Origin of the sequence: Pseudomonas sp. B14(2022) (assembly GCF_012030485.1) — a bacterium.
Classification (GTDB): Bacteria; Pseudomonadota; Gammaproteobacteria; order Pseudomonadales; family Pseudomonadaceae; genus Aquipseudomonas.
In genome coordinates this window covers 113,896-228,511 of record NZ_JAAUVM010000005.1, presented here as the reverse complement: position 1 = coordinate 228,511, position 114,616 = coordinate 113,896, and the positions used below count along the sequence as shown (strand labels likewise).

At 61.1% G+C, this 114,616-nt stretch carries 105 protein-coding genes, 2 pseudogenes and 2 riboswitches (2 of these 109 running past the window's edge); of the genes and pseudogenes, 40 read left to right on the top strand and 67 right to left on the bottom strand.

All coding sequences use genetic code 11. The annotated features are described in order from the left end of the window. A protein-coding gene (gene gnd / locus HCF10_RS10665; protein WP_167655473.1) for a phosphogluconate dehydrogenase (NAD(+)-dependent, decarboxylating) crosses the window boundary here: on the bottom strand, positions 1–54 show its start. Its footprint begins 930 nt before the window's first position; only the first 54 of its 984 coding nucleotides appear in the window; it begins with the start codon at positions 52–54; its stop codon lies beyond the left edge, outside the window. A 270-nt stretch (positions 55–324) separates the two neighbouring features. Between gnd and HCF10_RS10660 the strand changes: the two genes are divergently transcribed. From HCF10_RS10660 to HCF10_RS10645, 4 genes are all read left to right on the top strand, one after another. Continuing rightward, entirely contained in the window at positions 325–504 is a 180-nt protein-coding gene (locus HCF10_RS10660) for a DUF6026 family protein (RefSeq protein WP_272954107.1), read from the top strand. 160 nt (positions 505–664) lie between these two features. Continuing rightward, positions 665–2,407, top strand: a complete 1,743-nt coding sequence (locus HCF10_RS10655) for a phosphoethanolamine transferase CptA (protein ID WP_167655471.1) — start codon at positions 665–667, stop codon at positions 2,405–2,407. Between the two features lie 129 nt (positions 2,408–2,536). Then, positions 2,537–4,762, top strand: a complete 2,226-nt coding sequence (locus HCF10_RS10650; protein ID WP_167655470.1) for a TonB-dependent siderophore receptor — start codon at positions 2,537–2,539, stop codon at positions 4,760–4,762. A 142-nt stretch (positions 4,763–4,904) separates the two neighbouring features. Further along, positions 4,905–5,114, top strand: coding sequence for a hypothetical protein (locus HCF10_RS10645; RefSeq protein WP_131696615.1), 210 nt, complete (start codon positions 4,905–4,907; stop codon positions 5,112–5,114). A gap of 104 nt (positions 5,115–5,218) precedes the next feature. On the opposite strand, the gene HCF10_RS10640 is transcribed toward HCF10_RS10645, so the two are convergent. From HCF10_RS10640 to HCF10_RS10595, 10 genes are all read right to left on the bottom strand, one after another. Beyond that, positions 5,219–5,710 (bottom strand): GNAT family N-acetyltransferase, encoded by a 492-nt coding sequence (locus HCF10_RS10640; RefSeq protein ID WP_131696616.1) that lies wholly within the window; start codon positions 5,708–5,710, stop codon positions 5,219–5,221. Between the two features lie 174 nt (positions 5,711–5,884). Beyond that, the gene (gene zapE, locus HCF10_RS10635; RefSeq protein WP_167655469.1) at positions 5,885–6,988 is read right to left on the bottom strand and encodes a cell division protein ZapE; all 1,104 of its coding nucleotides are present in this window, start codon (positions 6,986–6,988) and stop codon (positions 5,885–5,887) included. A 15-nt stretch (positions 6,989–7,003) separates the two neighbouring features. Beyond that, the gene (locus tag HCF10_RS10630; RefSeq protein WP_131696618.1) at positions 7,004–7,339 is read right to left on the bottom strand and encodes a nuclear transport factor 2 family protein; all 336 of its coding nucleotides are present in this window, start codon (positions 7,337–7,339) and stop codon (positions 7,004–7,006) included. A 51-nt stretch (positions 7,340–7,390) separates the two neighbouring features. Continuing rightward, entirely contained in the window at positions 7,391–8,107 is a 717-nt protein-coding gene (locus HCF10_RS10625; RefSeq protein ID WP_145337283.1) for a helix-turn-helix transcriptional regulator, read from the bottom strand. Between the two features lie 148 nt (positions 8,108–8,255). Continuing rightward, the gene (pepN, locus tag HCF10_RS10620) at positions 8,256–10,913 is read right to left on the bottom strand and encodes an aminopeptidase N (RefSeq protein ID WP_131696620.1); all 2,658 of its coding nucleotides are present in this window, start codon (positions 10,911–10,913) and stop codon (positions 8,256–8,258) included. A 13-nt stretch (positions 10,914–10,926) separates the two neighbouring features. Further along, complete coding sequence (locus tag HCF10_RS10615) at positions 10,927–11,757, bottom strand: DUF2797 domain-containing protein (protein WP_065941225.1); 831 nt, start codon at positions 11,755–11,757, stop codon at positions 10,927–10,929. After that, positions 11,754–12,014, bottom strand: coding sequence for a YeaC family protein (locus tag HCF10_RS10610; RefSeq protein ID WP_017738604.1), 261 nt, complete (start codon positions 12,012–12,014; stop codon positions 11,754–11,756). The genes HCF10_RS10615 and HCF10_RS10610 overlap by 4 nt, the downstream gene beginning before the upstream one ends. 14 nt (positions 12,015–12,028) lie before the next feature. After that, positions 12,029–12,898 (bottom strand): rhomboid family intramembrane serine protease, encoded by an 870-nt coding sequence (locus HCF10_RS10605; RefSeq protein ID WP_131696621.1) that lies wholly within the window; start codon positions 12,896–12,898, stop codon positions 12,029–12,031. Further along, a complete protein-coding gene (locus tag HCF10_RS10600) occupies positions 12,895–13,869 on the bottom strand; it encodes a metallophosphoesterase (RefSeq protein WP_167655527.1) in 975 nt (324 codons plus the stop codon). Before HCF10_RS10600 ends, HCF10_RS10605 begins: the two co-directional genes overlap by 4 nt. Next, complete coding sequence (locus HCF10_RS10595; RefSeq protein WP_003190745.1) at positions 13,866–14,756, bottom strand: NAD(+) kinase; 891 nt, start codon at positions 14,754–14,756, stop codon at positions 13,866–13,868. Before HCF10_RS10595 ends, HCF10_RS10600 begins: the two co-directional genes overlap by 4 nt. A 146-nt stretch (positions 14,757–14,902) precedes the next feature. Between HCF10_RS10595 and HCF10_RS10590 the strand changes: the two genes are divergently transcribed. Beyond that, positions 14,903–15,850 carry a DUF1853 family protein gene (locus HCF10_RS10590; protein ID WP_131696623.1) on the top strand — a complete coding sequence of 316 codons (948 nt, stop codon included), beginning with the start codon at positions 14,903–14,905 and terminating at the stop codon, positions 15,848–15,850. Between the two features lie 125 nt (positions 15,851–15,975). Here the strand turns inward: HCF10_RS10590 and HCF10_RS10585 are convergent, their stop codons facing one another. From HCF10_RS10585 to HCF10_RS10565, 5 genes are all read right to left on the bottom strand, one after another. After that, entirely contained in the window at positions 15,976–16,578 is a 603-nt protein-coding gene (locus tag HCF10_RS10585) for a vWA domain-containing protein (RefSeq protein ID WP_167655526.1), read from the bottom strand. 53 nt (positions 16,579–16,631) lie between these two features. Beyond that, positions 16,632–17,630, bottom strand: coding sequence for an ATP-binding protein (locus tag HCF10_RS10580; RefSeq protein ID WP_131696624.1), 999 nt, complete (start codon positions 17,628–17,630; stop codon positions 16,632–16,634). After that, positions 17,630–21,391, bottom strand: coding sequence for a cobaltochelatase subunit CobN (cobN, locus tag HCF10_RS10575; RefSeq protein ID WP_167655467.1), 3,762 nt, complete (start codon positions 21,389–21,391; stop codon positions 17,630–17,632). Before cobN ends, HCF10_RS10580 begins: the two co-directional genes overlap by 1 nt. Before the next feature lie 3 nt (positions 21,392–21,394). Next, the gene (cobW, locus tag HCF10_RS10570) at positions 21,395–22,456 is read right to left on the bottom strand and encodes a cobalamin biosynthesis protein CobW (RefSeq protein WP_131696626.1); all 1,062 of its coding nucleotides are present in this window, start codon (positions 22,454–22,456) and stop codon (positions 21,395–21,397) included. A 93-nt stretch (positions 22,457–22,549) separates the two neighbouring features. Beyond that, positions 22,550–22,749: riboswitch (cobalamin riboswitch) on the bottom strand. A 94-nt stretch (positions 22,750–22,843) separates the two neighbouring features. Beyond that, positions 22,844–28,699: a DUF3320 domain-containing protein gene (locus tag HCF10_RS10565; protein ID WP_167655466.1), complete on the bottom strand. Its 5,856-nt coding sequence runs from the start codon at positions 28,697–28,699 to the stop codon at positions 22,844–22,846. A gap of 205 nt (positions 28,700–28,904) precedes the next feature. Then, positions 28,905–29,109: riboswitch (cobalamin riboswitch) on the top strand. A 97-nt stretch (positions 29,110–29,206) separates the two neighbouring features. Between HCF10_RS10565 and HCF10_RS10560 the strand changes: the two genes are divergently transcribed. The 4 genes from HCF10_RS10560 to cobM all read left to right on the top strand — a co-directional run bounded on the left by HCF10_RS10560 (position 29,207) and on the right by cobM (position 31,317). Beyond that, entirely contained in the window at positions 29,207–29,395 is a 189-nt protein-coding gene (locus HCF10_RS10560; protein ID WP_167655465.1) for a CbtB domain-containing protein, read from the top strand. An 11-nt stretch (positions 29,396–29,406) separates the two neighbouring features. Beyond that, positions 29,407–30,111, top strand: coding sequence for a CbtA family protein (locus HCF10_RS10555; RefSeq protein WP_167655464.1), 705 nt, complete (start codon positions 29,407–29,409; stop codon positions 30,109–30,111). Further along, a complete protein-coding gene (locus tag HCF10_RS10550) occupies positions 30,108–30,500 on the top strand; it encodes a cobalamin biosynthesis protein (protein ID WP_131696629.1) in 393 nt (130 codons plus the stop codon). Before HCF10_RS10555 ends, HCF10_RS10550 begins: the two co-directional genes overlap by 4 nt. 70 nt (positions 30,501–30,570) lie before the next feature. Continuing rightward, positions 30,571–31,317 carry a precorrin-4 C(11)-methyltransferase gene (gene cobM, locus HCF10_RS10545; protein ID WP_131696630.1) on the top strand — a complete coding sequence of 249 codons (747 nt, stop codon included), beginning with the start codon at positions 30,571–30,573 and terminating at the stop codon, positions 31,315–31,317. Between the two features lie 443 nt (positions 31,318–31,760). Here cobM and nfuA read toward each other — a convergent pair whose 3' ends face one another. Both nfuA and HCF10_RS10535 read right to left on the bottom strand, forming a co-directional pair. Next, on the bottom strand, positions 31,761–32,345 hold the full coding sequence (nfuA, locus tag HCF10_RS10540; RefSeq protein WP_027606479.1) for a Fe-S biogenesis protein NfuA: 585 nt from the start codon (positions 32,343–32,345) through the stop codon (positions 31,761–31,763). A gap of 93 nt (positions 32,346–32,438) precedes the next feature. Next, the gene (locus HCF10_RS10535; RefSeq protein ID WP_167655463.1) at positions 32,439–34,733 is read right to left on the bottom strand and encodes a fatty acid cis/trans isomerase; all 2,295 of its coding nucleotides are present in this window, start codon (positions 34,731–34,733) and stop codon (positions 32,439–32,441) included. Positions 34,734–34,898: 165 nt separating this feature from the next. On the opposite strand from HCF10_RS10535, the gene metH reads away from it, so the two are divergent. After that, positions 34,899–38,609, top strand: a complete 3,711-nt coding sequence (metH, locus tag HCF10_RS10530) for a methionine synthase (protein WP_167655462.1) — start codon at positions 34,899–34,901, stop codon at positions 38,607–38,609. A gap of 52 nt (positions 38,610–38,661) precedes the next feature. After that, positions 38,662–38,880, top strand: coding sequence for a DUF2970 domain-containing protein (locus HCF10_RS10525; protein ID WP_027606482.1), 219 nt, complete (start codon positions 38,662–38,664; stop codon positions 38,878–38,880). On the opposite strand, the gene HCF10_RS10520 is transcribed toward HCF10_RS10525, so the two are convergent. Beyond that, a complete protein-coding gene (locus tag HCF10_RS10520; RefSeq protein WP_167655461.1) occupies positions 38,877–39,944 on the bottom strand; it encodes an ABC transporter substrate-binding protein in 1,068 nt (355 codons plus the stop codon). The two genes, HCF10_RS10525 and HCF10_RS10520, sit on opposite strands and share 4 nt — an antisense overlap. Positions 39,945–40,366: 422 nt before the next feature. Between HCF10_RS10520 and HCF10_RS10515 the strand changes: the two genes are divergently transcribed. Both HCF10_RS10515 and HCF10_RS10510 read left to right on the top strand, forming a co-directional pair. Beyond that, positions 40,367–42,025, top strand: a complete 1,659-nt coding sequence (locus HCF10_RS10515; RefSeq protein ID WP_167655460.1) for a nitrite/sulfite reductase — start codon at positions 40,367–40,369, stop codon at positions 42,023–42,025. Then, positions 42,009–42,503 (top strand): DUF934 domain-containing protein, encoded by a 495-nt coding sequence (locus tag HCF10_RS10510; RefSeq protein WP_003235539.1) that lies wholly within the window; start codon positions 42,009–42,011, stop codon positions 42,501–42,503. Before HCF10_RS10515 ends, HCF10_RS10510 begins: the two co-directional genes overlap by 17 nt. Before the next feature lie 372 nt (positions 42,504–42,875). Here the strand turns inward: HCF10_RS10510 and HCF10_RS10505 are convergent, their stop codons facing one another. Further along, positions 42,876–43,280, bottom strand: a complete 405-nt coding sequence (locus HCF10_RS10505) for a MerR family transcriptional regulator (protein ID WP_131700657.1) — start codon at positions 43,278–43,280, stop codon at positions 42,876–42,878. Positions 43,281–43,351: 71 nt separating this feature from the next. Here HCF10_RS10505 and HCF10_RS10500 point away from each other — a divergent pair, with 71 nt between their 5' ends. After that, positions 43,352–44,584, top strand: coding sequence for an NADH:flavin oxidoreductase/NADH oxidase family protein (locus HCF10_RS10500; protein WP_131700656.1), 1,233 nt, complete (start codon positions 43,352–43,354; stop codon positions 44,582–44,584). A gap of 77 nt (positions 44,585–44,661) precedes the next feature. Then, positions 44,662–46,386, top strand: coding sequence for a ubiquinone-dependent pyruvate dehydrogenase (gene poxB, locus HCF10_RS10495; protein ID WP_167655459.1), 1,725 nt, complete (start codon positions 44,662–44,664; stop codon positions 46,384–46,386). A gap of 117 nt (positions 46,387–46,503) precedes the next feature. Here poxB and HCF10_RS10490 read toward each other — a convergent pair whose 3' ends face one another. Further along, positions 46,504–47,061: an NADPH-dependent FMN reductase gene (locus HCF10_RS10490; protein ID WP_131700654.1), complete on the bottom strand. Its 558-nt coding sequence runs from the start codon at positions 47,059–47,061 to the stop codon at positions 46,504–46,506. A gap of 227 nt (positions 47,062–47,288) precedes the next feature. Here HCF10_RS10490 and HCF10_RS10485 point away from each other — a divergent pair, with 227 nt between their 5' ends. Continuing rightward, positions 47,289–47,525, top strand: coding sequence for a hypothetical protein (locus HCF10_RS10485; RefSeq protein WP_065927911.1), 237 nt, complete (start codon positions 47,289–47,291; stop codon positions 47,523–47,525). Positions 47,526–47,588: 63 nt separating this feature from the next. Here the strand turns inward: HCF10_RS10485 and HCF10_RS10480 are convergent, their stop codons facing one another. Continuing rightward, positions 47,589–47,933: a hypothetical protein gene (locus tag HCF10_RS10480; protein WP_131700653.1), complete on the bottom strand. Its 345-nt coding sequence runs from the start codon at positions 47,931–47,933 to the stop codon at positions 47,589–47,591. A 181-nt stretch (positions 47,934–48,114) separates the two neighbouring features. Between HCF10_RS10480 and HCF10_RS10475 the strand changes: the two genes are divergently transcribed. Beyond that, positions 48,115–49,008 carry a LysR substrate-binding domain-containing protein gene (locus HCF10_RS10475; RefSeq protein ID WP_131700652.1) on the top strand — a complete coding sequence of 298 codons (894 nt, stop codon included), beginning with the start codon at positions 48,115–48,117 and terminating at the stop codon, positions 49,006–49,008. Here the strand turns inward: HCF10_RS10475 and HCF10_RS10470 are convergent. The 5 genes from HCF10_RS10470 to HCF10_RS10450 form a co-directional block, all read right to left on the bottom strand. Then, the gene (locus HCF10_RS10470) at positions 49,005–49,586 is read right to left on the bottom strand and encodes a GNAT family N-acetyltransferase (RefSeq protein WP_131700651.1); all 582 of its coding nucleotides are present in this window, start codon (positions 49,584–49,586) and stop codon (positions 49,005–49,007) included. The genes HCF10_RS10475 and HCF10_RS10470 overlap by 4 nt on opposite strands. Positions 49,587–49,594: 8 nt before the next feature. Continuing rightward, positions 49,595–51,850, bottom strand: coding sequence for an Orn/Lys/Arg decarboxylase N-terminal domain-containing protein (locus HCF10_RS10465; protein ID WP_167655458.1), 2,256 nt, complete (start codon positions 51,848–51,850; stop codon positions 49,595–49,597). Positions 51,851–51,936: 86 nt separating this feature from the next. Further along, positions 51,937–52,677 carry a DNA polymerase III subunit epsilon gene (dnaQ, locus tag HCF10_RS10460; RefSeq protein ID WP_167655525.1) on the bottom strand — a complete coding sequence of 247 codons (741 nt, stop codon included), beginning with the start codon at positions 52,675–52,677 and terminating at the stop codon, positions 51,937–51,939. A gap of 82 nt (positions 52,678–52,759) precedes the next feature. Then, the gene (gene rnhA, locus HCF10_RS10455) at positions 52,760–53,212 is read right to left on the bottom strand and encodes a ribonuclease HI (protein ID WP_003173571.1); all 453 of its coding nucleotides are present in this window, start codon (positions 53,210–53,212) and stop codon (positions 52,760–52,762) included. 44 nt (positions 53,213–53,256) lie between these two features. Continuing rightward, positions 53,257–54,015: a class I SAM-dependent methyltransferase gene (locus HCF10_RS10450; protein WP_131700648.1), complete on the bottom strand. Its 759-nt coding sequence runs from the start codon at positions 54,013–54,015 to the stop codon at positions 53,257–53,259. 65 nt (positions 54,016–54,080) lie between these two features. Between HCF10_RS10450 and gloB the strand changes: the two genes are divergently transcribed. The 8 genes from gloB to HCF10_RS10410 all read left to right on the top strand — a co-directional run bounded on the left by gloB (position 54,081) and on the right by HCF10_RS10410 (position 64,918). Then, positions 54,081–54,848 carry a hydroxyacylglutathione hydrolase gene (gloB, locus tag HCF10_RS10445; protein WP_167655457.1) on the top strand — a complete coding sequence of 256 codons (768 nt, stop codon included), beginning with the start codon at positions 54,081–54,083 and terminating at the stop codon, positions 54,846–54,848. Between the two features lie 98 nt (positions 54,849–54,946). Further along, entirely contained in the window at positions 54,947–56,356 is a 1,410-nt protein-coding gene (locus HCF10_RS10440) for a lytic transglycosylase domain-containing protein (RefSeq protein ID WP_131700646.1), read from the top strand. A gap of 149 nt (positions 56,357–56,505) precedes the next feature. After that, positions 56,506–58,335 carry an extracellular solute-binding protein gene (locus tag HCF10_RS10435; protein ID WP_167655456.1) on the top strand — a complete coding sequence of 610 codons (1,830 nt, stop codon included), beginning with the start codon at positions 56,506–56,508 and terminating at the stop codon, positions 58,333–58,335. Beyond that, on the top strand, positions 58,332–60,176 hold the full coding sequence (locus HCF10_RS10430; protein WP_131700644.1) for an extracellular solute-binding protein: 1,845 nt from the start codon (positions 58,332–58,334) through the stop codon (positions 60,174–60,176). The genes HCF10_RS10435 and HCF10_RS10430 overlap by 4 nt, the downstream gene beginning before the upstream one ends. Beyond that, complete coding sequence (locus tag HCF10_RS10425; RefSeq protein ID WP_027606500.1) at positions 60,177–61,253, top strand: microcin C ABC transporter permease YejB; 1,077 nt, start codon at positions 60,177–60,179, stop codon at positions 61,251–61,253. Position 61,254: 1 nt separating this feature from the next. Then, positions 61,255–62,274, top strand: a complete 1,020-nt coding sequence (locus HCF10_RS10420) for an ABC transporter permease (RefSeq protein ID WP_053134921.1) — start codon at positions 61,255–61,257, stop codon at positions 62,272–62,274. 1 nt (position 62,275) lies between these two features. Then, complete coding sequence (locus tag HCF10_RS10415; RefSeq protein ID WP_131700642.1) at positions 62,276–63,889, top strand: ABC transporter ATP-binding protein; 1,614 nt, start codon at positions 62,276–62,278, stop codon at positions 63,887–63,889. A 141-nt stretch (positions 63,890–64,030) separates the two neighbouring features. Next, the gene (locus HCF10_RS10410) at positions 64,031–64,918 is read left to right on the top strand and encodes an AraC family transcriptional regulator (RefSeq protein WP_131700641.1); all 888 of its coding nucleotides are present in this window, start codon (positions 64,031–64,033) and stop codon (positions 64,916–64,918) included. On the opposite strand, the gene HCF10_RS10405 is transcribed toward HCF10_RS10410, so the two are convergent. Beyond that, the gene (locus tag HCF10_RS10405; RefSeq protein ID WP_131700640.1) at positions 64,860–65,447 is read right to left on the bottom strand and encodes a LysE family translocator; all 588 of its coding nucleotides are present in this window, start codon (positions 65,445–65,447) and stop codon (positions 64,860–64,862) included. The two genes, HCF10_RS10410 and HCF10_RS10405, sit on opposite strands and share 59 nt — an antisense overlap. 98 nt (positions 65,448–65,545) lie before the next feature. Further along, a complete protein-coding gene (locus HCF10_RS10400; RefSeq protein ID WP_145337267.1) occupies positions 65,546–66,430 on the bottom strand; it encodes an NAD(P)/FAD-dependent oxidoreductase in 885 nt (294 codons plus the stop codon). Positions 66,431–66,574: 144 nt separating this feature from the next. Between HCF10_RS10400 and HCF10_RS10395 the strand changes: the two genes are divergently transcribed. Beyond that, positions 66,575–67,012, top strand: a complete 438-nt coding sequence (locus HCF10_RS10395) for an Rrf2 family transcriptional regulator (protein WP_092488675.1) — start codon at positions 66,575–66,577, stop codon at positions 67,010–67,012. On the opposite strand, the gene HCF10_RS10390 is transcribed toward HCF10_RS10395, so the two are convergent. Both HCF10_RS10390 and HCF10_RS10385 read right to left on the bottom strand, forming a co-directional pair. Continuing rightward, a complete protein-coding gene (locus HCF10_RS10390) occupies positions 67,009–67,638 on the bottom strand; it encodes a ribonuclease T2 family protein (RefSeq protein ID WP_167655455.1) in 630 nt (209 codons plus the stop codon). The two genes, HCF10_RS10395 and HCF10_RS10390, sit on opposite strands and share 4 nt — an antisense overlap. 19 nt (positions 67,639–67,657) lie before the next feature. Beyond that, on the bottom strand, positions 67,658–68,638 hold the full coding sequence (locus HCF10_RS10385) for a Gfo/Idh/MocA family protein (RefSeq protein ID WP_131700637.1): 981 nt from the start codon (positions 68,636–68,638) through the stop codon (positions 67,658–67,660). 126 nt (positions 68,639–68,764) lie between these two features. On the opposite strand from HCF10_RS10385, the gene HCF10_RS10380 reads away from it, so the two are divergent. Continuing rightward, positions 68,765–69,127, top strand: coding sequence for an NUDIX hydrolase (locus HCF10_RS10380; RefSeq protein WP_131700636.1), 363 nt, complete (start codon positions 68,765–68,767; stop codon positions 69,125–69,127). Positions 69,128–69,286: 159 nt separating this feature from the next. On the opposite strand, the gene HCF10_RS10375 is transcribed toward HCF10_RS10380, so the two are convergent. Genes HCF10_RS10375 through HCF10_RS10360 form a run of 4 tightly spaced genes read right to left on the bottom strand, consistent with a single transcriptional unit; the run spans position 69,287 to position 71,100 of the window. After that, complete coding sequence (locus HCF10_RS10375) at positions 69,287–69,760, bottom strand: periplasmic heavy metal sensor (RefSeq protein ID WP_145337265.1); 474 nt, start codon at positions 69,758–69,760, stop codon at positions 69,287–69,289. Beyond that, positions 69,757–70,182, bottom strand: a complete 426-nt coding sequence (locus HCF10_RS10370; protein ID WP_167655454.1) for a hypothetical protein — start codon at positions 70,180–70,182, stop codon at positions 69,757–69,759. The genes HCF10_RS10375 and HCF10_RS10370 overlap by 4 nt, the downstream gene beginning before the upstream one ends. Continuing rightward, positions 70,179–70,757: an RNA polymerase sigma factor gene (locus tag HCF10_RS10365; protein ID WP_145337264.1), complete on the bottom strand. Its 579-nt coding sequence runs from the start codon at positions 70,755–70,757 to the stop codon at positions 70,179–70,181. The genes HCF10_RS10370 and HCF10_RS10365 overlap by 4 nt, the downstream gene beginning before the upstream one ends. A gap of 31 nt (positions 70,758–70,788) precedes the next feature. Further along, positions 70,789–71,100 (bottom strand): YXWGXW repeat-containing protein, encoded by a 312-nt coding sequence (locus HCF10_RS10360; protein WP_167655453.1) that lies wholly within the window; start codon positions 71,098–71,100, stop codon positions 70,789–70,791. A 225-nt stretch (positions 71,101–71,325) separates the two neighbouring features. Between HCF10_RS10360 and HCF10_RS10355 the strand changes: the two genes are divergently transcribed. Next, positions 71,326–71,466, top strand: coding sequence for a hypothetical protein (locus tag HCF10_RS10355; protein WP_167655452.1), 141 nt, complete (start codon positions 71,326–71,328; stop codon positions 71,464–71,466). Between the two features lie 116 nt (positions 71,467–71,582). Further along, complete coding sequence (locus tag HCF10_RS10350; protein WP_131700631.1) at positions 71,583–72,527, top strand: GGDEF domain-containing protein; 945 nt, start codon at positions 71,583–71,585, stop codon at positions 72,525–72,527. Between the two features lie 267 nt (positions 72,528–72,794). Here HCF10_RS10350 and HCF10_RS10345 read toward each other — a convergent pair whose 3' ends face one another. From HCF10_RS10345 to HCF10_RS10320, 6 genes and pseudogenes are all read right to left on the bottom strand, one after another. After that, positions 72,795–73,055: a hypothetical protein gene (locus HCF10_RS10345; RefSeq protein WP_167655451.1), complete on the bottom strand. Its 261-nt coding sequence runs from the start codon at positions 73,053–73,055 to the stop codon at positions 72,795–72,797. Positions 73,056–73,059: 4 nt separating this feature from the next. Continuing rightward, positions 73,060–73,506: a GNAT family N-acetyltransferase gene (locus HCF10_RS10340; RefSeq protein WP_167655450.1), complete on the bottom strand. Its 447-nt coding sequence runs from the start codon at positions 73,504–73,506 to the stop codon at positions 73,060–73,062. A gap of 89 nt (positions 73,507–73,595) precedes the next feature. Then, on the bottom strand, positions 73,596–73,925 hold the full coding sequence (locus HCF10_RS10335; RefSeq protein ID WP_026136677.1) for a hypothetical protein: 330 nt from the start codon (positions 73,923–73,925) through the stop codon (positions 73,596–73,598). A 12-nt stretch (positions 73,926–73,937) separates the two neighbouring features. Further along, complete coding sequence (locus tag HCF10_RS10330; RefSeq protein ID WP_443200908.1) at positions 73,938–74,231, bottom strand: hypothetical protein; 294 nt, start codon at positions 74,229–74,231, stop codon at positions 73,938–73,940. 23 nt (positions 74,232–74,254) lie between these two features. Then, positions 74,255–74,439: pseudogene (locus HCF10_RS32015) on the bottom strand (hypothetical protein); the annotation flags it as partial. A gap of 375 nt (positions 74,440–74,814) precedes the next feature. Continuing rightward, positions 74,815–75,252, bottom strand: a complete 438-nt coding sequence (locus tag HCF10_RS10320; protein WP_131700628.1) for a DUF3995 domain-containing protein — start codon at positions 75,250–75,252, stop codon at positions 74,815–74,817. A 92-nt stretch (positions 75,253–75,344) separates the two neighbouring features. On the opposite strand from HCF10_RS10320, the pseudogene HCF10_RS31390 reads away from it, so the two are divergent. Next, positions 75,345–75,446, top strand: a pseudogene (locus HCF10_RS31390) (DUF2946 domain-containing protein); the annotation flags it as partial. 113 nt (positions 75,447–75,559) lie between these two features. Here the strand turns inward: HCF10_RS31390 and HCF10_RS10310 are convergent. Both HCF10_RS10310 and HCF10_RS10305 read right to left on the bottom strand, forming a co-directional pair. Further along, positions 75,560–76,576, bottom strand: coding sequence for an ABC transporter substrate-binding protein (locus HCF10_RS10310; RefSeq protein WP_131700627.1), 1,017 nt, complete (start codon positions 76,574–76,576; stop codon positions 75,560–75,562). Between the two features lie 133 nt (positions 76,577–76,709). After that, a complete protein-coding gene (locus tag HCF10_RS10305) occupies positions 76,710–77,159 on the bottom strand; it encodes a hypothetical protein (RefSeq protein WP_177409513.1) in 450 nt (149 codons plus the stop codon). A gap of 792 nt (positions 77,160–77,951) precedes the next feature. Here HCF10_RS10305 and HCF10_RS10300 point away from each other — a divergent pair. Beyond that, complete coding sequence (locus tag HCF10_RS10300) at positions 77,952–78,182, top strand: hypothetical protein (protein WP_065927941.1); 231 nt, start codon at positions 77,952–77,954, stop codon at positions 78,180–78,182. A gap of 72 nt (positions 78,183–78,254) precedes the next feature. Continuing rightward, the gene (locus HCF10_RS10295) at positions 78,255–78,491 is read left to right on the top strand and encodes a DUF2789 domain-containing protein (RefSeq protein WP_027606523.1); all 237 of its coding nucleotides are present in this window, start codon (positions 78,255–78,257) and stop codon (positions 78,489–78,491) included. Between the two features lie 107 nt (positions 78,492–78,598). Here HCF10_RS10295 and HCF10_RS10290 read toward each other — a convergent pair whose 3' ends face one another. The 13 genes from HCF10_RS10290 to HCF10_RS10230 form a co-directional block, all read right to left on the bottom strand. Continuing rightward, a complete protein-coding gene (locus tag HCF10_RS10290) occupies positions 78,599–79,831 on the bottom strand; it encodes a methyl-accepting chemotaxis protein (protein ID WP_409438493.1) in 1,233 nt (410 codons plus the stop codon). A 547-nt stretch (positions 79,832–80,378) separates the two neighbouring features. Further along, positions 80,379–80,783, bottom strand: a complete 405-nt coding sequence (locus tag HCF10_RS10285; RefSeq protein ID WP_003191666.1) for a TraR/DksA family transcriptional regulator — start codon at positions 80,781–80,783, stop codon at positions 80,379–80,381. A 359-nt stretch (positions 80,784–81,142) separates the two neighbouring features. Then, a complete protein-coding gene (locus HCF10_RS10280) occupies positions 81,143–82,165 on the bottom strand; it encodes an ABC transporter permease (protein WP_024076018.1) in 1,023 nt (340 codons plus the stop codon). A gap of 58 nt (positions 82,166–82,223) precedes the next feature. Then, positions 82,224–83,777 (bottom strand): sugar ABC transporter ATP-binding protein, encoded by a 1,554-nt coding sequence (locus HCF10_RS10275; RefSeq protein WP_131700624.1) that lies wholly within the window; start codon positions 83,775–83,777, stop codon positions 82,224–82,226. 65 nt (positions 83,778–83,842) lie between these two features. Next, on the bottom strand, positions 83,843–84,778 hold the full coding sequence (locus HCF10_RS10270) for a sugar ABC transporter substrate-binding protein (RefSeq protein WP_131700623.1): 936 nt from the start codon (positions 84,776–84,778) through the stop codon (positions 83,843–83,845). Between the two features lie 48 nt (positions 84,779–84,826). Then, positions 84,827–85,003: a hypothetical protein gene (locus HCF10_RS10265; protein ID WP_167655448.1), complete on the bottom strand. Its 177-nt coding sequence runs from the start codon at positions 85,001–85,003 to the stop codon at positions 84,827–84,829. A gap of 127 nt (positions 85,004–85,130) precedes the next feature. Then, the gene (locus tag HCF10_RS10260; RefSeq protein WP_145337261.1) at positions 85,131–86,159 is read right to left on the bottom strand and encodes a Gfo/Idh/MocA family protein; all 1,029 of its coding nucleotides are present in this window, start codon (positions 86,157–86,159) and stop codon (positions 85,131–85,133) included. 150 nt (positions 86,160–86,309) lie between these two features. Then, positions 86,310–87,320, bottom strand: a complete 1,011-nt coding sequence (locus tag HCF10_RS10255) for a Gfo/Idh/MocA family protein (protein ID WP_053134835.1) — start codon at positions 87,318–87,320, stop codon at positions 86,310–86,312. Between the two features lie 19 nt (positions 87,321–87,339). Beyond that, the gene (gene iolD / locus HCF10_RS10250) at positions 87,340–89,271 is read right to left on the bottom strand and encodes a 3D-(3,5/4)-trihydroxycyclohexane-1,2-dione acylhydrolase (decyclizing) (RefSeq protein ID WP_167655447.1); all 1,932 of its coding nucleotides are present in this window, start codon (positions 89,269–89,271) and stop codon (positions 87,340–87,342) included. A 10-nt stretch (positions 89,272–89,281) separates the two neighbouring features. After that, a complete protein-coding gene (locus tag HCF10_RS10245) occupies positions 89,282–90,097 on the bottom strand; it encodes a TIM barrel protein (RefSeq protein ID WP_167655446.1) in 816 nt (271 codons plus the stop codon). 26 nt (positions 90,098–90,123) lie between these two features. Beyond that, on the bottom strand, positions 90,124–90,912 hold the full coding sequence (gene iolB, locus HCF10_RS10240) for a 5-deoxy-glucuronate isomerase (protein WP_131700210.1): 789 nt from the start codon (positions 90,910–90,912) through the stop codon (positions 90,124–90,126). Beyond that, positions 90,909–91,802 carry a myo-inosose-2 dehydratase gene (gene iolE / locus HCF10_RS10235; RefSeq protein WP_131700209.1) on the bottom strand — a complete coding sequence of 298 codons (894 nt, stop codon included), beginning with the start codon at positions 91,800–91,802 and terminating at the stop codon, positions 90,909–90,911. The genes iolB and iolE overlap by 4 nt, the downstream gene beginning before the upstream one ends. A 178-nt stretch (positions 91,803–91,980) precedes the next feature. Beyond that, a complete protein-coding gene (locus HCF10_RS10230; protein ID WP_167655445.1) occupies positions 91,981–93,918 on the bottom strand; it encodes a bifunctional 5-dehydro-2-deoxygluconokinase/5-dehydro-2-deoxyphosphogluconate aldolase in 1,938 nt (645 codons plus the stop codon). A gap of 284 nt (positions 93,919–94,202) precedes the next feature. On the opposite strand from HCF10_RS10230, the gene HCF10_RS10225 reads away from it, so the two are divergent. Further along, complete coding sequence (locus HCF10_RS10225; protein ID WP_017136418.1) at positions 94,203–95,111, top strand: MurR/RpiR family transcriptional regulator; 909 nt, start codon at positions 94,203–94,205, stop codon at positions 95,109–95,111. On the opposite strand, the gene pdxR is transcribed toward HCF10_RS10225, so the two are convergent. Beyond that, positions 95,041–96,525, bottom strand: a complete 1,485-nt coding sequence (gene pdxR / locus HCF10_RS10220; RefSeq protein ID WP_167655444.1) for a MocR-like pyridoxine biosynthesis transcription factor PdxR — start codon at positions 96,523–96,525, stop codon at positions 95,041–95,043. The two genes, HCF10_RS10225 and pdxR, sit on opposite strands and share 71 nt — an antisense overlap. Before the next feature lie 92 nt (positions 96,526–96,617). Here pdxR and HCF10_RS10215 point away from each other — a divergent pair, with 92 nt between their 5' ends. Continuing rightward, positions 96,618–97,841: a multidrug effflux MFS transporter gene (locus tag HCF10_RS10215; protein WP_167655443.1), complete on the top strand. Its 1,224-nt coding sequence runs from the start codon at positions 96,618–96,620 to the stop codon at positions 97,839–97,841. A gap of 98 nt (positions 97,842–97,939) precedes the next feature. Here HCF10_RS10215 and HCF10_RS10210 read toward each other — a convergent pair whose 3' ends face one another. Beyond that, positions 97,940–98,845 carry a hypothetical protein gene (locus tag HCF10_RS10210; protein WP_167655442.1) on the bottom strand — a complete coding sequence of 302 codons (906 nt, stop codon included), beginning with the start codon at positions 98,843–98,845 and terminating at the stop codon, positions 97,940–97,942. A gap of 324 nt (positions 98,846–99,169) precedes the next feature. Here HCF10_RS10210 and HCF10_RS10205 point away from each other — a divergent pair, with 324 nt between their 5' ends. After that, complete coding sequence (locus HCF10_RS10205; protein WP_122539638.1) at positions 99,170–99,853, top strand: response regulator transcription factor; 684 nt, start codon at positions 99,170–99,172, stop codon at positions 99,851–99,853. Then, positions 99,831–101,225 (top strand): sensor histidine kinase, encoded by a 1,395-nt coding sequence (locus HCF10_RS10200; RefSeq protein WP_131700203.1) that lies wholly within the window; start codon positions 99,831–99,833, stop codon positions 101,223–101,225. The genes HCF10_RS10205 and HCF10_RS10200 overlap by 23 nt, the downstream gene beginning before the upstream one ends. A 94-nt stretch (positions 101,226–101,319) precedes the next feature. On the opposite strand, the gene HCF10_RS10195 is transcribed toward HCF10_RS10200, so the two are convergent. The 3 genes from HCF10_RS10195 to HCF10_RS10185 are packed head-to-tail and all read right to left on the bottom strand — an operon-like array spanning position 101,320 to position 103,583. After that, positions 101,320–101,736, bottom strand: coding sequence for an SRPBCC family protein (locus tag HCF10_RS10195; RefSeq protein ID WP_167655441.1), 417 nt, complete (start codon positions 101,734–101,736; stop codon positions 101,320–101,322). Positions 101,737–101,765: 29 nt separating this feature from the next. Continuing rightward, positions 101,766–102,563, bottom strand: coding sequence for an SDR family NAD(P)-dependent oxidoreductase (locus HCF10_RS10190; protein ID WP_145337251.1), 798 nt, complete (start codon positions 102,561–102,563; stop codon positions 101,766–101,768). Between the two features lie 15 nt (positions 102,564–102,578). Continuing rightward, entirely contained in the window at positions 102,579–103,583 is a 1,005-nt protein-coding gene (locus HCF10_RS10185; RefSeq protein WP_167655440.1) for an aldo/keto reductase, read from the bottom strand. A 113-nt stretch (positions 103,584–103,696) separates the two neighbouring features. On the opposite strand from HCF10_RS10185, the gene HCF10_RS10180 reads away from it, so the two are divergent. Then, the gene (locus tag HCF10_RS10180; protein ID WP_167655439.1) at positions 103,697–104,590 is read left to right on the top strand and encodes a LysR substrate-binding domain-containing protein; all 894 of its coding nucleotides are present in this window, start codon (positions 103,697–103,699) and stop codon (positions 104,588–104,590) included. A 24-nt stretch (positions 104,591–104,614) separates the two neighbouring features. On the opposite strand, the gene HCF10_RS10175 is transcribed toward HCF10_RS10180, so the two are convergent. Both HCF10_RS10175 and HCF10_RS10170 read right to left on the bottom strand, forming a co-directional pair. Continuing rightward, positions 104,615–105,907, bottom strand: coding sequence for an NAD(P)/FAD-dependent oxidoreductase (locus HCF10_RS10175; protein WP_167655438.1), 1,293 nt, complete (start codon positions 105,905–105,907; stop codon positions 104,615–104,617). Next, entirely contained in the window at positions 105,904–106,992 is a 1,089-nt protein-coding gene (locus HCF10_RS10170; RefSeq protein WP_167655437.1) for a polyamine ABC transporter substrate-binding protein, read from the bottom strand. The genes HCF10_RS10175 and HCF10_RS10170 overlap by 4 nt, the downstream gene beginning before the upstream one ends. A 181-nt stretch (positions 106,993–107,173) precedes the next feature. Here HCF10_RS10170 and HCF10_RS10165 point away from each other — a divergent pair, with 181 nt between their 5' ends. After that, complete coding sequence (locus tag HCF10_RS10165; protein WP_145337246.1) at positions 107,174–108,070, top strand: helix-turn-helix domain-containing protein; 897 nt, start codon at positions 107,174–107,176, stop codon at positions 108,068–108,070. A gap of 53 nt (positions 108,071–108,123) precedes the next feature. Here the strand turns inward: HCF10_RS10165 and HCF10_RS10160 are convergent, their stop codons facing one another. Genes HCF10_RS10160 through HCF10_RS10150 form a run of 3 tightly spaced genes read right to left on the bottom strand, consistent with a single transcriptional unit; the run spans position 108,124 to position 111,247 of the window. After that, complete coding sequence (locus tag HCF10_RS10160) at positions 108,124–109,227, bottom strand: acetoin dehydrogenase dihydrolipoyllysine-residue acetyltransferase subunit (RefSeq protein ID WP_167655436.1); 1,104 nt, start codon at positions 109,225–109,227, stop codon at positions 108,124–108,126. After that, positions 109,224–110,243, bottom strand: coding sequence for an alpha-ketoacid dehydrogenase subunit beta (locus HCF10_RS10155; RefSeq protein ID WP_131700193.1), 1,020 nt, complete (start codon positions 110,241–110,243; stop codon positions 109,224–109,226). Before HCF10_RS10155 ends, HCF10_RS10160 begins: the two co-directional genes overlap by 4 nt. A 26-nt stretch (positions 110,244–110,269) precedes the next feature. Next, positions 110,270–111,247: a thiamine pyrophosphate-dependent dehydrogenase E1 component subunit alpha gene (locus HCF10_RS10150; protein ID WP_131700192.1), complete on the bottom strand. Its 978-nt coding sequence runs from the start codon at positions 111,245–111,247 to the stop codon at positions 110,270–110,272. 309 nt (positions 111,248–111,556) lie between these two features. On the opposite strand from HCF10_RS10150, the gene HCF10_RS10145 reads away from it, so the two are divergent. Then, complete coding sequence (locus HCF10_RS10145) at positions 111,557–113,416, top strand: sigma-54-dependent Fis family transcriptional regulator (RefSeq protein WP_131700191.1); 1,860 nt, start codon at positions 111,557–111,559, stop codon at positions 113,414–113,416. Positions 113,417–113,486: 70 nt separating this feature from the next. Here the strand turns inward: HCF10_RS10145 and HCF10_RS10140 are convergent, their stop codons facing one another. Then, entirely contained in the window at positions 113,487–114,266 is a 780-nt protein-coding gene (locus HCF10_RS10140) for an acetoin reductase (protein ID WP_131700190.1), read from the bottom strand. Positions 114,267–114,458: 192 nt separating this feature from the next. Between HCF10_RS10140 and HCF10_RS10135 the strand changes: the two genes are divergently transcribed. Further along, positions 114,459–114,616, top strand: the start of a protein-coding gene (locus tag HCF10_RS10135; RefSeq protein ID WP_167655435.1) for a TonB-dependent siderophore receptor. It continues 1,990 nt past the right edge of the window; only the first 158 of its 2,148 coding nucleotides appear in the window; its start codon is at positions 114,459–114,461; the stop codon falls past the right edge of the window.

Below are 114,616 nucleotides of genomic sequence, written 5' to 3'. Positions count from 1 at the left end.
GCGCCGTGCAATATTCCCGCCCATGCGGCCTAGTCCGATAATCCCCAGTTGCATGTGCTGATGCTCCTAACTGCTAAAAAATGTGTGACATAGTTTATAGCGCAATGAGGCTAATGAGGGTTAGTCCAGGGCAGAACCGTGTAGTTTCATGGGAAAAAATTGCCATCGTTTCACCATCACACCCCCGAAAGTCACACGACCACCAAAAATAAAAAAGTTCCATTGAAGTGAAAAAGAATTCAGAATTGCTTCCGACTGTTGCCGAGAACCTCGACTCAAGCGTTCTGGCACACCGCGACACACCGGCTATTTGCGAGGTAAGCAATGAGCACAGCACAGATGACCCGTCCTCCACAGACCCTCTACGTCACTATCCGTCGTGATGAGTTGCGCCAGCTGAAAGACGAACACGAACAGCTGCAGCAGGAAGTCATGCGCCTGCGTGCTCATATCATTCAAGCCCAGCTTGATCAGCCTTCCGGTGTGCAGCCTGCGCTCTGCTGAGCCCGTCATAACTTTGTAAGATAACGGCTACATAAATCTCACAAAGTTTTCACACGCCCTTCCCGATACTCCCGCCCCCAAGGGCCACCCCATGCAAGGGTGGCCTCTGTTGCGCGCAGCCCTGCGCGCCAACTGAAAAATTACCGGGTTGGAGCACTGGATGGCGATGTTCGAACGCAGCACCAAGTCTGCGAAAGGCTTTGATTGGGCCGGCCTTGGCTGGTTATTCCTGTTTTTCTGGTACTTCTCCGGCATTACCCAACTGCTGATCCAACTCAGCGGCACTTCCGGCTTCAGTGGTTTTCGCCAAGCCTTCTTCATGAGCGCGATATGGCTCGCGCCGCTGCTGGTATTCCCCCGGCGTACGCGCTTGCTTGCCGCCCTGATCGGTGTGGTGCTGTGGGCCTGTTCCATGGCCAGCCTGGGTTATTTCTTCATCTACCAGCAGGAATTTTCCCAAAGCGTCATCTTCATCATGTTCGAGTCGAACATCTCTGAAGCCGGCGAGTACGCCACCCAATACTTCGCCTGGTGGATCGTGCTGGCGTTCATTGCCCACACCGCCGTGGCTATTTTCCTGTGGACCCGGGTACGCCCGGTGTATTTGCCGCGCGGCCAGGCCCTGGTGGCGGCAACGGCGATCCTGGTGGCCATTATCGGTTACCCGCTGGTCAAGCAGATTGCCCGCAGCGACACCCTGGACGACGCCATCGACCGCTTCGAATCGCGCATCGAACCGGCTGTGCCCTGGCAGATGATCGTTGCCTACCGCCGCTACACCGAACAGCTGGACAACATGCAAGGCATGCTCGACAGCGCCAGCCAGATCCCACCCTTGACCAACCTCAAGGACACCATGGCCGGCCAGCCTTCGACCCTGGTGCTGGTGATCGGTGAGTCCACCAACCGTCAGCGCATGAGCCTCTACGGCTATCCGCGCAACACCACGCCGGAGCTGGACAAGCTGCGCGACCAACTGGCGGTGTTCGACAACGTCATCACCCCGCGCCCCTATACCATCGAAGCCCTGCAACAGGTACTGACGTTCGCCGACGAGGAGAACCCCGATCTTTACCTCAAGACACCGTCGATCGTCAGCGTGATGAAACAAGCCGGGTACAAGACCTACTGGATTACCAACCAGCAGACCATGACCAAGCGCAACACCATGCTCACGACCTTTTCCGAACAGGCCGACGAACAGGTGTACCTGAACAACAACCGCAACCAGAACGCACGCCAATACGACGGCGACGTCCTTGCACCGTTCTCCAAGGCCCTGGCCGATCCGGCCGAGCGCAAGTTCATCGTGGTGCACCTGCTCGGTACCCACATGAGCTACCAGTACCGCTACCCGCCGACCTTCGACAAATTCACCGACCGCCAGGGTGTACCTGCCGGGATCAGTGACGATCAACTGCCCACCTACAACAGCTACGACAATGCGGTGCTGTACAACGATTTCGTGGTGTCTAGCCTGATCAAGGACTACGCCAAGACCGATCCCAACGGCTTCCTGCTATACCTGTCTGACCACGGTGAAGATGTATTCGACTCGGCTGGCCACGCCACCCTGGGACGTAACGAAGGCAAGCCGACGGCGCCGATGTACACCATTCCGTTCATGGCCTATGCCTCGCCGAAATGGCGCGAAACCCACGACTGGAAGTTTGCAGGCGACTTGCAACGCCCTTACAGCAGCTCGCAATTGATCCATACCTGGGCCGACCTCGCCGGGCTGAGTTTCAACGAACTGGACCGCAGCAAGAGCGTCGTGAGCGACAGCTTCACGTCGCGCCCGCTGATGATCGGCAACCCCTACATGCGCCCGCAAAAGGCCTTGATTGACTTCAGCCTGATCAAGCCAAAAAAGGTTAATCCGGCCGATGTGGTCCTTCAGTAAAAATAGGCTTTGCACCAGATAGATAACAATCATTCTCGTTTAAGCCTAAAGTTTCCCCGCTCCTTTCGTCTTTGAGCCAAGGCCTTCCCTTTCCGGGGTGGCCACAAAGACGACAAGGAGTCTTCCGCGATGTTCGCGCCTTTTACCCGTTCCATGACCCTCACACTCGGCCTGTGCGGCGCCGCGTTAAGCCCGGACCTGCTGGCTGAAACCGACCCCGAACATGCCCCGCTCGAACTTGGCGCGACCAACATCTCTGCCGAAGGCCTGGGTGCCACCACCGAACACACCGGCGCCTACACCACGGGCTCGATGAGTACCGCCACCCGCCTGAACCTGTCGGTCAAGGAAACCCCACAATCGATCTCGGTGATCACTCGCCAGCAGATGGATGACTTCAATCTCAATACATTGACCGACGTGCTGCGCCAGACCACCGGGATCAACGTCCAGCATAACGACTCCGACCGCGTGTCCTATTCCTCCCGCGGCTACGGCATCACCAACTTCCAGATTGACGGGATGCTCAATACCTTCGGCTACATGAAGTCCGACGCCGACACCATCATCTATGACCACATCGAGGTGGTACGCGGTGCCACGGGATTGACCACCGGCGCCGGCGACCCCTCGGCCACCATCAATATGGTGCGCAAGCGCCCGACTGCCCAATGGCAGGCGAAAACCGGCGTCAGCGCCGGCAGCCATGACAACTACTACAGCTACCTGGACGTGGGCGGCCCGCTGGCGTTGGACGGCAAGCTGCGCGGGCGCACAGTGCTGGCCTACCGAGACAGCCAATCGTTCCGCGACAACTATGGCCTGCAGCGGGCGGTCGGCTACGGCATTCTGGAAGGTGATCTTTCAGACGATACCGTGCTGGCCGTAGGTTTCGATTACCAGAACAAGCAGGTCCAAGGCACCTCATGGGGCACCGTGCCGTATTGGAACAGCCAGGGCGGCAAGGCCGGGCTGTCGCGCTCCACCAATATGGCGGCGCACTGGAGTTCCTGGCCGCTGACGGACAAGACCACCTTCGCGACCCTCGACCATAGGCTGGGCGGCGACTGGCACGTGAAGGCCGCCTACACCCATCGCCAGAGCGACACGGATGGCAAGGTGTACTACGGCGGCGCGGGCTTCCCCAACGATGATCGCAGCGGCATGACCGCCTGGGCGAGCCATATGCGCGGCACCTCCAGAATGGAAGCCGTCGACCTCAACCTCGCCGGCAGCTATGCGCTGCTGGGCCGCGAACATGCATTGATGATGGGCTATGGCGAGGCCACGCAGCGGGATGTCTCCCCCGTGATGCGCAGCAACATACCTGCCGGCTACTACACCATCGAAGACTGGAAATACATGGGCGGGATCGCCAAGTTCGGCGACACCGTCACCGACCTCAAGGGCGAACACAGCAGCAAGCAACAAAAGGCCGGCTACCTGGCCACGCGCCTGAGCCTTACCGAGCGCTTGCATGCGGTGCTGGGCAGCCGCTATGGCAGTTGGGAACTGAAAAGCGCGGCCCCACAATACGATGCCAACGACCAGCTTACTGCAGCCGGCAAAACCAGCCAGACCCACAATGATATGTGGACGCCCTACGCCGGCCTACTCTACGACCTGACGCCGGAGTACACCGTCTACGCGAGCTACACCGACATCTTCAAGCCACAAAGCCTCAAGGATGCCAGCAAGAAGTACCTGGAACCCGTGGTGGGCAGCAACTATGAGGTCGGCCTTAAAGGGAGCGTACTGGGCGAACGCTTGAACCTGGCGGCAGCGTACTTCTGGAGCACCCAGGACAACGTCGCAGAGCGGGACGACTCGGTAGCGCGGAACCCGACCACAGGCGAGGAGTACTACAAGTCCGGCGGCAAAGGTAACAAGGTCAACGGCTTCGAATTGGAAGCTGCCGGGGAAATCATGCCCGATTGGAACCTGACGGCCGGCTACACCTACACCCATTCGGTCAACGGCTCAGGCAAACGCAACAACACCGGGCAGCCGCTGAACCTGCTGAAGGTCTCCAGCGCCTACCGATTGCCGGGTGCGTGGCGCAACCTCACGGTCGGCGGCGCGGTGAACTGGCAGAGCGACATTTACGATTGGAGCGATCGACCCACAGTGGCTCTCGTCGGCAACACACGAGTGACCGAACGGGCGAAGATCACGCAACAGGCCTACACCGTGGTCAACCTGATGTCCCGCTATCAATTCGACGAGCATCTTTCGGCGTCGCTTAACATTAATAATCTATTTGATAAAAAATATTACGAACGCGTCGGCTTTTATAACGGCGTGTATTGGGGTGACCCACGGGCCGTCACGCTTGCGCTGGACTGGAGACTATAAACAGCGTCTGCAAAGTTAACGAAATCGTTAACTTTCGATCAGCGTCATGTTAACTCCCACTTAATAAGATATCGCCATAGTCGCTCCATGATTCTGATCAAGGAGCGACCGGATACCGATCATTCTTAATGGGAACACTGCGATGAAACTTGCTACCTTGATGCTTGCCAGCCTGATGACCCTGACCTCCGCTGCCGCGTTTGCAGAAGGCGGCTCGGAGCGTTCGAAGCAGTTCTACAAAGATTTCACCTTCACGCAGCAGACACTTCACGGCACGACTGAACAAACGGCGTCCGCCGACGGCAAGACACCGAAAACCAATACTGCCGAACAGGAACAACCCAAGAGTTAATTTAATCTTTGGCTAATCCGCACTACCCGGGGCCACTCCGCTCCGTTGGCAAACGGTTTATTGGGCGCCCTCTAAAGGCGCCCTTTTTTTTCGCCCGCTATTTATTAAAGCGGTTTGTTCCAGAACAACATGCGCCCATGGGCCGGATCAAACTTCGAGTCATCAAAACCAAACTTTCGATACGCCGACTGGGCGACGGCATTACCTTCCAGCACCTCCAGGGTGATCTTGCAGCAACCACGCTGGCGGGCAATTTCCTCGACCTTCAGCAGCATTTTCTGGCTCAGCCCCAAGCCGCGAAACTCATTCATCACCACCACGTCGTGAACGTTGACCAAAGGTCGGCTTGCAAAGGTGGAGAACCCCTCAAAGCAATTCACCAGACCGGCCGGCTCACCGCCGACAAACGCCAATACACTGAAGGCATGGGGGCGCTTGGCCAGCTCGGCCGGCAGTTGCTCCAGTAGATCGGCGGGCAGGCTGTGGCCGCCACCCATCGGGTCTTCTGCGTAATGGTTAAGCACGCGGCGAATGGCTTCGGCATGCACAGGATTGGTGTAGCTGGCTTGCAGCACCAGGATATCTGGGGTGTCCATTTCCGTCCTCGATCACGACTACAAGGGAATCTGCTCCCTTTTGAGGGGCACGATTGTAAGCGTGGAGTCAGCACCAGATGAAGGAGATTAACTACAAATGTGCGCCCGAAAGCACGAAGGCTTTGGCGCTAAAAAAGCACAAAGTGCCAATTCAGGGCTTTTTTCGTACAGGTCTCAGCCGAAGCGCTGCAGCTGCATTTCTTGCAACCGACTCAGGGTGCGACGGAAAGGAAACTCCAGGTAACCGTCGGTATACAGGCACTCCAGCGGCACCTGGGCTTCGATAAACAACGGCACCTTGCGGTCGTAGCACTCGTCCACCAAGGCAATGAACCGACGCACACTGTCGTCGTGCACCGACAACTGCGGCAGCTCTCGATCACCGGCTACCACACGCTCGGCCCCATCCTCGGTGCCACGGGCAATCCGGCCTGGACGCTGTTGCGCACTCAGATTCGGCACCTCCCCCAGCAGGATCACCTTGAAGCGATCGCACAGCAGCATGAAATCCATCGCCGCCAGGGGTTGTTCGCAGAGGTCGGCATAGCGGCACCAAAGCACGCTGTCACTGGCCTGCACGCAAACGATGGAACGATGGCCAACGGTGACCGGGCCACGACTTACCGCTTGCCCTTCGGCCAATTGTTCGAACACATTCGACAGCGCGTCGGGTCGGTTCACCCAATAGCGCTGCAGGCCAATACCGGGATGCAAGCGATGATCCTCACCACCGTCTACCGCCACCACTTGCATATGCCGCTCGATCGCCGCAATGCCCGGCAGGAAGCGCTCCCGATTGAAGCCATCGGCATACAGCTGGGCCGGCGGTTGATTGGAGGTGCAGACCATCACCACACCGTCCTCGAACATGACCTGGAACAGCCGGCCGAGGATGATCGCGTCACCGATGTCATTGACGAACAGCTCGTCGAAACACAACACCCGCACCTCCCGGCTCAATTCCCGCGCCAGGGCCTGCAACGGGTCATGGGTGCCGGTGAGCTGGAACAGACGCTGATGCACCCAGCCCATGAAGTGGTGAAAATGCTGACGCCGTGCGGGCACCCGCAGGCTTTGGTAGAACTGATCCATCAACCAGGTCTTGCCACGGCCCACTGGCCCCCACAGGTAAACGCCAGTCACGGGCGAATGGCCTTGATGCAAGGCCGCATGGCAGGCTTGCAGGGCGTCCACCGCCCGGCGCTGGGCGTCGTCGACGACGAAACCCTGTTGGGCGATGGCGTGTTGGTAGGCAGCGAGGGGCGAGTCGAAAGTCATGCCCGCGATTATGACCTACAGGGAGATGTCCAGTCGTGAAATCTTGCCCTGCGCGTTCAGGCGAAAGGTGTAGCGCAACTCCAGCGGGCTGCCGGGGAAATTACCGGAAACCGCGTTGCTGACCAGCACCTTGCCGGTGCGGTGCTGCACCTTGAGCACCTCGACACGCGGCTGGTAACGGCGCCCGGTGTCTTCCATCCAGCGCGCAATGGCGGCGGTGCCCACCTGGTGCTGGCCTTCATCGAACACATTGGCATCGTCGGCAAAACAGTGGGCAATGACCGAGGTGTCGCGGGCATTGGTCGCCGCGATATAAGCCGCGATGGCTGGGGCCAGTTCAGGCTGGGACATGGCAAAGCTCCTTCTTAGGTGGTTGTGGCACCATGCTAAGCCAGGGATGTGTCAGTTCTTGTCAGGAGTAAACGGCCCGGTTTCATTCTGCTCCATCAGCTTGCGCCAGGCCCGCAGCCAGTCGCTGCGCCGCCCCGGATAACGTTCACCGAGGGCCTTGGCACTCGCCACGCGGTCGGTGCGAAAGGTGCGATAGGCGCCGCGTAGCTCACACCAGGCCACGACCACCCGCACTTCATTGAGAAACCCCAGGGCCAGGGGCCAGATCAGGCGTTGGCTCTGGGTCTGGCTGGCATCGGCGTAGTCGATATGCAACTTGGCCTGATTGCGGATGGCCTCGCGGAACACATTGAGGGGCACGCGGTTTTCCGGGTAGCCGAACCCTGGCGGGCCGGGCAATAGCGTCGGGTTGCGCAAGGCTTCCTGGGCGGCAGGGTCAAGTACATCGGCAATCTTGGCCAGCGCATTGGCGGCGGCTCGACTCAACACCTCATCCCCGCGCTGATCGACATAACGCAAGCCCAGCACCACGGCTTCGGTTTCCTCGGCGTTGAGCATCAACGGCGGTAGAAACAGCCCGCTGCGCAGCACATACCCTACCCCGGCCTCGCCGAAAATCGGCGCGCCCAGGGCGGTCAGCTCGGCAATGTCGCGGTACAGCGTGCGCTCCGACACCTCCAACTGCGCCGCCAGCACGGCGGCGGTCACCGGGCGTTTCTTGCCCCGCAGGGCCTGCAACAAAGTGAGTAGACGAGTGGTACGCGACACGTTGATCCTGCCGAATAAGGAAAAGTGCCGAAGCTTAGCAGAGCCTTCTGCCAGGAAACGTCAGCAGCAAAAAAGCGCTCCTTGAACGAAGCTCCGAGGCAAAAAAAACGGCCTGAACAGGCCGTTTTTTTTTACCGAAGCGGTTTATTTAAGCAAGACTCTTGCTCACCACCTCGAACACATCGCTGGACAACTCACCCGACCCACGAATGCGCTCCAGCTCCGCCTTCATCAACGCCTGGCGCGCGCTGTCGTATTTACGCCAGCGGGTCAGCGGCGCCAACTGGCGCGAAGCGATCTGCGGGTTGAAAGCATTCAACTGGATCACCAGGTCCGCCAGGAAGCGGTAGCCAGAACCGTCGGCGGCGTGGAAGTTGATCAGGTTCTGCCCGGCAAACGCGCCGATCAGTGCACGCACTTTGTTCGGGTTCTTGAGAGTGAACGCCGGGTGCTCCATCAACGCCTTGACCCGCTCCAGCCCGCCGGGCAATGTGCTGCCGGCCTGCACGCTGAACCACTGGTCCATGACCAATGGGTTGTCCTTGAAGTTCTCGGCAAATACCGCCAGCGCCTGGGTCTTCTCCGCTTCGAACGGCGAGTTCACCAGCACCGCCAGCGCGGTCAGGCGCTCGGTCATGTTGTCGCTGGTGTCGAACTGCTCAAGCGTCGCCGCCAGCACTTCGGGCTTGCCGCTGAGCATCAGGTACGACAGCGCGATGTTCTGCAAGGCACGCCGGGCGAAGTGCTCGGCGGCGGCTACATAAGGCGTCTGCTTGGACAGCTCGCGATTGGCCTGGTAACGCAACCACAGCGGTTCATGCAGGTTGTCAGCCAGTTGCTTGCGCGCAAACTCACGCGCGGCGTGGATGGCATCCACATCCGCCACGTCACTGATTTCCGTCAGGTACGCTTCGCCCGGCAACGACAGCATTTCCGCAACCATGGCCTGGTCCAGGCTTTCGTCGCTCAACACACTGCGCAATGCCGTGATCAGGCGCTGGTCCATCTGCAACGCCTTGCCCTGCTGATGCTGACCGATCAGTTCCTGCAACACCTGCACCGACAGCTGCTGCCCCGCATCCCAGCGATTGAAGCCGTCGCTGTCATGCTGCATCAGGAACATCAGTTGGTCGCGGTTGTACGGGAAGCTCAGTTTCACCGGTGCCGAGAAACCACGCAGCAACGACGGCAATGGCTGTTCGGCGATGTCGACGAAGGTGAAGGTTTGCTCGGCTTCGGTCACCGAAATCACGCGGGACGTGCCGCCGGCTGTCGCTTCACCGACAAGGCGCAAGGCAATGCCCGCGCCCTTCCCGTCCAGCAGGCCCAGCTCGACCGGAATTACGAACGGCAGTTTTTCGACCTTGTCCGGGGTTTCCGGGCAGCTCTGGCGGAAGGTCAGGCTGTAGGTCTTGGCCGCAGCGTCGTAGGACTCGCTCACCGCCAGGCGTGGCGTACCGGCCTGGCTGTACCAGCGCTTGAACTGGCTGAGGTCGGCGCCGTTGGCGTCTTCCATGGCCTTGATGAAGTCGTCGCAGGTCACGGCCTGGCCGTCATGGCGTTCGAAGTACAGGTCGCTGCCTTTACGGAAGCCTTCGGCGCCGAGCAAGGTATGGATCATGCCGACCACTTCCGAGCCTTTTTCGTACACGGTCAAGGTGTAGAAGTTGGATATCTCGATAAAGCTGTCCGGGCGCACCGCATGGGCCATGGGGCCGGCGTCTTCGGCGAACTGGTGGGTACGCAGGTAAGCCACGTCCTGGATGCGCTTGACCGTGGCGGAGTTCATGTCGGCGGAGAAGCCCGAATCACGGAACACGGTGAAACCTTCTTTCAGCGACAGCTGGAACCAGTCGCGGCAGGTCACACGGTTGCCCGACCAATTGTGGAAGTATTCGTGGGCGACGATGGCCTCGACCCGTTGGTGCGCGGCGTCGGTGGCGGTTTCGGCCCGGGCCAGCACGGCGCTGGAGTTGAAGATATTGAGGCCCTTGTTCTCCATAGCGCCCATGTTGAAGTCGTTGACCGCGACGATCATGAAGATGTCGAGGTCGTACTCACGGCCGTAGGTTTCTTCGTCCCAGCGCATGGATTTTTTCAGGCTGGTCATGGCGTGCTGGCACTTGTCGATGTTTTCCGGCTCGACGTAGATGCGCAGCGCCACTTCACGGTTAGTCATGGTGGTGAAGCTGTCTTCGACACACCACAAATCACCGGCCACCAGTGCGAACAGGTAGGCGGGTTTCTTGAACGGGTCTTCCCAGGTTGCCCAGTGGCGGCCGTCTTCGCCAGGGCCGCTGGCAATCGGGTTGCCGTTGGAGAGCAGCACCGGGTAACGGTGTTGCTCGGCGATCACCGTGGTGGTGAAGGCACTCATCACGTCCGGGCGGTCGAGGTAATAGGTGATCTTGCGGAAACCTTCGGCCTCGCACTGGGTGCAGAACATACTGCCGGATTTGTACAAGCCTTCCAGGGCAGTGTTGCTTTCCGGGTGGATGCGCACGCTGGTATCGACCGTGAAGGTCTCGCGGGTCGGATGCAGGGTCAGGTGGCTGTCCGTCAGCTGGTAGTCAGCCTCGCTCAGTTCCTGGTCGCCGAGGTTGACCGTCAGCAACTCCAGCTGCTGGCCGTCGAGTACCAGCGGCGGCAGGCCGGCGCCACGCTCGGGGTTACGGCGCATTACCAGCTGCGCGTGGACCAGGCTGTGGTCCTCGAACAACTCGAAGGTCAGGTGCGTCTCTTCGATCAGGTAGTCCGGCGCCTGATAGTCCTTCAGGTAAATCATCTTCGGTTGTTCGGTGCGCATGGGTGGCATCCTTCTACTGATGCACGGCGAGCTGGTAGGCCGTGTACTTACGAATATTGATCACGCCGGTGTCGAAGATCAGGTATTGGCCCTTGATCCCCAGCAGCGTGCCTTCGGCAATCGGGTTCTTGTCCAGGTTGAAGCTGACGATCTTGGCCGGATACTGCTCCACCGGGTAGCGGATTTCCAACGGTTCGAGGTCGGTTACCGGTTGGATCGCCTGCAGGCCGAAGCGTTCCTGTAATTGCAGCAGGCCGTCGGCACAGGAGGCGAACAACTCGTCGCGCACCTGCTTGAGGTCCACCGCCGCCGCATCGCCCTTGAGCAACGCACGCCAATTGGTCTTGTCCGCCACTTGGCTGCGCAGCACATCCTCGACAAACCCGGATTGCTGGCGTGTAGCCACGCGCATGATCGGCAACGCCTGGCTGGCGCCCTGGTCCAGCCAACGCGTCGGCAATTGCGTGGCACGGGTAATGCCGACCTTGATCCCCGACGAATTGGCCAGGTACACCACGTGGTCGGTCATGCAGAATGTCTCGCCCCAGCCAGGATCGCGGCAGGTGCCGGCGTCGTAATGGCAACGCTCCGGGCTCATGATGCACAAGTCACACTGGGCCAGCTTGGTCATGCACGGGTAGCAGTAGCCCTGGCTGAAGCTGGTCTTGGTCTTGCGGCCGCAATGGCTGCAATGGATGGCACCGAGGTATTCCAGGCGTACATGGGTGCCGATCAGGGGGTTGACCGGCACTTCGGTATCGCCCAAACGAAACGCGTATTGAACGGTCGGCTCACCCAGTTGCGCCGACATTTTGCTGACTGCACCGCGACCAATTTCAATCAATGGATCGCATCCGACTTGAACAGGATGTTCGGCACGGTGGTCGACTTCGACTGGCATTCCTGCGGGCCCATGTAGCCGGTGCGCTGGTCTTCCGGCAGGTTCTGGATCTCCCAGGCGATCATGGCCTGCAGGGACAGTTCGCGCTGCTCGGCACTGAGCTTGCGGCCATCGGACCACTTGCCGATTTCCACGGCGAGCTTGAGGCTCTCGTAGATGTCCGGGGTGATGTTTTCGATCATTTCAGCAAAAGAGGACATAAGGCTCTTCCTTATCAAAGAGAGGATTTGCGACGGTTATACAAACCGCCCAGCAAACCGGTAAGGCAACCGATGGCCAGGCCGCCGACGTGGGCAGCGTTGGCAATTTCGCCGAAACCGATCATCGAGACCAGCCCTGACAGGCAGAGCACCAGCCACACCAGCATCATCACCAGCACCCCACGGGGCAAGCGATAGGCCGGGTTGGGCGAGAGTAGTTGAAAGATCCAGCAATGCCCGAGCAGGCCATACAGCACGCCGGACAAGCCACCGAACAGACCGGGGCCACCGTAGGCATATTGCGCGTAGTTGGAGACCAGGCTGAACAACAGGGTCAGGCCAAGCAGGTTGATGCTGCCCTGGCGCACTTCGATACGCCGGCCCAGCTCCCAGTACCACATGCCATTCATGGCCAGGTGCAGGATGCCGAAATGGATCAGCATCGGCGTGACCAGCCGCCACCACTGACCGGAGGCCAACATCTCGGCGAACGGCGTGAACTGGATGTACTCGCCCATCACCCGGAACGGCAGGAAGGTCAGCCAGCTCATGGCCTGCAGGTTTTCACCCAGCAAGGTCACGGCGCCGACAATGATGCTCGCCAGCAGCACCAGCGCCGTTACCGGGCTATGGCGCACTTGCTGGGCAAAGCCGGGACGCGTTACCGGCGCCTGCTCGGGAATATCCAGCGTCTGGTCCGGATCACCGGCGGGAAAGCGCTGGTACAGCACGCGCACGTCGTCGCTGATGGTCTCGGGCACCCACAACACCTGCTCGCCGGCTTCCTCGCTGACGCGATGGGGCACTTGCATGCGTTGCAGCAATTTCACGAAACCGCCCAGGTCGACGCTCAACGGCAAGCGCAATACGGGCACGGCACTCATACAATCACCTCGGGTCGCTCAACGTCGACCCATACGAATTTATGCGGATCCAGTCGGGTTTCCTGGTCCAGCCGATACGCCACCAGCTTGCCGTACAGCACCGCGCTGTAGTCCAGGCACGCCAGGTTCGGGCGGATCGGCGCCGGTTTGCCGCTGCGCCAGTAATGGCCGACGAACAGCAACGGTTCGTCGGCGCCGTAGCGCAGCAGGGAATTTTTTTCATGGGGCGACAAGGGCGTGCGCGCCACCGGCTCAGGCAAGGCGTCGGGCTGGAACACGATGTCGCCGTAGGTTTTCGGGTCGTCTTCCCAGAACTTGGTGCGGAAGAACGAGCGCGTCAGGCCATCGCCACCGGTCAGCGTCAGGCCGTCCGGCAGGCGCATATCGGTGCCGCGCAACAGGCGGTCGAAGGCGTTGCAGGCAAAACTGCCGGGCACGGCGGCGGCCTGCAGGAAGTGCTGGTCGATGCAGCCATCCGGGAACGTCGCGCGCAGTGGCTGGATAAAGCCGTCGTCCCAGCACGCATGCACCACGCGGAAACGCCCGGCATCGACAAACAGCGGCATGTCGTAGAACCAGCCGAGGAAGTCGTGCCAGTCGGCCGGGTGGTGCTCGAACTGGGTCAGGGTCTCGTGGATCAGCCGTTCATGCCGTGGGGTGTGCTCACGCACGAACTGCTTGCCACTGCCCGGCGGCGCCGGTGTGGCCCAGCCCAGGGCATTGAACTCGTGGTTACCCATGATGCACAGCGCCTGGCCGGCCTCAGCCATGTCGTGGACGATATGCAGCGCCTCGCGAATGCGAGGGCCACGGTCGATGATATCGCCCAGGAACACCGCCATGCGCGACGGGTGGCGCCAGGTGCCAGCCTGCTTGTGGTAGCCCAACTGCTCGAGCAAGTGCTCAAGGGTATGAGCGCAACCGTGCACGTCACCAATCAGGTCGTAGCTACGCGCGGGATCGAGCATCAGTCGCCTCCACCCCCCAAGCGGCTGCCCCAGCCCAACTTGGTGCGGCACACTTCGTAGTAGTTGTGATCCAGCGGGTGGATCAACCGCAACTTCTGTGCCTTCTTGCTCACGGTGATGGTGTCACCGGGGGCGCAGGTGAAATGGTTCTGCCCGTCACAGGAGACTTGCGGGTAGATCTGCATGTCTTTGGACACCACGATTTTCAGCTCACTGTTGCCATCGACCACAATTGGCCGACTGGACAACATATGGGGGTACATCGGCACGATCACAATGGCATCGAGCTTGGGATGCATGATCGGGCCACCGGCCGACAGCGCGTAGGCGGTGGAGCCGGTCGGGGTGGCGACGATCAGGCCGTCGGCCTTCTGGCTGCACACGAACTGGCCGTCGATATACAGCTCGAATTCGATCATCCGCGTGGATTTGCCCGGGTGCAGCACCACGTCATTGAGCGCATCGCCCTGGCCGATGGCTTCGCCGTGACGGCGCACTTCGGCCTGCAGCAGGAAGCGGTTTTCCACCAGGTAATGGCCGTCGAGCACCTTGGCCACTTCGACTTCCAGCTCGTCGGGGCGGATATCAGTGAGAAACCCCAGGCTGCCGCGGTTGATCCCCAGCACCGGCACGTTATGCCGCGCCAGGGCCCGGGCCGCGCCGAGCAGGCTGCCATCGCCGCCGACCACGATGACCATGTCGCAGACTTCGCCGAGCATCTTGCGCGAGGAGGTTTGCAGGCCGTGGCCGGGGAGGATTTCGGCGATGGTGTCTTCGAGGATCACATGCAGGTGGCGTTCCAGCAGGAATTTTTTCAGCCGGCGGACGGTGTCCAACACCTGGGTACTGCCCAGGCGACCGATAATGCCGATATTGCGAAAGTGCTCCATGGGGCTCCTGCGGGATTGGGAGTGTGGCAAAAAAGAAACGATTATGGGCGAAAGGCCGCCTCAGGCAAAATCCTTTGTCGCCGTGAAGCCTTGATGACAACGGTTCTCGCCCACCTGCGCAACGGTTAAAGGGCTATGCTCGGACCATGACTGTGTTCCCGGATTTGCACAACCTGCCCCGCCAGCTGCGCCACCCCGAGGTGCGTGACCTGGCGTGGGTGATGCTTGCCCCGCCGATGCTCGCGCAGACGCCGTGGCCACAGCGCCACCCGCTTGCGGGCAGCGACTGGGTGCAGGCGCCCGAGCGTCTTGAACACTGGCTACGTGCACTCGACCAGGACAGCCGCGCCTTGCAGCATTGGTTGAGCCTGTCGCGCACCCGGCGCCTGGGCCTGTACTACGAACGCCTGTGGCAGTTCGCCGTGCAGCACGCGCCGGGGGTGGAATTGCTCGCCGCCAACCTGCCGATCCGCCGTGCCGGGCACACCCTGGGCGAGCTGGACATGCTGCTGCGCGACCGCGATGGCGTGCACCATCTGGAACTGGCGATCAAGCTCTATCTCGGCCCGCAGGACGGCAACGGCCGGGACACCGCGCAGTGGCTGGGCCCGGGCTGCCATGACCGGCTGGACCGCAAACTGGCGCACCTGGCCCAGCATCAATTGCCGATTTCGGCGCGGGCGGAGAGCCGTGAGGTGTTGGCGGCCCTGGATATTCAGCAGTTTGACGCGCACCTGTGGCTCGGCGGGTATTTGCTCTATCCATGGCCGGGCCAGGCCGAATCGCCCCACGGTGCCCATCCGCAGCATTTGCGCGGGCGCTGGTTGCATCAACGTGATTGGCGGGATTTTGTCAGCGCCAGCGCGCCAGGTCGCTGGCAACCGTTGCCCCGGCATGCGTGGCTGGCGCCGGCGCACTACCCGGCGGATGAAGTGTGGAGTGAAGGACAGATGCAGGCCTGGCTGGCAGACCTTGATCCGATGGCACCCGCACAGTTGCTCGTGCGCATGGTGCAGAACGGCGAGGATTGGGAGGAAGCCGAGCGGTTGTTCCTGGTGGCGGATCTTTGGCCGAATGTGCCGGGGGCTGGCTGATAGAGTGTGTGGTGTATTGAGGGCCTCATCGGGGGCAAGCCCCCTCCCACACTGACCGCATTCCAAAGGGTGTACTCGATCAAATGTGGGAGGTGGGCTTGCCCCCGATGGCGACGGTACCGGCACTACAACTCATCGATATGCCGATAATCCAACTGCAACCCCGCCGCCAACGCCTGGGCCCGCCCCAGCCTGATCGGCCCGCGCTCGATATCCACCAGCAACCCCGCACACGCCAATAACGGCAACCCGTCGATGTCCTTGAGTCGCCCATCCGTAATCACCAGCACGCGCTGCTGCTCCGCCGGATAACGCTTGCGCCGCGCCACCAGCCAATGCGCCGCCTCGGTCAGCGCCGCCAGCAACGGCGTACCACCGCCTGCACCCAACTGATCCAGCCAGCCCGCCAGGCCTTTCGCTGCTTTCAACCCCTGTACCTGCCACTTCGGCGCCTGGCCGCTGGCGGTCAGCAACGCCATGCGTGCGCGTTGCCGGTAGGCGTCGTCAAACAGCTGGGCGAGCAATCCCTTCGCGTCGGTTAATGCACGATTCCGCCGGGTGGACGCCGACGCATCCACGATCACCAGCCACAACTCATGGGGCGAGCGGCTGCGCAGGTGGTAGCGCAGGTCTTCACGGGAGTGCGGCCGACCGCCGAGCAAGGTGCCCGGCCAGTTGATCGAACCCTGCTGCGCACTGCGTGCCTTGCCCTGCCTGCCGTTGTCCAGTCGCCCCGCCTTGGGGCGGGCATCCGCCCCCGCGTCAGCTCGGGGGCGAATGCCTAGGGCTTTTTTGGCCAGGTGGGCACGTCTCGGCGTGTGCCGGTGGGCAGGGCCGGCGCGGGCATGTCGCCCCATTGGCCTTGCCCGGGCGACGTATCCGAGGGTGTCGGCGACTGCCCTTGATTGGGTGGGCTGGCCGGTGGGGATTGCTCCTGGCGACGGTGGCGCAAGGCAAATTCCGCAACCGCTTCGATGTCTTCTTCGGCAATTTTATCCGCGCCCCGCCACGCCGCGTGGGCCCGGGCGCCGCGCAGCCAGACCAGGTCAGCACGCAAGCCGTCGACACCTGCGGCAAAGCAACGCTCGGTGATCTGCGCCAAGGCCTGATCATCCAGATCGATACTGTCCAGCCGCGCCCGCGCCTGGGTGCAACGCTCGCGCAACGCTGCCTGCTGTTCGGTCCACTGCGCGCAGAAAGCAGCGGGGTCGCTGTCGAAATCCAGGCGACGCCGGATGATCTGCCCGCGCTCGGACGGCACCGTCTGCCCGCTCAGCGCTACGTTGAAACCGAAACGGTCCAGCAGCTGCGGGCGCAACTCGCCCTCCTCCGGGTTCATCGTGCCGATCAGTACAAAGCGCGCCGAATGCCGATGGGAGATGCCGTCGCGTTCGATCAGGTTGGTGCCGCTGGCGGCGACGTCGAGCAACAGGTCCACCAGGTGATCAGGCAACAAGTTGACTTCATCCACATACAACACGCCGCCGTCCGCCTTGGCCAGCACGCCAGGGGAAAACTGCGCGCGGCCTTCGCCCAGCGCGGCGTCGAGGTCCAGGGTCCCGACCAGACGCTCTTCGGTGGCGCCCAGCGGCAAGGTGACAAATTGCCCGCTGGCCAGCAGATCCGCCAGGCCACGGGCCAGGGTTGATTTGGCCATGCCGCGTGGGCCTTCAATCAGCACGCCACCGATCTTCGGGTCGATGGCGGTCAGGCACAGCGCCAGTTTCAGGTCGTCGGCGCCGACCACGGCGGACAGCGGGAAATGGGGAATATTGGTCATCAGCTGTCTTCTTCTATATCCAGCAACAGGTTTTCCAACGCCTCGCGGTACGCCCCCGGTTCCTGCCACAAACCGCGCTGCTGGGCTTCGAGCATGCGCTCGGTCATATCACGCAGCGCTGCGGGGTTGTGCTGCTGCACAAAGGCCCGGGTGTCAGGGTCGAGCAGGTAGGCGTCGGCGAGCAATGCATATTGATGATCGTCAATCAGCTCAGTGGTGGCGTCGAAGGCGAACAGATTGTCCACGGTCGCGGCCATTTCGAACGCACCTTTATAGCCGTGGCGCTTCACCCCGTCGATCCACTTGGGGTTGGCGGCGCGAGAACGGATCACCCGGTTCAGCTCTTCCTTCAAGGTGCGAATCCTGGGCAGGTCCGGCTGGCTGTGGTCGCCATGGTAGCTGACGGCCTTGTCGCCGCTCAGGGTTTCCACGGCAGCGAGCATGCCGCCCTGGAACTGGTAGTAGTCGTTGGAGTCGAGCAGGTCGTGCTCGCGGTTATCCTGGTTCTGCAACACCGCCTGCACCTGGCTCAGGCGCTGGGCGAACTGCTCGCGAGCGGCGGTGCCTTCATCGGAACCGCCATAGGCGTAGCCGCCCCAGTTCAGGTAGACCTCGGCCAAGTCCTCGCGGCTTTGCCACAGACGCCCGTCAATGGCGCCCTGCACGCCCGCGCCATAGGCACCGGGCTTGGCCCCGAAGATACGCCAGCCGGCCTGTTTCGCCGCCACCTCGTCATCCAGGCCGGACGCCAGCAACGCCGCGCGCTCACTGCGCACCTTGGCGGCCAGTGGGTTCATGTTGTCCGGCTCATCCAGGGCCGCCACCGCTTGCACCGCCGCGTCGAACAGGCGGATCAGGTTGGCGAACGCATCGCGGAAAAACCCGGACACGCGCAGCGTGACGTCCACGCGCGGGCGGTCCAGCAGGCTGATCGGCAGGATTTCAAAGTCATCCACCCGTTGACTGCCCGTGGCCCACACCGGCCGTACGCCCATCAGCGCCATGGCCTGGGCGATGTCGTCGCCACCGGTGCGCATGGTGGCCGTGCCCCACACCGACAGGCCGAGCTGGCGCAGGTGGTCGCCGTGGTCCTGCAGGTGCCGCTCAAGCATCAGGTTGGCCGACTGGAAACCGATGCGCCATGCCGTGGTCGTGGGCAGGTTACGCACGTCCACGGTAAAGAAATTGCGCCCGGTAGGCAGCACATCCAGGCGCCCACGGCTCGGCGCGCCGCTTGGCCCAGCCGGCACAAAACGCCCGCCGAGGGCATCCAGCAAGCCGTGCATTTCCGCAGGGCCGCAGGCATCCAGGCGTGGCGCGACCACAATGCGCAGGCTTTCGATCACCGCCTTCACATCCTCCCAGCCGGGCTCTTCCAGCTGTTCCACCGGCCCTTCCAATGCCTGCTCGATCAGTCGCGCGGCGTACAGTTCCAGGCGCTCGCGGGTATCACCAGCGGTACGCCACAACTGCTTATCGATCGTCTGCAACACCGCCGGGCGTCGTCCGGTCCAGGGCTCAGCCAGGGCGCAGTCCAGCGGGTCGAAGCCCAACTCGAAGGCTTTGGCCAACACGCGCAGCAGGCTCGATTGCGGGCCACGGCCATCGCCACGCGGGATGCGCAGCAAAGCCAGCAGGGTGTCAATCCGCAAGCGACCCTGCGGGGACTCGCCAAAGATATGCAGGCCGTCACGGATCTGCGATTCCTTCAAGTCACACAGGTAGGTGTCCAGGCGCGGCAGCCAAATCGCAGCATCGGCGTCGCCATCCAGTTCAAGCTCCTGGTCGATACGGGTTTCGCGAACCAGTTGGAGGATGTCTTTTTGCAGTTCGCGGGCACGGCGCGGGTCGAGCAGTTGGGCTTCGTAGTATTCGTCCGCCAATAGCTCCAGATTACGCAACGGCCCGTAGGTTTCGGCGCGGGTCAGCGGCGGCATCAGGTGGTCGATGATCACCGCCTGGGTGCGCCGCTTGGCCTGGGCGCCCTCGCCCGGGTCGTTGACGATAAACGGGTAGATGTTCGGCAGCGGCCCCAGCAGCGCATCCGGCCAGCAGTTCTCCGAGAGCCCCACGCCCTTGCCCGGCAGCCATTCCAGGTTGCCGTGCTTGCCCACATGGATCACGCCATGGGCGCCGTAGGTGTGGCGCAACCAGAAGTAGAACGCCAGGTAGCCGTGGGGCGGCACCAGGTCCGGGTCGTGGTACACCGCGCTGGCATCCACCTGGTAACCCCGGGCCGGCTGGATGCCGATGAAGGTCAGGCCCAGGCGCAGGCCGGCGATCATCAGGCGGCCGTCGCGGAACATCGGATCGTTGTGCGGAGCGCCCCAACGCTCCAGCACCGCCTGGCGATTGGACTCAGGCAAGCGCTGGAACATCGCCTCGTAGTCGTCCAGGCCCAGGCTTTGATGGCAGGGGCGCAGGTCGAGGCTGTCGAGATCGTTGGTGACGCCGCCGAGCAGATCATGGATCAGCGCAGTGCCGCTTTCGGGCAATTGATCCGGCACCGGATAACCTTCGGCTTGCAGGGCGCGCAGGATATTCAGCGCGGCGGCCGGGGTGTCCAGGCCCACGCCATTGCCGATGCGACCGTCGCGGGTCGGGTAGTTGGCGAGGATCAGGGCAATGCGTTTATCCGCATTCGGCAGCCGTGCCAGTTCGACCCAACGGCGCGCCAATTCAGCGACGAAATCCATGCGCTCGGGCGCTGCGCGGTAGCACACCACGTCCGACTGGCTGCGCTCGCTGCGCCAGGCCAGATCCTTGAAGCTGATCGGCCGGCTGATAATCCGCCCGTCCAGCTCGGGCAAGGCAATGTGCATCGCCAGGTCGCGAGGGCCAAGGCCTTGCTCGCTGGCCTGCCAGCCCGGCTGGTTATCCTGGGCGCAAATCGCCTGGATCACCGGGATATTGCGACGAAACGGCCTCAGATGCGGGGCCTCAGGGCTGGATTGGGCAAAACCGGTGGTGTTCAGGATCACCGCCGCGCGAACCTCATCCAGCAGGTCCTCGACCACCGTCAGGCAGCCGGGCTCTTTCAAACTGGCCACCGCCATCGGCAACGGGTTAAGGCCTGCCGCCTGCAAGCGCTGGCAGAACACATCAATAAAACCGGTATTGGCCGCCTGCAGGTGCGAGCGGTAGAACAGCACCGCCGCCACGGGCCAATCCGCGTGCCAATCGGTCTGCCAGTCATTGAGACGAGGGTTGGCTTTATGCGGGTGATAAATCGCCGTGCGCGGCAGGGTTTGCGGCTCGGCCCAGGCATAGTCGCGTTCGAGGTAGCCGCTGGCCAGGCAGCGATAGAAGTCCAGGGCATTGCCCAAACCACCCTGACGAAGGAAGAGCCACAGGCGGTCGCGCTGTTCGGCACTCACCGTGCTCAGGCCGCTGAGTTCCGGGTCCGGGCGATCATCCCCCGGCACCAGGATCAGGGTGACGCCGCGCGCGGCCAGCTCCACAAGACGCTCGATGCCGTAGCGCCAGTAACCGATGCCGCCATGCAGCGAAATCAGGATGACCTTGGCGTGGCGCAGCACTTCGTCTACATACAGGTCGACCGAGGCATGGTTCTGCACCTGCATCGGGTTGGCCAGGCGCAGGCTGGGGTAATCCTCGGGCAACTGCTGGGCCGCTTCGGCCAGCAGCGCCAGGCTGGAATCGCCGCTGCACAGAATCACCAGTTCAGCTGGGGTTTGGCCAAGGTCGGCAATATTGTCGTCCGCGACGAAACCACCGGGCTGAGTCCTGAGCAGGTGCATGGGTTAAACGCTGAGGGCAGCGCGCAGCTGCGCTTCGAGGCCCGCCGCGTCCAGCTCCTGGCCGATCAGCACCAGCCGTGTGATGCGCGCTTCGTCGGCGCCCCAGGCACGGTCGAAGTGCTTGTCGAAACGCGTGCCCACGCCCTGGATCAGCAGGCGCATCGGTTTGTTCGGGATTGCGGCGAAGCCTTTGACGCGCAGGATGCCGTGTTGAACCACCAATTGGGTCAGGGCGTCGAGCAGCAGTGCCTCGTCGGCTTGGGGCAGGTCGATGGAGATGGAATCGAAGGCATCGTGATCATGATCGTCTTCACCATCGTGGTGATGATCGTGGTGGCTATGGCGACCGTCGATATGTTCTTCGGAACCCGCGCCGAGACCGATCAATACATCCAACGGCAGGCGACCGCTGCTGGCTTCGATGACCTTCACAGCCGGCGGCAGTTCTTCGGCGACTTCCAGGCGTACACGGGCCAGGTCTTCGGCGCTGATCAGGTCGGATTTGTTGAGGATCACCAGGTCGGCGCTGGCCAGTTGGTCGGCAAACAGCTCGTGCAGCGGCGATTCATGGTCCAGGTTCGGGTCAAGTTTGCGCTGGGCATCGACCTGGTCGGGGAACGCGGCAAAGGTGCCGGCAGCCACGGCCGGGCTGTCGACCACGGTGATGACCGCATCAACCGTGCAGGCGCTGCGGATTTCCGGCCACTGGAAGGCCTGTACCAACGGTTTTGGCAGGGCCAGGCCCGAGGTTTCGATAAGGATATGGTCGAGGTCGCCGCGACGAGCGACCAGTTCGCGCATCACCGGGAAGAACTCTTCCTGCACCGTGCAGCACAGGCAGCCGTTGGCCAGCTCGTACACGCGGCCGTTGGCCTCTTCTTCGGTGCAACCGATGGAGCACTGCTTGAGGATTTCACCGTCGATGCCCAGCTCGCCGAACTCGTTGACGATCACCGCAATGCGACGGCCCTGGGCGTTGTCGAGCATATGGCGCAGCAAGGTGGTTTTGCCCGAGCCGAGGAAGCCGGTAACGATGGTGACGGGGAGTTTGGCCAGTGTTTTCATCGGATGCCCTTTGGGGCGGGCATACGGGACGATAGGCCCTGCGGCGGCGCGCAGACGCGGATTTCGTCACCGGATCACCCCGCCCGGTTGAATTGGAAAATCGGTTACGAGGCAGGTCTCCTGGCTTGGGGCTTGCGGGTCTTGCGACCGGCGCCGACTGCGCCTTCCCGCCGTAATGGCAGTGGCGTGGCAGTCAGATAAACCCTTCACAGTTGCGGGGGCAGCCGCGGCTTGGACCGCGTTCCCTTCTTAGCTTCGACCTGGGCCGAAGAACCTCGAAGGTGCAAGGCTACGCAGTGCGCGGGGGATGGTCAATGTCGGCGACTTTCAAGTGACTATCCTCGAAGAGACGACCGAGATGGCTTACCCCCACGCTATACCTCGTGATTAGAAATCAGTAGCAGACCTTACGACTGACTCGATCCGCTCACGCCCTGCACTCGTCAAACGCTTCACACCAAATGTCTTGGCAATTTCCAAAGGCTGGTCACCCGCTGAAATCAAAGACGCCACTAACAGCAACTCTTCAGCAGCTATTTCTTCGACAGAACGGGCATCGTCAAGTGCGCCTGGTGTTCGATATAGATTCCAGTTCAACACATCGCTTTGCGAGTGCCAGACGAACTGCCCTTCCACCGGGTCGCTTTTCAAATGGTGATGCTGCTCGGTCAATTCGAGAACACGCTCCCGGATCAAGCGACCGGACCGTTGAAATCCATGCGCCCTTGCAATTCGCTGTACCAACAGTGAATCCAGAATCGGTGCTTCATGGATCAGCACATGGGAAATCAGGTCTTTCAGAACCGGATCATACGCCTCCGAGTAAAACGCATCCGCGCGAATCCTTTCACTCACACTAGTGAAGTCCGTGACTCGATATTCACCTTTGACAGCAGGATGGGCTGAAACCGAGGCTGCCCTGGCAACTTTGAGCTCCGGAGGCTCGTTTATCGCCAGGCTACTCACAGGAGCTGCAACGATATCTTCTGCCTGATCCTGGACGGATAGAGATGAATCACTACCGACGAGTGTCAAAGGTGGAATGAATACCTGCTGCTCTCCATAAACAACCACTTCAGGGGTAGCCCGGGATTCAACCAGCAGCGCTTCAAGAGCTGCGTGCAGACGATCAAGAGCTCCGGACTTGTCGATCCACCAATCTGTGGACCACAATCGCACCAGCTTCCAGCCCAAACCTTGCAGAATCGCGCTTCGCACCTTGTCACGGTCGCGCGCCGTCGCCGCACTGTGATAAGTCGCACCATCACATTCGACGCCAGCAAGGTAATCACCGGGGCGGTCTGGATGCACGATGCCCAAATCAAGACGGAAGCGGGATACGCCAATTTGCGGAACGACTTGCCAGCCTTTGCGTCTCAAACCTTGGGCGACAGCTTCTTCAAAGGGAGAGTCGTATCCACCCACCGAGCCCTGTATCGCTTCGGCTAACGCTCTCGGCCCACGCTGGGCAAACTCAATGAAGTGTTTTAGATCACGTACGGCTCTTGCATTGGTGCGATTCAAGTCGATCATCGAAGCATCAAAAGATGAAAAGACCAGCATTTCCCGGCGAGCGCGGGTTATTGCTACGTTCAATCGACGCCAGCCGCCCTCTTTATTCAGGGGACCGAAGTTCATCGACATGACCTGAGCACCGGGTTCCGTTGGCCCATACCCAATGCCGAGCATAATCAAATCGCGCTCATCGCCCTGTACGGTTTCCAGGTTTTTGACTACCACCGGTTCAGGTTGATCATCTTGAAAAAACGGCTCAATTTGCGGGAACTGTTGCCGCGCTTTATCCAGCAGGTCAGTAATCAGTCGTTGTTGATCGCTGTTAAGCGTGATGATGCCAATCGTATGACCCGCAGCGATAAAGGCCGGATCCATCAAGCGCTTAACCGTTTCGGCGACGATGGCCTCGGCCTCGGCCTGGTTATTACGGCCCTTGCCCTTCGCATACACGCCGTCAACACGTCGCCATTCGACCGTGCTCGCACGCGTTTGCGCGGCTGGGAACGTAATCAAGTTGCTGTCGTAATAACGATGATTGGAAAATGCGATCAAGCTCTCGTGACGGCTACGGTAGTGCCAACTGAGGCTGTGACTTGGGATACCTGCACCCAGACATTCGTCGAGGATGCTTTCCATATCTTCCGCAGTGTCGTCTTCAGAGGCGGATGCCGCACGATTGAAGAAGTTGGTCGGCGGCATTTGCCGAGGGTCGCCCGCAATCACCACTTGCTTGCCTCTGGCAATAGAGCCAATGGCATCCCAAGGTGCTATCTGCGATGCTTCATCGAAGATCACTAGGTCGAAAAGCTGGAGATCCGCAGGAAGGTATTGAGCAATCGACAACGGACTCATCAGCATGCATGGCGCGAGCTTAGGTAACGCATCGCCCATTTCCACAGCCAATTGACGCACCGGTTTGTGACGTCGAGACTTCTGCAACTCATGCTTCAAGACACCAAAACCACCTTGTTTGCCGATGTCATTTTTCGATGGAATCGAGCCACAAAGTTTCGCGCGAATGTAACGCACAGTAAGCCTAGATAAATCGTCATCCAAGCGCACAAACGCTTCAATATCGCTGGTGTGCTCAACAGGAACGAAGTTGCGCAACAATGGTTCTGCGTCAATCGCCCCAGTTGCAAACCAGCGCGCATAAGCTGTTTCGAACACACTCAGGGTGCCTCCCTCGGGCAATGCATTTGCCGCCAGAGCGTCGCTTAGGGGTTGCAGTCCCACTGCCAGCGCCTCGTCCCTGACTCGACACCAGTCGCACCAAGCCTTCAGCTTTGAGGATTGTCGAGTGACTGCACTGGACACATCAAACAGCGCTTCGATTGACAGCTTGGCCTCGTAGGGTCGATTACAAAGTTCGTAGAAACGTTGGGTTCCCTGATTAAAGTCCCCCAGTACATCCTTCAATACGTGCAACGCGGAAGAAATAAAACCACCTGCACCCAATAGCTCATTGGCTTTCACGACCAGCTTTTCAGTCGTCTCCCTCAGGGAAATCAGGTGCTCCGGCGATTGCGCACTTGCACTGATGATAGCCCTTAAGCGTTCGCCCAACTCACAGGCTGCGTTCATGGCCACACCATCACTAGCCAAACCGCTCCACCCAGGCACTGTACTCAATTCTGAGGACATTCCATCCAGAGCGGCGAGCAAGGTTTGCATTTCATTGAGCTTGGGCAGATCGGCTTCGACGTCCGGCAGCCCTACCGCGCCACCTGCGCCGGCCAGATTTTTGGCAACTTTTTTCTTACCCAGGGTTGCGAAGAACCAGAACTTTTCCTTGGCCCGACTCCATTCCTCCTTGAATACGGCAAGCTCGAGCGTGCGACATACACCCTCGCTGTACCGGACAGAGAGCGAACTTTCGATTGATCGATAATCAGCCAAAAGTTGCGATGCTTTTTTTGCCGAGCCGATCTTGGCACTGACATTCAGCGTGAAGACAAATGAGAGATCAATGCCATGGGCATCAATCAGCAAGGTGACAAACCGTACAAGCTGCTCGAAATCCTCAGTACTCTCGACAGCGAGCGGGAGGCTCGTTGCCTTGAGAAGGTTGGCACCGGCGACTTTGAGTCGTTCGATTTTATCTGGCATCTCTTGTGCGGCAGCGACAATCGCCTCTTGCCATCCATTCGACCAATCTGTAGGCGCCATCAGTGCAAAATCTTTCGACAGCTCACGCGCGGCCTGACTGTTCAAGTCGAGACGTCGCGCCAACTCTTTCATCATCAAGTAAGTGTGCGAGTCGTGAACCGTTCCGGACGGCCACGTCAATCGAGGCAACGACTCGTTCCAATCCCGTACTACCCGCCCGATGGCTAGGTGCACCGACAGACCGTTAGGTGAGCGTTGATGGAGCAACTCGACAACTTGATTGAGCCGGTTTCGCAGCTTATGCAGCTTGGCCGTTTCGTTAGCCCATTCATCCGCACTCAGCGCATCACGAACATCCCAGGCGCGTTCGAGCTGCTTAAGTACTTCAACCTTGGACGTCTTACTCGAGTGAAGCTCGAGGCAAAACTCGCCCAGCCCCTTTTCTTCAAGCCGTCTATACACCACATCAAGCGCGGCCATCTTTTCAGCAACAAACAACACCCTTCGTCCAAGCGCAAGGTTGTGCGCAATCATGTTGGCAATAGTTTGGGATTTACCTGTGCCTGGCGGCCCATCGAGTACAAAATCACAACCACTGGATGACGCAACCACAGCAGACAGTTGAGAGGAGTCCGCTGGTAGTGGGGTAAATAAATTCGCAGGGTTGACCTTTCGATCCAACTCGTGGGGTTGCGGAAACTCTCCAGAGGTCGCATAACTGTCACCGCCTAGGCTTCGCTCCAACAGGTGCTTGACCATCGGACTCTTCAGCAGCTGCTCTGAACGAGCTGCCAAATCTTGCCACATAAGGTACTTGGCGAATGAAAATGTCCCCAGTACGAGTTCTGTAGTGACCTCAAATCCCGGCACATCCCTGACAGCGCGTCTCACGATGTTCCAGATACCAGCCACATCAATACCGCTGTCATCCGTTGGTAGCTCACGATCCAAACCAGGGATAACCAGTTCGAAGTCATGTCGCAGTAACTCAAGCAAGGTCAAGTTGAAGCGCGGCTCATCTTCCAGCAACGTCATCGTCACGCCGGACAACGCACTTTTACGATCAAGTTTGACCGGCAGCAAAATCAACGGAGCTGAATAGCTCTTCTGGTCATCCGCGGATTTTTTCCATTTCAGAAAGCCCAAGGCGAGAAACAAGGTATTCGCGCCGCCCTCATCGAGATCACTTCGGGCCTTGCGATACAAGTCGATCATGGCGACTTCAAGCTTGGCTTTCTCAAGTGTAGCGAGCACCTCACCCCTGGCCAGAGCCGACCTCGCATACTCGTCGCACAGGTTTTCACGATTCTGCTGCTCATACAGCGCAGCATCTCTACCACCAGCAGCAAGGTCAGGCACCGAGACAATTCGAATGCGTTTACCGCTGGACAACTGATCTTCCAGTTCAGTTGGATCAGGACAAATTAGCCGCACACCCTTGGCGCTGTCCGGCAGATGCAGGAGCCGATTGCGGGTGGTCAAATCCAAGAGTTTGCGTTGCCATAACGTTAGCTTACCGGCGGGCGAATCCGAATCGGTAGACATCTCAACGTCAAATGGTGGCAGTGCCGGAGCGACCTCCAAGCCCTCAAGCACAGTCGCCGCCTCTTGGTCAGCATCCGGTTTGATGGCAGACACTGAAGTTGCGAGAGGTCGGATGCGCTGCATACGTGCGCGATGCAAATCAACAGCCATGATGAAATCTTCATCATTGATTTGTCGCTCACCAGCATTGATTGCCTGACTGAAGCTCGGAACCGGAAACTGAGTGGCTAGAGTGGTTTCAAATACCAGTGCTTCTTTCAAATCAATGCGTTTACGCACCGCAGCCGCTTCATCAGTAATTAACTGGGAGAATTCTTGCGGCTGAAGCCAGACACCCACGAACGCATGACCCTTGGTCAGAATCAGCAGCGCATTGAGGCCGGCCTGCTCCAGCGCTCCAGCGAACAGAAGCGCAGTGTCCAAGCACGTAGCTACGCGTCCGTCCAAGACAAGTCCCGGCGACCTAACCTTTTGTCCACGGGTTTCAAAGCTTGCAGGCGGTAGCGCATAACTCAGTCTCAGCCCGCAAACTGCCGACCAAATAGCGGAAGTCAGCTCCCATGTTCGAGCTCGGGACTTACGCTCGTATCCATCAATACCATCCGGTTTGCCAGCTCGACGCAGTACGTCCGATGCCGACTTGAGTATCCGATCAACTGCTGGGTCATTTGGCATCGCGAACGCAGGCAATAGCTCCGGCATGGCATTCACACCACCCCACTCATTTTTCGCGAGAAGCTCCACAGAAAAGGTCTGAATAGCCAGAACCTCGTCCTTGCAGCGAAGTCGCAGAACAAGCGTTGCAGCCAGGCTTTCAGCAAGATCAGCCAAATAGCCGGCATTCAATGTCAGATTGCGATCTGAAATATGCAGGGTTGAATCTTTGCCTAGACGATCAAGACGCCAAACCTTTCCTTCCAGGAAAGGCGGGTCAGCCACCAGCTCCAACTCAAGATCGTTGTAATCCGCCTCACCATCATTGTGTACCGTCAGTTCGCGTAGAACTGGGACAGCGTTTTGGTGGGACGCAAAGCCAATCTTGTTGGCGATCACTCCCTCGATCTTGATGGTCATGAACCACTTCTCCTTAGTAAACGGGGCAACGCGACATTGCAATACAGGCAAAAGGAATGGGCATACTCAACGACGTGCAGGCTTTTTGAAACTGCTTTTTTCATCAAACTCCGATAACACGACCAGGTAATTGTATTTTTCATATTCCACACTTCATAAGCGGCGCCTGGCCACCACATTTGACTCAAATCATTGCCCATGCTCTCCTACACATCTTGTTTCGGGTGCCCTTCACAGGGTGAAACGGGAAACCGGTGAGTCATAGCGTTATGACGAGTCCGGTGCTGCCCCCGCAACGGTAAGCGAGTGAAGCGTCAGATCCACTGTGCCTGTACGGCATGGGAAGGCGACGCTTTATAGACCCAGTGTCCCTCGTAAGCCCGGAGACCGGCCCGAATAACATCGAATAACAAACCCGCGGTGGGCGGGCGCTGTTAAAACCCTGCGTGCCTGGCTCGCGGGGTTTGCATGCGCTCGTTTCACCCTGACACCTGAAAGGGACGCGCCATGTCGATCATCAGCAGCACCTCGCACACCGCCAGCAGCTCCGCCACCCTCAGCCAACGCCTGACCACCGCCATCGGTGCGTCGATCCTCGGAGCGTGCCTGGTGTATTTCGCCGGCTTCTCGCATATCGAGGCGGTCCACAACGCGGCCCACGATACCCGCCACAGCGCCGCGTTCCCGTGCCACTGAGGCCTGCCGACATGATCAAGCGTATTGCGCAAACCGCAGGGTTCACCGGCTTGCTGGCCGCCCTGTTGCTGACCCTGTTGCAAAGCTTCTGGGTCGCGCCGCTGATTCTTCAGGCGGAAACCTTTGAAAAGGCCCCGGCCGCGACTGAAGTCGTGCATGAGCACGCCGCGGGCGCCGCCGCGCACACCCACAACGCCGAAGCCTGGGAACCGGAAGACGGCTGGCAGCGCGTGCTGTCGACCACCGGCGGCAACCTCGTGGTCGCTGTCGGCTTCGCCCTGATGCTCGCCGGCCTCTATACCCTGCGCGCCCCTACCCGTACGGCCCAAGGCTTGCTGTGGGGCCTGGCCGGTTACGCCACCTTTGTGCTGGCGCCCACTCTGGGCCTGCCACCGGAGCTGCCGGGCACTGCCGCCGCTGACCTGGCGCAACGGCAAATCTGGTGGATCGGCACCGCTGCCTCGACGGCGGCCGGTATTGCCCTGATCGTGTTTGGGCGCAACTGGCTGCTGAAAGTCTTGGGCGTGGCGATCCTGGTGGTGCCACATGTGATCGGCGCGCCGCAGCCGGAAACCCATTCCATGCTGGCGCCGGAAGCCCTCGAAGCGCAGTTCAAGATCGCTTCGCAGTTGACCAACGTGGCGTTCTGGCTGGCGCTCGGCCTGATCAGTGCCTGGCTGTTCCGCCGCAACCGCGACGACCAATACTCGGCATGACCCTGGTGGTCGGCCTGGGTTGCCAGCGGGGTTGTGATGTAGACACCCTGCTGGGCCTGTTTGACAGCGCCCTCGCCAATGGCGGGATTGAGCGCCAGCGTGTCACGGCACTGGCCAGCATCGACCGTAAACAGGACGAGCCTGGGTTGCTCGCCCTGGCCCGCTTGCTCAATCTGCCGTTGCAGTGCTTCAGCGCCGCGCAACTGGCGGCGTATGAAGACCGGCTGAGCCACAAATCCACCGTGGCGTTTGCCCATACCGGCTGTTATGGCATCGCCGAAAGCGCTGCCCTGGCCCTGGCCGAACAGCTCTGCGGCGGTCCTGCCCGCTTGTTGATCACTCGCCAGAAAACCGCCCAGGCCACCTTTGCATTGGCCTGCGCCGGCTAAAATCCCGATAATCGCCCTTCCCGATCATGAGCAATCTTCATGCTCGCCCGCTTTTGCACAGGAATTCTCCATGACCGTCTACTTCATCGGCGCCGGCCCCGGCGATCCGGAATTGATCACCGTCAAAGGCCAACGCCTGATCCGCAGTTGCCCGGTGATCATCTATGCCGGCTCGCTGGTGCCGGCGGCGGTGCTGGAAGGACATCAGGCGCAACAGGTGGTCAACAGCGCCGAACTGCACCTGGAACAGATCATCGAACTGATCAAGACTGCCCACGCCAACGGCCAGGATGTGGCCCGCGTGCACTCCGGCGACCCGAGCCTGTATGGCGCGATTGGCGAGCAGATCCGTTACTTGCGTGAGTTGGGCATCCCTTTCCAGATCATTCCCGGAGTAACGGCGGTGGCAGCCTGCGCCGCGTTGCTGGAAACGGAACTGACCCTGCCGGACATCGCCCAAAGCGTAATCCTGACCCGCTACGCCGATAAAACCAGCATGCCGGCCGGGGAAGACTTCGACAGCCTGGCCCGGCATGGCACGACCATGGCGATTCACCTGGGGGTCAATCATCTGGAGAAGATCGTCGCCGAACTGCTGCCACACTATGGCGCGGACTGCCCGATGGCGGTGGTACACCGGGCGACATGGCCGGATCAGGATTGGGTGGTCGGCACGCTCAGCGATATTGCCGACAAAGTCGCCGCCAAGGGCTTTCGGCGTACGGCGCTGATCGTGGTGGGCCGGGTGCTGGCCAGTGACAATTTCAGTGAGTCGTCACTGTATCGGGCCGGGCATGCGCACCTTTATCGACCTTGATTTTTTACTTCATAAAATCACACCAACACACTGATTTAACTTAAAAAATACAAAGAACAATGTGGGAGGGGGCTTGCCCCCGATGGCAATTTTTCAGCCTACTCCTGAGGCGACTGACACACCGCTATCGGGAGCAAGCTCCCTCCCACATTTGACCTTCCTTGTCAGGGAGATAGAGTCAACATTCGAATTTGATTTTTTAATTCACAAATCATCAACAACACGCTGATTTAACTGAATAAATGCAAAAAAATGTGGGAGGGAGCTTGCTCCCGATAGCGGTGTGTCAGCTTCCTCATGAGACGACTGAGGCACCGCTATCGGGAGCAAGCCCCTCCCACACTTGATCTTTATTGTTAGATAGATGGTGTAAGAGCTTGAATTAAAAGAATAAAAAAACGGCGCTCACGGGCGCCGTTTTTTGTTCGCAGTGAACGCCTTACTCAGTAGTAGGCGTTTTCTTTCTGCGTGTGGTCTGTCACGTCACGGACGCCCTTGAGCTCCGGAATGCGCTCCAGCAAAGTGCGCTCAATGCCTTCACGCAGGGTCACGTCCGCCTGGCCACAGCCTTGGCAGCCGCCGCCGAACTTCAATACGGCGATGCCGTCATCGACGACGTCGATCAAGCTGACCTGACCGCCGTGGCTGGCCAGCCCCGGGTTGATCTCGGTTTGCAGGTAGTAGTTGATGCGCTCGTTGACCGGGCTGTCGGCGTTGACGTTCGGCACCTTGGCGTTGGGCGCCTTGATGGTCAACTGGCCGCCCATACGGTCGGTGGCGTAGTCGACCACGGCATCGTCCAGGAAGGCTTCGCTGAAGTTGTCGATATACGCGGTGAAGCTTTTCAGCCCCAGGGCGGTGTCTTCAGGTTTCTCTTCACCGGGCTTGCAGTAGGCAATGCACGTCTCGGCGTACTGGGTGCCAGGCTGGGTGATAAAGACGCGGATGCCGATACCCGGGGTATTCTGCTTGGACAGCAGGTCAGCCAGGTAATCGTGGGCGGCGTCGGTAATGGTTATGGCAGTCATGGAAACTCCTCACAGGCTTGCCGGCAGTTTACGCCAAAATATTACGCAGGTACAAAGTCCTAGTAATTTTGTCGGAAAAGACTCTCGCCCCAGTCAGAGGTTTTCATAACGGTTCATATCCAGCACCCCCTCTTCCACTGGCGTGGTTTCGCGGATGTACTGGGACAAATCGTGGAAATACTGCCAGAACAACGGATGGCTGCGGCGTATACCCCAACGATCGACGATTTTTTCAAAGCGCTTGGCGTCCTTGGCCCGCTCCATTTCAGCCACGAACTCCGGCACTTCCTGCGCAGGAATATTGAACATGAAGTTCGGGTAGCTGCTGAGCACGCCCGGATAGAGGGTCAGCGTGTCGAGGCCTGGCTGATAACGGTAGGCCTCACCGAGCAGGAAGGCCACGTTACTGTGAGCGCGGTTGCGCAGCAGGCTGTAGACCACACGCCGGCCGCTGGCGGTTTCGATGCGCAGCATCGTGGCTTCGGGCAACTGGTCGATCACCTTGAGCCCCGCCGCCGGGCGCGAGGTCAGGCGGCTGAGCGCCTGCTCCGCATCCTGCAACGCCGGGTCGATACCATCACGCGAGCAGTACGCCCCGGCGCAACGGTTGATCGGGTCCGGGCTGGCGTTCAGGTAGCCGTAGCGGGTAAGCAATTGGTTGGCAAAGTCACGCTTCGGGTCTTTTTCATCCAGATGCAAGCCAGTGGGCTTATCGTCATCGATCGCCTCATAGTCCAGCCACAGCTTGATCTTGCCGCTGTTCTGGTACCAATCATCCATAAAGGCGTCGCGGCTATCGGCGGGCATCAGGCGCAGGAAGTTCTGCTCGGCGCCGTTGCGGATCAGGTCGAAGTACAGCCGGGTCTGGGCCTGGTGCGATACGTTGCCGAACACGTCGAAGTTGACCACCAACTGGTAATAGGTGCGCTCGAGCAATGGAAAGTCGAACAACCACATCGTCTGCGGGACTTCACCGATCAGGCCTTTATTGACCGAGGCACTGTCAAAGTGGCGGAAGATGCTTAACAGCGCGTTGTCGTTGCCGGCCCATAGCGTCGACCAAGTGGGCGCCGGCAGCTCGGCATAGCTGTCTCGCCGCAACGCTTCGTACTGGTTGCGCTTATCACGGTACTTGAGCCACAGGCTGAGCACGCTGCCCACGTCGTCATTCTGCCCTGGCATCGCCAGCAACGGCGTGGCCTGGCCGCGATAGCGAGCATCGGTGATGTACAGGTCGTGGTCGGGCGCCTGGAACAACGCCCAGAAATTGTCGCGGATCACATCCGTGGCAATTTGCCCGCGACACACCGGCCCGCGAATAAACGTGCGCACGAAGTACTCGGCGTTATCCAGCATGAACTGGTAGCGCGCCTGGGCGGGAATCGCCTCGAATGTCTCGAAAGGATTGGCACGACGGCCGGGGCCATAGCCCGGCAAGGCGCTGGCCTGCCAGTCACCGCTGTAGAACAAGGCTTTGATCCGCGCCATTTTTTCTGCGCTGAGGGGGTATGTGATGTGAGTCTTGTGGACGATCACCCCTTGTACGGGCCACAGGCGGTAGTACACGCGGGTGCCGGGATCGTCATTGGGACGACGGGTGTTGATCAGGTCAATCGGCTGGCCGCTGGGGGTACGCGAGCGCACCCACTGGAAGAAATGCCCCGGCTCACCGCCTTCGAAATAGAGGTGCGCAATAAACAAATGCTCGAACAGCCAACGGGCCACCAGGCTTTCCCGGGCGCCGGGGGCATTGAACAGGTTTTCCCATTGCAGCACCTGCGCGGCTTCCTGGGCACTGGGGGCCACACCTTGCTCGTCAATCGGTGCACCGGAGGCCAGCCAGCGTTGCAGCGTCTGGTATTGCTGGTCGCTCAAGCCAGTTACGGCCAGAGGCATGCCTTCATTGGGGTGAGCACCGGCGTAAGCGTCGAACTCTCCCGGCAACGGGCACATATTCTCGCGGTTAAGGCCCAGCACAATATCAGCGGGCAACTTGGCGTTGGGTTGTAACGGCGCGCCGCGATGACCGAGTTCGAGCATGCGCGCCATCAGCGCAGCTTGGCTGCCTTGGGCGTCGAGTACTGAGCTGAAGCCTTCGCGCTGCCAGGCAGCTTTGCCGAACGCGTCATAGAACAGGCGGGTCGGCTTGGTCGCCTGGCTACGTTCGCCATCGTAGACCGGCATCTTACTGGCGCCCCGCGTCGCGCCCTCGGCACTGCCTAGGTTCAATTGGCAGGCCGAGTCGTAGCACGCATGGCAAGCCACGCACTTCTCGGTGAAGATGGGTTGGATGTCGCGGGTATAAGAGATCGCCGAAGAGGGACCTTCCGCCAACGCGGTACTGGCTATCAAGGCCAGGACGGCGCTGACGATAAGACGAAGTGACATGTATCCGGTCCCGATTCAATACGTGCGATTTAAAGTGGCGGTGATTCTAGCGGGCCATGCCCTCCATCAACATGAACGATATTCATGCAAAACCTGTACATGCCGCAAATCCGCACAGGTTTGTTATGATCCACGCCCTCCGTAATGCCTGACCAGAGTAGTCCCATGTCCGATCGTAGCGCTCGTCTGCAAGCCCTTCACCACGCCCTCAAGGAACGCATCCTGATCCTCGACGGCGGCATGGGCACGATGATCCAGAGCTATAAACTGGAAGAACATGACTACCGCGGCAAGCGCTTCGCCGACTGGCCGAGCGACGTCAAGGGCAACAACGACCTGCTGGTGCTCACCCGCCCGGACGTGATCGGCGGGATCGAGAAGGCCTACCTGGACGCCGGTGCCGACATCCTCGAGACCAACACCTTCAACGCCACCCGTATCTCCATGGCCGACTACGGCATGGAAGAGCTGGCCTATGAACTGAACGTCGAAGGCGCACGCCTGGCACGCAAGATCGCCGATGCCAAGACCGCCGAGAACCCGGCCAAGCCGCGCTTCGTTGCCGGCGTCCTCGGACCGACCAGCCGCACCTGCTCGCTGTCGCCCGATGTGAACAACCCCGGCTACCGCAACGTCACCTTCGATGAACTGGTGGAGAACTACACCGAGGCCACCAAAGGCCTGATCGAGGGCGGCGCCGACCTGATCCTGATCGAGACCATCTTCGACACCCTCAACGCCAAGGCTGCGATCTTCGCCGTACAGGGTGTGTTCGAAGCGCTCGGTATCGAATTGCCGATCATGATCTCCGGCACCATCACCGACGCCTCCGGCCGTACCTTGTCGGGCCAGACCACTGAAGCCTTCTGGAACTCGGTCGCCCACGCCAAGCCGATTTCCGTGGGCCTGAACTGCGCCCTCGGCGCCAGCGAGCTGCGCCCTTACCTGGAAGAGCTGTCCAACAAAGCCAACACCCACGTGTCTGCGCACCCGAACGCCGGCTTGCCCAACGAGTTCGGCGAATACGACGAACTGCCGTCGGAAACCGCCAAGGTCATCGAAGAGTTCGCCCAGAGCGGCTTCCTCAATATCGTCGGCGGCTGCTGCGGCACCACTCCGGGCCATATTGAAGCCATCGCCAAGGCCGTGGCCGGCTACGCGCCGCGCCCGATCCCGGACATCCCCAAGGCTTGCCGCCTGTCGGGCCTGGAGCCGTTCACGATTGATCGCAGTTCGTTGTTCGTCAACGTCGGCGAGCGCACCAACATCACCGGTTCTGCGCGTTTCGCCCGCTTGATCCGGGAAGACAACTACACCGAAGCCCTGGAAGTCGCCCTGCAGCAGGTGGAAGCCGGCGCCCAGGTGATCGACATCAACATGGACGAGGGCATGCTCGATTCGAAGAAGGCCATGGTGACCTTCCTCAATCTGATTGCCGGCGAGCCGGACATCTCCCGCGTACCGATCATGATCGACTCCTCCAAGTGGGAAGTGATCGAAGCCGGCCTCAAGTGCATCCAGGGCAAGGGCATCGTCAACTCCATCAGCATGAAGGAAGGCGTCGAGCAGTTCATTCACCACGCCAAGCTGTGCAAGCGCTACGGCGCCGCCGTGGTGGTGATGGCCTTCGACGAAGCCGGCCAGGCCGACACCGAAGCGCGCAAGAAGGAAATCTGCAAACGTTCCTACGACATCCTGGTGAATGAAGTCGGCTTCCCGCCGGAAGACATCATCTTTGACCCGAACATCTTCGCGGTCGCCACCGGTATCGAGGAGCACAACAACTACGCCGTCGACTTCATCAACGCCTGCGCCTATATCCGCGACGAGCTGCCGTACGCGCTGACCTCCGGCGGGGTGTCCAACGTGTCGTTCTCGTTCCGCGGCAATAACCCGGTGCGTGAGGCGATCCACTCGGTGTTCCTGCTGTACGCGATCCGCAACGGCCTGACCATGGGTATCGTCAACGCCGGCCAGCTGGAGATCTACGACCAGATCCCGGCCGAGCTGCGCGATGCCGTGGAAGATGTAGTCCTCAACCGCACCCCGGAAGGCACCGACGCCCTCCTCGCCATCGCCGACAAGTACAAGGGCGACGGCAGCGTAAAAGAGGCCGAGACCGAAGAATGGCGCGGCTGGCCGGTCAACAAGCGCCTGGAACACGCGCTGGTCAAGGGCATCACCACCCATATCGTCGAAGACACCGAAGAATCGCGGCAGTCGTTCGCGCGTCCGATCGAAGTGATCGAAGGCCCGTTGATGTCCGGCATGAACATCGTCGGCGACCTGTTCGGCGCCGGCAAAATGTTCCTGCCCCAGGTGGTGAAATCCGCCCGCGTGATGAAGCAGGCCGTGGCCCACTTGATCCCGTTCATCGAGCTGGAAAAAGGCGACAAGCCGGAAGCCAAGGGCAAGATCCTGATGGCCACGGTGAAAGGCGACGTGCATGACATCGGCAAGAACATCGTCGGCGTGGTGCTCGGTTGCAACGGCTATGACATCGTCGACCTCGGCGTGATGGTGCCGGCCGAGAAGATCCTGCAGGTGGCCAAGGAGCAGAAGTGCGACATTATCGGGCTGTCCGGCCTGATCACGCCGTCCCTGGACGAGATGGTGCATGTGGCCCGCGAGATGCAACGCCAGGACTTCCACCTGCCACTGATGATCGGCGGCGCGACCACCTCCAAGGCGCACACGGCGGTGAAGATCGAGCCCAAGTACAGCAACGATGCAGTGATCTACGTCACCGACGCCTCCCGCGCGGTGGGCGTGGCCACGCAGCTGCTGTCCAAGGAACTGAAGGCCGGCTTCGTCGAGAAGACCCGCCTGGAATACATCGACGTGCGTGAGCGCACCTCCAACCGCAGCGCGCGCACCGAACGCCTGAGCTACCCGGCGGCCATCGCCAAGAAGCCGCAGTTCGACTGGAGCACCTACGCGCCGGTCAAGCCCACCTTCACCGGTTCCCGGGTACTGGACAATATCGACCTCAACGTCCTGGCCGAGTACATCGACTGGACACCGTTCTTTATCTCCTGGGACCTGGCCGGCAAGTTCCCGCGCATCCTTACCGATGAAGTGGTGGGTGAAGCCGCCACCGCGCTGTACGCCGACGCCCAGGAAATGCTCAGGAAGCTGATCGACGAAAAACTCATCAGCGCCCGTGCGGTGTTCGGTTTCTGGCCGACCAACCAGGTGCAGGACGATGACCTGGAAGTCTACGGTGAAGACGGCCAGCCGATTGCCAAACTGCATCACCTGCGCCAGCAGATCATCAAGACCGACGGCAAGCCGAACTTCTCCCTGGCCGACTTCGTGGCACCAAAAGACAGCGGCGTGACCGACTACATCGGTGGCTTCATCACCACCGCCGGCATCGGCGCCGAAGAAGTGGCCAAGGCTTACCAGGACGCGGGCGACGACTACAACTCGATCATGGTCAAGGCCCTGGCCGACCGCCTGGCCGAGGCCTGTGCCGAGTGGCTGCACCAGCAGGTGCGTAAGGAACACTGGGGCTACGCCAAGGACGAGCAACTGGATAATGAGGCGCTGATCAAGGAGCAATACAGCGGCATCCGCCCTGCCCCCGGTTACCCGGCGTGTCCGGATCACACCGAGAAAGCCCAGTTGTTCCAACTGCTCGACCCCGAGGCCCGCGAAATGCACGCTGGGCGCAGCGGAGTGTTCCTCACCGAGCATTACGCGATGTTCCCGGCGGCGGCGGTCAGCGGCTGGTACTTCGCCCACCCGCAGGCGCAGTACTTTGCGGTGGGCAAGGTCGACAAGGACCAGGTAACCAGCTACACCGCGCGCAAGGGCCAGGACCTGGCCGTGACCGAGCGCTGGCTGGCGCCGAACCTGGGTTACGACAACTAAGCCGGCCTGGATTGTCTATGCTGTCCGTCACACACCTTTTGTCGAGGGATGTATGGACGATCCAGTCAACAACAAACCGCCGACCTTCTGGCAGATGCTCCACAGCGTCATGGCCGCCGCCTTTGGCGTGCAGAGCGGCAAAAATCGCGCGCGGGACTTCACCCACGGCAAGCCCAGCCACTTCGTGATCCTGGGCATTCTGTTTACGGCGGTGTTTGCCTTGACCTTGTTTGGAATCGTCAAGTTGGTGCTGCACCTGGCCGGCGTCTAGCGCAGTAACAGGTGCAGGCTGAACGGGTAACGATAGGACGCCGGCTTACCCTGGGCGGACAGCGCGCGAAAATTCACCGACGGTGTCGGCCCCAACAAGCGCCGCGCCTGGCCGGCATCGATCAATTGGAACAAGGCCAACTGACGGTCGCGCCCGCCGTATGCGCCAATGTCCAGGCCCTTGGCATCATCATGAACCAATACCATGGCCCAGCCACCGACGGTGAAATGCCCGGCGACCAAGGATGATAAGCGTCCGTCCAATCGCGCCTGCAAGATCTCCGGCGAACTGTTGAGTGCGCTGAACAGCACATCCTTACCCGGCAACCGTCCACTGGCCTGCAACGCTTGCATGGCACCCAGTGCCATCTGATCGTTGGCCGACCACACCAGCGCCGTCTGCGGGTAGCGCTTGAACAGTTGCGTCGCTTGCTCGAAGGCGCGTTCGCGGCTCCACTCACCGTAGACCAACTGACGCAGGCGCACCTCGGGATGCTCGGCCAGCGCCCGCCGCATGCCTCGCTCACGCAGTTGCGCGACCGGCGTGGTCTTGACGCCGGAAAAGGCCAGCAGATCGAGGGATTGGCCGGGGCCAACCGGGCCGTGCTGGCTCAACAGGTCACGGAGCATCAGGTAACCAGCCTGTTCATCGTCAGCGACCAGGCTGCCGATCAAACGGATGCCACGGCGGGCTCCCAGCAATTGCTCCTGATCGGGGGTCAGCGCACTGTTCACGAGCAGCAGCTTGACGCCACTGCCCTCGGCCATGCGCAGGATCTGCGGCGCAACGTACTGCTCATTCACCAGTATCAGGTAATCAGGCCGCTGGCTGCCTTGCAGCACCTCACGCGCCTGGAGCAGCGTGTTGTCGGTACTACGCTCGCCATAACGCACACGCAAATCCAGGCCGAGGTCCTTGGCGGCGGCCTGCATGAATTGCGTGTAGCTGACCCAGAAGGTTTCCGTCGACATGCCCGGATTGAGAAACACCACCGACGTTGCATGAGCCATCACCCCATACGTCGATCCCAGCAACCAGAAATACGTAATCAACACCTTCAACATGGATGCTTGAGCCTCGAAAATAGGCCGCCATGATAGTGGCAATGCCTGAACCAATCGAGGCTCAATCAACGTCCTTTATTGGTGGCTGACCCAGAATACGGCCGTTCCCACCACCAGAATGATCAAGAACAGAATGGCCCAGGCATCGACGGTACTGTCAGGTTTACGGGCTTTTGTCGGATTGCTCATTGCATCGCCTCTTGTCGGTTTTATAGGTGATTGCACTCAAACACGCTCACAGTAAAGTTCACGATTGCCCGCATGACAAATGTGGGTATCACGATAACCCTTCTCATTAGTCATTTTGGTTATGTGCATATACTCAAACATCACTTTTGCGCATAAACGCAAACTGGTATCGTGCGCCGGCTCCGTTGGGAGTGCGCGGCCGTGCGCGCAGATTTGCCGAGAACAGGACCTATATGTACGTATACGACGAATACGATCAGCGCATCATCGAGGACCGCGTCAAGCAGTTCCGTGATCAGACCCGACGCTACCTAGCAGGTGAACTGAGCGAAGAAGAGTTCCGCCCTCTGCGCCTGCAAAATGGCCTTTATGTTCAGCGCTTTGCGCCGATGCTGCGGGTGGCCGTGCCTTATGGACAACTGACTTCGCGCCAGACCCGCATGATGGCCAAGATTGCCCGCGACTTCGACAAAGGCTATGCCCACATCAGTACCCGCCAGAACGTGCAGTTCAACTGGCCAGCCCTGGAAGATGTGCCGGATATCCTGGCTGAACTGGCCACCGTGCAGATGCACGCCATTCAGACCAGCGGTAACTGCCTGCGCAACGTGACCACCGACCAATTCGCCGGAGTTGCCGCCGACGAGCTGATCGACCCACGCCCGTGGTGTGAAATCGTCCGTCAATGGACCACCTTCCACCCCGAGTTCGCCTACCTGCCCCGCAAGTTCAAGATCGCCATCAATGGCTCGAGCTCGGACCGTGCAGCCATCGAAGTACACGATATCGGCCTGGAGCCGGTGTACAACGCGGCCGGCGAGCTGGGTTTCCGTGTCCTGGTGGGTGGCGGCCTGGGCCGTACCCCGGTGGTCGGTGCTTTTATCAACGAGTTCCTGCCATGGCAGGACCTGCTGAGCTACCTCGACGCCATCCTGCGGGTCTACAACCGCTACGGCCGTCGTGACAACAAGTACAAGGCGCGGATCAAGATCCTCGTCAAGGCGCTGACCCCTGAGGTGTTCGCCCAGAAAGTCGATGCCGAGATGGAGCACCTGCGCGGCGGCCAGACCACCCTGACCGAAGCCGAAGTGCACCGTGTGGCCAAGCACTTCGTCGACCCTGAGTACAAGGCCCTGAGCAATCAGGACGCCGAGCTCGCAGCGCTCGACCAGCAGCACCCAGGCTTTGCCCGCTGGCGCACCCGCAACACCCTGGCGCACAAAAAGCCGGGCTATGTGGCGGTGACCCTGTCGCTGAAACCGACCGGTGTTGCACCGGGCGACATCACCGACAAGCAGCTGGACGCCGTCGCCGACCTGGCCGAGCGCTACAGCTTTGGCCAGCTGCGCACCTCCCACGAGCAGAACATCATTCTCGCGGACGTTGAGCAGGGCCAACTGTTCACCCTGTGGGGCGAGCTGCGCGAAGGCGGTTTCGCCACGCCGAACATCGGCCTGCTGACCGACATCATCTGCTGCCCGGGCGGCGACTTCTGCTCCCTGGCCAACGCCAAGTCGATCCCGATTGCCGAATCGATCCAGCGCCGTTTCGACGACCTGGACTACCTGTTCGACATCGGCGAGCTGGACCTGAACATCTCCGGTTGCATGAACGCCTGTGGTCACCACCACGTCGGCCACATCGGCATCCTGGGCGTGGACAAGAAAGGCGAAGAATTCTACCAAGTGTCCCTGGGTGGCAGCGCCAGCCGCGATGCGAGCCTGGGCAAGATCCTTGGCCCATCCTTCGCCCAGGAAGCCATGCCCGAGGTGATCGGCAAGCTGATCGACGTGTACATCGAACAGCGCACCGAAGATGAGCGTTTCATCGACACCTACCAGCGCATCGGCATTGACCTGTTCAAGGAGCGCGTCTATGCAGCGAATCATTAAGAACAACGAAGTCCTCGACGAAACCTGGCACCTGCTGCCCAAGGACGCGAGCTTCGACGGCATTTCCAACTGCGACGACCTGATCGTGCCGCTGGCGCTGTGGCGCGAACATGGCCACGCCCTCAAGGCTCGCGACGGCGGCCTGGGTGTTTGGCTGGACGCCGATGAAGAAGCCGAGGAGATCGGCGCAGACGTGGAACACTTCCAGGTCATCGCCCTGAACTTCCCGGCCTTCACCGACGGTCGCAACTACTCCAACGCACGGTTGCTGCGTGACCGCTATGGTTACAAAGGCGAGCTGCGGGCGATTGGCGACGTGTTGCGCGACCAACTGTTCTACCTGCGCCGTTGCGGGTTCGATGCCTTCGCCTTGCGCGCCGACAAAGACCCGTACGAAGCGCTGGAAAGCCTCAAGGACTTCTCGGTGACGTACCAGGCTGCAACGGACGAACCGCTGCCGCTGTTCCGTCGTCGCTGAGCATCAAATGTGGGAGGGGGGGGGGTTGCTCCCGTGACGGCTCTGGAGCTGACAACGCTGTAACTGATGCCCCGCGCTAAATGTGGGAGGGGCGGTGCGACGATTCGACTTGCTCCCGATGGCGGCCTCTGGGCCGCCCATGTGCTTGGGTTGGAATGAGTACATATCCATTGCTGCGGTAACGGCTACTTATGGTTTCGCTCTTACAGCGAATCACTTTTGGAGAGGCCCAAAAGTAAGCCAATGTATGGTCAGCCCACCCCCTGGCCGCCTGAGATCAAGATCTAAAGCAAGATCAAGGGCGGCTCGCTTCGCATCGTGGTTAGCGTTGGCTGCTACGTTGTGTCGATACCTATACTCATCGAAGCTTGTTCAGGCACCGATCTTAATCGACGCCAGCACCTGCTTCTGCCCCATGGAGCACGGCACGCCTTCCGGCTGCGCCCGGACCGCGTCGATCACGCCCAGCAACTGCGCCTTGCTATGAGCCAACTGCGCCTGCATCGCCTCGATCTGCGTCACCTTGCGCTCCAGCGCCTCGATCAACTCCTCGCGCTTGTGCTCCCCCGGCGCGGGCATTAGCGCCTTGAGTTCCTGCAAGGTAAACCCGGCCTGCTGTGCGCTCTGGATCAGTTGCAGCGTTTGCAGGGCATCGGGCGCATAGCGTCGATACCCGTTGGCCTGGCGCCCCACCTGGCTGATCAACCCTTCGGACTCATAGAAGCGGATACGCGACGCCGCCAACCCACTCTGCTTTGCCAGCTCACCAATATTCATCAAAACGCCCGCTTGACATTAAAGTTAACTTTAAGCTTAGCCTGAGGCCTCCCAAGCTCCGGAGTCAACTCATGTCACCCTTCGACCCCTTGCAACTGCCCAATGGCCAGGTCCTCGCCAATCGCATCGCCAAGGCAGCGATGGAAGAGAATATGGCGGACGCCGATCAAGCGCCTTCCCGTGAATTGAAGCAGCTGTACACCGCCTGGGCCAACGGCGAGCCCGGCCTGCTGTTGACTGGCAATGTGATGATCGACCGCCGTGCCATGACCGGTCCCGGCGGCGTTGCCCTCGAAGACGAACAGCATCTGGACAGCTTTCGCGAATGGGCCGATGTGGCCCGCGACAAGGGTGTGCACTTTTGGGTACAGCTCAGTCATCCGGGACGCCAGACCATGGCCAACCTCGGCCAGCAAGCCCTGGCGCCCTCCGCGATTGCACTGGACCTCGGCAGCTTTTCGAAGATGTTTGCCAAGCCCAGGGCCATGACCGAGGACGACATTCAAGACGTGATCAAACGCTTCGCCACCAGCGCACGCCTGGCCGAGAAAGCCGGGTTCACCGGGGTGCAGATCCACGGCGCGCACGGTTACCTGCTCAGCCAGTTTCTCTCGCCGTTGAGCAACCACCGAACTGACCGCTGGGGGGGCTCGCTGGAGAACCGTGCGCGCCTGCTGCTGGAGGTGATCCACGCGGTTCGCGCCAGCGTCAGCCCGTCCTTTTGCGTCGCGGTAAAGCTCAACTCAGCGGATTTCCAGCGCGGCGGATTCGCAGAGGCCGATGCGCGTGCAGTGGTGGAGATGCTCAACCCCTTGCCCATCGACCTGCTGGAATTGTCCGGAGGCAGCTACGAAGCACCGGCCATGCAAGGCGATGCGCGGGACGGTCGCACCTTGGCCCGTGAAGCGTACTTCCTGGAGTTTGCCAAGGAACTGGCGACTATCGCCCGGATGCCGTTGATGGTCACCGGCGGCATTCGCCGCCTGCCCATCGTGCAGCAGGTGCTGGACAGCGGTATTGCCATGGCCGGCATTGCTACCGCCCTGACGCTGGAACCGCAACTGATCAAACACTGGCACGAGGGGCGCGACCTCAACCCGCAACTCAAACCGATCAGTTGGCAGCGCAAACCCTTGGCCGCCCTCGCCACCCTGGCCGTAGTGCGTGACCAGATGCGCCGCCTGAGCCGCGGCCGCTTGCCCAATGCCAAGGTCGCGCCGTGGCTGGCATTGGTGCGCGACCAATGGTTTATCGCCCGGCGCACCCGGCAATACCGCGCGGCCATGACGCAATCTTCACATTAAAGGCGGAGCATTCGCCGTGATCGAACTGTCCCCTATTGATCAGCCGCTTTTAACCTCACTGACGATTGGAGTTCTTCATGGCGAAAATCAACCTGGCCCAGCAATTGGCGACCACCCTTGAACAGGCGGGCATCAAGCGTATCTGGGGCCTGACCGGCGACAGCCTCAACGGCCTCACCGATGCCCTGCGCACCATGGACAGCATCGAGTGGATGCACGTGCGCCACGAAGAAGTCGCCGCATTCGCTGCCGGTGCCGAAGCGGCGGCCACGGGTGAACTGACCGTATGCGCCGGCAGTTGCGGACCGGGCAACCTGCACTTGATCAATGGCCTGTTCGACTGCCATCGCAACCACGTACCAGTGCTGGCGATTGCTGCGCAAATCCCCTCCTCCGAGATCGGCCTGAACTACTTCCAGGAGACCCATCCCCAGGAACTGTTCAAAGAATGCAGCCACTTTATCGAGCTGGTCACCAACCCCGAGCAGATGCCCCACGTGCTGCACCGTGCCATGCGTTCGGCGATCCTCAATCGCGGCGTGGCGGTGGTGGTGATTCCGGGGGACGTGTCGTTGCTGGAGGTGGAAGACAAGCTCAAGCCCTGGCCGGCCCTGCACGCACCGCGCACCCTGCCGGCGGAACAGGACCTGCTGCGCCTGACCGAGATCCTTGAAAGCAGCGAGAAAGTCACCCTGCTCTGCGGCAGTGGCTGCGCCGGTGCCCACGATCAAGTGGTGGCCCTGGCCGACACGCTGGGGGCGCCGGTGGTGCACGCCCTGCGCGGCAAGGAGCATGTGGAGTGGGATAACCCGTTCGACGTGGGCATGACCGGCCTGATCGGCTTCAGCTCCGGTTACCACGCCATGCTCGACTGCGACACGCTGATCATGCTCGGCACTGACTTTCCGTACCGCCAGTTCTACCCCACCGACGCAAAAATCATCCAGGTCGATCGCAACCCGCAGGCCCTGGGGCGGCGCGCCACGCTGGACCTGGGAATCGCTGCCGATGTGAGCGAGACCCTCGGCGCGCTGCTGCCGCGCCTGACCCGCAAGACCGACCGCAGCTTCCTCGATACCTCGCTTAAGCACTACGAAAAAGCCCGCCAGGGCCTGGACGACCTGGCGCAACCGTCAAAGGCCAACCGGCCGATCCACCCGCAATACGTGGCGCGTCTGCTCAGCGAACTGGCGGACGACAATGCAATCTTCACCGCCGACGTGGGCTCGCCGACCGTGTGGGCCGCGCGCTACCTGAAAATGAATGGCAAGCGTCGCCTGATCGGCTCGTTCAACCACGGCTCCATGGCCAATGCCATGCCCCAGGCGATTGGCGCGCAGGCGGCCTTCCCTGGGCGCCAGGTGATCTCGATGTCCGGTGACGGCGGCTTTGCCATGCTGATGGGGGATTTCATTTCACTGGCGCAGCTGAAATTGCCCGTGAAAGTGATCGTGTTCGATAACTCGTCGCTGGGCTTTGTCGCCATGGAAATGAAGGCTGCGGGTTATCTGGATGCCGGCACCGAGCTGAAAAACCCGGACTTCGCCGCCATGTCCAACGCCATGGGCATCCTCGGCATTCGCGTGGAGCAATCCGAAGACCTGGAACCGGCCCTGCTCCGCGCCCTGGCCCATGATGGCCCGGTGCTGGTAGATGTGGTGACGGCCACCCAGGAACTGGTGATGCCGCCGAGCATCAAGCTGGAACAGGCCAAGGGCTTCAGCCTGTACATGCTTAAGGCGGTGATGAGTGGGCGCGGCGATGAGGTGATCGAGTTGGCGCGGACTAACTGGTTGCGCTGATCCAATACTGTGGGAGGGGCTTGTCCCCCGATTATGGTGTGTCAGCCAATGAATCCGGTGGCTGACAAAGAGCAATCGGGGGCTAGCCCCCTCCCACATTGGATAATGGGTGCCGATTCAAGCGCTCTGTTTTTCTACCCATTTGCCGTAGGCATCAATAAATGCCTGTAGGAAAGGCCTGGTCTTTTCCGACACCTTGCCGGACTCGTCAAACACGCTGCCCGCACCGCCCAGGTAGGCTTCCGGCTGCTGCATGCACGGCACATCGAGGAACACCAGGGACTGACGCAGATGGTGGTTGGCACCAAAACCGCCAACGGCGCCCGGCGATACGCTGATGATCGCCCCCGGCTTGCCGCTCCAGGCGCTTTGGCCATAAGGGCGGGAGCCTACATCAATCGCATTCTTCAACGGTGCGGGTACGGAGCGGTTGTACTCCGGTGTCACAAACAACACCGCGTCGGATGAACGTACTTGCTGACGGAAAGTACTGTAGGCTGCGGGCGGTGATGCCCCGTCGATGTCCTCGTTGTAGAGCGGCAAATCGCCAATTTCCACAATGTTCAACTTCAGGTTGGCGGGGGCCAGTTCGGCCAGTGCCAGGGCGACCTTGCGGTTGATCGAGTCTTTTCTCAAGCTGCCAACCAGAACGGCAATTGTGTAGACCTTGCTCATTGGGGTTTCCCGACGTGTGACTAAAGGAGCTTGTAGTTATAGAGGCTTCGCGGCGGGTGCACCAGAAGGTTTTGATAATCCTCCAGACGTTTGTCGCGCCAGTCGATGCGTAGGAACCGTCTGAAAACATCAGCGAATAGTATTTTTTTTCAATAGGTAAACTCCCTCTCTTTATGACGGTCTACACAACCGCATATCGAGTGTTTATCTCCAGAGGTTCTAAACAGATGGCAGCAGTATTAGTCGGACAGTTTCATGCCAGAGACGCAGAAGGACGCGTGTATTCGGTGCATGAGTTCCAGGAATCCAACCCGGCGCAAGGCGACCTGGCTGGCTCGGCACCCACCACCACCTACAAGCTGGCCATTGGCGACCGTGTAGAAAAACTGGAAGGCGATGAGTTCAAACTGATCCAGTCGGGGACCATTATCGTCCGCGAATCGCAAACCGTCCTCGCCTCATAAGATTGATCGCCCAGGCGTGCCTGCTCAGTCCTGGCCATTGACGGCATTGACTGGGTCGGGCGATCACGGGCTGCGAATCTCCGTCAATTCAGGTCCCTGCCCGCCGTCCACCTGCTTGAGCGTCACCATCAACCTGCCCCGCTCGCCTTCCACCTCGTACATCAAGCGTTTATAACCCGGTGCATTGTAGCCAGGGTACGCCACCACCTGCTTGACCAGCGTCATACCCAGCACCGTGCCGATGTGCTCGACTACCTGTTCCTGGGAAAGGATGAACGCTTCGAGTTCGAGGTTTTCCGGGGTTGATTCATCGTGATTGCTGAAGAGATAAGCAGCCACGCAGCCTACGGTCACCAGGACCAGCAGTTGCTTGACCGTTACCCCGAGAAATGTCGAGGGTAGAGGCATATGAGACCAGACCTGTTTTTGTTGTATGTGCCGGTAACCGGCATTGGTCGTTGATGATCAGACGAGCCATTCTAGTGAGGTCCTGGCTGAACGCCAGCGACATACACGACCCACACCGTCTTTTTTGCGCACGATGGCCTGCGCCATTGAATCCCCTCCGCGCTGCACATAGACTCCGGCCATGCGTTTACGTCATCTCGAAGTGATTCAAGCCATCCTGCAGACCGGACACCTCGGCACCGCCGCCGAATGGTTGCAGCTACCCGTGGGCGATGTAGACGCGGCACTCAAGGATGCCGAGCAGCAATTGGGTTTCATGCTGTTTGCCAGTGTGCGCGGGCGTTTGCAGGCGACACGGGAAACCCTGGAGCTGCAGGCAGAAATTGCCCACGTGTACGAAGCCCTGGAACCGGTGCAACGCCTGGCCAGCCGCCTGAAACACCATCACGCCCCCACCTTGCGCGCCTTGTGCACGCCGCCACTGGCCAATCAACTGCTGCCCCAGAGCATTGCGCTGCTGCGCCGACGCTTTCAGGACACACCGTGCAACCTGTCGAGCCAGCCAACCCGGGAAATCGTCCGCAGCCTGCTGCTGCACGAAGCCGACGTCGGCTTGAGCCTGTACGACCCGGAACACCCGCAGATCCATAGCACGGTGCTGGCCCAAGGCAAATTGCAACTGCTGGCACCCCACGGCTGGCTCAAGCCCAAGCAGAAGTACATTGCGCTGCAAGACCTGGCCGGGCAGTCGATGATCGGGCTCGAAGGACACGACCCGCTCAGCCGCCTGCTGGACGCCAAGCTGCAAGCGCTGCGCCCGCTGCCGGTGGTGCAGACGCGGGTGCAGACCTACCAGATGATGCGCAGCATGGTGGAAGCCGGCGAAGGCCTGGCGATTGTCGACCCGTTCACCGCGTTTGGCGCGCGCGAGGCAGGTCTGGATGCGTGCCCGGTGTCACCGCCGATCATGGTCAGCCTGTATGCGCTGACACTCAAGGATGGCGTGACCTCACCTGCGCTGAATGCGCTGCTGGAGATTGTCACGCAAAAGGCCCAAGGCCTGCTGGCGAGTTAAAACCGCTCGGCGTCGGTCTTGAACAACCGATACCAGAAAATCGCCACCTCGCGTGTTTGCGGGTCAATGCCGCGATAGCGTAGGTGGTCGATCCCGCCCATCACGTAGCCGCAACGCTCATACAGACGGCAGGCGCCCAGGTTGTTGTTCTGGGTTTCCAGCATCATGCCCGGCAGGTTTTTCTTGCGGCTCCAGAACTGCGCCACATCCAGCAGCGACTTGGCCACCCCATGCCGCCGGGCAGGCAAGGCCACCGCCAGTTCATCAACGTGGGCAAAGCCATTCCAATTGGTACTGACCACGATATGCCCGACCGCACGATCATCCAGGTACGCCATGAAGATCGCACTGTCTGGTGCGTCGCGGAAACTGGCGAACTCTTCCGGGTCGATGCCATAACACTTGCGGTACGGCACGATGCGCTCCACGGGCCATTGATCGACTCGCCTGCCCATCTCCGGCACGCCATAGGCGTTGACCTCAAAGCTGAAATCATTGCCCCACACGTAGGCATCAAAGCCTTCATCGGCGACCCGCACACTGAGCCCTGGATACTTCGGGTTCATTACAGCTTGCATAAACATCCTTAACCCTTGATGCAATCGACGGTGTAACAACGACCACTGCCGTCATCTTCGTGTTGTAACCCATGAACATCGGCAACAAAACCGGGAAAACTGCTATCGAACGTCCGGGCAAACGCCAGGTAGTCAATGATCGACCGGGTCGACTCGGTAAAGCGCTCGCCCGGCATGATCAACGGAATGCCCGGCGGATAAGGCACCAGCATCACGGCTGCAATGCGTCCTGACAAGGCATCAATGGAGACTGCCTCCACTTCGCCCCTTACCAATTGATCATAGGCGTCGGCCGGTTTCATCGCGATTTCCGGCAACACCGTGTACATGCGCTTGAGGTGCTTGGCGGTGGCGTTACTGCGGTAACAGCTGTGCAATTGGTCGCACAAGTCGCGCAAACCCAAGCCCTGATAACGGGCCGGGCCCTGGGCAAACACCGATGGCAAACAACTGGCGAGGCTGACATTCGCGTCGTAACTGCGCTTGAACTCCAGCAACTCGGTGAGCAAGGTACTCCATTTGCCCTTGGTGATGCCCATGGAAAACAACACGAGGAACGAATACAGCCCGGTCTTTTCCACCACCAGCCCGCGCTCCCAGAGGAATTTACTGACCACCGCGGCGGGAATACCGCACTCGCTCAAGGCGCCACCGGCAGTGAGGCCGGGCATTACCAGGGTTACTTTGATCGGGTCCAGCAGCACGTAGTCTTCGGCAACATCACCGAAGCCGTGCCAGTCATCCTGCGGCTGCAGCAGCCAATCCGCCGTGGCGACTAGGTCGATGCCCGCCACCGACGGCGGCTGCCAGATGGAGAACCACCAGTCTTCGGCGGCGATGTGTTGGCGCAGGTTGGCCAGGGCGCGGCGAAAACTCAGGGCCTCGTCGAACATTTCCTGCAGCAGCGAGCGCCCGGCCGGGCCTTCCATCATCGCCGAGGCCACGTCCAGCGAGGCGATGATGCTGTATTGCGGCGAGGTGGAGATATGCATCATGAAGGCTTCGTTGAAACGGTCACGGTCCAGTTGGCGCGCGCCGCCGTCCTGCACATGGATCATCGAAGCCTGGCTGAACGCCGCCAGCAGCTTGTGGGTGGAGTGAGTGGTGAACACCAGTGGGCTGTCCGGGGTGCGCGAGGTGCCCATGCCGTAGCGCCCGGTAAAGAACTCGTGGAAGGCCGCGTAGGCGTACCAGGCTTCGTCGAAGTGCAGCACCTCGACACTGTTGCCCAATTGCTGCTTGATCAGCTCGGCGTTGTAGCACAGGCCGTCGTAGGTGGAGTTGGTGACCACGGCCAGCTTTACCTTGGGTAGCCGGCCACGGGTCAAGGGGCTGGCGTCGATCTTGGCGCGGATCGATTCGGGGCTGAATTCGCTCAGGGGAATCGGACCGATGATGCCCAGCTCATTGCGTTCCGGGCACAGGTACAGCGGGATGGCACCGGTCATGATGATCGAGTGCAACACCGACTTGTGGCAGTTGCGGTCCACCAGCACCAGGTCATCGCGCCCGACCATGGAATGCCAGACGATCTTGTTGGCGGTGGACGTGCCATTGATCACGAAGAAGGTATGGTCAGCCCCGAAGTTACGCGCCGCACGGGCCTCGGCTTCAGCCAGGGGCCCGGTGTGATCGAGCAGCGAACCCAGTTCGGGCACCGAGACCGACAAGTCCGAGCGCAGGGTGTTTTCTCCGAAGAACTGATGAAACGCCTGCCCCACCGGGCTTTTGCGATAGGCCACGCCACCGCCGTGTCCGGGGGTGTGCCAGGAATAGTTGGAGTCTGCCGTGTGTTGCACGAGGGCCTTGAAGAATGGCGGCAGCAGGCCATCCAGGTAAGTGCGGGCAGCACGGGCCACTTGGCGGGCGAGAAACGGCACGGTGTCTTCGAACAGGTAGAGAATGCCACGCAGTTGGTTGAGTTCACTCATGGCATCGGCCGGGGCGTTCTCCAGGGTGACCTGCTCGCCCAGGGCAAAGATCGGCAGGTTCGGCGCCCGCAGGCGGGCCAGGCGGATCAGCTCGACCATATTTTGCAGCAGGTGGGTATTCTCACCGGCGCCTTCGGCGGCAATCAGCATGCACGCCAGGCCGTGATGGGTCGACGCCACCAGCCGGCCTTCGGCGTAGTCCACGGCAGAAAAGATACTGAAGCCCTCTTGTTCCAACTCTCGGGCGATGCCGCGAACCCGGTCACCGGCAACGGTGTCGGCCTTGATGTCGCGGTGCACGATAAGCACGGGAAACTTCAGGTCTTTGTACATGAGTGCTTGTCGTCCTGAGGGCTATGCACTCAAGGGTAGAAGCTCGGGGACGATGACGCGAATGAAGATTCTGAAAGCAATGGAGATCAACTGTGGGTCAGTTGGGTCCACAACGCCGGCGCACCCGCCGACTTGGCAATAGCCTCCAACCGCGCCGCATGCTCGGCCAGATCCTGCTCGCTGGCACGGATAATGGTGGAGGGCTTGCGATCCGCCGGCAGTCGACGGATTTCCGAAGGGCGGTTGCCCGAGCCTTCCGCCGAGCCGGCACCATCGGAGGCGTTTCCCGCCAGGGACAAGCTGGTCTGCCCGCCGGTCATGGTCAGGTAAACGTCGGCGAGAATCTCGGAGTCGAGCAAGGCGCCGTGGAGTTCACGGCCGGAGTTGTCGACGCCATAACGCTTGCACAAGGCATCGAGGCTGTTGCGCTGGCCCGGGTGACGCTCACGGGCCATCATCAAGGTGTCGAGGATCGAGCAGTGCTGGGAAATGTCCGCGCGATCCATCTGCCCCATCAGGGCAAATTCGTTATTGATGAAGCCGACGTCGAACGCCGCGTTATGGATGATCAACTGGGCGCCGTTGATGAATTCGAAGAACTCATCGGCCACTTCGGCGAAACGCGGCTTGCCCTTGAGGAACTCGTCGGTGATGCCGTGGACGCCGATGGCGCCTTCGTCACTGTCACGGTCCGGTTGCAGGTAGACGTGGAAGTGACGACCGGTGAGGCGCCGACCCATGAGTTCGACACAGCCGATTTCAATGATCCGGTGGCCGTCGGTCACCGGCATGCCGGTGGTTTCGGTATCGAGTACAACAGATCGGATGGCCATCAGGGTTCAGCTCTCAACGGTTTGGTGTGCAGTGTGGTGTGAGTCAAGGGGCGCGATGTTAACACGTCAGCCAACATCAGCTCTGCTTGTAGCCCCGCACTTCGTCCACACCTCTATTGGCAAGCTGGTCGGCGCGCTCGTTACCCGGATGGCCGATGTGCCCGCGCACCCATTTCCAGGTGATGTCATGGCGGTTGCATTGCTCATCGAGCAATTGCCATAGGTCGGCATTCTTGACCGGTTCCTTCGCCGCGGTCTTCCAGCCGCGCTTCTTCCAGTTGACCATCCACTCGTTGATTCCTTTCATCACGTATTGCGAGTCGGTGACCAGCAGCACGTTGCAGCGGCGCTTGAGTTCTTCCAGGCCGCGAATGGCGCCCATCAGTTCCATGCGGTTGTTGGTGGTGTTGGCTTCGCCGCCCCACAACTCCTTCTCTACGCCCTTGCACACCAGCAAGGCGCCCCAGCCGCCGGGGCCGGGGTTGCCCTTGCAGGCGCCATCGGTGAAGAGTTCTACGCTATCGGTCATCGGTTACATCCATCAAAACAGGCAGGTCTGAAATCAAAAAAGTTCTACGGTTCGCTTTGGTTGCGGTTGACCTTGGCCATCGGCATCGGCACCAGTTTGCCCATGGGCTGGCGCAGCACCTGGCGCACCGGCCGCAGGCCGACCACGATCTTGCGCGCCACCAATAAATAGAAGCCGCCCCCCGACAGCTGCCACGCCCCTGCGCGGCGTTCCCAGCCGGCCAGGCGGCCTTGCCACTTGGCCGAGGCAAGCGGCGGACGATAGCACCCGAAGCGGCGTTTCTCCAGTGCGAAGCCCAGCAGGTTCAGCCAGTCCCCGACCCGTGAGGGCGAGATGCAGCGCGCCTGGCGCAGGCCATCATGGGCGAACACATGCCGCAGCCCCCAACTGCTCCAAGGGTTGATGCCGACAATCAGCAAATGGCCACCAGGGCGCACACTGCTCGCCGCTTCACGCAACAGACCGTGGGGCGACAGGCAGAAATCCAGGCCATGCTGCAACACCACCACATCGGCGGCGTGCTCGCTCAACGGCCAGGCCTGCTCCTCGCACACAATCTCCACCCCCGGCAACGGCGCGCCCAGGCGCACATTGCGTTGCACCTGGGGCGCGGCGGGCGGGGTCTGGGCCGAAGGGCCGTAATGCACCAGGTAGCCGCCAAAGAAACGGCCCAACTCGTCTTCGAGCATGCGCCGTTCTTCATCCAGCAGAAATTGCCCGATGGGCCCGGACAGCCATTCACGGGCTGCGCCGATCAGGGCCAGCCACTCAGGATCGGCCTGGGCGAACGCTTTATCAGTCATTGCATTCTCCAACTCGCCTAGACGTTCTAAGATGCACCAATGTGTTCAGCTTGGCGAATCGAAGAATGATACAGATCAGTGCCCTGCCCGCCTTCACCGACAACTACATCTGGTTGTTGCAGGACCAGCAAACCCAACGTTGCGCCGTGGTCGATCCCGGCGATGCCACGCCGGTACTGGCCTGGCTCAAGCAAAACCCGACGTGGACCCTCAGCGACATCCTGATTACCCACCATCACCACGATCATGTCGGGGGTGTCGAGCAACTCAAGCGTGTGACTGACGCCAAGGTGTACGGTCCGGCCAACGAGCCGATCCCGGCGCGGGACACCGCCCTGCAGGGTAACGACCGCATCAGCGTGCTGGGCTGGGACTTCGACGTCTATGCCGTGCCCGGCCACACCCTGGGCCATATCGCCTTCTACCACCAGGGCGTTCTGTTCTGTGGCGACACCCTGTTCGCCGCCGGCTGTGGCCGCCTGTTCGAGGGCACGCCGGAGCAGATGCACACCTCCCTCGAGCGCCTGGCCGCCCTGCCCGCCGACACCCTGGTGTACTGCACCCACGAATACACACAAAGTAACCTCAAGTTTGCCCAGGCGGTGGAACCGCAGAATGCCGACATCTCCGAACGGGTGGAAAACGTCCGTCAACTGCGGGCCCGCGGCGAGATAACGCTGCCTTCCAACCTGGCCCTGGAAAAGCGTACCAACCCCTTCCTGCGTACCTCTGAAACATCTGTTAAACAAAAAGCGGACGAACGGAATGGCCGTGACAACCGCTCTGGGGCCGAGGTATTTGCTAGCTTGAGGGCATGGAAAGATAAGTTCTAAAGGGATGCAATCTGATACGTAATTTCTGAACGGTTGACCGGAACCCAAGTGCTTTCTAGAATCGCCCGACATTTTTGCCCGGAACTTACTTCCAGCCAATGTCGTCATCTATTCGTAAATCCAACCATTCAGACGCATTGACCCGCCTGGCTCAAGCTGTGGCGGTGGCTGTGTCCGCCACGCTGGCGGGCTGCCAATCGACCAATTTCGCCGCACAATCCACCGTGCAACCCAAGCCCAACCTTGCCGCCAAGATCAAACAGAAACCCGTCATCTGGCTTTCAGAGAAACCTGCTCCAGAAGTGCCCCAGGACGTCTGGGAACGCATGCGCCGGGGCTTTCAATTGCAGGACAACGTGGGCGTCAACCCGCGTATCGAGCAACAGCGCCTGTGGTTCGCCAGCAACCCGTCCTTCCTGGAGAACGCCGGTGAACGCGGCAGCCTCTACATTCATTACATCGTCGAGCGCCTTGAAGAACGCAACATGCCCCTGGAGCTGGCGCTGCTGCCAGTGATCGAAAGTGCCTACAACCCGATGGCCTATTCGCGCAGCGATGCCGTCGGCCTGTGGCAGTTCATCCCCTCCACCGGGCGCTACTTCAACCTGCGCCAGACCCGCGCCTACGACGGCCGCCGCGACATCACCGCCTCCACCACCGCCGCCCTGGACTACCTGACCCGTCTGCACGATATGTTCAACGGCGACTGGTTACTGGCCCTGGCCGCCTATAACGCCGGCGAAGGCACGGTGAGCCGGGCCATCGAGCGCAACGAGAAGCTCGGCCTGCCCACCGACTACTGGAACCTGCCCCTGCCCCAGGAAACCAAGGACTACGTGCCCAAGTTCCTGGCGCTGTCCCAAGTGGTACTGGCACCCGAAGCTTACGGCGTCAACCTGAACCCGATTGCCAACACGCCGTACTTCGAAGTGGTTGAAGTCAAGCAAAGCATGGACCTGTCACGGGTTGCCGCGCTGGCCGAGATCGACGAAGACGAACTGTTCCAGCTCAACCCGGCGCTCAAGCAACGTACCACCCTGGATGGCCCGCAACACCTGCTGGTGCCAAGTTCCAAGGCGCAATTGCTCACCAGCACCCTTTCGACGATGAAGCCTGAAGAATTGCTGGCGATGCGTCCGAAGAAACAGGTTTTCGACGAAGTTGAGACCGCACGGGTGGCCGGACGGACCCGCAACTACAAGGTGCGCAGTGGCGACAACCTCACGCTGATCGCCAAGGCAAACAAGGTCGACGTACATGACCTGCAGCGCTGGAACAAGCTCAACGGCCAAGCCCTCAAGGTCGGCCAGACCCTGGTGATGCAGGACACACGCCGCGCAGTGGCCAGTAGCAAGAAGCCGGTGCAGTACAAGGTCAAGAAAGGCGATTCGCTGTACATCGTCGCCAAGCGCTTCAACGTCGAGATGCAGCATCTCAAGCGTTGGAACCCGCGTACTGGCCAGGCGCTGAAGCCGGGGCAGATGCTGGTGGTTTCCGGGCCGCGCTAAGGTTTCAAGAACACTGTAGATCCAATGTGGGAGGAGGCTTGCCCCCTCCCACATTGGATCTACAGTGCTCCCAACCGGCTTTTTCCAGCCGGAACAAGCTGTTACTGTACCGATCATAAAGCCCAAGCCGCCTGGATCGGATCCCTGACTTGAAGCGTCCCCTCCTTCTACTAATAAGTCTGGCCTTGAGCTTTGGTGCGAACGCGACGATAACCGAGAGCCACGGTTATACGCAGTTCGGCACGCTCAAGTACCCGGCCAAATTCACCCACTTCGATTGGGTAAACCCTGCAGCGCCGAAAGGCGGGACCTTGCGGGTCATGGCATTTGGCACCTTCGATACCCTCAACCCCTATACGTTCAAGGGCTCAAGCCCGGTTTCCACCCCCAACTTCCTGCAATACGGCGTCAATGAGCTGAACGAGCCGTTGATGGTCGGCACCGGTCAGTACGCGCCGTCCGGCGATGAACCGACTTCCAGCTATGGGCTGATTGCCCAGTCAGTGGAATACAGCGAGGACCGCAGTTGGGTGGTGTTCAACCTGCGCCCGGAAGCGCGCTTTCACGATGGCAAGCCGATCACCGCGTATGACGTGGCGTTTTCCTATCGCACCCTGCTGACCGAAGGCCACCCGCAGTACCGCACCAACCTGCAGGAAGTGGCACGGGTGGACATCCTCAACCGTCATCGCATCCGCTTTGTGTTCAAGCGCGCCGGCAACCCGTTGCTGATCCTGCGCCTGGGCGAGTTGCCGGTATTGCCCCAACACTATTGGAAAAACCGCGACTTCAAGGCGACCACCTTCGAGCCGCCCCTGGGCAGCGGGCCGTACCGCATCAGCAAGGTCACCCCTGGACGCCAGTTGGTGTTTGAACGGGTCAAGGATTACTGGGGCAAAGACTTACCGGTCAACCAGGGCTTCTATAACTACGACAAGGTCGAAGTGGAGTTCTACCGCGACAGCGACGTAGCCTTCGAAGCGTTCAAGGCCGGCGAGTTCGACATTTACATCGAGCACCAGGCCAAGAACTGGGCCAATGGCTACAACTTCCCAGCGATCAACCGTGGCGAGGTGATCAAGGCGCAGATCGCCCACCAGATCCCGACCCAGAGCCAGGGCCTGTTCATGAACACGCGCCGGCCAACCTTCAGTCAGACCAAGGTGCGTGAAGCCCTGGGGCTGATGTTCGACTTCGAGTGGACCAACCGCACCCTCTTCAGCAGCGCCTACAAACGCACGCTCAGCTACTACCCCAACAGCGAGTTCGCCGCTACCGGTGTTCCAACCGGCCATGAATGGCTGATGCTCTCCCCGTACCGCGAACAGCTGCCGCCCAACCTGTTTACCCAAGCCTTCAGCCTGCCCCAGACCGATGGGCGCGGCATCCCCCGTGAAACCCTGCGCCGTGCCCTGGCGCTGCTGGGCGAAGCCGGGTGGAAGTTGTCGGGCCAACGCCTGCTCAACAAGGACGGGCAACCGTTGCGCTTCGAGATACTGCTGGTCAACCCGAACCTGGAGCGCATCCTGCAGCCCTATGTCGAGAACCTGATCAGCATCGGCATCGACGCACGCCTGCGCACCGTCGACCGCGCCCAGTACAAGCAACGCCTGGATCAATTCGACTTCGACATGATCCTGATCACCCTCAACCAGACCTTGAGCCCCGGCCTGGAGCAGTGGCAGTACTTCCACTCCAGTCAGGCCGCGATCAAGGGCAGCAAGAACTATGCGGGCATCGCCAACCCCATTGTCGATCACCTGCTGGAACAACTCCTGGCGGCCCAGACCCGCGAAGAACAACTGGCTGCCGGCCGCGCCCTGGACCGGGTGCTGCTGTGGCAGCACTACAGCATTCCCAACTGGTACCTCAACTATCATCGCCTGGCGTACCGCAACCGGTTCGCCTTCGTCGCCACGCCGCCCTACAGCCTGGGCCTGAGCGCGTGGTGGCTGAAAGCTTCGGAGAAAGCCCAATGATGTATTTGCGCAACGTACTGCTCGGCAGCCTGTTGCTGTGCACCACGGCCCACGCCGCCCCGCAACACGCACTGACGCTGTACAACGAGCCGCCGAAATACCCCGCCGACTTCAAGCACTTCGACTACGTCAACCCGGATGCGCCCAAGGGCGGCACTTTCCGCGAGTCGAGCATGGGCGGCTTCGACAGCCTCAACCCGTTTATCAGCAAGGGCGTGCCCGCCGACAATGTCAGCCTGATCTACGACACCCTGGCCATGCAGAGCCTGGACGAACCCATCACCGAGTATGGCCTGGTCGCCGGCAAGATCGAAAAAGCCCCGGACAACAGCTGGGTGCGTTTCTACCTGCGCCCCGAGGCGCGTTTCCACGACGGCCACCCGATCCGTGCCGAAGACGTGGTGTTCACCTTCCAGGAACTGATCAAGGAAGGCTCGCCGATCTACCGCACCTACTACGCCGATGTCGATGAAGTGATCGCCGAAGACCCCCTGCGGGTGCTGTTCAAGTTCAAGCGCACCAACAACCGCGAATTGCCACTGATCCTCGGGCAACTGCCGGTGCTGCCCAAGCATTGGTGGGCCACGCGGGACTTTGCCAAGGGCAACTTGGAAGTGCCCCTGGGCAGCGGGCCGTACAAGGTGGCCGAGGTCAAGGCCGGGCGCATGATCCGCTACGAGCGGGTCAAGGACTACTGGGCCAAGGACCTGCCGATCACCAAGGGTTTCTACAATTTCGATAACCGCATCACCGACTACTACCGCGACAGCACCGTGTCCCTGGAAGCCTTGAAGGCCGGGCAGTTCGACTACTGGCTGGAATTCAGCGCCAAGAACTGGGCCAACGCCTACAACATTCCGGCCGTGACCGAGGGCCGGTTGATCAAGGAAGAAATTCCCAACGGCAACCCCACCGGCATGCAAGGTTTTGTGTTCAATACACGCAAGCCGATGTTCCAGGACGTGCGCGTGCGCAAGGCCATCAGCCTGTTGCTGGACTTCGAATGGAGCAACAAACAGCTGTTCAACGGCGCCTACACCCGCACCCGCAGTTACTTCGAAAACTCCGAAATGGCCGCCACCGGCCTGCCCGGCCCGGATGAGCTGAAAATCCTCGAACCCCTGCGCGACAAAATCCCGGCCGAAGTCTTCACCCAGGCCTTCGAGCCGGCCAAAACCGACGGCAGCGGCATGATCCGCGCCCAGCAACGCGAGGCCTACCAACTGCTGCAGGAGGCCGGCTGGCGCATCGTTGACGACAAGATGGTCGACACCACAGGCAAACCGGTGACCATCGAGTTCCTGCTGGCCCAGACCGAGTTCGAGCGCATCCTGCTGCCCTTCAAGCGCAATCTGGCGGACCTGGGCATCGACCTGGTGATCCGCCGGGTGGACGTCTCGCAGTTCGTCAACCGTGTGCGTTCCCGGGACTTCGACATGATGGTGGGCAGCTTCCCGCAGTCCACTTCGCCGGGTAACGAACAACGGGAGTTCTGGAAGTCTTCCAGCGCCGACAAACCTGGCAGCCGCAACTACATGGGCCTCAAGGACCCGGCAGTCGACCAACTGGTGGAAGAACTGATCGACGCCGACTCGCGCAAAAGCCTGATCGCCCATGCCAGGGCCCTGGACCGTGTGCTGCAGTTCGGCTACTACGTGATCCCCAATTGGCACATCAAGACCTTCCGCGTGGCGTACTGGGACCACCTCGGCCATCCGAAAACCCCGCCGCGCTATGACGTGGGCACCGCCACCTGGTGGGCAAAACCCAACGTAAAATCTGCCGTCACCTCAGACGCGAACACAAACACCAGCGCCGATGCGGCGAGCGGAGGCGATTAAATGCTGGCCTATATTGTTCGCCGCCTGTTGCTGATCATCCCGACGCTGTTCGGGATCCTGCTGATCAACTTCATCATCATCCAGGCCGCCCCCGGTGGCCCGGTGGAGCAGATGATCGCCAAGCTCGAAGGCTTTGAGGGCGCTACCAGCCGTATTGCCGGTGGCGGCGCCGAAGTCTCGGTGGCCGGTTCCAGCAGCTATCGCGGCGCCCAGGGCCTGGACCCGGCGCTGATCAAGGAAATCGAAAAGATGTACGGCTTCGACAAATCGGCGCCGGAACGCTTGTGGATCATGGTCAAGAACTACGCCCGGCTGGATTTCGGCGACAGTTTCTTCCGTGACGCCAAGGTCATCGACCTGATCAAGGAAAAGATGCCGGTATCGATCTCCCTGGGGTTATGGAGCACGCTGATCATGTACCTGGTGTCGATCCCACTGGGGATCGCCAAGGCCACCCGACATGGCAGCCATTTCGATGTGTGGACCAGTTCGGCAATCATCGTCGGTTATGCGATCCCGGCGTTCCTGTTTGCGATCCTGCTGATCGTGGTGTTTGCCGGCGGCAGTTATTTTGACTGGTTCCCCTTGCGCGGGCTCACGTCCAACAACTTCGATGAGTTGAGCTGGGGCGGCAAGGTGCTCGATTACTTCTGGCACCTGGCGTTGCCCATCACCGCGCTGGTGATCGGCAACTTCGCGACCATGACGCTGCTGACCAAGAACAGCTTTCTCGACGAGATCAACAAGCAATACGTGATCACCGCCAAGGCCAAGGGCCTGACCAACCACCGCGTGCTCTACGGCCATGTGTTCCGTAACGCGATGCTGCTGGTGATCGCCGGGTTCCCGTCGGCGTTCATCGGGATTTTCTTCACCGGCTCGTTGCTGGTGGAAGTGATCTTCTCCCTCGACGGCCTGGGCCTGATGAGCTTTGAAGCGGCGATCAACCGCGACTACCCGGTGGTGTTCGGCACACTGTTCATTTTCACCCTGCTGGGGCTGGTAGTGAAACTGATCGGCGACCTCACCTACACCCTGGTCGATCCGCGTATCGACTTCGCCAGCCGGGAGCATTGAGATGAACCTGTCCCCCCTCAATCGGCGCCGGTTCGAGCGGTTCAAGGCCAACAAGCGTGGCTGGTGGTCGCTGTGGCTGTTCCTGATCCTGTTCGGGCTGAGCCTGGGCGCGGAGCTGATCGCCAACGACAAGCCACTGGCGGTGCACTACGACGGCGACTGGTATTTCCCGGCCCTCAAGCGCTACCCGGAAACCACCTTCGGCGGCGAGTTCCCGCTGGAAGCCAACTACAAGAGCCCGTATATCCAGGAACTGCTCAAGGCCAAGGACGCCTGGACCTTGTGGGCGCCGATCCCGTTCAGCTACCAGAGCATCAACTACGACCTGAAGGTACCGGCCCCCGCGCCGCCTTCGAGCGTCAACCTGCTGGGCACCGACGACCAGGGCCGCGATGTGCTGGCGCGGGTGATCTACGGCTTCCGAGTGTCGGTGCTGTTTGCCCTGACGTTGACCGTGCTCAGCTCGATCATCGGCGTGATCGCCGGGGCCTTGCAGGGCTTCTATGGCGGTTGGGTCGACCTGGCCGGACAGCGCTTCCTGGAAATCTGGTCCGGCTTGCCGGTACTGTACCTGCTGATCATCCTCGCCAGCTTCGTGCAGCCGAACTTCTGGTGGCTGCTGGGGATCATGCTGCTGTTTTCCTGGATGAGCCTGGTGGACGTGGTGCGCGCCGAGTTCCTGCGCGGGCGGAACCTCGAATACGTGCGCGCGGCCCGGGCACTGGGGATGCAAAACGGCGCGATCATGTTCCGCCACATCCTGCCCAATGCCATGGTCTCGACCATGACCTTCATGCCGTTCATCCTCACCGGCGCCATCGGCACCCTGACCGCCCTGGATTTCCTCGGCTTTGGCCTGCCGGCCGGTTCGCCCTCGCTGGGGGAGCTGGTGGCCCAGGGCAAATCCAACCTGCAGGCACCATGGCTGGGCATGAGCGCGTTTGCCGTGCTGGCGATCATGTTGAGCTTGCTGGTGTTTATCGGCGAGTCCGCTCGCGATGCCTTTGACCCGAGGAAATGAGATGAATCAGGACAATCTGATCGAAATCCGCGACCTCTCCGTCGAGTTCGTCACGGGCGAGCATCACCACCGCGTGGTCAACAACGTCAGCTTCGATATCAAGCGCGGCGAAACCCTGGCCCTGGTCGGCGAAAGCGGCTCCGGCAAATCGGTGACCGCCCACTCGATCCTGCGCCTGCTGCCCTACCCGCTGGCCCGACACCCGTCCGGCACCATCACCTATTCCGGGCAAGACCTGCTGACCCTCAAGGAAAAGACCCTGCGGCATATTCGCGGCAACCGCATCGCGATGATCTTCCAGGAGCCAATGACGTCGTTGAACCCGCTGCACTGCATCGAGAAACAGATCAACGAAGTGCTGGGCCTGCACAAGGGCCTGACCGGCAAGGTCGCGACCCGGCGCACCTTGGAGTTGCTGGAGCTGGTGGGCATCCCCGAGCCGCACAAACGGCTCAAGGCTCTGCCCCACGAACTGTCGGGCGGCCAGCGCCAGCGGGTGATGATCGCCATGGCCCTGGCCAATGAGCCAGAGCTGTTGATCGCGGATGAGCCGACCACGGCCCTTGATGTCACCGTGCAGTTGAAGATCCTAGAGTTGCTCAAGGAGTTGCAGGCACGCCTGGGCATGGCCTTGCTGCTGATCAGCCACGACTTGAACCTGGTGCGACGCATTGCTCACCGCGTCTGCGTGATGCAACGAGGTTGCATCGTCGAACAGGCCGAGTGCGAGACGCTGTTCCAGTCGCCCCAGCATCCATACACCCAGGAACTGCTGGCCGCGGAACCCAGTGGTGGACCGGCCACCAACGAAGTCGGGCCGCCGTTGCTGGAAGTGGACGATTTGAAAGTCTGGTTCCCGATCAAGAAAGGCTTCTTGCGCAACACCGTCGATTACGTCAAAGCGGTGGATGGGATCAACTTCAGCCTGCCCCAGGGCCAGACCCTGGGCATCGTCGGCGAAAGCGGCTCGGGCAAATCCACCCTGGGCCTGGCGATCCTGCGCTTGATTGCCAGCAAGGGCGGGATTCGTTTCGAAGGCCAGCAGTTGGACACGCTGACCCAGCAACAGGTGCGCCCGTTGCGCCGGGAAATGCAGGTGGTGTTCCAGGACCCGTTCGGCAGCCTGAGCCCACGCATGTGCGTCAGCGAGATCGTCGGCGAAGGCCTGCGCATTCACAAGATGGGCACGCCAGCCGAGCAGGAAGCAGCGATTATCGCAGCGCTCAAGGAGGTCGGCCTGGACCCTGAATCACGCCATCGCTACCCCCACGAATTCTCCGGCGGCCAACGCCAACGTATCGCCATCGCCCGTGCGTTGGTGCTCAAGCCACGCCTGATCTTGCTGGACGAACCGACCTCGGCGCTGGACCGCACGGTACAACGTCAGGTCGTGGAATTGCTGCGCAGCCTGCAGGCCAAGTACAACCTGACCTACCTGTTTATCAGCCATGACCTGGCGGTGGTGAAGGCGCTGAGTCACCAACTGATGGTGGTCAAGCAGGGGCAGGTGGTGGAACAGGGCGATGCGCGGACGATCTTTGCCGATCCTCAGCATTCGTATACGCGCCAACTGCTGGAGGCTGCCTTTCTGGTGCCGTGCCCAGAGCCGCTCTGAGCGATCTGCACGCCCACGTCCCGCGTGGGTGTGCCGCACAATCGGATCACTGCGTGCCCCCCTGCCAAGCCAACGGCTACACAAACGCCAGGGTCTGTGCAACGATCCGTTACTGATCTTGATTGCCCTGGAGTCGTGCCCATGACGCTGACCGCCCCTTGCCCCGCCGCGCCGCGCTTCTGGCGCGACGAGCGCCTGCCGTTCATCGAAGCGCGCACCATCGCCGACGGGCGCAAGGTCACTTATACCCGTCACGCCCATGAGCATTTTTCCATCGGCGCGATCACGACCGGGCGCAGCTATTACCATTACGGCGCCGATACGTTCCAGATCAGCGCCGGCACCGTGGTACTGATGAACCCGGGCGATGTGCATGCGTGCAACCCTATCCACGACCAGCCATGGTCCTATCACATGCTCTACCTCGACACGCCCTGGCTGACCGAATTGCAGTACCAATTGGGCTTCAGCACCGACCAGGGTTATCGCGCTTTCAATACGCCGCATACCCGTGACCCGCTGCTGTACAGCGGCTTGCTGGCGTTGTACCGGATGCTGGTGAATGAGCAGGCCGAGCTTCTGCAAAAGCAAAGCGCGCTGGTGAGTTACTTCAGCGAAGTCCAGCAGCGCCTGAACCCTTCACCCACACCGATGCGCGAGGTCAACCAAAAACTGGAGCGTGCCGCCGAGTACATCCGTGTGCACTGCACCGAGGCGTTGAAACTCGAAGATATCTGCCTGGCGGCCGAACTGTCGCCGTCGTACCTGATCCGCGCCTTCAAGCAGTACTACGGGCTGACACCCCATGCGTTCCTGGTCAACCAGCGCATCCAGTTTGCCCGCACCCGGCTGCGCAATGGCGAGTTGATCGCCGATGTGGCCCTCGCTGCGGGATTTGCCGACCAGGCGCACTTCCAGCGCACCTTCAAACAGCATTTTGCCGCCACCCCAGGACAATACCGCGAGGTGCTCAAGCCATCAGCAAATAACCCACACTGGCCACCAGCAACGCGGCCATTGAGCGGTTGAACAGGCGCACGCCGTGGGGATTGTCCAAGTAGCGGCGCAGAAAGGTCCCGGCATAGGCCCAGCACGCCACGGACAGGTAGCAGATCACCAGGTAGAGGCTGGCAAACAACCAGACCTGCGCCGCGTCGCCGTCGGCCACAAACAAGCCCATCCCCGCCACGCAGGCCAGCCAGGCCTTGGGGTTGAGCCACTGCATGATCGCGCCGTAGAGCATCGACGGCGCGGTCGCGCCGCCCTCCGCGTCAAGCCGGCCGTCATCCACCGCCAGTTTCCAGGCCATGTACAGCAGGAAAGCCACCCCGCCCCACTGGATCAGTTGGGTCAGGATGGGCCAGCGCAGCAGCACCTCGTGCAAACCCAGGCCGATCAGTACCAACAGCAAGGTAAAGCCAACGGCGGCACCGAACACATGCTTCTGGCTGGCGACAAAACCGAAGCGCGCGCCTGAACTCAGGGCGACCACATTGACCGGTCCCGGCGTGATGGACGTGGCCAGGGCGAAGGCGGCCATGGAAATGATCAAGCTCATTGCGGTTCCCTTTTTATGATGAGGCGTAAACAGGGCTCCACGGTATAAGGCCCGCGCGCAGCGGTATTGAACAAAATGCCCCTGCGGCGGCAATGGCTTCACGCGTTGATCAACGAGAAATGTGCGCCCACCCCGGCGCGTACGCCCTCGCCCACAGCCAGCGCCACGGACCCGGCGGCGAGGGATGCATCACCACAGGCAAACACGCCGGGCACCGAGGTCTGGCGAGTGTCGTTGGTGTGCAGGTAAGGCCCGGTGGGGCCGTCGGCCAATTCACAGCCCAGTTGTTCGGCCAACGGACCGATGCGCGTGCGGGACATGGTGAAGATCCCGTCGAGGTTGAACACCCTGCCATCGTGCAATTCCAGGTCGGCACGCTCGCCGCTGATACGCCGCACGCCAGCTTTTTCCACCCTGACCCCACGTCGATCCAACTGCGCCTGTTGCTCGGCATCCGGGGTAAACACACCATTGGTGAACAAGGTGGTGGTGCCCCAGTCCGGCAGCATCAGCGCGTGGTGCATCGCCAGGGGTGAGGTTGCCAGGACGCCGATACGGCCTTGGTCCAGTTCATAGCCATGGCAGTAGGGGCAATGGAACACTCGCGTCCCCCAGCGCTCTTTCAAGCCTTCGACCGCCGGCAGTTCATCCACCACTCCGGTGGCGAGGATCAGGCGTCTGGCGTGAAACGTACCGCTATGTTCGGTGCGTACACTGAAACCCTCAGCCTGTGGGTTGACCTTAACCGCACTGCCCTGCACCCAGGTGACCGTCGGATACTCCATCAACTGACTGCGCCCTTCGGCCGCAATGACCTCCGGCGCCTGGCCGTCCTGGCCGAGAAACCCGTGGGAGGTGGCGGCAAACCGGTTGCGCCGCTGCCCCGCATCGATCACCAGCACCTGGCGCCGCGCCCTTGCCAATTGCAGGCCCGCAGACAGGCCGGCATAGCTGCCGCCCACGATAATCACGTCGTACATCATGAAAGTGACTCCATGTTGTGTGCACGGGGTTATCCGCGCACTTTCACGACACACCATAAGTTACATAAAAATAGACCGTCAAGTGTCTCGCAACTTTTCGGGTTACGAACGATACTTTCGACTGACCCAACCTGAGGCTGATCGATGAGAAACGACACGCGCCTGTCGCGCATGCTCCACGTGCTGATCCATATGGGCCGCCATGAAGAACGCGCCACCTCGGAGACCATCGCGCAGATGCTGGGCACCAACCCGGTGGTGGTGCGGCGCACCCTGGGGCTGCTCAAGGAGAAAGGGTATGTGCGTTCGGAAAAGGGCCATCAGGGCGGCTGGAGCCTGGGCAAACCACTGAGTGAAATCACTCTGCTGGACATTCACAACGCCCTGGGCACGCCCTCGATATTCGCCATCGGCCTGTCCACCGATCACCCCGAGTGCCTGGTGGAGCAGGCAGTGAATGCAGCGCTCACGGATGCCTTCGAACAAGCCCAGGCACTGCTGTTGAAACGACTGGGCAAGGTCACCCTGGCGCAGTTGGCCGAAGACTTTGACGAGCGCTACCGCGTGGCAATGCTGCCTTAGCGCTGCATGGGGATGCGAATTTCGCCATCACGGCATTGAGTTTTCACATTGCGCGGGCAGCCGGCGAAGGCCAGGTCTTTAGTCAGGCACACACGCACCTCCGACAGCACCTTGCCTTTGCAGATCACCGCCAGCCCATGGTTGCCCATGCGCGGGTTGCTCTCGCGAAACAGCGCCTCGATCTCGCGGGCCTGCAACGACGGCGGCGTGTTGAACGGTTGCAGTTGCGTAGGGATAGCGACTACGCCCAGCGCCGCATCGGTTTTCTCCAGGTACGCCGACGGTTCCAGCCCGCTGCAGGTGCCGTGCTTGGACCATTCGTGCGTGAGCAGTGAGCGCGTAGGGAACAGCGCCGCGCCCTTGTCCATCTCTTCGCGGCTCAACCGTGATTGCGGCGCACATGAAGCAGGCCACCCTCCCCGCGCGTATTGCGGCCACAAGCCGTGCAGCACGAAGCCGTAGCCCTTGCCCGAACACTGTTCGTTGTCCGGGTGCGTCAGGCAGAAGGTCGGCGACCATGACAACGACAGCACATAAAAATCAAACTCCCCAGGCGTCCCTTGGTTACGCGGGGCTGCCATTGCCGTTGTGGCAAGTGCCAGACACAGGACCATCCAGTATTTCATTCAGCGATTCCTTGAAACATCATCCAGGCAGATTGGGATTACGTTGCAGCACCTTGTCCAGGATCCGATCGGTCTTCAATGCCTCGATCGCCAGCGACGGGTGCTCGGCTTCGCCGCGAATATGCGCGTTCATGGCAAGTACGTGGTGCCATTGGATATGTGCGTGGCACGGGACTTCCAGCACCTCATGCGTTTCGCCCTCCAGGCGCAGCGGTTGGTCTTCGAACACCGAGAACTGAATACGTCCCCGGCTGCCGATCAACTCCACTCGATCCTCCCGGCGATCAGCGACAAAGTTCCAGCAGCCCATGCCCAGTGCGCCAGAACTGAATGTCCAGCAGGCCGTCACGGCGTCCTCGGCCGCATAGTGCCCGGCCTGTCGCGCAGTAAAGCCCGAGACCTCGACGATGTCCCCGGCCAGGTATTGGAACAGGTCAAAACCGTGGCTGGCCAGGTCGGCAAAGTAGCCGCCACCGGCAATGGCCGGGTCGGTACGCCAGTTGGCGGCGCTGGCATCTTCGGCGGCCGGCGGCTTGCACAGGGTCCAGGTCAGGTGGCGTAACGTGCCGATGCGCCCTTCCTGCAGCCACGCGCGCACTTGCTGGAAGCGCGGCAGCGAGCGCCGGTAGTAGGAAACAAACAGGTGCAGCCCGGCACGTTCGAAGGTGCGCTGCATCAGCGCGCTCTGTTCGGCGTTCAGCGACATCGGCTTCTCGACGCAGCAATGCTTGCCGGCCGCCGCCACCATCAGGCTGTATTCCAGGTGGCTGTCGGGCGGCGTGGCAATGTACACCGCGTCCACTTCGGGGTCGTTGATCAACGCCTGGGCGTTGGTGTAGTAACGGGCAATTCCATGACGTGACGCATAATCGCGCACAGCGTCCTCGCGCCGCCCCATCACGGCCACCAGCGCCGAGCCTGGCGCTTTGTAGAAAGCGGGTCCACTCTTCAACTCAGTGACACTGCCACACCCGATCATGCCCCAACGTACGCTGCTCATCTGTTTTCCTCGTCCGTTTTCATCAATCGAGCAGTATCCACATCCCCATCGCGGCGCGCCACAACCACTTAGCATGACAATTGCATTACACTTTTATGACACTCATCCCGCTGCGGGGCACAGACGATGAAAATACGCGCAACGGTCATTTGCGAACACGAAGGGCATATCCTCTTCGTGCGCAAGGCCAGATCAAAATGGGCCTTGCCGGGTGGCAAGGTCGAACGCGACGAGCGCCCGGTCGGTGCGGCCGAACGGGAGCTGGAAGAGGAAACCGGGTTGAACGTGGACGGGTTGCTGTACTTGCAGGAGCTTAAAGCCCGCGACACCGTGCACCATGTGTTTGAAGCCTCGGTGGTGAATATCGCGGATGCACGGCCTTTGAACGAGATTGTCGATTGCCAGTGGCACCCTTATGGCGCCGTGGACGATATAGACACTACCGACGCCACACGTCATATCGTCAAATCCTTTCTACGCCGCCTGTAAATACGCACTCGACCTGCTGTCGATTAATCCTTGTTTACCAAGCCCGCTTTGGAGTCTTTCAAACCAGGCGCTGGGGGCGCTTCGCACCCCAACGGGAGCAAGCTCCCTCGCCACGGGGACAGTGCTCGTCCTTAACCGAACGACTTCAGGTCTCGCAGCTCACGACCGAGGTTTGTTGCCTGCCGACTTTGCCTGCCCGCGCATGTACAAGGCCTCTACCAGCTTCTGCCGTTCATCCTGGGGCAAGGTATTGGCGAACTGCGCCAGGGTGCTGTCCACCAGCGCCCGAAGGGCCATATCGGCCTCCCGTGCCTTGGCCAGCTCTGCAACCAGTGCTTCACGGTCCAGGCTCGGCGCTTCCAATTGCTTGATCACCCCCAACCGTGCTTCACGCCCGGCCATGATCAGCGGCTGGCTGTCGTCGCGATTGTGACGCAGCAGTTGGCGCAGCTCCCTGCGTCGCTCCGGTGGCAACTTGACCATCGCCTGGCGCAGGCCGTGCGGGTTGACCACCACTTCGGCGGGCGGGGTGTTGGCCATCCAATGGTAGAGGCCACCACCGACGCCGCCGATCAAAAACACGTTGAGCAGTACCGAAACGAGCAGCCACGGCTTGAGGGATCTGGCGGTCATTGTTCGGTTTCCTCGGCGTTGACGCTGAAGACGACTTCCGCGTCGCCTTGATCGAAGACGCTGGGCAGCACTTCGGAGGACAACATCGGCAGCGGCACGCTCAGGGACGCCACCAGCATCCCGGTGACGATGCCGGCAATGCCCACGCCGATAAGGCCAGCGGGCGATAACCAGTTGGCATAGCGTGACCAGAATGAGCGTGGGGCGGATTGGCGTATCTGCCGGACCAGCGCCGGGTCGGGGAATGCAAGTTGATGGCTGTCCAACTGGCTGTCGAGCCAACGTGCCTGCTGCAAGGCTTTACGCGCGTTCACATTGCCACTGCGGAGCAATGCCTGGGCCGTTACCCGTTCAGCCTCGGGCCAGCGACGCAGGTCCGCCCCATAGACGTCGGCCAGATAAACAAAGCGTTCGGGTGTCATGATTTTCCCCTTCCTGGGCGGGCAAGCCCGGGTGTGTCGGCAAGTTGGCTGCGCAACTGGCGTCGGGCCCGCGACAGCAGGCTCTCCAGTGCCTCGACGCTGATATTCATCAGGGCCGCGGCGTCGATGTTCGACAGCTCCTGGTAGTACTGCAACACGATGGCTTCGCGCTGGCGTTCGGGCAAGGCCGCCAATGCGGCGGCCATGCGTGCACTGCGGTCCTGGGTCTCCAGTTGCTCTTCAGGCGATGGCGAGCTGTCTGCCACTTCCAGCGCCTGCGCGTCGCTTAACGGGCGCTCCTTGCGCCGCCGCAAGCGGTCGTGGCACAGGTTCAGCGCGACCCGGTGCAGCCAGGTGTCGAAACGCGCCTCGCCACTGCGCCAGTGGGCGGCCTGGCGCCAGATGCGCAGGAAGCTTTCCTGGGCCACGTCCTTGGCCTCGTCGGCGTCTCCCAGGAGACGACCGGCGAGCGCCAGCAAACGCGGGAGTTTGCGCGTCACCATTTCGTTGACGGCGGCAGGTTCGTTATTGCCGATACGCGCCAGCAGCTCGACGTCCGGATCAGGGTCTTTCAATCGGGCGGTTCTCAGGGCCAAGGGGCAGGGTTCAGGGGATCCAATGCCCTTCGCGCCAGTACCAGTTCGGCCCATGGGCTTCCCAGTGACCCGGCTCCCAGCGCGCGTGACGCATCACGGGCTGCCAGTGGCCCGGCACCCAGCCATAACCGCGCCCTTCCCAACGCCAGTGGCCAGGATCCCAGGCATAACCGGGGCGCTGGGCCGGGATCATTTCCACGCGCTGCGGCGGCGGCGCCTGCTGGATGATGATTTCGGTCTGGGCAAAAGTCGGGGTGCTGACAAACGCGGCGAGGGCCAGCGGAGCAAGCAAGGCAAAACGCAATGTGGCCAGGGGTCTCATGGCAACTCCTTCATGCAACACGCGAAAGTGCAGGTTGCTGATGGGTTGAACGGCGCGTGCGCAAAAATCCGTCGCGGGCTGCGCAGATTTATTTTCGGGCAGTGTTCGAAGGCAGTATTGCCCAGAGGATGACGGGGTTTGATGAAATATCTGAAAGCTTCGCGACGGATTCAGGCAGGCCGCAACGTTGAAGGATTAACCCAGGTCAATCCAAGAGGAAACACCATGTACCGTCGACTTACCCTGCTGGTTGCCGCTTTGCTGATCGTCTGCCTCAGCGGCTGCGTGATCGTGCCGGAGCACCGTCATTGCTGCTGGCGTTACTACGGCGCACTGGATACACCAAGCCATGCTGTCAATAGCTAGCGGGCCGCCACAATGCCCGCCCCTCGACCTCTCGTCTGCTGCCTCGGCAAGCGCTTGACTCCCACCGTCGATCACACGACGCTCTGGGCACTTAGCCATCATTCGAGCCGTCCACCATGAGCATTGCCCCTCCGAGCCAGCCCGACAGCGATGTATACCGGACACTGCTGGAGTCGACCAAGGCCATACCCTGGCGTATCGACTGGCAGAGCATGACCTTCAGCTATATCGGCCCGCAGATCGAAGCGCTGCTGGGCTGGACCCCGCAAAGCTGGGTCAGCGTTGACGACTGGGTCTCGCGCATGCACCCGGACGACCGCGAATACGTGGTGAATTTCTGCGTGTCGCAATCCCGTGCCGGGGTGGACCATGAGGCGGATTACCGGGCGCTGACGGTGAACGGCGACTATGTCTGGATTCGCGACGTGGTGCACGTAGTGCGCAAGGACGGCGAAGTCGAGGCGCTGATTGGCTTTATGTTCGACATCAGTGAACGCAAGAAGACCGAAGAACACCTGGTGCGCCTGCAAAAGCAACTCGAGGAATACTCCTATCAGGACGGCCTCACCGGCATCGCCAACCGGCGCATGTTCGACACCATGCTCGAGCGCGAATGGGCCAGCGCCCAGCGGAGCCAGTTGCCGCTGTCGTTGATCATCCTGGATATCGATTTTTTCAAGCAGTACAACGACCACTATGGCCACATCAAGGGCGACGAGTGCCTGCGCCAGGTCGCGCGTACCCTGTCACTGGCCGCCAACCGGCCCCGGGACTTCATCGCACGTATCGGTGGTGAGGAGTTTGTGTGGTTGCTGCCGGAAACCGATGCGGCGTCGGCCAGACAGGTGGCACAGCGCTGCCTGCACCTGATCTGCCAGCAACAGATCGAACATGGCTGTTCAGCGGTATCGAACCTGCTGACTCTGAGCCTGGGCGTGGGTACGCACATCGTCAAACCCGACAGCTCGATGCTGGGTTTTGTCGAAGACGTCGACAAGCTGCTTTACCAGGCCAAACGCAATGGGCGGATGCGTGCGGAGTATGCAGAAGGTGAAGTTTGACGCCGGGGGTTAAATCCCAGGCAAAAAAAATCCCAAGTAGCTGATGGAAACTTGGGATTTAAAAATGCATAAACCGTGGGAGGTGAACGCCCGGCTATAGTAACGAGTGTAAAAAGCTGTAACAAGAAAATTTTATATCCTTTCGTCGGATTAAAAGCGGTGTAAGTCCTTCAATAACCACATGTTTTTTAAGGTAGTGACGTATATGAGTGCCACTTTTTGGTGCAACTACCGTCGATATTTCCACTTATAAAAAAGGGTTATTAGTTAAGGCGGCATGACACTCTTCGACCCGTTCGCTCTCAATTGCTTGCAGGTATCGCGAAGTTCGAGGCCACCGGATGTGGCCACACTGGCGACTCGCTCAATCTGCTGGCAAAGTGCCAAACGCTCGGCCGCTTCTTCGCGCTGGCGATCCGCCTTGGCGTTGAGTTGCACGAAATAGCCCCCCAGCACCACCGCGACGAGCAGCACGCCGACCGCGAGGAAGCGCAAGCTGGCGGGCGATGGGTGTCCTGCCGGGCTCATCGGCTTACCCTCCCCTGCTCTTCTGATAGCGAACGTCGTCAGCCTCGACCCGCTCCACCACCGACCAGCCCAAGCGCCGGTAGAACCCGTTGGCGCGGATTTCGTCGCGCCCGTCTGTGATCAGAAACAGCGTGTCGTGGTGTTCAAACAATGCGGCCTCTGCCACCGCCATCAGCTTCCGGCCCAGGCCCAGATTTTCATGAGAGGGCAATACGAACATCGCAAATACCTCGCCCTCGGCCAGATCGACCATGGCAAAGGCTGCACGCACACCGTCCACTTCGGCGACCCACGCGCAGGGTGCTTCACGGATGCTGTCGGCCAGCATCTGGGGCGTAATGCCCAGGTCCGCCATCTGCGCGACACTCAAATGGTTTTGCACCACCGAAGTGCGGATGGCAAACAACGCGTCGATATCGTCCAGCCTCGCAAGGCGAATAACCGTGTGCATACAAGCCTCCTCTATCAGGAGCGCAATTGTATGCAAATGGAAACACGCGTTTGTCGTGGATTTGTAAGCCGGCGCCGGCGAGTAGGGTTTTACTTGCGTGCCACTTTGTAACGCACGCAATCCTGGTAGAAACTCTGGCGAATCGCTTCGGGCTTGAGCCGTGAACGACTGTCATATGTCTGCTCGGTGATGCCCATGGCCATCATGCGCATCCAGGATTTATTGAACTTGATGGTCTGGATCTTCTGACGCGCAGCGTACAGCGACACCCCCGACAGCTTGAGCTCCTGGGCCCTGGCGGCCGTGCCGGCGCCCCAACTGCACATGTACTTGTCACCCTCGCGCAGCTCCCGTGCCTGCACGGCAGCCGCGCCGCCGGCCAGGGAGCAGGCGATCAGCATGATTCCAACAGTGCGCATTTGCTTCCCCACCTAACCACCTGAAAATAAAAGCGATTCTGGCGAGAATTTTGTTACAAAGGGGCCATTAAATTGCCTTATCGGCGTGCCATCACCACTGGTAGGTCGCGCTGAAGCCGTGTGGCGCGGTACCGCGTAGGTGGTGATGCCCTCGGCGTTAATGGCCGGGTCTACGCCGATATCGTTGATGGGCGCATAACGCACGGTGTCATTCGACTTGCTGATGCGGTTATCCAGGTAAGCATAGGCCGCCGTGTTGTCGTTGAGACTGGCCTTGCCTTCCAGCTCAAAACCACGGGATTGCACTTCGCCGTCCTGGCTCTGGCAGCGGCCGGCACCGAACCGTAGAACGCGCCCTTGGGGTCCTTCTGGAAATGCCCGAGCAAGGTCAGCGAGGTGCCTTCGTCGGCCGCCAGGTGAACGCGCTGGACAACGACTGGCGACGGGTTTCGGTGTGTTCGACCTGGCCATCGGCATCGTCGAAAAGCCCCGCCACCCGGTAGGAATACACGCCTTAATGGTCAATTGGTCGAGACGCGAAGCCGTGGCGCCGCGGGTTTCCGGGAGGACTGCGGCGCTGTAGCGCAGGTCTGGTTGAGGCTCTCGGCATTCTGCGCACGCATCTGTTCTTTGGTGCCGATGGAGATCATTAATTTTTTATCAGCTACCGCCCTTATTATATTTAAGAAGGCAAAAATCGTTATATGCAACTAACATTAGATTTTTCCGACAACTAATATATCGGAAAAGTTGAATCATTCGAACTATTGGCCGAGTGACCGAAAACATAGGGAAGTGTTATGCCTATCTACTTTGCTGAGCGTTGCGTGAGGACAACTTTCTTTTCTTGCATCCCGACTCAATACTATTTGATCAGGACGTAACCCCCTCACCCCCACGCCACCACCAACAGCCCCACCCCCAACACCAAACACAACGGCGAATAAAACCACGTATCCAGCCGCGCAAACCGTGACCCGCCGACCTTCTTGAAAAACCCCACCAACTCCGAATCCCCAATCGCCCTGGCAAACATCAGCAGGGCAATCGCGCTGATGCCCCATTGCAACGCCGCATGGGATACCGCCGAAAAGTACAGCCCGGCCCGCAGGCACACCAGCAGCGCAATGCCTACCAAGCCCATCGCCACCAGAAAGGTACCCAGCGCCGAGGGCTTGAACGCAGGGCGAGGCCCGCTGGCGAATTCGCCGGGCAGTTGGGGGATGGCGGCGAGGCTGCCGAGTTTGCCGCCGGCAGCCCAATACAGGTGCACCATGCTGATGCAAGTAAAAACGCCGACGATCCATCGTGCGATGACAAAACTCATGGCGGGTTCTCCCTGAAAGGTGCGAAACAGGATAGTCGCCCTGAGATTTTTTGCAGGTATTTCGTCGGCGGCTGATAGTAAAGTGCCGCCCCATAAAACTCGCCCGTGCCGACCGCTCGCTCATTGCCTGGATGCTCTATTGCCGCGGCCTGCTCAATGTGTCCGCCTGCAGTATCGGCCACGGGCAGAGGGTTCGCTTGAGCTGGCGGTGCAAACCAGATGCTAAAGCGGCAATGCAAAAAAAATGTGGAAGAAGCACCGCCCCTCCCACATTTCTGGATCTCCGCTCGGTAAGTAAGCTTCGTGCTTACTTCAAGCTCGCCTCAACCTTCTGCGCCACATCCTCGGTCAACCACGCCTTCCACACCTCTGGATGTTCCTTGAGAAACGCCTGGGCCATCTCCCGAGGCGCGGTGTGGTTCTCGCTCATGGTCGCCAAGGCTTTATTCAGCGGCTCAATCGGCAACTCAACCTTCTCGAAAAACTTGGCAATCTGCGGATGCTCCTTCTGGAACGGCGTAGACACGCCAATACTCAGCTTGGATGCCAACGACCGCGTTGGCTTCGGATCAGGGTTATCCGCATCCGTCAGAGTCTTCCAGGCCTCGGCATCGAACGGTGGTTCTTCCAGCTGGATCAACTTGTAGCGTCCCATCAACGGCGTCGGTGACCAGTAGTAGAACAACACCGGTTTGCCGCGACGGATCGACGAGGCGATTTCGGCATCCAGTGCAGCTCCCGAACCGCTGCGGAAGTTCACGTAGCTGTCATCCAGGCCGTAGGCCTTGAGCTTCTGTTTGTTGACCACTTCCGAGGTCCAGCCGATGGGGCTGTTGAGGAAACGCCCCTTGCCTGGGGATTCCGGGTCCTTGAACACGTCCTTGTAACGCGCCAGGTCCTTCACGCTCTTGAGGTCCGGCGCCAGGGGTTTGATGCCTTTGGCCGGGTCGCCCTTGACCACATACTCCGGCACCCACCAACCCTCGGTGGCGCCTTTGACCGTATCGCCCAGGCCCACCACCTTGCCTTCGGCCTCGGCCTTGACCCACACCGGGCTGCGGCCGGCCCACTCTTCACCAATGACCTGGATGTCGTTCTTGGCCAGGGCGGTTTCCAGGGTGATGGTGGTACCGGGCAAGGTGTCGGTGGGCAAGTCGTAGCCCTTCTCGACGATGACCCGCAGTATTTCGGTGATCAGGCTGCCGCTTTCCCAGTTCAGATCGGCAAAGTGCACCGGCGCCTGCGCGGCCGAAGCTGGCAGCGAAGTCACGGATAAACTCAGGGTCGTCAGCGATGCAGCCAACAGCGTTCTCAATCCTTTCATGCCCTTGCACCTCGCGATGTCGCAGCAAACAACGAACGGCTTTGCTGTCTATGCGCGAAGCCTCTGAATAGTTAAGTCAACTCAACTGTAGTAGAGGTTCCGGGAGATAGGAGATGTTCGCAGTATTTACCGATTATTCACTGGCCTTGAACGTCACCAGCTCACCCTTGCGCCATTTGGCGGCCTTGCCGGTCACGGCCTTGAGGGTTTTGGTCAAGCCTTCCTGCAGTTGTTCATTGGCTGCAAACACCAGCATCACACTGTGGCCTTCCTTGAAGACGATGCCCTGGCCCTCGGTCGAAGACACAAAGGCGTAGTCGCCCAAGCCATACACCGTCAACTTGATATCGCGGAACTTGAGTTCAAACTTGCCACCTTCGCGACTGGGCAATACCGCAGCACGGAAATGGTCACCCACTTTGAGCTCCAGACGGGGCTTGTCATCCACCACCATGGCCGCTTCGGTATCGATTTCGGCGATGTAGATGCCTTCCGGCGTCTGCTCAGTGATGTAAACAAAACGGGATTGAAACTGCTTGACCAACTTTGCGCGCAAATCACCCAGCACGAACAACGCGTGCATATCCAGATTACTGACTGCCAAGGAAACGCCCCCATATAGAAAAAAGCACTGTCCGCCAGAGCGGGCAGCACAAAGAAACGGCCATCTCGGCACGATCACACAACACATTCATTGAAAAACTGAAGAAGACCCCGTTGCTGCGCCCAAAGCCCCGGACGGGCGTGCACGATGGGCCTAGCGCAGGGACATCAGGCATCGCAGGAGATCACAGGTTCAATAACCAGAGAATACCGGTCGACCCGCTTCAGAGAATAACACTATTAAAAACGCAGTTTCCGACAGCTCATACAAACAAAAACATCTCGGCGCGGAACCAGGTGCGGGCTGCCGACGACAATACTAAAACAGCAACACGGGTCAACACCACCTGTAACGCTGCTGGTAGGTCAACAAGATCGACAGGAGCTGACCATGCAACGACGCCCATACGACGCTACGTCTTCCCGCACTCGCTCATCATGTCAGGACGAACGACAATACTACTGCTTGCGCACTCCCAACGGGTACCCCAATTCCGTTCTTTACCAAGTTGTACCCGCCGGAAGAAACTTCTTCCATATCCGCGAAGTTACCAGTGGCAGAATCAAAGGCTTTCGCAGCGACCACATCGAGGCCTGTGAACTGGCCAAGCGGCTGGAAGCCTCACTGTACGACGGGATCGTTTCGTCACCCGGATGACTTTACTGCGCCGCAGCCCTTCAACAACTGCCATACTGGCCTGTCCATTGGAATTTGCCCCCGCACGGGCCAGGTTTCATCAGTGCAGTTGGTTACCTCGAAGGGAAGGTTTACGTGACGGAATTTGATATTGGCGAATTTTTCATCCATGGCGACGCAAGGGAAGTAGACGGTGAGTTTCAAGCAGTGATCGTGATGCGCGCCAAGCCACCGTTGACTACCGTCACGACGCACCAGGTCGAAAAAGACCGTTGGTTCAAGACCCTCGATACCGCCGCCAGCGCCGGAAAAGAATCCGCGCAGGCACTCAAGGCTGCAGTGGATTCAGGGGCACTGACCTCCTGACAATCCGATCGAACTCTACCGCGCCACAAGCCTCCCATGCATAACGATCCTGAAACCCGCACGGAGACTGACATGGATGCGCCAATACCTACACTCGAAACGTTATTTGAACAACTGGGCCTGGACTCAACACCCGAAGCGATCGATGCCTTCATCGTCGCGCACCCGCTGAGTGACGACGTGAAGTTGATCGACGCGCCCTTCTGGACGCCGCAACAGGCTCAGTTCCTCAAGGAAGAACTGCGTGAAGACGCCGATTGGGCCATGGCGGTGGATGAGCTGAACCAGCGCCTGCATCAACCGCAGTAATCCACCCAATGCCGGCTGCCTGACCGCAACGGGCGCAATAGCGCTTGCCAGGCAGCCTGTATTTCCCCGCTGCTTCCCGACTGGCGAAGCACAGACAGCAACAATCCCTAGCGCACAGCCTTCGCCCCCTCCGGCTTATACCCCAGGCGCAAGCCACCCCAATGCCGCCCCCGGACCATGATCGGCACCGACAAGTCGTGCATCAACTCGCCGGTATCGCGGGTGTAGGTCTGCAATAACACCGCTTGCTGGTGGCTGCCGCAGCGGATCCCGGTGCGGTCATCGAACTTGCGCTTGGTGCGGTTCTGCACCGCGTCGACCTGGGCATCACCGGTCAGCGCCTGGGAAAACGCCTTGTTGTGCGTCGGCACATACCCCTGGGGCGTGCAGGCAATGGCAAACACCAAGCCTTCATGGCGTGGCAACAGCGCTTCCTGGATGGCCGGCAGCACCTGATCGGTGTAGCCATCGAACCGGCTGTGGTACTTGCTCGGGCTGGTGTTGGGGATCAAGGTGTAGCTGCGGTCGAACAAATCATCCAGGCTGATGCGATTCTGCTGTACATCGGCTTCGAATTGCGCGGCAATCCGGCTCGCGCCTTCGCACGCCAGGTCGTAGATGCGCTGGTGATAGTCATCCAGCCCGACTTCCGCCAGGCGCTCACTGATCGTTTCGGCCTGCCCTTCCATCTGCACAGCGGCCTCGGCCAACTGGCGGGTTTGCTGGTCGCTGACGATAAGGTCGCTGCGCATTTGCTCCACGGCGTGGAAGAGGCTGTCGAGTTGAACGCGGTTGTCGTCGGTGCCCTGGGCGATTTCATTGACCTGGCCTTCCACACCCGCCGCCAGGCCGGCAATGTTCTCCAGGTGCTCGCCGGCGTGCTCCACCTGCTCGACACCGGTGTGCAAGTCTGCCGAGAGCTGGCGAATCTGCTCAACCACCTGGGCAGTGCGTTGCTGGATATCCGCCACCATCACCCCGACTTCATCGGTGGCCGTGGCAGTGCGGCCAGCCAGCCCACGCACTTCATCCGCCACCACGGCGAACCCGCGACCGTGTTCACCGGCCCGCGCCGCTTCAATCGCGGCGTTGAGCGCCAGCAGGTTGGTCTGGCTGGCGATGGACTGAATCACCAAGGTCACCCGCTGGATTTCTTCACTGCGTTGGCTCAGGGCTTCAATCAACTCTCGACTGGCATTGGCGCGCTGGCTGAGTTGATGCATACGAATGATCGACTGGGCCAGCACTTCACGGCCTTCAGTGCTGCGTTGATGGGCCTGGCTGGCCGCCTGCAGGGCCTCGCGACTGAGTTGAGAGGTGACCTTTTCGGTACTGATCATCACCTCGGCACTGCTGACGATCTGCTTGGCCGCGCCCAATTGCGATTGCACACGAGCCGCCAGTTGCTTGACCGAGTAGGCTACGCCGGCAGCGGAAAGTGCGTTATGGCTGGTGGTATAGGACAGATCACGGGTCAGCTCGCCAATAGCATCGGTAGTGTCGGGCGGTGCCGTGCGGGATGTGCGGTTCATAAGGCTTGGCAGCCAGATCACCAGCAAGGCAATGGGCAGGCAGAGATATATCGGCAGGCTGGCAAACGCCAGGCCCAGCAGTACCAGCACCATTGCGGCGCTCTGCAAGAGCGGCATCAACCAGCCGGGCAACCCACGCACCACCGGTTGCGGTAGCACTGCTGCGCCCATCAGAGATCCGTCTCCAGCCATCTTCGTCACCCCACCGCTTGTCATTATTGTCCCTGCATTAAACGCCACTATCGAGCCATTATCCATGGGCCTTTAGTGGGGTAGCTTGCAGCAGATCAATAGACGAGGGCGTAACGGGTCTTTCTCCGGGGGACCGCGCAGGCGACCCCCCAGCTTCAGCGCATCAGGCTTGGCGCTGGTGCTTGTCGATCTGCTCGTGACGCTCTTGCGCTTCGATGCAGTATTTGGTGGTAGGACTGATCAGCAGGCGCTTGAGGCCAATAGGTTCACCGCTGTCATCGCACCAGCCGAAGGAGTCTTCCTTGATGCGTTCCAGTGCACGCTCAAGCTGCGGCAGCATGCGCTGATCGCGGTCGATGGCGTTGACCAGCCAGGTGCGCTCTTCTTCAACGGAAGCGGCGTCGGCCGGGTCGGCCGGGGTGTCCAGGCTTTCAATGGCGATGCGGTTCTGCTCAATGCGCTCGTGGTGCTCCACCTTCATGTCTTGCAGCAACTTCTCGAAAAAAGCGTGCTGTTCGGCATTCATGTAGTCATCCGCCGGCATGGCCAGCAACTTTTCCTTTGTCATTGATTTCTCTATAAAAAATACGTGCATTAAGGCGAATAAGGGAGCGTTCCGGTCGACCTCTGCAGGTCTCGGAAAGGCGCCATCCATTCCAAGCGCCACCCGGCACTCAATTTACGAGGGGCGGCAGTCTAAGGCCGACTTGAGGGCACAGCAACTGAAATGACAGGCATTTTTACCGATATAACCCCCAAAGGCACCAGGACGGGCTTGGCGAATGGTCATCGGAGTGCGTTTATAGCAAGAAATTCAGTGTTGTGGAGCTATATAGAAGACAAACGGTTGAAACAGACTGTTGATGATTAAATGTGGGAGGGGCGGTGCGACGATTCGACTTGCCCCCTCCCACATTTTGTACTGCGTCAGCGTTTAAGCTTGCGCTTGTTGCGATATTGGTCGATCACCACCGCCACCACGATGATCAGGCCCTTGATGATGTCCTGGATATACGCATCCACGCCGACAAAGGTGAACCCGCTGGCCATCACCCCGAGGATCAGCGCGCCGATCACAGTGCCGGTGATACGCCCTACCCCGCCCGCCAGGCTGGTGCCACCGATCACCGCGGCGGCAATCGCATCCAGCTCATACGACATGCCCATGCCCGCCTGGCCGGTGGCAGCGCGTGCCGAGGCCACCACACCCGCCAGACCTGCCAGGAGGCCGGCAATGCTGTAGACGATGATCAGGTGCCGCTTGACGTTGATCCCCGACGTCCGCGCCGCCTGCATATTGCCGCCGATGGCGTAAGTGTACTTGCCGTACTTGGTGTAGCGCAGGGCGATATGGAAAATCACCGCCACCACCAGGAAGATGATCACCGGCATCGCGCCATGGCCGATAGCCGTGTACGAATCCGAGAGCATGCTCACCGGCTGGCCTTCGGTGTAGTAGCGCGCCAGGCCACGGGCCGAGACCATCATGCCCAGGGTGGCGATAAACGGCGGAATACCCGTGACGGCGATAATGCTGCCGTTGATCGCCCCCGCCAGCAGCCCCACACCCAACCCCATCGCCACCGGAATCCACACCGGCAAGTCCGTCAGCGAAGGAAACACCGCCCGGGAAAAGTCGGAGGTTTGCGCCAAACTGGCGGCGATCATCGCCGACAGCGCCAACACCGACCCCGACGACAGGTCAATCCCCGTGGTGATGATCACCTGGGTCACCCCGATCGCCAGCAGGCCGATGATCGACACTTGCAGGATCATCAGCACCAGGCGCTGGGAGTTCATCAGGAAGCTCTGATCCCGCACGATCCAGCCAAACAGCTCAAACACCAGGCCGATGCCGATCAGCACCAGGAAGATGCTCAGCTCGGTGGGCAAGCGCCGACGATGCTTGACCGGTGCCGTGGCAGGCTTGTTGTCTGTTATTGCGTTCATAGCCAATCACCTTCTTATTCTATGGCACGGACCAACCGCAGGCCCGCGCGGCTGTTCGTCAGTGGACCGCGGTCATACCGGAGGCCAGCTGCATGACTTTTTCCTGGGTCGCATCCGCACGGTCCAAGGTGCCCATCAGTTCGCCTTCGTGCATCACCATCACCCGGTCGCTCATGCCCAGCACTTCAGGCAGCTCGGAGGAAATCATGATCACCGCCATGCCTTCGCCGGCGAGGAAGGAGATCAAGCGATAGATCTCGGCCTTGGCCCCCACGTCGATACCCCGGGTCGGCTCATCGAGGATCAGCAAGCGTGGGTTGGTCATCAGCCAGCGCGCCAGCAAGGCTTTCTGTTGGTTGCCGCCGGACAAGGTGTCGATGCACTGCTCCAGGGACGGCGTCTTCACCCGCAGTTTCTTGCACATGTCCTCGCACAGGGCGCGCAGGGCTTTCTGCTGGATAAAACCGTTGCCCGAATAGTGCGGCAGCACGGCCATTTCCATGTTTTCCAGCACCGACAGGCAGGGGAACAGGCCACTGAGCTTGCGGTCCTCGGTCAACAGCGCAAAGCCTTTTTCGATGGCCATGTGCGGGTCGCTGATGCGCACCGCCTCGCCATCCAGGGTGATCTGCCCACCGCTGCTGGGGGTGATGCCGAAAATGGTTTCCGCCACATTGGTGCGCCCCGAGCCCATCAAGCCGGCGATGCCGAGGATCTCACCGGCATGCAGGTCGAACGACACGCCCTGGAACACCCCGTCCAGGCGCAGGTCGCGCACCGACAGCAGCAGTTCGCCGATGGGCGTCTCGCGCACCGGGAACAACTGGCTCAGCTCACGCCCCACCATCATCGAGATCAGGCTGTCGCTGTTCATGCTGTCGGCGCGTTGCAGGCCGATGTACTGGCCGTCGCGGAACACCGCCACTTCATCGGCAATGGCGAACACTTCGTTCATTTTGTGCGTGATGTAGACGATGCCTTTGCCCTGGGCCTTGAGGTCGGCAATGATCGAAAACAGGTGGGCCACTTCCTTGTCGGTAATGGCCGAAGTCGGTTCATCCATGATCAGGATGTCGGAGTCGTAGGACACGGCCTTGGCAATCTCGACCATCTGCCGTTCGGCGATGCTCAGGTTGCCCACGTGTTCCTCGGGGTCCAGGTTGATGCGCAGGCGCGCCAGCAACTCGGCGGTGCAGCGGTGCATTTCGCGGTGGTTGACCATGTGCAGGCTGTTGAGCTGCTCACGGCCGATCCAGATATTCTCGGCGATGCTCATGTGCGGCATCAGGTTGAGTTCCTGGTGGATCATCGCGATCCCGGCCTTCTGCGCCGCGAGCGGCGTGTCAAACACGATGGGCTTGCCGCGCAGGCGGATTTCACCGGCGTCGGGCTGGTAGATGCCGGCGATGATTTTCATCAAGGTCGACTTGCCCGCACCGTTCTCGCCCATCAGTGCCAGCACCGTGCCGGGGCGCACACGCAGTTGTACATCGGCCAGGGCCACGACGCCGGGAAAGCCTTTGCTGATGTTGACGATTTCCAACAGGTAAGGTTCGTCCAGCGGCAACGGCTGGATACCGGGAGTCTGCGAGACAGCGGCTTGAGCGAGCATAAGACGGTACTCCATCAGCAGGGCGTGCACGACCGCCCTGCCGGTTCATTGTTGTTATGTCAGGGCTACTTGAACTTGGCGACGTTTTCCGGGGTGATCAGCTGGAACGGGATGATCACGTTCTGCTCGACCGGCTCGTTCCTGGCCATCTTGCGCGCCGCTTCCACCGAGCCCACTGCCTGGCCCTTGGCATCCTGGAACGCGGAGGCGGCCATGTCACCCTTGGTGATCGCATTCAAGCCATCCGGCGTACCGTCGACCCCCGCGATCAGCACACTACCCTTTTCCTTGCCGGCCGATTTCAGTGCCATGGACGCGCCGATCGCCATCTCATCGTTGTTGGCCAACACCGCATTGAACTCGCGGCCTTGGGTCAGCCAATCGTTGACCAGGGTCATGCCCTTGTCCCGCAGCCAGATACCGGTCTGTTCCTGTTCGATCTTGATGTCCGGGTACTTGGCCAACACTTCCTTCACGCCCTTGGTGCGGTTGGTGGTGGAGTTGTTCGCCAGGTCGCCCAGCAGGATCACGATCTTGCCCTTGCCGCCGAGTTTCTCAGCGATGTACTGCATTTGCAGTTTGCCGGCCTCGACGTCATCGGAGGTCACGGCCACGACGTCCTTGGGCAAGTCCTTCTGGTCGGGACGGCGGTTGACGAACACCAGCGGGATGCCCGCCTTGGTCGCGGCATTGATGATGTTCTTGGTGGAAGCAGTGTCGACCGGGTTGACGATGATGGCGTCGACGTTCTGGCTGATAAAGTTCTCGACCTGGCTCAGTTGCTTGACCACATCGGCGCGGGCGTCTTCGAACTGCAGCTGCACGCCGTCGCCCTTGGGATAGGACTTGGCCTGCTTGTCCATGTCTTCGCGCAGGTAAGTGAGGAAGGTGTCATCGAACGCGGACATGCTCACGCCGACCTTGATGTCGGCAGCGCTGGCAAAACCGCTGGCCAGCATCATGGATAAAGCCAGCGCGGTAAAACGGATCGGGGTCTTCATGAACGGTCTGTCTCCACTTTCTTGTTGGTTTTTTGGACGTTGCGTTTATCAGAGCTCGGCGGGCAGTCGTACGACCGGTGCGCCTGGAATGCAGCAGACCAGCGCGCCTTGGTTTTCGACGCACAGCATATTAAGGAAGGAGAAGTAGAACGGCCGGGCGCGCGGCAGGCCGCGGGGCGTGTGGGCAGGGCGTAAAACTCGCAGTACAGCGTTGAAGATTTTCATCTGACGGTACCTGGTTGTTTTTGATCTTGTTTTTGTTGAGTCGCCCGAATCGAGTCCGAACGTACTTTATGCAACCTGGAAAAGACTTTATTGGAAAATAATTTCCATATCAACCTGTTTTAGAATTTTATTCTATTTTTGTTGAAACCACCTGCTGGCGCTCGGCGCTGAGGCGTGCAGCGTCCAATATACGGGTGGTTTCCAGCGCGTCATACGCATCCACGGGCAACGGGCCCTGCCCTTGCACCGCCGCTTGCAACTGGCGATAGAACTGGGTCCAGCAGCCCTTCTCCGACGGCACTCGCTCACGCTCCGGCCCCTGTTCGAACCAGCCCCAGCGGCGATGTTCTTCTGCACCCCAGTGTTCACCTTCGGTTTTCGGCGACTTGCCGGCCATCAGCGCTTCTTCCTGGCCATCCAGCCCGTCCACGGTGTAGCAACCCAAGGTGCCACTGACGCGAAAACGCGGAGCCTGGCTGTTCTGCAGGGCGTTGCCCCACAAATGGGAAACCACCCCGTTGGCATGGGTCAGGGAGACGAAGAAACCATGGTCGAGGTTCGGGTATTCAGGGGTGAACTGTAACTGCGCAAAGACCCGGTCCACCGGGCCGAACAGCTGCAGCGCCTGGTCCACCAGGTGGCTGCCCAGGTCCCGCAACCAGCCGCCGCCGCTGGCATTGCCCACGGCTTGCGGGCTGTAGCGCTCGACGCGGGATTCAAAGCGGGTGATCTCACCCAAGGCACCAGCGTCGATCAATTTGCGCAGGGTCAGGTAGTCCGAGTCCCAGCGCCGGTTCTGGTAGACGCTGAGTAACACCTCATGACGCTCGGCGGCAGTGATCAGCGCCTGGGCCTGTTCGGCGTTGGCGGCAAAGGGTTTGTCGCTCACCACCGCCACACCGTGTTCGATGGCTTCCAGCACCAGCGCCGGGCGGCCCTTGAGGGTGGTGGAAATGACCAGGGCATCGACACCGGCTTCGACGATCTGGCCGATGCTGTCAAAGGCCTGGACGCCGGGGTGGTCGGTTGCCAGTTGCTGGCGACGTTCGGGTGATCGGGTGACGACACCGACAAATGTTGCGCCGGGCAGGGTTGCAATCAGCGGCGCATGAAAGAAGCGCCCTCCGTGGCCATAGCCGACAAGTCCGATTCGCATGATCAACTCCTGAATTGAATTGGAAACCAATCAACTGTGGGAGGGGGCTTGCCCCCGATAGCGGTGGGTCAGATAACAACTGGTTGACTGACACACTGCCATCGGGGGCAAGCCCCCTCCCACATTTTTTAACAGAGTTCCTTCAGTGATTTAGCCGTAGAAGTGCGGACGATCCGGCAAGCTCACCTTCACAATCTGCTCACTGCCCTGCGCTTCAATACACGCATCCGCCGCCACCGCCGCCGCAAACCCATCCCACGCCGACGGCCCACCGACCTGCCCGGCGCGCACGCTATCAATGAAAGCCTGCAACTCCACGTCATAGGCGCCGATAAACCGATCCTTCCAATCCATCAGGATCGCATTCGACAGCTTGGCCCCACTGCGCAGCTGCACCTGGGACGGCTCCGGCAATTTGGCGATGCCGGTCTCCCCCACCACTTCGCACTGGATGTCGTAGCCGTACTGGCAGTTCACAAACACTTCCACATCAATACGGGTGCCCTTGGCGGTTTCCAGCAGCACGATCTGCGGGTCACGCAGATGGGCCAGGGCCTTGCTGGTCTTGCGCGGGAACACCACCTGCACCGACACGTAGTCGTCGTTGAGCAGCCAGCGCAGGACATCCAGCTCGTGGATCAGGGTGTCGGTGATCGCCATGTCGGTCTTGTAGTTCTCGCCCACCGTCGGGTTGCGGTGCGCGCAGTGCAGCATCAACGGCTCACCGATCTGGCCGCTGTCGATCACCGCCTTGAGGGCGCGATAACCTTCGTCATACGGGCGCATAAAGCCGACTTGCACCAGGCGCTTGCCGTAGGCCACTTCGGCGTCGACGATCTTGCGGCAGCCTTCGGCCGTCACCGCCAGGGGCTTCTCACAGAACACCGGTTTGCCGGCGGCGATGGCGGCGAGCACGAACTCCTCGTGGCTCGGGCCCCAGGACGTGACCAGAATCGCCTCGACCTGCGGCGAGTTGATCAGCGCATGGCCGTCCGGGTACACCTCGGCGTCCAGCTTCAACTCCGCGACCACCTTGGCGGCCTGCTCAAGGTTGATGTCGGTTACGGCCACCACCTGGCTGTTGAGCAGGGTCTGGCTGCAACGACGAATATGATCGCGGCCGATGGCGCCGGTACCGATTACACCAAGCTTCAAAGACATACAAACGCTCCTCTTGTTATTAGTACTGCCGGGCCTTGGCCAGGTGTTCATTGAGTTTTTTCGCGGCGGCGTTGGTGCGTTCGCTGGTGGACACCTGCGCCACCCCCACCCGCCACCACGACAGGTAGCCGTGGACCATGGTCTTGGGCAGGACCTTGATATCGATCAGGGTCGAGACGCTTTGCGTGCGCGCATCGGCCAGGGCCGCTTCCAGTTGTTCCACACTGCTGACCTTGTAAGTCTTGCAGCCGTAAGCCGCGGCGCTCATGGCGAAATCCACCGGCACCAGGCCACCGTCGAGCTTGCCGCTCTCGGGGTTGCGGTAACGGAATTCGGTGCCGAAGCTGTCCATGCCATTGCCGATCTGCAAATTGTTGATGCAGCCGAAGGCCATGTTGTCGAGCAGTACCACGTTGATCTTGCGCCGCTCCTGGATCGAGGTGGCCAGCTCCGAGTGCAGCATCATGTAGGAACCATCGCCGACCAGGGCATAGACCTCCTTGGTCGGCTCGGCGAGCTTCACGCCAAGGGCGGCGTTGATCTCATAGCCCATGCACGAATAGCCGTACTCGACGTGGTAGGTGTTGACGCCCTTGCTGCGCCAGGCACGCTGCAAGTCGCCGGGCAGGCTGCCGGCCGCAGCGACGATAATCGCGTCGTCGGCCAGGCGCTCGTTGAGCACGCCGAGCACCCGGCTCTGGGTCAGGCACGAGCCGGTCAGTTCGATAAATTCACGCAGCACGGCGCGGTCGAGGTGGTCGTCGACTTCCGGCACAAAATCATCGCCGTGGTATTCGACCTGATGCACACGGTCCACTTCGGCGTCCAGTTGCGCCTTGGCGTCGGCGATCTGCTCGCCCCAGCCGGAACGGTAATCACCGAGGGCATCGGCCAACGCTTCGAGGGCGACCCTGGCGTCGGCCAGTACCTGCACGCCGTCGAGTTTCAAGGCATCGCAGGGGCTGATATTGAGGTTGAGAAACTTCACCTCGGCATGCTTGAACAGCGATTTCGACGAGGTGGTGAAGTCGGTATAGCGGGTACCGATGCCAATGATCAGGTCGGCCTCGGGCGCCAGCAGGTTGGCGGCCAGGCAGCCGGTTTCGCCGATGCCGCCCACGTTCAGTGGATGGCTGGAGACCACGGCGCTCTTGCCTGCCTGGGTTTCGGCGAAGGGAATATCAAAACGCTCGGCAAAGGCTTGCAGCGCGGCATTCGCACCGGAGTACTTCACGCCACCACCGCAGATGATCAGCGGTTTGCGCTTGCCTCGGAAAGCCGCCAACGCATCGCCGATCATCGCGGCGGTGGCCGGGCGGCGGTCGATACGGTGCACACGTTTTTGCAGGAAATAGTCCGGGTAATCCCAAGCCTCGCCCTGCACATCCTGTGGCAGCGCCAGAGTCACCGCGCCGGTTTCGGCAGGGTCGGTGAGCACGCGCATGGCGTGAATCGCCGCCGTCATCAGTTGCTCAGGGCGGTTGATACGGTCCCAGTATTTGCTCACGGAACGGAAGGCATCGTTGGTGCTGATGCTCAGGTCGTGGAACTGCTCGATCTGTTGCAGCACAGGGTCGGGCTGGCGGCTGGCGTAGACATCGCCGGGCAGCAACAGCAACGGGATACGGTTGGCGGTGGCGGTCGCCGCCGCGGTGAGCATATTCGCAGCACCTGGGCCGACGGAGGCGGTGCAGGCGTAGATCTTGCGGCGCAGGTGCTGCTTGGCAAAACCGATGGCGGCATGGGCCATGCCCTGCTCGTTACGGCCCTGATGCACCACGAGGTCGCCGCTGTCCTGTTCCAGGGCCTGGCCCAGACCCAGCACATTGCCGTGGCCGAAAATGGTGAACACGCCGGCGACGAACTTGCTCTGCACGCCATCGACTTCGATGTACTGGTTATCCAAAAACTTCACCAGGGCCTGGGCCATGGTCAATCGGGTAGTGGTCATGTCGCGCCCCTTATCGTTTCTGCAGGTGGGCGATGCTTGCCCCCAAGGCCTGCTGGATATCCGCCAGCTCGTGCACGCTTGTCGCAAACGGTTCGAACGACAGGTAGCCGCTGTAACCGCTGCTGAGCAAGGTGTCGATCTGAGCGGCATTGCCGAGGATATCGCCCTCGCCCACCAGCACACGGTGGCCGTCGCGGATCGAATTGAGCGGCGCCTGGACATCTTCCACGCCGGAGATATGCACCAGCCCGGTCAGTTCCGGGAAGAACTCATGCTCGCTGGCCAGGTGGTGATGGAAGGTGTCGTGCACCAGGCGGAATACATCCAGGCCGCCGATGGACTGGATCGCGTTCACCGCCACGCGCTTGCGGCGCATGGCGCACTCTTCGAAGCCCAGGGGCTCGATAAACCCGAGAATCCCGTACTCGCGCAGGATCGGCGCCAGCTCGCTCAACGCGGTGCGCAAACCGGCGGCGCGCTGGGCTTCGTTGCGGGTGTCGCCGGGTTCATTGAACGGGCACATCACCAAGCCTTGCGCACCGCATTCGCGGGCATAGGTGGCGAGCGCTATCGCCTGGGCGCGGCGCTCGTCGTTCCACACATCGAAGGGGTACAGCGCGTTGATCGACAGCACCGTGATGCCCTGGGCGGCGCACAATTCACGCACGCGGCTGGCCGGGGTGCCGTATTCGATCTGACGATCCTTGAGGTCGTTGCGAATCTCGATGGCATCGCATTTCAAGGCCACGGCCAGTTGGATGAAATCCGGCAGGGACAGGTTGGGCGCGACCATACGGTTAAGGGCAAAGCGTAGAGGCGACTTCATTGTTGTTGTTCTCCGTCCAACACCGTTTACAGGTCCAGCAGCCAGCTGTGCTGCGGGTCGTTGTGGAAATGCCAGGCACGCTTTGGGCCGGCCATCACGTTCAGGTAGTAAGACTCGTAGCCATACGGCACGCTGACCGGGTGATACCCCTTTGGCACCACCACCAGGTCGCTGTTTTCCACGGCCATGGCCTGGTCGATGCTGCGGTCGTCGGTGTACACGCGCTGGAACACAAAGCCCTGGGGCGGGTTGATCTGGTGGTAGTAGGTCTCTTCAAGAAAGCTCTGGTGCGGCAGGTCGTCGGTGTCGTGCTTGTGCGGCGGGTAGCTCGACGAATGCCCGGATGGTGTGCGCACTTCCACCACCAGCAGCGAATGGGCCGGGTCGGTGTCCGGCAGGATGTCGCACACGTAGCGGGTGTTGGCGCCTTTGCCGCGTACGCTGCGCTTGCAGTGCTCGGGGCGAATCAGGCGTGGTTCGAAACCCGGCGCACCGGGCGCCGCGCACACGGCAATCTGTACGTCGCTCAACGCGGTGACCTGGGCATCGGTACCCGGCGGCAGATAGGCGGCGAACGGCGACTTGTCCTCGAACACCGACTGGCGATCACCGAGGTTCTGCCAGTTGAAGCCCTCGCCTTCGATAGTCACCCGGCCGCTGAGCAGCACCAGGCACAGCTCTTTATCGCCGGCAGTCACCGGCAATGTTTCGCCAAGGCTCAGGCGGTAGGCGGCAAAGCCTACGTATTCCAGGCGGCCCTCTTCCAGGGCGACCATGGTTTGCCCGCGTTTACTGCTCTTTACCAGCAAGCTCATGGTTTGGTCCTCTCGTTGAGAAGCGCACGCAACGTGTCATAACCCTTTTTTGCATAGACATAGCTGGGCGCCACGGCCGGATCCTGCTCGGCTTCCACCACCAGCCAGCCCGCGTATTTCGCGGCCAGCAGCACATCGAGTAACTCGGCAAAATCGATATCGCCGTCACCAGGCACGGTGAAAGTGCCGTTAACGATGCAATCGGGGAAGCTCCACATCTGGTTGCGCGCCAGTTGCACCACGGCTTTGCGCACGTCCTTGAAATGCACATGGCAGACGCGGTCGATATGCGTGCGCAGCACCTCGATGGGTTCGCCGCCGCCCATGTAGCAGTGGCCCGAATCGAACAGCAGGCCGACTTCCGGCCCGGTACGGCGCATCAACTCGTCGATGTCCTGCGGGGATTCGACGTACGCGCCCATATGGTGGTGGTACGCCAGGCGCACGCCCTGGGACAGGGTGAAACGCGCCAGCTCGGTGAGTTTGTCGGCGTAGTCCTGCCAGGCCTGCTCACTGTGGAAACGCGGGCGTTCGATCAGGCGAATGCGCGAGCCCTGGATTGAATCGGCCACCTCGCCGTACACCAACACCGTGGCGCCGTTTTGTTTCAACAGTTCGACGTGGCCGGCGATGGCCTCGATTTCTTCAGCCACCGAGCGACGGGCCAGGCGACTGGAGTACCAGCCGGAAACCAGCGCCAGGTCATAGGGACGCAGGACGTCGCCGACGCCCTTGGCGTCCTTGGGGAATTTGCCATTGAGCTCAAAACCTTCGTAGCCGATTTCCTTGCCTTCGCTCAGGGCGGTGCTCAGCGGAGTTTCACCGCCGAGGGCCGGAAGGTCGTCGTTGCTCCAGGAGATCGGGTTGATGCCAATTCGGATTGCGGGCATGGCTGCACCTTTATTATTTTCAGGTATCACTGAGATCTGCTTTATGTGGGAGGGGGCTTGCCCCCGATAGCGGTAGTTCAGTTACAGAAGTGTTGTCTGACACTCAGCCATCGGGGGCAAGTCGAATCGTCGCACCGCCCCTCCCACATTGGATTGCATTTCAAATTAAGAACTGGGTTTAGCCTCGGGCACTGCGCCAGGCGTTGATCAACTGCTCAAAGGTCGCCTGGACCTGCTGGATCAACGTCTCATCATCGATCTCCCCCGCCATCCACAAACGGCTCGGTTCCTGGAAGATCGTACGGCCCACGGCAAACCCACGGCAGGTGCTGCTCTGGCTGGCCTGCTGGAAGCCGGCGGCCAGGCATTCGGCCGACGCGTTCAGGCCCAGCAACACCACGCCACGGCAGTACGGGTCGCGTTCCTGGATCAGTTCGTCGAGCTTTGTCCAGTCCTCGGCCGACTGCGCCTCGATTTTCCACCACGCCGGGTAGATACCCAGGTTGTACAGGCGCTTGAGGCTGCGATAGAGCACGTCCGGGTAAGTGGACGGATGGTCCTTGGGCGGGATGACTTCCAGCAGCAGCTCATGGCCGCTGGTCACCGAAGCCTCGTACACCGCCTTGAGCTGCGCTTCCTGTTCCAGGCGCAGCATGGGCTCATCGTCGGGGTGGTATTGCACCAGGCACTTGATGATCTGCTCCTGGGGCCAGGCAATCAGGTTGCTGCCGATCGAGCGACCATGTTCGAACGCCAGCGGCCGCGAGTTCTGCACTTCCACCGGGCGGGCGATCCACCAGCCACGACCGCTGGCGGCATTGAGCGCGTCCTGGCCGAAGCGCTGGTCGGCCAACAGGCCCACATCGGCCTCGACGCCCTGCTCGGCGAGCTTTTTCTCCACGCGTTGGATGGCCTGGATAAACAGCTGCTTGATCTCGCTGATGCGGGTCAGGTCCTGGCCGCCGCGTTGCGCCAGGTCCACCAGTTGCCAGCGGTGATCGAAGGCAAAGATGAACAGCTGTTTCCAGGCCTTGCGTGGCACGGTGACGCGGTGCAGGCGTTGCAGGGTCGCGTCCTGGTCGGGCCGGGTGATCGGCACCGGGCTGCTGAACAGGTAATCCAGCTCGGCCGGCGTCGGCATGGCCGGCGCACAGGCGTGGCGCGAGACGACGAGACCGCCACAGGCATTGGCCAACTGGCTGCAACGCTCATCGCTGGCGTCATTGATCCAGCCGCTGAGGAAACCCGACATAAAGGCATCGCCTGCGCCCAGCACGTTGAGCACTTCAACCCGCACGCCCGGGTAGATGGCGCCATCTTCCAGCCGCGTCGGAATCGCACCGTGGATCACCGTGCAGCCTTGCGGGCCGAGCTTGACCACCAGGGTCGCCGGGGTCAGTTCACGCACGGTGCGCAAGGCGGTGAGCAGATCTTCGCTGCCGCCGGCGATCAGGAATTCTTCTTCGGTGCCGACGATCAGGTCGAAACGCGGCAGGATTTTCTGCACATGCTGGCTGACATTCTGGTCGGCGACAAAACGGGTTTCGCCGTCAGCCTTACCCGCCAGGCCCCACAACACCGGGCGGTAGTCGATATCCAGCACGCGCTTGACGTTGTGCTTGGCCGCATAGTCCAGGGCCTGGATGCTGGCCTTGTACACGCCGTCGGTGGAGAAATGCGTGCCGGTGATCAGCAAGGCTTTGCTCGAGGCAATAAAGGCCTCGTTGACGTCCTCGGCGCGCAGGGCCATGTCGGCGCAGTTTTCGCGGTAGAACACCAGCGGGAAGGTTTCGCGGTCCTTGAGGCCCAGCAGCACCATGGCGGTGAGGCGTTCCGAATCGACCTTGATGCCACTGACATCGCAGCCTTCGCGGGCCAGGGATTCCATCAGGAAACGCCCCATATGGTCGTCCCCCACCCGGCTCAACATCGCCGACTTGAGCCCCAGCCTGGCAGTGCCGAAAGCGATATTGGCGGAGGAACCGCCGAGGTATTTGGCGAAGCTGGACACGTCCTCAAGCCGCGCACCTACTTGCTGTGCGTAGAGGTCGACGCCCAGGCGCCCGAGGCAAATCAGATCCAATTGACGCCCACTGGCAAAACGAGTCTGGCCCATGCTGGCTCCTGTTATTTTTATCAGCCTGCGTTGTGCCGCCGTGGCGACGGCAAACGCTCTTGGTGGGAGCAGACTAGAACGTCCGGCGGCGGCAATCAATATTTATTCCATAATTATTTTTAGTGGAATATTTTTTCCAATACGTCAGCATAGGGGCACGCCAGCCGCCGTGCATCGTTTCAGCAGGCCACGCGGGCCGTGATGCCGGGGTATTTTTTTGCGCCTACCCTGTAGACTTGCGCCACCCATCAGCGCATCAGAAGAACACGCCAGAAGGATTGCCCATGTCCCGCACCGATCCCGAGACCACCCTGGAAGACACTATCGCCAGCCCTCCGATCAATGCCGAACGCCTGTTGCAGCTGATCACCGACGAATACGAAAGCCTGCCGCGCCAGCTCAAGCGCATCGCCAGCTACATGAGCCAGCAGAGCGACCGGATCATGGTCGACCGCATCAGCGACATCGCCCGCGAATGCGAAGTGCACCCCTCGGCGATCGTGCGGTTTTCCCAGCGATTCGGGTTCAGTGGGTTCAGTGAGATGCAGGCGCTGTTTCGCGAGGCCTACACCCACAAGACCACGCCGGTGCAGAACTACCAGCAGCGCATTCGCAGCATGATCGCCAACAAGTCGCAGAAAGCCAGCGGCGGCGACCTGGCCCGCGAGTGCGTCAACGCGACCCTGTCGGGTATCGAGCGCCTGGGGCTGGAGCTGGATGATGTGGCGTTTGAAAAAGCCGTCGACCTGGTGGTCAACGCCGACAATATCTACGTGGTCGGCGTGCGCCGTTCGTTCGCGGTGGCCGACTACCTGGTCTACAACCTGCAGCACACCAATAAGCGCATCCACCTGATCTCAGGCCTGGGCGGCAGCTATCGCGAGCAGATGCGCAGCGTGCGTGCCAATGACCTGGTGATCGCCATCAGCTTCACGCCCTACGGCAAAGAGACCCAGCACTGCCTGCGGATCGCCCAGCACCATCAGGCCAAGACCCTGATCATCACCGACAGCAACCTGTCGCCCCTGGCCAAGCGGGCCAACGCGGTGCTGTTGGTGAATGAAGGCTCGTCGTTTGCCTTCCGCTCATTGAGCGCCACCTTGTGCCTGTGCCAGGCGCTGTTTATTGCGGTGGCGTATCGGTTGGAGTTGAAGGTGGACGAGATTCACGAGCAGGTCGGGTTTGATGACTGACCAGCAGTAATTGGGCTAGCGCACGCCCGTGAAAGCGGATCTGCGCCAGGGTCAACGCGGTGTAGCCGATGATGACCGCCGGCGGCAGGATCGCCTCGACGCAGAACTTGCCCAGTGGCTGCAACGTCAGCCCGGCTTGCGCGGCACGCGCACAGAATTCGCCTTCCTCGACACCGGTCGGTAACCACAACACAAAATGCAATCCGGCCTGCTGCCCGCTGATCGTACAGTGAGGTCCAAGGCACTCGAGCAACACATCGCGCCGCGCCTGATACGCCTGGCGCGAAGCCCGCAAGTGGCGCACGAAAGCGCCGCTGCCGAGAAACTCCAGCAACCCCAATTGATCACTGGCCCCCACCGAATGCCCGGTGAGTTGCAGGGTGCGCAACAACGCCGGGCGCAGCGCCTTGGGCACCACCATGAAGCCGACGCGCAAACCGGGGAACAGGTTCTTGTTGAAGCTGCCGCAGTAGATCACCCGGTCATTGGCATCCAGGGATTTGAGCGCCGCCAGCGGTGCGCTGTGGTAGTTGTATTCGCTGTCATAGTCGTCTTCCACCACCCAGGCCTCGGCGCGGGCAGCCCAGTCCAGCAGCGCCAGGCGTCGCGACACCGACAGGGTCATGCCCAACGGTGCCTGGTGGGCCGGGGTGACGTAGGCCAGGCGCGCCGTGTCGGGGAGTTGAGCGGTATCGAGCCCCTCGGCCGTGACCGCAATCGCCTGGACCTCTGCACCCGCCAGCCCGAACAAGCGTCGTGCCGGTGGATAGCCAGGGTCTTCGACGCAGGCCGTGTCACCGGGCTTGAGCAGCGTACGCGCGATCAGGTCAAGGGCGTGGCGAATGCCGGTGGTGACGATCACTTCATCCGCCTCACAGTGCATGCCGCGATAGCTGCGCAGGTAGTCGGCGATCTGTGCGCGCAGTTCCGGCAGCCCGGCGGGATGGCCTGCTTCGAGCGCACCCGGCCCCGCCGATAGCAGTCCCCGGGAAATACAGCGTGCCCAGGCCTTCATGTCAAACAGGCTGGCGTCAGGTCGCCGAGCGACAAAAGGCACATGGCTCTGCACCCCGGACTCGGGGCGATCAACCGCCACTTCGCGACGAGGCATCGCGCGGGGTGCAGGTGCCGCAATGAATTGCTCCGGGATCACCGCACACACCCGCGTACCGGAACCGGCCACGCGCTGTACATAGCCTTCGCTGTGCAGGCGGTCGAACGCCGCCTCCAGCGTGCCACGGGATACCCGCCAGCGTTCGGCGAGGCTGCGGGTGGACGGCAAACGGCTGCCCGCCGGCACCTGTCGGTTCAGGATCGCTGCGCGCAAGGCCTCGTAAGCACCCTGCTGCTTTCCCACCTCCAGGCTGTCGGGACGCGGCAGGTCCAGGGCGGATGGGGTTTTTCCTCGGCTCATAGTGGTCCAATTATTTTTGTCATAAGCGGCCCTGAGGATTAAACCACAATGCCGCTAGAGTGCGGGCTCTCCTCCTCGTGAAGACACCGCCCATGACTCAACGCGCCCTCTCCCCGTGGTTCTGGCTGATACTGCTGACCGTGCTGATCGGCCTGCCACGCATCACCCTGGACATGCACCTGCCCGCCCTGCCCGCCATGGCCGATTACTTCCAGACCAGCGACAGCCAGTTGCAGTTGACCCTCACGCTGTACACCTTCGGTTCGGCGATCTCCCTGCTGATCAGCGGCCCGCTGACCGACCGTTTCGGCCGCCGTCCCGTATTGCTGGCGGGACTGTTTCTGTACGTGCTGGCTACCGTGGCCTGCGCCCTGGCCGACAGCATCGGTGTGCTGATCATCGCCCGCCTGTTCCAGGCCCTGGGCGGGTGCTGCACCACGGTGATCGGTCGGGTGATCGTGCGCGACTATTTCGACCGGGATGAACAGGCGCGCCTGCTGGGCCTGATTTCCATGGCCATGGCCGTGTCACCGATGGTCGCTCCGGTGTTTGGCAGCCTGATGCTGCCCTTCATCGACTGGCGCGGCCTGTTTGTGCTGCTCGGCGTGATCGGCGCAGTGCTCTACCTGGTGGTGTATCGCCGCCTGCCCGAAACCCGCCCGGCCGATGTCGCCGCCGCGCCGCCGAGCAACCTGCTACGCCTCTACGGTCAGTTACTGCGCGACCGCTATTTCCTGCGCTATTCCCTGGCGATCGGCTGCGTGTACAGCACCTATTTCCCGTTTATCAGTGAGTCTTCGGCGCTGCTGCAGCGGGGCTTCCACCTGTCGGCCACGGCGTATGCGCTGGTGTTCGCGGCGACGATCAGCGGCTACATGCTCGGCGCGAACCTGTTCCGCAGGCTGGTGCGGCGCTTCGAGCCGGACCGGTTGATCAATGCAGCCATCGGCTTGAACGTGCTGGGCAGCGTGATGCTCGCGGTTGCCACCACCGCCATGCCGGGGGAATGGCTGGCGATCGTGCTGCCGATGCTGGTGATCATGGTGTCGGTGGGGATGGTGATTCCGGCGTGCCAACTGTCGGTGTTGCAGCCGTACGGCGCGATTGCAGGAACCGCGTCGGGGTTGTTCTTCTTTACCCAGATGTTCCTCACTGCCGTGAGCAGTTGGGCCACCGGGCTGCTGTCCGACGGTACCTCGCAGCCGCTGGTGATCATGACCGCCGTTGCCAGCGCACTGTTGGTAGCAACCTGGCTGACACTCTACAAACCCAAATGTGGGAGGGAACTTGTCCCCTCCCACATCGGGCCGAGCTGAGCCCGGGATCAGTGCATGAAAATTGCAATCAGGATGATGACCGGGATCGGCACGCCGAGGAACCACAGAAGTAATGAGCGCATGGTGTTCTCCTTGAATTAACGAACGTAGGTTTCGGTTTCGACGTACACCACGGCATCGCGGCGACGGCCACCAAAGGTCGCAGCGAAGCTGGCAAAGAAAGCGCCGATCAACAGTGCGACAAAGGTCCACAGCGAGGTATAGGCAGCAACTTTCGCGGCCGTATCAGCGGCTTGCTTGGCTTTGAGCTTGGCGTCTTCGACGGCTTTACGGGCATCGCCGTAGACTTTGTCGATACGCGCTTCGGCATCGGCCTGGCTGAGGTTGGTGCGCTGGCTGATCAACTGGGCCAGGTAGGCACGGTCTTCAGCGGCGAGTTGGCCGTCGTTGCTCAGGGTGCGGGTGAAGATGCGTGCAACCACGCCATGGGCAGCGTCATCACTGACGGCGACCGGGCGATCATCACGAAACAGGCTGTCGACGTAGTAGTCAAAGTCGCCGCCGTTGACGCCTTTGGCTGCACTGCCTGCGGCTTGTGTGACACCGCTGGCCGCGCCCGCTGCCACGCTGGCACCGGCTTTCACACCGCCGCTCACGACACTGCTGACCGAACCGACCACCAGCACTGCGGTGATCAGCGTGGCAACCGCCCAGGCCAGGAAACCATGGGCGGTGTCGCGAAAGTACACCTCATCGCCATGCATATTGGCCCACTTCACCCGCAACCGGCCGGCGATATAACCGCCCAGGCCCGAGGCAACGATCTGGGTAAACGCCAGCCAGATAATCGTGGAAATGCCAAGCCCCTTGGCGCTGATACCGCTGTCGGCCCACGGCGACACCGCCGAAAAACCCAGGCCGAAGCCCAGCAATACCAGAATCAGGGATAACGCAGCCGCCGCAGCGGCCCCGGCAAAGATAGCCCCCCAGGAAACCCCGGAGCGCGCGCTCGACTCTTGCAGCATGGATGACGATGTGATCATTGTTGTTGTGCTCCCGGCAGGAAAAATAGTGTTACAAGTCTCAAAAGGGACAGTGCAGGCAGCATGCCAGTCGCGCCAAAAATTAAACTCCTTATATTTCAACACGTTAAGTAAATTGAACTTGCCTGAACCATGCAACTTGCAAGAAATGGCTGCGGCAGGCGGGCGTAATGCATTCCCTGTGGGAGACGGATGGTCCCCGGCCGGTACCCGCCATGAAACTTGTGTCAGTTTTGCCAACATGAAGTTTTATTTAGGAAGCGTTCAGCCATTTCTTGGCAAAATGCCCCCACTTCTAGTGTGAATCGCTCACCAGGTAATCCTATGACCCGCATTTTGACCATCGAGGATGATGCCGTAACGGCCCGCGAGATCGTCGCCGAGCTGAGTAGCCATGGACTGGACGTAGATTGGGTGGACAACGGCCGCGAAGGCCTGGTCCGCGCCGTGAGTGGTGATTACGATCTGATCACCCTCGACCGCATGCTGCCGGAACTCGATGGCCTGGCCATCGTCACCACTCTGCGCACCATCGGGGTATCGACGCCGATCCTGATGATCAGCGCCCTCTCCGACGTCGACGAGCGCGTGCGCGGCCTGCGCGCCGGGGGTGATGACTACCTGACCAAGCCCTTCGCCTCGGACGAAATGGCCGCCCGCGTCGAGGTGCTGCTGCGCCGCAAAAGCACGGTCAAGGAATTCGAGACTGCCCTGCGCGTGGCCGACCTGGAATTGAACCTGATCAGCCGCGAAGCCAGCCGCGCCGAACAGCCGCTGAGCCTGCTGCCCACCGAATACAAACTGCTGGAATTCCTGATGCGCAACACCGGGCAGATCCTGTCGCGGATGATGATCTTCGAGGAAGTCTGGGGCTATCACTTCGACCCGGGCACCAACCTGATCGACGTGCACATCGGCCGCCTGCGCAAGAAAATCGATCCACCGGGCCTCCCGCCGCTGATCCGCACGGTACGAGGTTCCGGTTATGTCATTGCTGAACCCCTCTAAAGGCTGGCGTTCTTCCAGCAGCCGCCTGCTGGCGCTGTACAGTTCGTTGTTCGTGGCCTGGAGCTGCATCCTCATGGGGGTGCTGTATTACGAGGTGTCAGGTTACCTGGGCGACCTGTCGCGCCATTCCCTGATGCAACGCCAGCACCTGTTCCAACGCTTCGACGGCGAAGAACTGTTGGAAGCGTTGACCACCAGCATGACCTTCGACATGAAGGGCGTGGACGCCTACGGCCTGTTCGATGAGCAGTTCCGTCCCTTGAGCGGACCGATCCGCGCGATTCCGCCCGACCTGCCGCTGGACGGCAAGATCCACGCCCTGGCCAACTGCGTCGACTCCGACGACCCCAAACTGCCCAAGGACAGCTGCGACGCCGTCGCCAGCCACACCGACGACGGCCGCTGGCTGGTGCTGGTGCGCGCCAATGGCTCGCTGTTCGGTGTGACGCGGATCATCTGGCATGCCCTGCTGTGGGCGCTGTCCCTGACGATTATCCCCGGCGCCGCCGGCTGGCATCTGTTGCGCCGCCGCCCGCTGCGCCGGATCCGCGGGATCCAGGCCAGCGCTGAAGCCATCGTCGCCGGCGACCTCACCCACCGTTTGCCGCTGTCCAACCGGCGTGACGAACTGGACATGCTCGCCGCCATCGTCAACGCCATGCTCGACCGCATCGAAAAGCTGATGAACGAGGTCAAGGGCGTCTGCGACAACATCGCCCACGACCTGCGCACCCCGCTGACCCGCCTGCGTGCGCAGCTCTACCGCATCCGGCAGGAGGCCGAGCAGGACTCAGGCTACGCGGTGAAACTGGACGACGCCATCGCCGAGACCGACACCCTGATGGCGCGCTTTCGCGGGCTGCTGCGCATCTCCGAACTGGAAGACCACCAGCGCCGTTCCGGCTTCCTGGTCATGGACCCGCTGCCGCTGCTGCGCGAGTTGCATGATTTCTACCTGCCCCTGGCGGAGGAAGGCGAATTGCAGCTGCGCCTGGAAACCCCGGAGTCCCTGCCATGGATCACCGGCGACCGCGCCCTATTGTTCGAAGCCCTGGCCAACCTGCTGAGCAATTCCATCAAGTTCTCCCCACCGGGCGGCGAAGTGATCCTGCGCGGGCTCAACGATGCCGGCAGCACGCGCATTGAAGTGCACGACTCCGGGCCGGGCATACCGGCGGCCGAGCGCGATGCGGTGTTCCAGCGCTTTTATCGGGTGGATGAAAGCGACCAGCAAGGCGGGTTCGGGTTGGGTTTGTCGATTGTGGCGGCGATCATCAACTTGCATGGGTTCAAGTTGGAAGTCGGCACCAGCGAGCAAGGCGGTGCGCGCCTGATCCTGGAGTGCCGCCAGCAACTGATGCCCGAAGCCTGATCCATCAGCCAGTGAGGTCAAACGGTGGGAGGCGGCAAGTCGAATCGTCGCACCGCCCCTCCCACATTAGTCTTGCATTGCCTGGTAGATCGGATCAGGCCGGGAAGTTCGCGCGCAACGCTTCCAGGCCGCCGCTGTATATACCGGCAAACAGCTCTTCCACCGCCGCCTCCGTCGTACCCGCCGCCGGGGTAAACACACCAGACCACGTCACCTTCGCCGACGACTCGGTCAACGCCTCAACCCGCAACGTTGCCAGGTACGCGCTCACCGGAAACGGCGACTCTTCAATGGTGTAGCTGTAGGTACGCCCGACGTTATCGAAGGTCTGCAAACGCTCGACGATCACACCACCGTCGGCGGTCGTCAGATGGCGCACGCGGCCACCTTCACCGGGCTCGCTCTTGGCGATAAACGCAAGCCAATCCGGCAGGCTGTTGAAGCCGCCGACCAATTGCCAGACCTGATCGGCCGATACAGGGATTTCAATTACGCAAGAGGCAGTTGCCACGATAAATACTCCACACAATAAAAAAGAATTCAGATCGCCATGCTGTCGACGACACCGCCATCGACCCGCAACGCGGCACCGGTGGTGGCCGAAGACAAGGGTGAAGCAATGTACGCCACCAGGTTCGCCACTTCATCCACATTCGCCGCACGCTGGATGATCGACGTGGGCCGCGCATTGCGTACAAACACATCGGCCTCATCCCGCGCACTGCGTCCGGACTGGGCCGTGGCGTCCTTGAGCATCTGCTCCAGGCCGTCGGTAAACGTCGGGCCTGGCAGCACAGCGTTCACCGTCACCCCCGTACCCGCGAGGCGCTTGGCCAGGCCATGGGACACCGCCAGGTTGGCGCTTTTGGTCACGCCGTAATTGATCATGTCCGCCGGTGTCGCCACGCCGGACTCCGATGACAGGAAAATCACTCGGCCCCAACCCTGCCCGACCATGCCCGGCACGTAATGCCGCGCCAGGCGCACGCCGGAGATCACATTGACCTCATAGAAGCGCGTCCACTCGCTGTCCGGGGCGTCGAAGAAATCCACAGCGTTGAAGATGCCCAGGTTGTTGACCAGGATGTCGGCACGAGGTTCGGCAGCGAACAGCTTTTCGGCGCCTTCGGCGGTGCCAAGATCCGCCACCAGCCCGCGCAGGTCCGCGCCCGGCACCGCCTGGCGAATGCTCGCCAGCGCATCGTCGACCTTGCCGGCTTCACGCCCGATCACCACCACGGTGGCGCCGGACTGCGCAAGGGCCTGGCTGATACCCAGGCCGATGCCGGCGGTGCTGCCGGTGACGATGGCTACTTTTCCACTTACATCAATTTTCATCATGAACTCCTGGATTCAACGTGGCAGTGGTGCACCGTCCGAAATCAAGCGGGCATCGCGCAGGGCCTGCCAGAAGGCAGTGGGGATTTTTTCTGACAACGCCGCGACGTCTTCGGCAATCCGCCCCGGGCGACTGGCTCCCGGAATTACAGCAGCCACGGCGGGATGTGCCAGGGAAAATTGCAGTGCCGCCGCTTTTACGCTCACGCCAAATGCCTGGGCAATCGCCCTGATCTGCTCGACCTTGCTGATGATCGCCGGGCTGGCTTGCTGGTATTCGAAGTGCGCGCCACCGGCCAGGACGCCCGAACTGTAAGGGCCTCCGACGACGATCTCGACGTTCTGCGCCTGGGCCGCGTCCATCAGCCGTTGCAAGGCGCGCTCATGGTCCAGCAAGGTGTAGCGGCCGGCCAGCAGGAAACCATCGGGTTGCGCCTCGCTCAGGTCCAGGGTCAGCTCACACGGCTCGACGCGGTTCACGCCCAGGCCCCAGGCCTTGATCACACCCTCTTCACGCAGGCGGGTGAGCACTTTGAACGCGCCGGTACGCGCCTGGTTGAAGTATTCCAGCCACTGGTCGCCGTAGAAGTCCTGGGCAATGTCGTGAATCCACACGATGTCCAGGCGATCGGTTTGCAGGCGGTTCAGGCTGTCCTCAATCGAGCGCAGGGTGGCGTCGGCGCTGTAGTCGTTGAGCATCTTGTTCGGGCGACCGTGTTCGAACACGCCGCTTTTCTCGCCAAGGTCGCGGGCGCTGTCTTCAACTTCGTCGAGGATCAGCCGGCCGACCTTGGTGCTCAACACGTAGTCATCGCGGTTATAGGTCGACAGGGCCTGGCCCAGGCGAATTTCCGCGAGACCCGAGCCGTAGAACGGCGCGGTGTCGAAGTAACGCACCCCGTGGTTCCAGGCAGCCGCTACGGTGGCCTGGGCTTCCTCCTCGGGAATGGCGCGGAACATATTGCCCAGCGGTGCGGTGCCAAAGCCCAGTTGGCCGGGCAGTTTGTCTTTCAGGCTCATGATGGATCCTCAATCGGGTTCAGGGTCGCTGTGACCGTTGAGCAGATCCTAGATTGCATAGATCAGACCGTCCAAGACATACTGCGACGAACTTGAGTCCTTGAAGGTCTTACATGATCGATCTACGCCAACTGCGCTACTTCGAAGTGGTCGCCGAAGAAGAACACGTCGGCCGCGCCGCCGAGCGCCTGCACATTTCCCAGTCGCCCCTGAGCCGGCAAATCGCCCAACTCGAAGAGCGTCTGGGCCTGATCCTGTTCGAGCGCAGCCAGCAACGCATCCGCCTGACCCGCGACGGCCAGACTTTTCTCGCCGAAACCAAGGCCCTGCTGACCCACGCCAATCGCCTGGAGTCCCTGGGCAAACGCCTGGGTCGGGGTGAAGAAGGCGGCCTGTGCATCGGTTACATCGAGAACGCCATGCATGCCGGCGTATTGCCCAATGCCCTGCGCGTCCTGCGCGATGACCGGCCCGGCGTGCACATCAAGCTCTACAACCTGCCGTCCCTGGAACAGCTCGAAGGGTTGCGCCAACGCAGCCTTGACGTCGCCCTGGTCGGTGAGCCGCCCGCTGTCGATGACCCGGACCTGACCGCGCGGCAAGTCTTGGACGATCCGATGCTGCTGGCCTTGCCCGAGCATCATCCTCTGGCGCATCAACACGAACTGCTGCCCGCCCATCTCGCCGAGCAGCAATGGATCGGCGTGCAACGCAAACCCGGCGCCGGCCCGGCCGATGACTTCGTTGCCGCGTGCATCCGTGCAGGGTTCACCCCGCAGATCCCCATGGAAGCCAGCGAGCCGTTTACCGCACTGGGCCTGGTCGCCTCCGGGCTGGGGGTGGCGATGGTGCAAAAAGGCCTGAGCCGCAATGCACCGCCCGGCGTGGTCCTGCGCGAACTGCCGTGGCTGACCTACACCACACCGCTGTGGGCGGCATGGCACCGGATCAACCTGCGGCCGTTGGTGGAAACCTTCCGCAAGGTACTTACCGAACCCCAAGAATGATGACTGCCACCTGATGCCGGTCGGCTAGACCCATTCCCTCAGGCGGTACCACAACATCCCCAACGCCAGCAGCGGCGAGCGCAACGCCTTGCCGCCAGGAAAGGTCATGTGCGGCACCTGGCTGAACACATCCAGGCCCTGGCTGTGGCCCGCGTGTATGCCTTCGGCCAACAGCCGCGCGCACCAGTGGGTCACGTTAAGCCCATGCCCGGAATAGCCCTGGGCGTAGAACACGTTCGGGTACTGCTGCAGCCGCCCGACCTGCGGGAAGCGATTGGCGGTGATACCGATCTTGCCGCCCCACTGGAACGCGATGGCGGTGTCGGCCAGTTGCGGAAACACCTTGAGCATCTTCGGTTGCATATAGGCGGCGATGTCCCGCGGATCGCGCCCGGAGTAATGACAGGCACCGCCGAACAACAGGCGGCGGTCGGCGGAAAGCCGGTAGTAATCCAGGCCGACTTTCTGGTCACACAGGGCCAGGTTTTGCGGGATCAATGCGTGGGCGACGTCTTCAGGCAGCGGCTCGGTGGCGATGATGTAACTGCCCGCCGGGAGCACCTTGCCGCTCAGGCGCGGTTCCAATTCTTCCAGATGGGCATTGCAGGCCAGTACCAGACTGGCGGCGCGTACCGTGCCGCCAGCGCAACGTACCTGCACCGTGTCGCCGTGAACCAGCGCCAGCACTTCGGTGTGTTCAAAGATCCGCACCCCCAGGGACTCGGCCACCTGAGCCTCGCCGAGCACCAGGTTCAGCGGGTGCAAGTGCCCGGAGCCCATGTCCACCAAAGCGCCGGCATACTGCGTCGAATCCACCACTTCGCGGATAGCCTGCGGGCCCACCAGACGGATCTCATGGGCATACCCCAGGCGCGCCAGGCTGTCCTGCTCGCCCTTGAAGGCGGCGAACTGCGCCGGGGTGTTGGCCAGCTCGGCAAACCCCCAGCGCAAGTCGCAGTCGATCCGGTGCTCGCGAATACGCTCGCCCACCAGCGCCACCGAGTCGATACCGGCGTGCTCCAGGTAACGCACACCCTCCTCGCCCACGTACTTGGCGAACCCCGACACATCGTGGCCGATGCCGCGAATCAACTGCCCACCGTTGCGCCCACTGGCGCCCCAGCCGATACGCCGGGCCTCCAACAGGATCACCGAGAGCCCGCGCTGGGCCAGTTCGATAGCGGTATTGACGCCGGTAAAACCACCGCCGATCACACAGACATCGGCGCTCAGGTCGGCGCCCAGTGACGGGCGCTCCGGCATGGCATTCGCGGACGCAAGGTAGTAGGAACGCGCGTGGTCACTGGCTTGAATCATTTGTTGGTCTTCACTTTGCTCCAGGCGCGCGTCATCAGGCGCATGGTCGCCGGGGTCGGCGTGGTGGAAATATAGAGTTTGTCGAGCACGGCCTGGGACGGGTACACCTCAGGGTTGTTCACCAGTTCCGGGTCCATGAACGCCTTGGCCGCCGGATTGGCGTTGGCGTAACCGACCGAGGCGCTGACCTTGGCGATCACTTCAGGGTCGAGCAGGTAATTGATAAAGGCATGGGCCTCTTTCGGGTTACTCGCATCGGCCGGGATGGCCAGCAGGTCGAACCATAGGTTGGAGCCTTCCTTGGGAATCGAGTAAGCGATATTCACGCCGTTCTTGGCTTCCTTGGCGCGGTTGGCCGCTTGGAATACGTCACCTGAATAGCCGAACGCCACGCAGATATCACCGTTGGCCAGGTCTGAAATGTACTTGGAGGAATGGAAGTAGGTGATGTACGGCCGCAGCGTCAACAGCTTGGCCTCGGCCTGCTTGTAGTCCTCGGCATTCTCGCTGCGCGGGTCCTTGCCCATGTAGTTGAGGATCGCCGGGAACAGCTCATCCGCCGAGTCGAGGAAGGCCACGCCGCATTGGTTGAGCTTCTTGATGTTCTCCGGTTCGAACAGCACCGCCCATGAATCGATATGGTCGATGCCCAACACCTGCTTGACCTTGTCGACGTTATAACCGATGCCGTTGGTACCCCACAGGTACGGCACCGAGTGCGCATTGCCCGGGTCGTTTTTCTCCAGCAGCTTGAGCAGCTTGGGATCAACGTTCTTGAAGTTGGGCAACTGCGAACGGTCGAGCTTGAGGAACGCGCCGGCCTTTACCTGGCGCGCCAGGAAGTGATTGGACGGCACCACCACGTCATAGCCGGTGCGACCGGCGAGCAACTTGCCCTCCAGGGTTTCGTTGGAGTCGAATACGTCGTAGATCACCTTGATCCCGGTCTTGGCCTGGAAATCCGCCAAGGTGGTCTCACCGATGTAGTCGGTCCAGTTGTAGACGCTCACCGTCGGCGCGGCCTGGCCGGCACTGCTGAACGCGGCCACCAGGGCCAGCGGAAGAAGCTTGTTCACAAGACGCATATCGACACCCCTTTTGGTTTTTTAGACGCTCAACAGCAGCAACACACGCTCCGGCAGACGGGTTGGCTTGCGCCGGCTTGTACTCGCGGCGCATTGAGGTCTATCTTGGGCCAGCCTTCACGGGCCATCTATCCACTTTGCACGCAGCACAACGCACCAATAGAGTGCGCACGGATCACCCATGACACAGGCAACCGCTTTGCGCGTACAGGCCTTCACCACCGGTGACGTGGCCGCCCAATGCAGTGCGACACCCGGTTGGGTGCAGCAGTACCAGCAGATGTCCCCCGGGCATTTTGCCGGGCGCATCCGCTACCTCGACCTGCAAGGTGTCGAGGTCTACGAAGAGAGCATGAACACCCGCGTGGAGCAGCACTTCAACGCACCACCGGGCGCGTTGGCGTTCTGTTTCGATGGCAGCGACAACGCGCTGTACCTGCTCAATGGCGAAAGCCGCAACACCTGGATCACCCCGGAAAACTACCGCGAAGTGGCGGTAGTGTTCGGCCCGCAATTCGTGCAGCGCCACGGCCTGGATATGGAGACGCTGGAAGGCCTGTTCATGGCGCCGCTGACTTGTCAGCAAAACGCGCTGTTCAGCCGCTGGCTGAGTGGCACGCTGACGCGCTTGTCCACCTTGACCGACCCGATCAGCCGCGACGCCCTCACCCAGCAATTGCTCGACGACTGCCTGTTCATCCTCGACAACGCCTGCGTGTGCCTGGACCGCAGTTCATTGCAGCGGCGCAGCGAAGAGCGCCAATTGATGGCACGCATAGGCGAGTGGGCGGCGGATGCGCCGGACGAAACCGTCAATCTGTTGGAACTGGCTCGGATCGCCGGCGTGCCGCTGCGCCAGTTGCAGCAAGGGTTCAAGACCTACACCGGGATGAGCCCGGCGCAGTGGTTGCGCTTGCGCCGGTTGAATGGGGCACGGAGGGAGTTGCTGAGCAGTACCGGAACAACCGTGGCCGAGGTGGCGATGAACTGGTCGTTCTGGCATTTGGGGCGGTTCTCTAACAGCTATCGAGCATTGTTCAAGGAACTACCCAGCGAAACTCTAAAGCACTCACTTTGAAATGCATCTGAAAATGTGGGAGGGGCTTGCCCCCTCCCACATTGGATTGCATTTCAAGGCTGGGATTTTAGGTAGGTTGAGATTAGCTGGTTAACCCGCTCCGCCGCTTCCAACTGCACCATATGCCCCTGCCCCGGCAATATCTCCACCTGGGCCTCCAACCCATGGGCATGGCCGGCCGGGATGATTGCATCGTCACTGCCCCAGATCACCAGGCTCGGTTGCTGCCCCACTACGCTGCGCAAATCCAGGCGCTGGCGCCCACCCTCAAACAACTGGGTATTGAGCTGACGAAGCGCCTGGTCCACCCCTTCCAAGCGCTTGAACTTGAGCATGTCCTCCAGCATCTGCCGCGTCACCAGCGTCGGGTCGCTGAACAGTTGCACCAGTTGCGGCTTGAGCGCGTTCCGGTTATTGGCCTCGGTGAACCCTTGCAGGTAATCGCCATTGATGTCCGCCCCCAGCCCGGCGCTGGCGATCAGGGTCAGCGAGGCAACGCGCGCCGGAGCCTGACGGGCGACCGTCAGGCTGACCAACCCGCCCATGGAGTGCCCGGCCAAGTGCACGCGGTCGAGCTTGAGGTGATCGAGCAAGGCCAGCACGGCCTGGCTCAGCTCCTCGGCGTCACCCGCTTGCAGATGCTTGCCCGACTCGCCATGCCCTGGCAGGTCCAGGGCGATCACCCGGCGCTCGGCGGCCAGGGCCGGTTGGTTGAACAGCCAGTTGTTCAAGTCGCCGCCAAAGCCATGCACCAGCACCAGCGGCGTACCGCCCTCACCCAGGTCGAGATAGCGCAACAAGCGCCCGCCCACCTCGATCTTCTGCGCACTCGGCCCGGTTGCTTCGGCTTCGGCGCTGCTTGAGACGAACCCGGCGTTGAAGCTTTCGATCACCGCATCGATCTCGGCCTCACTGGCCTCACCTTCCACCACGACCCCCAGCAGCGCGCCCACCGGCAAGGTCTCGTCGCTCAGCGCCAGCACGCGGCGCAACACACCGCTGAACGGCGCCTCGACACTGCTGGAGATCTTGTCGGTCTCGACGTCCAGCACTTCTTCGCCCTTTTCCACCCGGTCGCCGGGCTGCTTGAGCCAGACATCGATGCGACCTTCGGTCATCGACAGCCCCCACTTGGGCATGGTCAAGGTATGGATCATGCGGCGTTCCTCTTGTCGGCGATCTTCAGCACGGCGGCCTCGATCTTCGCGGCGTTGGGGATGTACAGGTCTTCCAGCGCATCGGAAAACGGCACCGGGGTGTGCGGCGCGGTGACCATCTCGATCGGCGCGCGCAGGAACGAGAAGCCCTGCTGGGCCACCAACGCACTGATGTCGGTAGCGATGGAACAACGCGGGTTGGACTCGTCGATCACCACCAGGCGCCCGGTTTTCTCCACGCTCTCAAGGATGCTGTCTTCGTCCAGCGGGCTGGTGGTGCGCAGGTCCAGCACCTCACAGTCGATGCCCTGGCGCGCCAGGTTGGCGGCGGCTTCCAGGGCGACATGCACCATGCGCCCGTAGGTCACCAGGGTAACGTCGCGGCCTTCGCGCACAAAGTTGGCTTCGCCGAACGGCACGGTGTACAGCTCTTCCGGCACCTCACCTTGGAGGCTGTAGAGCATCTTGTGTTCGAGGAAGATCACCGGGTCGTTGTCGCGGATCGCCTGGATCAACATGCCCTTGGCGTCATACGGCGTGGCCGGGCACACCACCTTGAGGCCGGGAATGTGCGTCCACATCGACGTCAGCATCTGCGAATGCTGGGCGGCGGCGCGCAGGCCGGCGCCATACATGGCGCGCACCACCAGCGGCGTGGTGGTCTTGCCGCCGAACATGTAGCGAAACTTGGCGGCCTGGTTGAGCAACTGGTCGAGGCAGCAGCCGATAAAGTCGACGAACATCAATTCGCACACCGGACGCATGCCACGAGTGGCGGCGCCGACGGCCATGCCGACGTAGCCGACTTCAGACAACGGCGCATCGAGTACCCGGTCTGGAAACTCCGGGTACAGGCCCTTGGTCACGCCGAGCACACCGCCCCAGGCGTCCTGCTCGCCGGGGGAGCCGGTGCCGCCGGAGACGTCCTGGCCAATGATGAACACACTCTGGTCCCTGCGCATTTCCTGGGCCAGGGCTTCGTTGATTGCCTGCTGATAGCTGATTTTGCGAGCCATGAGATTCTCTCCGAGTCTTGTTGTTATTAGCGGTAGGCGACGTAGACATCGCTGAGCAGGTCGGCGGCCTGGGGCTTGGGATCGGACTTGGCCAGGCGCACGGCGTCGTCGATCAACTGCGCGACCTCGCCGTCGATACGTTCGAACTGGGCCGCGTCAAGCCAGCCTTCGGCACTGCAGCGTTGGCGGAACAGTGCGAGGCAGTCGTGGGATTCGCGCAGGTTCTTCACTTCATCCGGGCCACGGTAGGTTTGTGCATCGCCTTCGAAGTGGCCGTAGAAGCGACTCAGCTTGACCTCCACCAAGGTCGGCCCCTCGCCTTTGCGCGCACGCTCCACGGCCACGCCCAGCGCCGCGTGCACGGCGAAGAAGTCATTGCCATCGACAATCACCCCCGGCATGCCAAAGCCCACCGCCCGTTCGGCAATGTCCTTGCACGCCACCGACCAGCCGGAACCGGTGGCCTCGGCATAGCCGTTGTTCTCGGCGACGAACAGGCACGGCAGTTTCATGATCGACGCCAGGTTCATCGCCTCGAACACCGCGCCCTCGTTGGAACCGCCGTCGCCGAAGAACGCCACGGCCACGCCCTGGCTGCCCTTGAGCTTGGAAGCCAGGGCAGCGCCTGCCGCCAACGGCGCACCGGCACCGACAATGCCGTTGGCGCCGAGCATGCCCTTCTCCTGGTCGGCGATGTGCATGGAGCCCCCCTTGCCGCCGCACACGCCGGTTTTCTTGCCGTAGATCTCGGCCATCATGCCGAACACATCCACGCCCTTGGCGATGCAATGGCCGTGGCCACGGTGGTTGGAGGCGATGCAATCTTCATCGTTGAGGTGCGCCATGACCCCCGCGGCGCTTGCCTCCTGGCCGGCGTACAGGTGCACGAAACCGGGGATCTCGCCGGTGGCGAATTCCACATGCAGGCGTTCTTCGAAATCACGGATGGTGCGCATCACGGTGTAGGCATGCAGCAATTGATCGGTGGACAGGTGAGTGGACATCTTGTTGTTCTCCAGGTTGTCTCGACACACAAAAGGCTGGCTGCGGCCAGCTGTAAGCGGTTCAGCACAGGCTGTGCCAAGGCGTACAAAAACCTGGCAAAGCCTTGACCCAGAGCAGTTCCGCACGGTTGTGCCGCTGCGCGATGCCAGCGCAGAATGAGACCCGGCATTGCAACGTGCAGGCAGCGTCTCAGGCGAATTGAGACGCTGCGTCTCAGCCTCGGCAGTTGGTCAGGCCAGCCTTGTCCGTCGACGCCCATAAGCGCTTAATGGCGGGCATAACAACAAAGATCGAGAACCGGAGGCCTTATGTTCGCCGCGAACTCCAGGGAACACGTCGACTGTGTCAGTCGCGTGGTCCGCAATGCCGATCGCCTGCCCCAGGCGCCGGTGCCGTCGCTGATTTTCGATTCATGGCGGCGCTCCATGGAGCAACACCACCTCGACCCCGGCTCGCTGCAGGGGCCCCGCATCCTCACCGAACCCTTGCTCAAGGAATGCCGCGAGCGCGCGGAACTGTTCATGCGTATCGCCAGCGAAGAAGTCGGGCAACTGCACCATCGGGTGCGCCACGCCGACTACTGCGTGATGCTGACCGACGCCCAGGGCCAGACCATCGACCACCGCGTCGACACTGCCATCCGCAGCGACTGCCGCAAAGCCGGCCTGTACCTCGGCACCTGCTGGTCGGAAGCCGAGGAAGGCACATGCGGCGTGGCCACGGTGCTGACCAGCAAGGCCGCAGTGACCGTGCACAAGCGCGACCACTTCCGTGCCGCCTTTATCAGCCTGACCTGCTCCGCCGCGCCGATCTTCGACCCCCAGGGCAACCTGCTGGGCGTGATGGACGCCTCGGCGCTCAAATCCCCGGATGACCGACGCAGCCAGCATTTGGTGCGGCAGATGGTGGCGCAGAGTGCCCAAGCCATCGAGAACGCCTTCTTCATGCACAGCGCCCGCGAGCACTGGGTGCTCCAGGCCCACAGCACACCGGGCTATGTGGACAGCCAGCCCGACCTGCTGCTGGCCTGGGACCAGGATGGACGCCTGCAGGCGCTGAACAGCAAGGCGCGCCAGGCACTGCGCCGGCGTTTCGGCCAGGTGCCGGAGCATATCGGCGAAGTGTTCGACCTGGATGCGTTGCGCTCGGCCACCGATCAATCAACCCAACACCTGCAATGGCTGGGCGAGCCTGGCGTCTTGCACGTGCGGGTCAACACCCCGCGACGCAAACCGGCACGGCCCGTTGCGCACACTCAGGTCGACCCACGGGTGGAAGAACACCTGCGCCTGGCCGTGCGCGTCAAGGACCGCAACCTGCCGGTACTGGTCCAGGGTGAAACCGGTGCAGGCAAGGAAGTTTTCGCCCGCCAACTGCACGAACGCAGCGCCCGGCGAACAGGGCCCTTTGTCGCGGTGAACTGCGCGGCGATCCCCGAGAACCTGATTGAAAGCGAGCTGTTCGGCTACGTGGCCGGGGCCTTTACCGGTGCGTCCAGCAAAGGCATGCCGGGGCTGTTGGTGCAGGCCGATGGCGGCACGTTGTTCCTCGATGAAATCGGCGATATGCCGCTGGCCTTACAGACGCGCCTATTGCGGGTGATGGCCGAGGGTGAAGTCGCGCCCCTGGGCGGGGCCAAAACCCGCACGGTGGACATCCAGGTGATCTGCGCCAGCCACCGCGACCTGGCCGTGCTGGTCAACGAAGGACGATTTCGCGAAGACCTGTACTTCCGCCTCGGCTGCGCCCGCTTCTGCCTGCCACCGCTGCGCGAGCGCAGTGACAAACTGGCATTGATCAACCGGCTGGTGGAGCAGCAAGCGCGCGGCAGCGGCGTCTCGGTGGGCATCGGCCAGGCCGCGCTGGAACGACTGCTGGGCTACGCCTGGCCGGGCAATGTGCGCCAACTGCACCATGCGCTGGCGTATGCCTGTGCGGTGTGTGAAGGCGGGACCATCCAGTTGGCGGACTTGCCGGTGGAAGTGCGCGGCGAACAGGTCGAGGCGCTGACCGAGCACAGCGTCAGCCCGGAACGCCAAGTGGTACTGGACGCGTTGATCCGGCATCGCTGGAAGCCGTTGCCGACGGCGCAGGCGTTGGGCATTTCCCGAGCCACCCTGTACCGCCGAGTCAACCAGTTGGGCATCGACATGCCCGGCAAGCACTGACACAACGGGGTCAACCATGTGAGGGGGGGGCTTGTCCCCTCCCACATTTAACACCGCAGGCCTTGGGAGATCAGCGATAAACCAGCCCGCCATCGATCAACGGCGCCTGCCCGGTCATGTAATCCGCATCCGGCCCGGCCAGGTAGGCCACCAACCCCGCCACATCCTCCGGCGTTTCCGCACGGCCCAAGGCAATCCCATCCACATACTTCTTGTAGGTCGCGCCCACTTCAGCCCCGGTAATCTCGGCCATACGCTTGTCGATCTCCACCCACATATCGGTGCCCACCACACCAGGGCAGTAGGCATTGACCGTGATCCCGGCGCTCGCCAGTTCCTTGGCCGCCGCCTGGGTCAAGGCCCGCACGGCAAACTTGGTGGCCGAGTACACGCCCAGCAGCGCAAAGCCTTCGTGGCCGGCGATGGAGCAGGCATTGATGATCTTGCCCTTCTGCTTGAGCGCCTTGAATTTCTTGCCGGCAGCCTGGATGCCCCACAATACGCCCTGCACATTGATGCCCAGGGTACGCTCGACCTGTTCCGGGCTGACGTCCAACAGCGAGTCGATCTGCGCGACCCCGGCGTTGTTGACGATGATGTCGAAGCCACCAAGGGTCTGGTGCGCATGCTCGACCGCCGCCACCACCTGATCGCGCTTGGACACGTCGGCGATAAACACCGAGGCCTTGCGCCCCAACGCCACGACTTCGGCGGCCACGGCTTCGAGCTTGGCGCCATTGATGTCGACCAGGGCGATGTCGGCACCGTCCTGTGCCAGGCGCAGGGCGATGGCCCGGCCAATGCCCTGCCCGGCGCCGGTCACCAGCGCAACTTTTCCAGCGATACTCATGACAATCTCCTGCAACGATGAGAGAGCGTTGTCTATCGCAGGTGCGCGCACGGGCTGTCGAGGCGCAAAGGGTTTGGCGTTGGCGTTGAGACGCACTGTCTCAGCGCACGCGCCGGTACCGAACGCTTGTAAAACCTGGCCGTTATGCCTAGTTTATGCGCCCCCCGCCCTGCGCTTTAAGGCCCTGCCCCCATGGTTTTGCGTTTTCGTCCCGTCGTCAGTACACGTTTCGCTCTCGGCCTGCTGCTCAGCGGCGGTATCGGCAATAGTTGGGCGGCGCAGATCGAACTGCCGGCGGTGCAGGTCCAGGGCGAGGACGCGTCCGGCTATCGCGCAGACACCGCTTCGGT

Coding starts and splice junctions, on each gene's coding strand:
- HCF10_RS10660 (WP_272954107.1), top strand. CDS start 325: ATGAGCACAGCACAGATGACCCGTCCTCCACAGACCCTCTACGTCACT.
- HCF10_RS10655 (WP_167655471.1), top strand. CDS start 665: ATGGCGATGTTCGAACGCAGCACCAAGTCTGCGAAAGGCTTTGATTGG.
- HCF10_RS10650 (WP_167655470.1), top strand. CDS start 2,537: ATGTTCGCGCCTTTTACCCGTTCCATGACCCTCACACTCGGCCTGTGC.
- HCF10_RS10645 (WP_131696615.1), top strand. CDS start 4,905: ATGAAACTTGCTACCTTGATGCTTGCCAGCCTGATGACCCTGACCTCC.
- HCF10_RS10640 (WP_131696616.1), bottom strand. CDS start 5,710: ATGGACACCCCAGATATCCTGGTGCTGCAAGCCAGCTACACCAATCCT.
- zapE (WP_167655469.1), bottom strand. CDS start 6,988: ATGACTTTCGACTCGCCCCTCGCTGCCTACCAACACGCCATCGCCCAA.
- HCF10_RS10630 (WP_131696618.1), bottom strand. CDS start 7,339: ATGTCCCAGCCTGAACTGGCCCCAGCCATCGCGGCTTATATCGCGGCG.
- pepN (WP_131696620.1), bottom strand. CDS start 10,913: ATGCGCACCGAACAACCGAAGATGATTTACCTGAAGGACTATCAGGCG.
- HCF10_RS10610 (WP_017738604.1), bottom strand. CDS start 12,014: ATGTCCTCTTTTGCTGAAATGATCGAAAACATCACCCCGGACATCTAC.
- HCF10_RS10605 (WP_131696621.1), bottom strand. CDS start 12,898: ATGAGTGCCGTGCCCGTATTGCGCTTGCCGTTGAGCGTCGACCTGGGC.
- HCF10_RS10595 (WP_003190745.1), bottom strand. CDS start 14,756: ATGGAGCACTTTCGCAATATCGGCATTATCGGTCGCCTGGGCAGTACC.
- HCF10_RS10590 (WP_131696623.1), top strand. CDS start 14,903: ATGACTGTGTTCCCGGATTTGCACAACCTGCCCCGCCAGCTGCGCCAC.
- HCF10_RS10580 (WP_131696624.1), bottom strand. CDS start 17,630: ATGACCAATATTCCCCATTTCCCGCTGTCCGCCGTGGTCGGCGCCGAC.
- cobN (WP_167655467.1), bottom strand. CDS start 21,391: ATGCACCTGCTCAGGACTCAGCCCGGTGGTTTCGTCGCGGACGACAAT.
- cobW (WP_131696626.1), bottom strand. CDS start 22,456: ATGAAAACACTGGCCAAACTCCCCGTCACCATCGTTACCGGCTTCCTC.
- HCF10_RS10565 (WP_167655466.1), bottom strand. CDS start 28,699: ATGACCATCAAGATCGAGGGAGTGATCGCCAACAAGATTGGCTTTGCG.
- HCF10_RS10560 (WP_167655465.1), top strand. CDS start 29,207: ATGTCGATCATCAGCAGCACCTCGCACACCGCCAGCAGCTCCGCCACC.
- HCF10_RS10555 (WP_167655464.1), top strand. CDS start 29,407: ATGATCAAGCGTATTGCGCAAACCGCAGGGTTCACCGGCTTGCTGGCC.
- HCF10_RS10550 (WP_131696629.1), top strand. CDS start 30,108: ATGACCCTGGTGGTCGGCCTGGGTTGCCAGCGGGGTTGTGATGTAGAC.
- cobM (WP_131696630.1), top strand. CDS start 30,571: ATGACCGTCTACTTCATCGGCGCCGGCCCCGGCGATCCGGAATTGATC.
- nfuA (WP_027606479.1), bottom strand. CDS start 32,345: ATGACTGCCATAACCATTACCGACGCCGCCCACGATTACCTGGCTGAC.
- HCF10_RS10535 (WP_167655463.1), bottom strand. CDS start 34,733: ATGTCACTTCGTCTTATCGTCAGCGCCGTCCTGGCCTTGATAGCCAGT.
- metH (WP_167655462.1), top strand. CDS start 34,899: ATGTCCGATCGTAGCGCTCGTCTGCAAGCCCTTCACCACGCCCTCAAG.
- HCF10_RS10525 (WP_027606482.1), top strand. CDS start 38,662: ATGGACGATCCAGTCAACAACAAACCGCCGACCTTCTGGCAGATGCTC.
- HCF10_RS10520 (WP_167655461.1), bottom strand. CDS start 39,944: ATGTTGAAGGTGTTGATTACGTATTTCTGGTTGCTGGGATCGACGTAT.
- HCF10_RS10515 (WP_167655460.1), top strand. CDS start 40,367: ATGTACGTATACGACGAATACGATCAGCGCATCATCGAGGACCGCGTC.
- HCF10_RS10510 (WP_003235539.1), top strand. CDS start 42,009: ATGCAGCGAATCATTAAGAACAACGAAGTCCTCGACGAAACCTGGCAC.
- HCF10_RS10505 (WP_131700657.1), bottom strand. CDS start 43,280: ATGAATATTGGTGAGCTGGCAAAGCAGAGTGGGTTGGCGGCGTCGCGT.
- HCF10_RS10500 (WP_131700656.1), top strand. CDS start 43,352: ATGTCACCCTTCGACCCCTTGCAACTGCCCAATGGCCAGGTCCTCGCC.
- poxB (WP_167655459.1), top strand. CDS start 44,662: ATGGCGAAAATCAACCTGGCCCAGCAATTGGCGACCACCCTTGAACAG.
- HCF10_RS10490 (WP_131700654.1), bottom strand. CDS start 47,061: ATGAGCAAGGTCTACACAATTGCCGTTCTGGTTGGCAGCTTGAGAAAA.
- HCF10_RS10485 (WP_065927911.1), top strand. CDS start 47,289: ATGGCAGCAGTATTAGTCGGACAGTTTCATGCCAGAGACGCAGAAGGA.
- HCF10_RS10480 (WP_131700653.1), bottom strand. CDS start 47,933: ATGCCTCTACCCTCGACATTTCTCGGGGTAACGGTCAAGCAACTGCTG.
- HCF10_RS10475 (WP_131700652.1), top strand. CDS start 48,115: ATGCGTTTACGTCATCTCGAAGTGATTCAAGCCATCCTGCAGACCGGA.
- HCF10_RS10470 (WP_131700651.1), bottom strand. CDS start 49,586: ATGCAAGCTGTAATGAACCCGAAGTATCCAGGGCTCAGTGTGCGGGTC.
- HCF10_RS10465 (WP_167655458.1), bottom strand. CDS start 51,850: ATGTACAAAGACCTGAAGTTTCCCGTGCTTATCGTGCACCGCGACATC.
- rnhA (WP_003173571.1), bottom strand. CDS start 53,212: ATGACCGATAGCGTAGAACTCTTCACCGATGGCGCCTGCAAGGGCAAC.
- HCF10_RS10450 (WP_131700648.1), bottom strand. CDS start 54,015: ATGACTGATAAAGCGTTCGCCCAGGCCGATCCTGAGTGGCTGGCCCTG.
- gloB (WP_167655457.1), top strand. CDS start 54,081: ATGATACAGATCAGTGCCCTGCCCGCCTTCACCGACAACTACATCTGG.
- HCF10_RS10440 (WP_131700646.1), top strand. CDS start 54,947: ATGTCGTCATCTATTCGTAAATCCAACCATTCAGACGCATTGACCCGC.
- HCF10_RS10430 (WP_131700644.1), top strand. CDS start 58,332: ATGATGTATTTGCGCAACGTACTGCTCGGCAGCCTGTTGCTGTGCACC.
- HCF10_RS10425 (WP_027606500.1), top strand. CDS start 60,177: ATGCTGGCCTATATTGTTCGCCGCCTGTTGCTGATCATCCCGACGCTG.
- HCF10_RS10420 (WP_053134921.1), top strand. CDS start 61,255: ATGAACCTGTCCCCCCTCAATCGGCGCCGGTTCGAGCGGTTCAAGGCC.
- HCF10_RS10415 (WP_131700642.1), top strand. CDS start 62,276: ATGAATCAGGACAATCTGATCGAAATCCGCGACCTCTCCGTCGAGTTC.
- HCF10_RS10410 (WP_131700641.1), top strand. CDS start 64,031: ATGACGCTGACCGCCCCTTGCCCCGCCGCGCCGCGCTTCTGGCGCGAC.
- HCF10_RS10405 (WP_131700640.1), bottom strand. CDS start 65,447: ATGAGCTTGATCATTTCCATGGCCGCCTTCGCCCTGGCCACGTCCATC.
- HCF10_RS10400 (WP_145337267.1), bottom strand. CDS start 66,430: ATGATGTACGACGTGATTATCGTGGGCGGCAGCTATGCCGGCCTGTCT.
- HCF10_RS10395 (WP_092488675.1), top strand. CDS start 66,575: ATGAGAAACGACACGCGCCTGTCGCGCATGCTCCACGTGCTGATCCAT.
- HCF10_RS10390 (WP_167655455.1), bottom strand. CDS start 67,638: ATGAAATACTGGATGGTCCTGTGTCTGGCACTTGCCACAACGGCAATG.
- HCF10_RS10385 (WP_131700637.1), bottom strand. CDS start 68,638: ATGAGCAGCGTACGTTGGGGCATGATCGGGTGTGGCAGTGTCACTGAG.
- HCF10_RS10380 (WP_131700636.1), top strand. CDS start 68,765: ATGAAAATACGCGCAACGGTCATTTGCGAACACGAAGGGCATATCCTC.
- HCF10_RS10375 (WP_145337265.1), bottom strand. CDS start 69,760: ATGACCGCCAGATCCCTCAAGCCGTGGCTGCTCGTTTCGGTACTGCTC.
- HCF10_RS10370 (WP_167655454.1), bottom strand. CDS start 70,182: ATGACACCCGAACGCTTTGTTTATCTGGCCGACGTCTATGGGGCGGAC.
- HCF10_RS10360 (WP_167655453.1), bottom strand. CDS start 71,100: ATGAGACCCCTGGCCACATTGCGTTTTGCCTTGCTTGCTCCGCTGGCC.
- HCF10_RS10355 (WP_167655452.1), top strand. CDS start 71,326: ATGTACCGTCGACTTACCCTGCTGGTTGCCGCTTTGCTGATCGTCTGC.
- HCF10_RS10350 (WP_131700631.1), top strand. CDS start 71,583: ATGAGCATTGCCCCTCCGAGCCAGCCCGACAGCGATGTATACCGGACA.
- HCF10_RS10345 (WP_167655451.1), bottom strand. CDS start 73,055: ATGAGCCCGGCAGGACACCCATCGCCCGCCAGCTTGCGCTTCCTCGCG.
- HCF10_RS10340 (WP_167655450.1), bottom strand. CDS start 73,506: ATGCACACGGTTATTCGCCTTGCGAGGCTGGACGATATCGACGCGTTG.
- HCF10_RS10335 (WP_026136677.1), bottom strand. CDS start 73,925: ATGCGCACTGTTGGAATCATGCTGATCGCCTGCTCCCTGGCCGGCGGC.
- HCF10_RS10320 (WP_131700628.1), bottom strand. CDS start 75,252: ATGAGTTTTGTCATCGCACGATGGATCGTCGGCGTTTTTACTTGCATC.
- HCF10_RS10310 (WP_131700627.1), bottom strand. CDS start 76,576: ATGAAAGGATTGAGAACGCTGTTGGCTGCATCGCTGACGACCCTGAGT.
- HCF10_RS10305 (WP_177409513.1), bottom strand. CDS start 77,159: ATGCACGCGTTGTTCGTGCTGGGTGATTTGCGCGCAAAGTTGGTCAAG.
- HCF10_RS10295 (WP_027606523.1), top strand. CDS start 78,255: ATGGATGCGCCAATACCTACACTCGAAACGTTATTTGAACAACTGGGC.
- HCF10_RS10290 (WP_409438493.1), bottom strand. CDS start 79,831: ATGATCAGTACCGAAAAGGTCACCTCTCAACTCAGTCGCGAGGCCCTG.
- HCF10_RS10285 (WP_003191666.1), bottom strand. CDS start 80,783: ATGACAAAGGAAAAGTTGCTGGCCATGCCGGCGGATGACTACATGAAT.
- HCF10_RS10280 (WP_024076018.1), bottom strand. CDS start 82,165: ATGAACGCAATAACAGACAACAAGCCTGCCACGGCACCGGTCAAGCAT.
- HCF10_RS10275 (WP_131700624.1), bottom strand. CDS start 83,777: ATGCTCGCTCAAGCCGCTGTCTCGCAGACTCCCGGTATCCAGCCGTTG.
- HCF10_RS10270 (WP_131700623.1), bottom strand. CDS start 84,778: ATGAAGACCCCGATCCGTTTTACCGCGCTGGCTTTATCCATGATGCTG.
- HCF10_RS10265 (WP_167655448.1), bottom strand. CDS start 85,003: ATGAAAATCTTCAACGCTGTACTGCGAGTTTTACGCCCTGCCCACACG.
- HCF10_RS10260 (WP_145337261.1), bottom strand. CDS start 86,159: ATGCGAATCGGACTTGTCGGCTATGGCCACGGAGGGCGCTTCTTTCAT.
- HCF10_RS10255 (WP_053134835.1), bottom strand. CDS start 87,320: ATGTCTTTGAAGCTTGGTGTAATCGGTACCGGCGCCATCGGCCGCGAT.
- iolD (WP_167655447.1), bottom strand. CDS start 89,271: ATGACCACTACCCGATTGACCATGGCCCAGGCCCTGGTGAAGTTTTTG.
- HCF10_RS10245 (WP_167655446.1), bottom strand. CDS start 90,097: ATGAAGTCGCCTCTACGCTTTGCCCTTAACCGTATGGTCGCGCCCAAC.
- iolB (WP_131700210.1), bottom strand. CDS start 90,912: ATGAGCTTGCTGGTAAAGAGCAGTAAACGCGGGCAAACCATGGTCGCC.
- iolE (WP_131700209.1), bottom strand. CDS start 91,802: ATGCCCGCAATCCGAATTGGCATCAACCCGATCTCCTGGAGCAACGAC.
- HCF10_RS10230 (WP_167655445.1), bottom strand. CDS start 93,918: ATGGGCCAGACTCGTTTTGCCAGTGGGCGTCAATTGGATCTGATTTGC.
- HCF10_RS10225 (WP_017136418.1), top strand. CDS start 94,203: ATGTCCCGCACCGATCCCGAGACCACCCTGGAAGACACTATCGCCAGC.
- pdxR (WP_167655444.1), bottom strand. CDS start 96,525: ATGAGCCGAGGAAAAACCCCATCCGCCCTGGACCTGCCGCGTCCCGAC.
- HCF10_RS10215 (WP_167655443.1), top strand. CDS start 96,618: ATGACTCAACGCGCCCTCTCCCCGTGGTTCTGGCTGATACTGCTGACC.
- HCF10_RS10210 (WP_167655442.1), bottom strand. CDS start 98,845: ATGATCACATCGTCATCCATGCTGCAAGAGTCGAGCGCGCGCTCCGGG.
- HCF10_RS10205 (WP_122539638.1), top strand. CDS start 99,170: ATGACCCGCATTTTGACCATCGAGGATGATGCCGTAACGGCCCGCGAG.
- HCF10_RS10200 (WP_131700203.1), top strand. CDS start 99,831: ATGTCATTGCTGAACCCCTCTAAAGGCTGGCGTTCTTCCAGCAGCCGC.
- HCF10_RS10190 (WP_145337251.1), bottom strand. CDS start 102,563: ATGAAAATTGATGTAAGTGGAAAAGTAGCCATCGTCACCGGCAGCACC.
- HCF10_RS10185 (WP_167655440.1), bottom strand. CDS start 103,583: ATGAGCCTGAAAGACAAACTGCCCGGCCAACTGGGCTTTGGCACCGCA.
- HCF10_RS10180 (WP_167655439.1), top strand. CDS start 103,697: ATGATCGATCTACGCCAACTGCGCTACTTCGAAGTGGTCGCCGAAGAA.
- HCF10_RS10175 (WP_167655438.1), bottom strand. CDS start 105,907: ATGATTCAAGCCAGTGACCACGCGCGTTCCTACTACCTTGCGTCCGCG.
- HCF10_RS10170 (WP_167655437.1), bottom strand. CDS start 106,992: ATGCGTCTTGTGAACAAGCTTCTTCCGCTGGCCCTGGTGGCCGCGTTC.
- HCF10_RS10165 (WP_145337246.1), top strand. CDS start 107,174: ATGACACAGGCAACCGCTTTGCGCGTACAGGCCTTCACCACCGGTGAC.
- HCF10_RS10160 (WP_167655436.1), bottom strand. CDS start 109,227: ATGATCCATACCTTGACCATGCCCAAGTGGGGGCTGTCGATGACCGAA.
- HCF10_RS10155 (WP_131700193.1), bottom strand. CDS start 110,243: ATGGCTCGCAAAATCAGCTATCAGCAGGCAATCAACGAAGCCCTGGCC.
- HCF10_RS10150 (WP_131700192.1), bottom strand. CDS start 111,247: ATGTCCACTCACCTGTCCACCGATCAATTGCTGCATGCCTACACCGTG.
- HCF10_RS10145 (WP_131700191.1), top strand. CDS start 111,557: ATGTTCGCCGCGAACTCCAGGGAACACGTCGACTGTGTCAGTCGCGTG.
- HCF10_RS10140 (WP_131700190.1), bottom strand. CDS start 114,266: ATGAGTATCGCTGGAAAAGTTGCGCTGGTGACCGGCGCCGGGCAGGGC.